The following is an 87,804-nucleotide window of genomic DNA, read 5'->3' on the forward strand; positions in this document are numbered from 1 at the left end:
TTCTGCGTGGTCCGCTTGCCCTTCTCCTGAGGGTAGGACGGCGGGGTGGGGGTGCTGTAGCTCGACCCGTAGAGCTCTCCGCCGCCTGCTCCTCCACCACCACCACCGCCACCTCCCGCGGCAATGACGCTTTGTGGCGGGAGCAGGATGAGCGGCACTGTCAGGAGTGCCACATGCGTTGCGAGCCTCATCGGTGACCGGATCATGCAAACCTCCCAATTCGAACAGGCCAGTCGTTGACCTGAATCAACAACTCCGCGTGACGGGTGGCATTCCCCATTCTCCAAGAAAAATATTGCGGGAAAGAATCTGGCAATCGCGCTGCCCTTCTGGCGCGAGCGGCGTCGCGTGTCGCACACGCGGTGTTACGGTCCTGGAGTGGGCAGTCAGAAACTAACATCCGTGTTAGTTGCCGGGCGTGATGCTTTGTGTCTGCCGGCTGAGGCCGTGGATTACGCCGTCGGCGACGGCGCATGATATTCGGCCGCCGCGGTCTCGTCGCTCGAACCGGCGCCCAGCCAGGTGAGCAGCAGGGTGAGCACAACTGTCAGGCCGAGGTTGACGATCACTGCGTAAAGCGCCGCATAGCCCGGGAAGGTGAAGGTGCCGACCGCAAGCGCATAGGTCGGGGCAAGTTTTGCAGCGATGAACATCGCGGTGCCGGTGGTGATTCCGGCGGCCCAACCGATCAGCAATGCCCAATCATTGAACCAGCGAGTATACACGCCCAGCAGAACCGAGGGCAGCGTCTGGATGATCCAGATGCCACCGAGGAGCTGCAGGTAAATCGCAAACTTGGACGGCAGGAAGAGGATAAAGACCAGCGCGCCGAACTTGACAATTAGCGATACCCACTTTGCCATCTGCGCTTCTTGCCTGTCGGTCGGCTGTCGATTGATGAACTCGCGATGAATGTTGCGCGTGTAGAGGTTGGCCGCGGCAATCGACATGATCGCCGCCGGGACGAGAGCTCCGATCCCGACGGCCGCGAATGCGATCCCCACGAACCATGAGGGGAAGCTATGGAGGAACAGTGCCGGCACTGCAAAGTTGTTGCCGAACTGCTTGAAGCCGGCCGCATATTCGGGAAGTTCGCTGACGCCTGCGGCGATGGCAAAGAAGCCGATGAGGGCGAGCAGACCGAGCATGAACGAATAGCCCGGCAGCAGTGCGGCGTTGCGACGGATGGCGCGGCCGCTGCTTGCAGCGAAGATCCCGGTGATGGAGTGCGGATAGAGGAAGAGCGCAAGCGCCGATCCCAGCGCCAGTGTCGCGTAAGCCCCATATGCGCCGGTCGTGTTGGCGCCGGGAGCAGCCAGCAGCAGTTTCGAGGCCGGTACGGCCGCAAAGATCTTCTCAAAGCCGCCCAGCTGTATCGGCACGACGACGACCGCGGCGAATGCGGTCACATAGATGAGGATATCCTTGACAACGGCGATCGAGGCGGGGGCTCGCAGCCCGCTCGAGTAAGTGAAGGCCGCGAGGATGATAAAGGCGATGACGAGCGGCAGGTCCCCGGCGTAACCCTCTCCCGAAATGCCCAGGCCTCCGATCACGACCTGCAACCCGACAAGTTGCAGCGCGATGTAAGGCATCGTCGCCACGATGCCAGTCACCGCGACTGCCAGCGCGAGCCAGCGGTTGCCGAAGCGCCCGCGCACGAAGTCGGCGGCGGTGATGTAATTGTGCCTGTGACAGACGTACCACAGCCGCGGAAAGGCCAGGAAGAGAATGGGGTAGGCGACGATCGTGTAGGGGACCGCGAAAAACGCAATTGCGCCGGCCCCGAAGGCGAGTGCCGGAACGGCAACGAACGTGTAAGCCGTGTAGAGGTCGCCGCCGATCAGAAACCAGGTGACGATGGTGCCGAAACGACGTCCTCCGAGCCCCCATTCATGCAAGAGGTCGAGGTCTCCCTGGCGCCAGCGGGCCGCGGCAAAGCCCAACCAAGTGATGAAGGCAAACAGCACCACGAAAATGATGAAGGCGGTCCAGTTCACGTTCTGCACGTCACCCTCCCGGTTAGCCCTCCTCGTTACCTCGTCGCTTTCTCCTCATCTCGGCAGTCCGGCCCGGCGTTGTATCGGTGCGCGGCACGATGAGATTACGTTGAATCGTCTTAGCTCCTTGTTTGGCCATGATCTCGCGCAAACGCGTTCCGCGTTTGTCGCGAGGCAAAAAACCGCTTCATGTTTTTCCGCATCATGCTCTAGTCCTCGGTTGCAAAGTAGACAATCGCAGTCAGGAAGGCTCCGATGATGATCCAAAGAAGTTGGTACCAGTAGAAGAAGGGCATGCCGATCCAGGATGGCTCGATCCTGTTGTAGAATGGCGGCCAGAGCACTGCGATGAACTGAATGAGAAGGAGCAGATACCACCAGCTCCATTCTGTTCGTCTGGTATGTTGATTCACGATTCCTCCTCGGAGGAAGCCGGGCTCCTCTTGATGTTGCTCTCGCCAGCGCGATCGCTGCGTGGTTCGAAAACTCGCTGGCGGCTCGGCGATCAATCACCGATGCCGTGCCTGATCCCGCGAGCGACGAGGCTCGTCTTAGGATGACGGCGAGCCGATCAACTCTCTTGCAGCATCCACGAGCTGAAAAGCGATCCACAGCAACGCGCCGCGGCCGTCCAGTATATGACTTTCGCGGAACTTTGGTTCCTAATCCATGTCATTCCGTTAGTCAGAACCCGGCTATGGGTTTGTTCGCACGCGCAGCATCGTCCCGGCATATCGTGGACGGTGCGTCGCCGCTCTCTTATGGGGGGCCGGTTGACGGCACACATGGATGAGAATGGAAACGAGGCCATGAGCAAGACTGACCTCTCCGACATCTATCGAGACTACATTGCCTGCCTCAACCGACAGGACTGGTCGGTGTTGGGACGGTTCGTGGATGATGACGTGTGCCACAACGGCCGGCGGCTCGGCCTGTCGGGCTATCGCGGGATGCTGGAGCAGGATTTTCGCGACATCCCGGACCTTCGATTCAACATCGCACTGCTGGTGTCGGATGCGTCCCATGTTGCGTGCCGGCTGGCGTTCGACTGTTCGCCGAAGGCGAGATTTCTCGGACTCGACGTCGACGGCAGGCGCGTCTCGTTTAGCGAGAACGTTTTCTATGAATTCCGTGACGGCAAGATCGTGGAGGTCTGGTCGGTGATCGACAAGACGGCGATTGAGGCTCAGTTATGAATGGGAGTGTGCGCGTGCTGAACCTGTCGGGACGCCCTCAAGGCGCCACGGGTACCAGTCCGTAGCGCAGCATGGTTTCCTTCATCTTCGCCGGATCGGGTGCGCCGCTGCTCAGCAGCGCTGCCATCTCCTTGAAGTATTGCGGGCCGAGTGCGCCGGGGCTCAAGATGCAGAGACAGCTCGCGGGACCGTTCGAGCGGTTGGTGAAGCCGTGCACGATGCCGCGCCTGATGAACACCGTGTCGCCGGCGCCGAGGTCGATGTCCTTGCCGTCGACCCGCCAGGTCGAGACGCCCGACAGCCCGTAGATCGTCTCGTCCCAGCTCTCGTGATAATGCGGGATCGGCATCCGCGCGTTCGGCTGCAGCGTCATCTCGAACAGGTCGACGCTACCGCCGGTGGTCTCCTTGCTCTGCAGGAAATTCAATTGCAAGTCGCCGAGATTGATCAGTTCGGGCATGATGGTCTCGTACATGGCTGTGTGCAGGAATGCGACGGCGCGACGTGACGCCGGCGAGTAACTCTACTTGGACTCCAGGTGCCACGCACCGTCCCAATCGGCTGCTGGCGGATTCCGCCGGAGACTCATGACCCGCGCCTTCAGCGCGGCCGATGGTCCATCGTTCGGCGCAGCTGCGAGCGCAGCGGCGAAGGCCAGTTCGGCATCGTCCCAGCGGCGCTCGCGATAGGCGGCGAGACCGTCCGCGTAATGCTGCCGCAGTTCGGTCTGCGCCGGCGACAGCTCGTCCTTCTTGCCGATGATCTCGAACACGGCGACCGGCTGGGTCTGGCCGACGACGACGAGACGATCGATCTCGCGCAGCTCGATGGTGGTGGCGCAGGCCGCGGCGGTCGCCTCCGAGATCAGGGTGCGGCTGCCGTAGAACTTGTTGGCGCCTTCCAGCCGCGAGGCGAGGTTCACGGTGTCGCCGAGCACGGTGTAGCTCATCATGAATTCGGAGCCGATGCTGCCGACCAGCGCTTCGCCCGTAGCGATCCCGATCCTGATGTCGCAGTCGGCGGGGATCGCGCGCACGCCGAGCAGCTCGGGCAGATCCTTGCGCAGCTGGTTGACCTGGCCGACCATGTCGATGGCCGCAAGTGCGGCGAGGTGGGTCTGCTCGGCTTCCTCGACGAAGGGGGCGCCCCAATAGGCCATGATGGCGTCGCCGATATATTTGTCGATGATGCCGCGATGCGCGTGGACCGGCGCCGACATCGTCGACAGATAGAGGTTCATGATCTTGACGAGGCCGCGCGGCGTCACGCCTTCGCTCAGGCTGGTGAAGCCCTTCATGTCGCAGAACATCACCGTCATGATGCGGCGCTGGCCTTCGGTGGCGGCGACCGCCGGCTGCTCGAGCAGGCCCTCGGCGATCCGCGGATTGATGTAGCGGCCGAAGGTTTCGCGGATGCGCTGGTTGTGGCGCAGCGTCTCGATCATACGGTTGAAGGCCGCCGATAACTGGCCGATCTCGTCCTGGGTCGTGATGGCGATGGCGCCGTCGAGGCGGCCGGCCTCGACCTCGCGGGTGCCCTCGAGCAGGCGCATCACGGGGCGGGTGATGCCGCTGCCGACCAGCATCGCGAACACGAAGCCGAGGATCGCGGCAATCGCAGTCACGACGCCGGAGATGATGATCGCGCGTTGCTGGGCACTCATCACCTTCGCAGCGGCCGAGGCGACCTGCGCCAGCATGTCGGCGCGGATGCCTTCGATCTTGTTGCTGAAGTCGTCGCGCAACACATCGGCGCGGAGCGTGGTTGCTTTCGCGGCCGCGAATTCCTGGGCATCGAGTTGCTCGAGCAGCGTCTTGTTCTCGGCATTCAGGCGCATCAGGAGATCGTTGACGGCATTGTCGATGCGGTCATCGAGGCGCCCGAGCGCTGCATTGTCTGATGGCGTCGACGGATCGGCGATGATCGCATCGATCAGCACGCGGGCGGCATCGGCCTCGCGCTTGATCGTCGGCTCGATCTCGTCGAAGGTCTTGCGCGCCGCCGCATAGCCGCCGTCTTCGCCCGGCGCCTGCATCTTGGCCATCATCATCCGGCGCATCGCCAGGGACCGCTCCAGCGAGCGGATGTTGACGCGGGCGAGGTGGCCGTAGGCCGGGATATAGCGGTTGGTGAGTTCGTCCAGGAGATGGCCGACCTGGCCCGCCATCACCATGGACAGCAGTGAGGTGATCACCGCGAGGACGATCAGTCCCGCGGCAATGCCGACGATCTTCTGCCTGATCGAATTTCGAAACATGCCGAGCCCCGCCGCAACTGCAATGGGCGGGTCACCCCCGCCGTGGCGGCGCACCAGCTAATAGAGTTCCACGGCCCGCGGTGCAAGCGACCGGTTCCTGCCATCCCGTCGCCAAGCAGGCGTCAGGGACTAGCGCAGGCCCTCGTAGACCATCAGGCCGCGCGCGATCGCGAGCTTGCGCAGGGTGCGCGGCACGAACCGCTCCTGCGGATGCAGGTAACGCCACGAGGTCAGGACCAATTCGTGCAGCCGGGTGACGTCGTCCTCGAACGGGGCGAGCAGGCCGGTCAGGCTCGCCGGCATATGGACGCGGGCGGTGAAGGGCAGCAGCAGCAATTCGAGATGCGCCTTGGAGCCGGTTTCGGTCGTCGCGGTGATGCCGGCGATGGCCGGCAGGGTCTCTTCGACCACGCAGGTGATGATGTCCTCGATCTCGCCGCGGCTCTCGCCGGTGAACAGGGCGGAAAAGCTGCGGTTCTTGAGGTCGCAGCCGAGCAGGGCGGAGGTCCGGGTGCCGGCGACGCGGAAGGGGAAGCGGGTCTCGCCGTCGTAGGACAGCACGAAGATGTCGGAGAGCAGCTCGCGCACTGCGGACGGCTCGAACTCACTCCGGTCGGGTGCACGCGCGGTGCCGCGCTTCGCATTCCAATAGGCGAAGAATTCGCGGCTGGAGCTGTGTTTCATCTAAAGAACCTTGCCCGGCGCCTGGCTCGGCGGGACACTTCTGTCCCGGTTTTGCTCAGGCGCCTTCCCTTCTCTGTTGTGCAGGGAAGGCTGTGCAGCGTCCATGCCGCGGCCGCGCTTTGGGCGGCTTATCGGCAGCTTTGTGTTGTTAACGTAAATTTAACTATGTCCTTGGCGTCCCAGGAACTCCAACGTAGGGTCCGCGCGTTCACATTCGCCGGCTGCCCCAAGCGCCGGCGTGGTTGGTACACAGGTGGCGTCAAACAGTTTGGTCATCGTGCGGGGAGGGGTGGGGATGTTCTCCCTGATCCCTCCAGGGGCACGAGAAGACCAGCCGATCAGGGAGGGTGTTCTCAGCGCCCTCCCTTTTCTTTTGTCTCGATTCCGGCACCGTGCGGCAACCCTGTGTCCGATTTCGGGATTGTGCACTTGCACAGGGGCGTGAAAGCCGCCTATCTCTGATTCACAGCCGCTTTCGAGGTCGCCGACCCCCTTGGACTCCCATCCCGAATCCCCGCTCGAGGCGCCGCCGCGCGAGCCGATCCTGACCTTGCCGGCGGCGCTCACTGCCTACATCCTCCTGATCGCGGTGATCCATCTGCGCGTGTTGCTGCCGCCGGAGATGGAGAACTGGACCATCGATGTCTTCGGCTTCATCCCGAAGCGCTACGATTCGACGCTGCTCGACATCACCTTCCCGGGCGGGGAGGGCGCCAAGGTCTGGACCTTCGTCACCTATTCGCTGCTGCACGCCAACCTCACCCATATCGGCTTCAACGTGCTGTGGCTGTTGCCGTTCGGCAGCGCGCTGGCGCGGCGTTTCGGCGCCGTGCGCTTCTTCGTCTTCATGGCGGTGACGGCGGCCGCCGGTGCGCTCGCGCATCTGCTGACCCATGAGCATGCGATCGCGCCGATGATCGGCGCATCGGCCTCGGTGTCGGGGACGATGGCGGCGGCGATCCGCTTCGCCTTCGCGAAGGGCAGCTTCCTGTCGTTCAGTCGCGGCGATGCCGAGGCGGCCGCCAAGGTGCCCGCGCTGTCGCTGTGGCGGGCGCTGCGCAACGGACGGGTGCTTGCATTCCTGGCGATCTGGTTCGGCGTCAATATCCTGTTCGGCGCCACCTCGCTGTCGCTCGGCGGTGAGGAGGCGAGCGTCGCCTGGCAGGCGCATATCGGCGGCTTCCTCGCCGGGCTGTTGCTGTTCTCGCTGTTCGATCCGATCCCGCGGGCGCGAGACGATGCTGCAGATGCGTCGCCGGTGGACCAGTCCGGCCGCGTCTGATCGCCGCTTGCGGCTCGGTTCGAATTCCTCCATCATCTTTGCGACACAGAACAAAGCGGGCCGACCAATCGAGCCCAGCTACTGACCGCGCCCCGGAACCGAAATCGGCGCGGAACTGTTGATTGAAGACTCTGGCGAACAGGCGCGGCCCGCTCAAGCGGGGCGCGAACGGATTCAGGGAGACGACAATGACGGTACGTTCCATTCTCGATGCAAAGGGCCATCAAGTCATGAGCGTCGCGCCCGGCGCGAAGCTCTCGGCTGCGGTCAAGCTGCTCGGCGAGCGCAAGATCGGCGCCGTGCTGGTGATGGAGCAGGGCCGGATGGACGGTATCCTGTCGGAGCGCGACATCGTGCGCGTGCTCTCGGAGCGCGGCGCGGGCGTGCTGGACGAGCCGGTGAGCGCGGTCATGACCAAGAAGGTCGTGAGCTGCCGCCAGTCCGATACGGTCAGCGGCATCATGGAGATGATGACGACAGGCAAATTCCGCCATCTGCCTGTCGTCGAGGACGGCAAGGTGGTCGGGCTGATCTCGATCGGCGACATCGTCAAGAGCCGCGTGGAGGAATATGAGCGCGAGCAGGAGGCGCTGCGCGACTACATCAAGACCGCCTGAGGTTATTTCCCGGTCGTGCCCGGGCCGGTCGACGGCGGCACCAGGATATCGATCGCTTCCTCGATCGCGCTGATGGCGCGTTCGGCCGCGCGGATGCCGTGGGCGATCAGGTCGTCGGCGCGGTGAAAGTCGAACCAGCCGATCTGGCCGACCCGCGGTGAGATCAGCATGTCAGGCGGATCGCCGGCGAGGCGCGCACGGGTGATGCGGTCCTGCATGATGTTGAAGGCGTCGACCATGACGCTCGAGATCCCGGGCCGGCTGGCGCTGCCGAAAAACTCCCGCTTCACGGTCCGTTCGGCGGAGAAGAAGCGGCCAAATCGGCGCTTCGGCGGTTCCGGTTCGATCTCTGCGTCGGCGGTCACCGCGACCGTCACCTCGGGTGCGGGTGCCGTGGCGCCGTGATTATAGATCGTGGTCGAGTGCGCGAACACGTCGCTGGAGAGGTTCGCCGCAATGACGATCTCGGCGCCGAGGGCGCGGGCGGCCGAAACCGGCACCGGATTGACCAGCGCGCCGTCGACCAGCCAGCGGTCGCCGATCAGCACCGGTGCGAAGATGCCGGGCAGGGCGTAGGAAGCGCGCATGGCGTCCACTACGCGGCCTTGGGTTATCCAGATCTCGTGCCCGGTGCGAACTTCGGTCGCGACGCTGGCGAACTTGACCGCGAGGTCCTCGATGTTGGACTGCCCCAGCGCCGCCTCGATCTCGGCGGCGAGCTTGGTGCCGCCGATCAGGCCGGAGCCGTTGAGGCGGATGTCGAGGTAGCCGAGCACGCTGCGCGGCTGCAGGCTGCGGGCCCATTGTTCCAGCGTGTCGATATGGCCGGCCGCATAGGCGCCGCCGACCACCGAGCCGATCGAGGTGCCGACCACGACGTTGGGGACGATGCCATGGGCGAGCAGGGTCTTGATGATGCCGATATGGGCAAAGCCACGCGCTGCGCCGCCGCCGAGCGCAAGCCCGATCACGGGCCGGCGAACCGTTCCCAGTCCCACCTTGTCGGGGCCGTCGGAGCTCTTGTGGCCGCGGCCCATCCAGCTATCCAACACGACAAATCTCCTGCCAGCGCGAGACTAGGCTGCGCGACACAACTGCGCCAGCGTCGTCCGTCTTCATGGTTATTCCCTACAAGGCACGATTCATGCCCGGGTGGACCGCGGTAGGCAGGGAATGTGACTGGACCGCGACGATAGGGCTAACATCAGCTTGATCGAGCGGTTCCAAATGGGGGGACAGCCCCGCCAGGACTGTGACGAAGCTTCGACGAAGGCTTGAATTTGCCGCGTTTTCGTTGAAAAGCATTGACATGACTACGAGGGGCAACGGCATCGGCGAATGCGGGCGGGGCATGCGGCTCCTTCCGCTATTGACGCTTGCGGCATTTTTGCTCGCCCTGATCCCCGGTTCCGCCTCGGCGCAGTTCTTCAGCGACCGGCCGCCGCCGATCCCGCCGGCCTCGGTGCCGGACGTGCCGTCCGGCCCGGCGCTCAATCTGGCGCCACCGTCCGGATCCGGTTCGGGGCCCGTTCTGCCCGGCCCGTTGACCCAGCCGACCATCGTCCAGCCGTCGATTGCGACCGTGCCTCCGGTCACGCCACCGGCCGGCTCGCCGACCGCAGGGCAGGCGGTGCTGTCGCTGACGGCGCGGTACGGCAAGGACCTGCCGGTCATCAACGCCGGGCTGGTGTGGCGGGTGTTCGCCGACAAGCCCGACGATAACGGCACCTACAAGCTGATCCGCGAGGAGCGCGGGGCGACGCCCAACGTGGTGCTGCCGCCGGGCAACTATGTCGTCCATGTCGCGCTCGGCCTCGTCAGCGCGGTGCGCGCCGTCAGCCTGAAGTCGGAGACTGACCGCGAGTCGTTCGTGCTGCCGGCCGGAGGCCTGCGGATCGAAGGCCGGGTCGGCTCGAGCAAGATCCCGGCCAACCAGATTTCGTTCGCGATCTACAAGGGCAGCCAGTTCGACGGCTCGGACCGCGGACCGCTGGTGCCTAACGTGTCCGCCGGCGACGTCGCGCTGCTGCCGGAGGGGACCTACTACATCGTCTCCAACTATGGCGACGCCAACTCGGTGGTGCGCTCCGACATCCGCGTCGGGGCAGGCAAGCTGACCGACGTCACCGTCACCCATCGCGCGGCCGTCATCACCCTCAAGCTGGTCAGCGAGAAGGGCGGCGAGGCGCTCGCCAACACCGCGTGGTCGGTGATCACGCCGGGCGGCGACGTGATCAAGGAATCGATCGGCGCGTTCCCGCGCGTCGTGCTCTCCGAAGGCGAGTATCGTGCGATCGCCAAGAACGAGGGCAAGGTGTTCGAGCGTCCGTTCAACGTCGTCAACGGCGTCGACGGCGAAGTCGAGGTCGTGGCGCGCTGACGCCCGACCGAACTGCATTTCATGCAACTGTCATAGTCTCTAACGCAAACTAACCATCGCGCGAATTTGAGCTGTCATAATCGCTGGCGGCGACGCGCGGCGCTGCCATTTTTACATGACGTTAAGCCGCGGCATGACTTGGATGCCACGGGGATTTTGGTTTGAGCATGATCGTTCCGGAAAACCGCTTCGCACTTTTTCCGGATCATGCTCGTCGTTCGCGTCAACGGGGCGTGCCATGGTCATGGCCAACAAGAAATCTGCAAAGACACCGGCCAAGTTCAATTCCGAGATGTTCGCCGACGTTCCGGTTCTGCAGCGCAAGTGGCAGGCGGCGGTCCGTCCCGGCGAAAGGCTGCCGCACTATGAAGACGTGATGCTCGGCAGCCTCGGTCGGCTTGCGGATCATATCGTGCTGTTGCGCGACGTCGATGGCGTGCTGTGCGCTTCGCATACCGGCCGCTATGTGCAGACCTGGCTGAACGACGAGCGCTGGGACATTCCGCTCAGCGCACTGCCGCCGGACTGCGCGACTGCGTTGACCGAGGCCGCCGCGAACGCGCGCGAGAACTGCCGTCCTTATCTGGCGTCGGCGCATTGCGTGCGCGATGGTCTGGTGCGGACTTTCGACGTGCTGGCGCTGCCGACGCGGTCGCGCTGGGGCGGCATCCTGGTCGGCGTCTACGTCAACGAGCGCAACGACCAGTACAATCTGCTCGATACGATTTTCTCGGCCACCGACGAGGGCGTGCTGTCACTCGCCGCGATCCGCGATGCGCGGGGCGAGGCGGCCGATTTCCAGATCGTTCATCTCAACCAGGGCGCAGCCAAGCTCCTGATGCAGCCCGCAACCGAATTGCTGTGGCGCCGGCTCAGCGCCGGCGGCAATCCGCTCGCGGCGCCGCCGGTGATGAACCGCCTGCGCGCGTTTGTCGGAAGCGGTCCCGGCGGCCAGTTCGAGATCGACAGCGGCGATCGCTGCCTGCGGCTCGGCGTCACGGCGTTCGGCGACATGCTGTCGCTGACCGTCTCCGACGTCACCGCGCTGAAGCAGCGCGAGGTGTCGTTCCGCCTGCTGTTCGAGAACAACCCGATGCCGATGTGGGTGTTCGACGCCGTCACGATGGAATTCCTCAGCGTCAACGACGCGGCCGTTCAGCACTATGGGTACAGCCGCGATCGATTCCTGGGCATGACGCTGCGCGAGATCTGGCCGGAGGACGAGTGGGGCGTGCACAGCGCCGCCCTGCGCGAGATCGGCGACGTCTATCAATCGAGCCGCGACTGGCGCCACATCAGGGCCGACGGCACCGAAATCCATGTGCTGACATTCGGGCGCAAGGTGACGTTCGAGGGCCGCGACGGCTACCTGGTCGCGGTGGTCGACATCACCGAACGCCGCGCCGCCGAGGCGCGGATCGCGCACATGGCGCACCATGACGGTCTCACCAACCTGCCGAACCGGGACTTTTACCAGGAGCGCCTGGGCGAGGCGCTGGAGCGCAGCCGAAGCGGCAACAAGCGCGTCGCGGTGATGTGTATCGATCTCGACCTGTTCAAGAACGTGAACGACTCCTTCGGGCATCCGATGGGCGACCGCCTGCTCAAGCTGGTGGCGGAGCGGCTGCGCGAGGTGGTGCGCGACGACAATGTGGCGGCCCGCCTCGGCGGTGACGAGTTCGCGATCGTGCTTGCCGCCGATGTCTCGCCGAACGAGGCGAGCGCGTTCGCCGAGCGGCTGATCGATGCCCTGAGCGCGCCGTATACGATCGACGGGCTCGAAGTCGTGGTCGGCGCCAGCGTCGGCATCGCGTTGTCGCCGGGCGACGGCACCACGTCGGAAGAATTGATGCGCAATGCCGACATGGCGTTGTATCGCGCCAAGTCCGAGGGCGGCGGCGTGCATCATTTCTTCGAACCGGAGATGGATCAGCAGGCGCAGAAGCGCCGCGACATGGAGCGCGATCTGCGTGCGGCCTTCACGAACGGCGAGTTCGAGCTGCACTACCAGCCGCTGGTCGATATCGCGGCCGACCGCATCTCAGGCTTCGAGTCGCTACTGCGCTGGCGGCATCCGCAGAAGGGCATGGTGTCGCCCGCGGAGTTCATCCCGGTTGCGGAAGACATCGGCCTGATCGTCGCGCTCGGCGAATGGGTGCTGCGTGAAGCCTGCGCCGAGGCGATGAAGTGGCCGGCCGACGTGAAGGTTGCAGTCAATCTGTCACCGGTCCAGTTCCGCAGCCGCAATCTGGTCCAGGCCGTGATCTCGGCGCTGGCGCATTCCGGCCTGCCGGCGCGGCGGCTGGAGCTCGAGATCACCGAGTCGGTGTTCCTGGCGGAGACCGAAGCCAACCTTGCGATCCTGCATCAGCTGCGCGAGCTCGGCGTCAGCATCTCGATGGACGATTTCGGCACTGGCTATTCCAGCCTGAGCTACCTGCGCAGCTTCCCGTTCGACAAGATCAAGATCGACCGTTCGTTCGTGAAGGATCTGGCGCGGCGCGCCGATTGCCTTGCGATCGTGCGCGCGATCTCCGGCCTCGGCCGCAGCCTCAAGATCACCACGACCGCGGAAGGGGTCGAGACGACCGACCAGCTCGACTGGCTGCGCGCCGAAGGCTGCAACGAGGTGCAGGGGTTCCTGTTCAGCGCCGCCAAGCCGGGAAGTGAGATCGCGGCCCTGCTGAGCAGCTTTGCGGAGCGCGCGTCGAAGGCGGCGTAGCTGTGCGCGGTTTAGAACCGCGTCACGATATCCGTCAGCGCCGGGCGCGGGCGGTCCTCGCTCGGCCTGGTCGGCGTGCCGATGTGGATCAGGCCGGCGAGCTTCTCGTCCGGCTTCAGGCCGAGACCGTCGAGCACGTCGCGGTCGAAGACGAACCAGCCGGTCAGCCAGCAGGCGCCATAGCCGAGCGCGGTCGCTGCGGTGACGATGTTCATCGCGCTGGCGCCGGCCGACAATTCCTGCTCCCACGGCGGCACCTTCGGGTGCGGCTTGGTGAAGGAGACCACGCCGATCACCAGCGGTGCGTCGGTCAGGCGCTTCTTCTCGACCTCGATATCGGCGGCCGGCGCGCCGGGGTTCTTGCGGGCGAAGACCTTTGCGATCACGTCGCCGGCGCGCACCCTTGCATCACCCTCGAACACGATGAAGCGCCAGGGCGTCAGCTTGCCGTGGTCGGGCACCCGCGCGCCGATCGTCAGGATGGTCTCGAGCTCGGCCGCGGACGGGCCCGGGCCGGTCATCTCGCGCGGTTTCATCGAGCGGCGTGTCTTCAGGAGTTCAATGGCATCGGGCACGGAAATGTCCTTCAAGTGGAGTCGTGCCCCCAAGATGGGGGCACGACCAAGCCGACGAAAGCCAGTTTAGACCGATTGTGAAGATCAGGCGACGGATCGCGCCTGCTTCACGTCCGGCGGCGTCGCCTCATCGACCAGCGCGGCGATCGCCTCATCGGTCGGCATCACGGTCTGGCGCTCGCTGCCGAGGCGGCGGACCGAGACCGAATGCGTCTCGGCTTCCTTCTTGCCGACGACGAGCAGGGCCGGGATCTTGGCCAGCGAGTGCTCGCGGACCTTGTAGTTGATCTTCTCGTTACGCAGATCGATCTCGACGCGCAGGCCAGCGCGGCGCGCCGCGGCCGCCACCACCTTGGCGTATTCGTCGCCTTCGGAGGTGATGGTCGTGACCACGAGTTGCGTCGGCGCCAGCCAGAGCGGGAAGTTGCCGGCATAGTGCTCGATCAGGATGCCGATGAAGCGCTCCATCGAACCGCAGATCGCGCGATGCACCATGACGGGCGCCTTCTTGGAGCCGTCGTGATCGATGTAGAACGCGCCGAACCGTTCCGGCAGGTTGAAGTCGACCTGGGTCGTGCCGCACTGCCAGTCGCGGCCGATGGCGTCGCGCAGCACGTATTCGAACTTCGGCCCGTAGAACGCGCCTTCGCCCGGATTGATCTCGGTGCGGATCCGGTTGCTGCCCTTGGCCTTGATCTCGGACAGCACGGTCGCCATCACGCGCTCGGCGTGATCCCACATCTCGTCGGTGCCGACCCGCTTCTCCGGCCGCGTCGAGAGCTTCACCGTGAGCTCGCCGTCAAAGCCGAAATCGGCATAGGTCGACAGGATCAGGTCGTTGATCTTGAGACATTCCTCGGCGAGCTGCTGTTCGGTGCAGAACACGTGAGCGTCGTCCTGGGTGAAGCCGCGTACCCGCATCAGGCCGTGCATCGCGCCCGACGGCTCGTAGCGATGCACGACGCCGAACTCGGCGAGCCGCAGGGGCAGGTCGCGGTAGCTCTTCAGCCCGTGCTTGAAGATCTGCACATGGCCCGGGCAGTTCATCGGCTTCAGCGCGAACCAGCGCTTGTCCTCGGCCTCGTCGCCGGCGGATTGCGCCGCGAACATGTTCTCGCGGTACCAGTCCCAGTGACCCGAGGTCTCCCACAGCACCTTGTCGAGGATCTGCGGAGCATTGACCTCGTTGTAGTCGCCGAGCAGCCGGCGCCGCATATAGGCGATCAGCTGCTGGAAGATGGTCCAGCCCTTGGGGTGCCAGAACACCACGCCGGGGCCTTCCTCCTGGAAGTGGAACAGGTCGAGCTCGCGGCCGAGCTTGCGGTGGTCGCGCTTCTCGGCCTCCTCGATCTGCTTGAGGTAGGCGTCGAGGTCTTCCTGCTTCGCGAATGCCGTGCCGTAGATGCGGGTCAGCATCGGATTGTTGGAATCGCCGCGCCAATAGGCGCCGGCCACCTTCATCAGCTTGAAGGCGTTGCCGACCTTGCCGGTCGAGGTCATGTGCGGGCCGCGGCAGAGATCGAACCAGTCGCCCTGGAAATAGATCTTGATCGGCTCGTTGCCGGGAATGGCGTCGACCAGCTCGACCTTGAAGGCCTCGCCCTTGTCGCGGAACACCTGCTTGGTCTTTTCGCGATCCCAAACCTCTTTCGTGAAGGGCTTGTCGCGCGCGATGATCTCGCGCATCCGCTTCTCGATCGCGGCAAAATCTTCCGGGGTGAACGGCTCGTTGCGGAAGAAGTCGTAGTAGAAGCCGTTCTCGATCACCGGGCCGATCGTGACCTGGGTGCCCGGCCACAGCGATTGCACGGCTTCGGCGAGCACGTGCGCGGCATCGTGCCGGATCAGTTCCAGCGCGCGCGGGTCTTCGCGGCCGATCAATTCGATTTTGGCGTCGGCTTCAATGGGATCGTTGAGGTCGGCGAGCGTGCCGTCGAGCGCCATCGCGACGGTGCGCTTGGCGAGCGAGGGCGAAATGCCGCGGGCGATGTCGAGGCCGGTGGTCCCTTTCGGGAAATCGCGCCTCGCTCCATCAGGGAAGGTGAGGGCGATCTTGTTCACGGGTTCTGCGGGTTTGAGGTTCGAGAGGCTGTACTGGAATCCGGATTCGGATTTGGGCGGCGTGTCGGCCATGATGTCTCCTGTAGCTCACTCCTGCGAACGAGCGCAGGTAAGCGGAAAGCAGCGGTATAGCAGGGGATTTGACGCCTGCAATCCGGCAATATCAAGAAATTGGGCCTCCGGCCGCACCGAATCGAGGGACGCTCGCCTGCGCCTGACGGCGGTGATCGTTGCGACGCTGCCGATCATCGTCTAACGTCAAATGCCCATTTCCCCGACATCGCGCGCCCCGCAAGGTTCATGTTTTCCCGTCTCCTGCTTTTCGTGGCGTTGCTTCTGATCCCGGGCGTGTTGCGGGCGGAAGAAGCACCGGTCGAGAAGGCCGGATTCGCGAAAAAGCTGACCATCTATCTCGCCAAGGGACCGGCGAATGCCTGCGGCGCCGGTTGCGATCGCTGGATCGCGATCGAAGGCGAGATCGATCGGGATGCGGCGGCGCGGGTTCGCAGCTTCCTGCTTGCCGTCAAGGACCCGCAGCTTCCGATCTATCTTCATTCGCCGGGCGGCAACGTCGAGCAGTCCTATGCGATCGCGCGGTTTCTGCGCGCACGCAAGGCGACCGCGCGGGTCGGCCGTACCAGCGTGCCGGCCTGTTCCACGGGCACGCAGATCGATGCCGCCTGCCTGAAGATCAAGGCTGCGAAAGGGGAGGTCGAGGCTGAACTCGCCACGCGCAACGCGATGTGCGTCTCGGCGTGCGCCTATCTGTTCCTGGGCGCGACCGACCGTGAAGTGGCGCCGGACTCGGTGCTCGCGGTGCATAACTCCAGGCTGATGTTCGTGGTCCACGGCCATCCGCCGCCGCAGGTCGTCGCAGACTTCAGGCGGCGCGAGATGGTGAGTGCCGATCGCGACCGCAACGTGTTCCTCGCGGCGATGGGAATCAGCCGCGAGCTCAGCGATCTGATCCGGACCGTGAAGTTCGAGAACCTGCACGTGCTGACGCGTCCGGAGCTCTATCGATTCGGAATCGACACGCGGCCGTTGCCGGACACGCTGTGGGCGGTGGAGAAGGAAACGCGGCCCTATGTCCGCAAGATCGTGCAGCAGAAAAAGGGCGATGGCAGCTCGTTCCGCATGATGGAGTGGCGGCTGTTCTGCGAGAACAAGGATCGTGGTCGCCTGATGTTCGTGCGCGATTTCGACGAGGGGGCCGCCGGCAAGAGCACGGTGGTGATGATGGCCGGCGTCACCAAGGCGATCGCATTCGGCAGGTTGCCGGCGCGGTTCGGCAAATACGAGGTCTGGAGCGATCCGGTGACCGCGGACATCGTCAAGGCGATGACCGCGGTCCCGCATCTGCAGATCGGCGAAAGCGCGCTGTCGCCCGACGGCAAGCCGGATCCCACCAGGCCCGGCGTCGCGACGTTCGATATCGACACGACCGGGCTGGAGCAGGGATGGACGCAGCTTCTGGCGTCGTGTCCCGCTGCGACCGCTGGTCCCAAGCCGGCAAGCCCGTGGCCGGCGGCTGCGTCACCGAGCGTCAACGCGGCGCCGGCGGCATCGCCGTCGCCTTGAGCGCAAGTGGCGCAAATCGATCACGTGCCATGCATTTAGATGCAGTTGCATTGAAATCGGGGCCTGCTATCAACGCGGCGTGAAACGCTTCGCTCCCACCGCATTGATGCTCGGCAACATCGTCACCGGCTGCTCGGTGCTGGCGCCGGCCGGCATGCTGGCGGAGCTGTCGAGCGGGCTCGGCGTCACGATCCACACCGCGGGCCTCCTGATCACCTTCGGCGCGATCGTGCTGTGCGCGGGCTCGCCGGTGACGGCGTGGCTGACCAGCCGGTTCGAACGGCGAGCCTTGCTGACGGTGACGCTGCTGGTGCTGACGCTGACCAATGCGGCATCCGCCTTCGCGCCGGACTACGACAGTCTCTTGATCATTCGCCTCGTGATGCTCGCGGTCGGCGTGCTCTACACGCCGCAGGCGGCCGGTACTGCGGCGCTGATCGTGCCGGTGGAAAAGCGCGGCAGCACGATCGCCTATATCTTCCTCGGCTGGTCGCTCGCCGCTGCGATCGGGCTGCCGCTGATCACCTTCATCGCAAGCCGTTACGGTTTTCGCGCGACCTATGGTGCGATCGCGCTGACCGGGCTCGTGAGCTGCCTGCTGCTGTGGTGGCGGTTGCCCGGCGGATTGCACGGCGCGCCGGTCGATCTTAGGACCTGGGCCGATCTCGGCCGCAATCCGACCGTCGTCCTGCTGCTGTCGGTCACGACGTTGCAGATGTCCGGCCAGTTCGTGGTGTTCACCTTCATGGGACCGCTGCTCGCCAAGTTGACCGGCGCGAATGCCGACGCCATCGGCATCGTGTTTGCGCTCTACGGCATCTTCGGGTTCGTCGGTATCGCCATCGCAACCCGCATCGTGGATTCCTGGGGTGCCTGGAAAACCTCGGTCCTGTTCACCGTGATGCTGCTCGCCGGCGTCGCTGGCTGGGCGCTGAGCGCCGGCGCCTATGCCTTGATGGCGGCTTCGGTGGCGGTGTGGGGTCTCGGCTTTGCGTCGACCAATTCGATGCAGCAGGTGCGGCTGGTCGGCGCGGCGCCTGCACTTGCATCGGCGTCGGTCTCGCTCAACACCTCGGTGCTGTATATCGGCCAGGCCATCGGCTCGGCGATCGGCGGATTGCTGTTCGCGCGGGAATGGCTGCTCAGCGCGGGCTACGTGGCCACCGCCTTCGTTGCGGCGGCGCTCGTAGTGGTGGTCATCACGCGGCCCCGCACGGCGCGTGCTGTCATAGCCGAGTGAGCTTGCGCGTCACCACTTCACGCTCTGGCTCGGTACGATGAATGCCGTCGTGCTCGGCTTGGTCGAGTTGTGCGTGAAGTAGCCGTAGGCGGCAACGATCACGACGAGCAAGGCAAGTACGGCCAGCAAATCGATCTGCCGGGGATCGTGATCGTTGTGGCTGATTTTCCAGCGCATTGTTGTTTCCTCCCCAAGGAGCAGCAAGAAGGAGCAGCAAGGGGGCACTGAAACAATGCGCCAACTATCGCCACAGTTCCGCCCGGCAGCAATGCGCGCCGGGCTTGGGAGCGCTGCAGAAATTGATCAGTTGTCGTTGACGCCACGCCAGCGGCCGTAGCGCCAGGGCACATACCAGTGTGCGCCCGGCGGCTTGACCGGCGGCACGTTGTCGATCCCGGAGGTGCCCCAGGGCTGGCAGCGCAGCAGCCGCGCCAGCGTCATCCACCCGCCGGCCCACAACCCGAAGCGCTCGATCGCTTCATCGCCGTAGACCGAGCAGGTCGGCAGATGCCGGCAGTTGTAGCCGACCAGCGGCGACAGCGTGTGCCGGTAGATCCAGATCAAGGCGCGGCCGAAGTTCCGCGGCAAGCGGCGTGCGGTGGTGGCACACTCCATGCATCGTGAATGGTGTGGTGTTGAATGATCGGTCGACGGCATACGCAAGTATGTACGTAGTCTTGCGGGGGTTCCAAGCCAAGGAACTGTTCTGTTGCAGATATTTACGCCACAGTTCACTATTATCGCACGGCGCTGGTCGCGGTGCAGCAAGGGTCCTATGGACGGTCCAGGTCAGCAAGGCTACCGTTCCCATAACGCGCCGATGACAGAATCGTGGCGCGTTGCCATGGGGCCATTGCCACCGCTCGCATCACCCAGGGCTTTGGGGAAGGAACCAAATTGAGGCTCGTCAGGTCGCTCTCGTTACGCAGTTGGGTGCTCACCGGCGCCGTTGCCGTTTGCTTTGCGATTTCCGGAACCGTCACAACGACGGGGAGTTCCGCGCAGGCCAGCTCAACCCTCGAAGAGCGCAAGCTGCCGATGAAGTTCAGCTGGATCGGCTGTCAGCCGAATTGCCGCGGCTGGGTGTCGGCGGTCGGCATCATCACGGCCGATAGCCCCAAGGAGTTCGACGAGTTCGCGCGCAGCCGCCAGCTCAACGGCGCCACCATTGTGCTCGATTCCAGTGGCGGCTCGGTCAACGACGCGATCGCGCTCGGCCGCCGCTTCCGCGGTCTCGGCGCGCTGACCACGGTCGGCACCAGCGTCGTCGGCCACGCCGCGCAGGGCGACCGCGCGAGCGTGCTGCCGGACGCCTATTGCGAGTCGATGTGCGTGTTCCTGCTGCTGTCGGGCAAGACGCGCTACGTTCCACCGGCCGCTCACGTCCGGGTGCATCAGATCTGGATGGGCGACCGCGCCGACGATGCCAAGGCCGCCAGCTACACCGCGCAGGACCTGATGATCGTCGAGCGCGACATCGGCCGCCTTGCCAAGTACACCTTCGATATGGGCGGCGCCGGCGAGCTGCTGTCGCTCGCACTCAGCGTGCCGCCGTGGGAAGACCTGCACGAATTGTCGGCGGCTGAATTGCGGCTGACCAATCTCGTCACCACGGATGCCGTCGCCGACGTGCTGCCGCGGCAGGACAATTCAATTCCCATGGCCGAGGCGAAGCCGAAGAACAACGATCGCTTCGTGAGCACCGCCATGGAGGGTGAGGTGCAGCCGCAGGCCGCGAAGGCGACCAAGACCGCCGAGGCAGTCGTTCCGGTCGGTGCCGCTGCCGCGCCGCCGCCGGTCCAGCCGGCTCAGTAGGAGAGGCTTGCGCCGGCAGTTAAGGCTTACGCCGGCTGCTTTGCCTTGGCCTCGATCTGGCCGATCGCATCGACCACCGCATCGAACGTCAAGAGCGTCGAGGCATGGCGGGCCTTGTAGTCGCGCACCGGCTCGAGCAGTGCGATGTCGGCCCACTTGCCGCCTTGCGGGGGCTGGCCATTTTCCTTCAGCATCTTGCGGACCGTCTCGCGCAAGTCGCGCAACTCGTCCGCGGTCGACCCCACCACATGGCTCGCCATGATCGAGGAGGAGGCCTGGCCGAGCGCGCAAGCCTTCACGTCATGGGCGAAGTCGGTCACCACCGGGCCGTCCATCTTGAGATCGACCTTGACGGTCGAACCGCACAATTTGGAGTGCGCGGTGGCGCTGGCGTCCGGGTCGGACAGCCGTCCGAGGCGTGGAATATTGCCGGCCAACTCAATGATCCGCTTGTTGTAAATGTCGTTCAGCATGGGGACAGATGCCTGGTTCCGGCCGTGCCGGGCGCTCTTGGCGGCTGGGATTCACCGTCCTATATATGGACCGCAGCGCCGGAAACATAGCCCGGCCATGCGGCCACCGCGGACCACATCCGCCGTTGTGGTGCTACAAAAGGGGACTCAGGCGCCCGGCGGTTCGATGATCCGCCCCGTCTGCCCGGTGACACATCCGGCCCGAGGACAGTGCCAGGGCCGGTCGAACGGAGAAGACATGGACGCCTTGATCAAACCGATTCGCCCGAACAAGCCGGCTGACGCGAAGCCAGGCGAGCTCGATCCCGCAGAATTCCTGTCGGCGGCCGTCCGTGCCGACCAGCCGCGCCCGTCGCGCGCCGAAGCCGAGGACGCGGTGAAGACGCTGCTCGCCTATATCGGCGAGAACACCGGCCGCGAGGGCCTGCTCGATACGCCGCGCCGCGTCGTCGAAGCCTATGACGAGCTCTATCAGGGCTACCATCAGTGCCCGGCCGAAGTGCTGAACCGCACCTTCGGCGAGACCGCCGGCTACGACGATTTCGTTCTGGTCCGCGACATCGAGTTCACCTCGCAGTGCGAGCATCACATGATGCCGTTCTACGGCAAGGCGCATATCGCCTACACGCCGGTGGAGCGCGTCGTGGGCCTCTCCAAGCTGGCGCGGCTGACCGACATCTTCGCTCGCCGCCTGCAGACCCAGGAGCATCTCACCGCACAGGTCGCAGCAGCGATCGACGAGGTGCTGAAGCCCCGCGGCGTTGCCGTGCTGATCGAGGCGGAGCATACCTGCATGTCGGTGCGCGGCGTCGCCAAGCATGGTGCGTCGACCTTCACCAGCCGCTTCACCGGCATGTTCCGCGACAATCCAGCGGAGCAGCAGCGTTTCCTGTCCCTGGTGCGAGGACCGAACCGGTAACCTCGCATTTTCCCGAGCGAGGTTTTCCGTGTCCGCATCGACCCACGATCACGACCGCGAGGAGGGGCTCGACTTCCAGCCCAAATTCGACGCGACCGGTCTTGTGACCTGCGTCGCGACCGATGCTGTGACCGGCGACGTGCTGATGGTCGCGCACATGAACGACGAAGCCCTGCGCAAGACGATCGCGACCGGTGAGGGCTGGTACTTCAGCCGATCGCGCAATGCGCTGTGGCGCAAGGGCGAGAGCTCGGGCCAGACCCAGCGCGTGGTCGAGATCCGGATGGATTGCGATCAGGACGCGGTGTGGATCAAGGTCGAGCAGATCGGCGCCGCCTGCCACACGGGACGGCGCTCCTGCTTCTATCGCGCGGTGAAGGGCGAGGGCGGTGACATCCGCCTGTCCTTCGTCGATGCCGAGCGGATGTTCGATCCGACGCAGGTCTATCGCAAATAAACTTTTGATCTAAATCAAAGACGACGCGTCGAATTCTTGCGCTTCGTTGTCTCCAGTTTCGCGATGTGGCTATAGTCTCACCGTCGCGCTGGGGGCCAAAACGGTGATGGATCGTTTTTTACCGCTGACCGCGTTGCTGGCGCTTATTGCGCTACCGATCGATGCCGCCCAATCGCAGACAGCCGAGCGTGCGCCCGATACCATGGCCGCGCGCGTCCTCGCCTGCGCGCCCTGTCACGGCGCCGAAGGCGAGGGCACCAGCGATGTGTATTTTCCGCGTCTTGCCGGCAAGCCGGCCGGCTATCTCTACAACCAGCTGATCGCGTTCAGGGACGGACGGCGGAAATATCCGCCGATGAACTATCTGCTGGAGTTTCAGACTGACGATTACCTGAAGAAGATCGCCGAGTATTTCGCTTCGCTCCGGCCGGCATTTCCACAGCCGGTGCCGCCGGTCGACAGCAAGGAGGTCCTGGCGCGCGGCGAGGAGATCGTGAAGAACGGCGATCCCCAGCACGGCATTCCGCCGTGTTCGGCCTGTCATGGTCCTGCGTTGGGCGGCATGGAGCCCGGCATTCCCGGCCTGCTGGGCCTGCGCGCCGCCTATATCAGCGGCCAGCTCGGCGGCTGGCGCTATGGCACGCGGACCGCGCTCGCCCCCGATTGCATGCAGATTGTTGCGAGCCTGCTGACCGAGGACGACGTGAAGGCGGTGGCCGCCTACCTGTCGTCGCGTCCGGCGCCTGCCGATCCGTCCTTCGCGCCGCGAGGCAGCCTGCCAATGCCGCTCGAATGCGGCAGCGAACCGCACTGAAGGGATCGTGCCGATGTCGCGAACCTCAACAGGACTGCTTGTCGGACTGGCGCTGGCACTGTCGCCCGCCACGGCATCGGCGCAGCAGAAGGCGGCCGATCCGGCCGTCATCGCCAAGGGCGAATATCTCGCGCGCGCCGGCGATTGCATCGCCTGTCACACCGCGCGCGAAGGCAAGACCTTCGCCGGCGGCCTTCCGATGAAGACGCCGTTCGGCACGCTCTACACGTCGAACATCACGCCCGACCCGCAGACAGGCATCGGGACTTGGACGTCGGATCAGTTCTACCAGATGATGCACAATGGCCGCTTCCCCGATGGCGGCCTGGTCTATCCGGCGATGCCGTTCGCCTCCTACACCCAGGTGACGCGCGAGGACAGCGACGCGATCTACGCCTATTTGCGCACGGTCGCGCCGGTCAAGCAACTCAACAAGCCGCATGACCTGACCTTCCCGTTCAACAACCGCTCGCTGATCCTCGGCTGGCGCACGCTGTTCTTCAGGGAAGGCGAGTTCAAGCCGGACCCAACGAAGTCGGCAGAGTGGAATAGAGGTAACTATCTGGTCGAGGGGCTCGGGCATTGCGGGATGTGTCACACCCCGATCAATGCGCTTGGCGGCAGCAAGCAGTCGCAGGCCTTCGAGGGCGGCCTGATCCCGATGCAGAACTGGTACGCGCCGTCGCTGACCTCCAACAAGGAGACGGGGCTCGGCGACTGGACGATCGAGGAGATCGTCGACTATCTGCGCAAGGGCGTGTCCGCCAAGGGCGCCGTGTACGGGCCGATGGCCGAGGTCGTCTACAACAGCCTGCAATATCTCAATGACGACGATGTGCGCGCGATGGCGGTCTACCTGAAGGGCCTTGCGCAGGGCGGCCCCCCGGAAAAGGCGTCGACTTCGCTGCCGTCGGCCGAGAGCAGCCTGCTGCTGTCCTTTGGCAAGTCGATCTATGACCGCGACTGCGCGAGCTGCCATGGCGCGACCGGGCAGGGCATGCCGCCGGACTATCCGCCGCTTGCCGGCAACCAGTCGATCCAGATGGTTTCCGCAGTGAACCCGATCCGGATGGTGCTCAATGGCGGCTACCCGCCGGGCACATCGGGCAATCCGATGCCCCACGGCATGCCGCCGTTTGCGCAGAAGCTGTCGGACGACGAGGTCGCGGCTGTCGTGACCTACATTCGAACGGCCTGGGGCAATCGCGGCGAGCCGGTGTCGGCGCGGCAGGCAAACGAACTGCGTGCAGCAACGCTGAACTAAGCATGATCCGGAAAAGTGCGAAGCGGTTTTCCGAAATGATCATGCTCAAACAAGGGGCCTAGGCGTGATGACGATTCAATCTGATCCCATCGCGCTTTAGGGGAACGCGGTCATGATCAACTCATCGTCGCCGCAACCGTCGGCATCGGGCTCGGAAGACGAGCGTGTCGAGACCATCGTGCGCGCCGGCCCGGGCGGCGCGATTGCGGTCGCGGGCGTTGCGACGGCTATCGTGGTCGGATTGTGGTTTGCATTCTATCTGCTGGTCTTCCTGCCGCGGAGCGCTCCCTGATGGCGACAGAGACGGACCATAGCCTCGGCGAAGCCGTTGCCGCGCGGATCGAGCGGCGCTGGGCGACGCTGTCGATCGTCATCGTCGGCGTGCTGGTCGGCATGGCGGCCTATATCGGCATCCATCGGGCGACGATGCCGCAGGGCCGGGTCGAAACTGCCGATCCCAAGACGCTGCATCTGTCCGGCGAATTCATCGAGAGCAATCTCGGCAGCGAACTGGCGCCCGACGGCTCGGTCACGGTGCGCGCGATCGGTCAGCAATATTCCTTCACACCGCAATGCATCGTGGTGCCCGCGGAGACTCCGATCACCTTCCGCGCCACCAGCGCCGATGTCGTCCACGGTTTCCTGATCGAGGGCACCAACATCAACACGATGCTGGTGCCGGGCTACGTCACGGACCTACCGGTGCGCTTCAAGGCGCCGGGCGATCACGTGATGCCGTGCCAGGAATTCTGCGGCATCGGCCACCAGGGCATGTGGGGTAAGGTCAAGGTGGTCGACAAGTCCACATTCCGCGACATGGCGGCGGCGAAGCGGAGGTTGACCTGTGTTGACTAACAAGCGGCTGATAGCTGCGCATTTCTGGCTCGCCTTCATCGTGTTCGGCGCGGCGCTGGTGCTCGGTGCCTGGCAGATGTTCGTGCGCAGCCCGCTCAACGCCTGGCATTTCAATCCGGAGTTCTACTATCGCTCGGTCACCGCGCATGGCTCGGCGATGGGGTACGTGTTCCCGACGCTGATCGCGATGGGGTTCGGCTATGCGATCACCGAAGCGTCGCTCGAGAAGGCGCTGGTCGGCCGGCGCTGGGCCTGGGCCGGCTTCTTCCTGGTCGCCGTCGGCGCCGTTGTCGCAATGATCCCAGTGTCGCTGGGGCTTGCCTCGGTGCTCTACACCTTCTATCCGCCGATGGTCGGCAATCCCTTCTACTACGTCGGCGTCGTCATGGTCGTGGTCGGATCATGGATCTGGGTCGCGCTGATGGTGATCAATTTCGTGATCTGGAAGCGCGACAATCCGGGCAAGCCGGTGCCGCTTGCCATGTACGCCAATGTCGCGGGCTGCTTGCTCTGGGGCTGGACGGCGGTCGGCGCGGCGCTCGAGATCCTGTTCCTGATCCTGCCTGTGGCGCTCGGGCTCAAATCCACAATTGATGCGGGGCTGGCGCGCGTGTTCTTCTCTTGGACCCTGCATGCCATTGTCTATTTCTGGCTGATCCCGACCTACATCGCCTATTACACGATCTTCCCGCGCGCGATCGGCGGCCGGCTCTATAGCGATGCGATGGCGCGGATCTCGTTCATCCTGTTCGTCGTGGTGGCGATGCCGATCGGCGTGCACCATCTGTTTGCCGACCCGCAGGTCGGCGCCGGCTTCAAGTTCATGCACTCGGTGTTCACCGGCCTCGTCGCGCTGCCGACGCTGCTCACCGTGTTCACGATCTGCGCGTCGGCGGAGATTGCGAGCCGCCTGCGCGGTGGCCGCGGCGCATTCGGCTGGATCGGCGCACTGCCGTGGTCCAATCCGATCATGCTGGCGACCGCGCTGTCGCTGGTGATGCTCGGCTTCGGCGGCGCCGGCGGCCTGATCAACATGAGCTATCAACTCGACGCCACCGTGCACAACACGCAGTGGATCACCGGCCATTTCCACCTGATCTTCGGTGGCGCCATCGTCATCATGTATTTTGCGATTGCCTACGACCTGTGGCCGCACCTGACCGGACGGGCGCTGGACAGCTTTGGCCTGATGCGCACCCAGCTCTGGCTGTGGTTCATCGGCATGATCGTGACCACCTTCCCATGGCACTATGTCGGCATCCTCGGCATGCCGCGCCGCATGGCGTATTACGACTATGCCAACCCCGCGATCTCGCCACAGGCCCTGTCGGTGACGATGTCGGCGATCGGCGGGTTCATCCTGCTGCTGTCGGGCCTGCTGTTCCTGCTGGTGCTGATCCGCGGCCAATTCGGCGCGCGAGGCGAGGCGGCTGCCTACCGCTTCGCAGTGCCGCTGCACATGCCGGCACGGATTCCGGTCGCGCTCAACTCGTTCGGCCTGTGGCTCGCATTGATGGTCGGCCTTACCGTCGTGAACTATGGTTTCCCGATCGCGCAGTTGATGGCGCTGAACGAGACCAGCGTGCCTGCGGTCTATGTCGGAGCCGGCCGATGAGCGATCAGCCGCTGTTCTCGGTGCGCAATCCGTGGTTCGGCATCAGCGTCGGCGTCACGGCCGCCATTGCCGTGCTGTCGGCGGTCGCCGGCCTGATCTGGTTGCCGCTGGCGCAACCCAACCTCAAGCTTGCCGGCGTCTGGGACGCGATCTGCAGCGCCGCCGGCGTTCCCCGTGCCGCCATGCAGGAAGCAAGCATCAAGCCGGATTTCAAGACCTCCAATGTCGTGATGACGTCGGAGATGCTGACCAAGGTCAATCAGGTCTCGATCGGGCGCGGCGCGACGCTGGCGCAGCGCTGCGCGATCTGCCACGGACCGCAGGGCGTCAGCGACGCCCATTCGCCGAACCTCGCCGGGCAGTTTGCCGCGGTAACGTACAAGGAGCTGAACGACTTCAAGACCGGCGCGCGGGTCAGCGTTGTGATGAGCCCGTTCGCGGCGGCCATGAGCGATCAGGACATGAAGGACGTTGCGGCCTATTACGCCTATTTGCCGCGGGTGCCCTCGAACAACCTGGATACCGGGCGCGCCGCGCCGGCGGTCGTGGTGACGGGCGCGCCGATGCGCAACATTCCGCCCTGCGGCTCCTGCCACGGCGATATCGACAACAAGGCGGGAAGTCCCTGGCTCGGCGGCCAGTCGGCGGTCTACATCAAGGCGCAGCTCGAGGCCTTCGCGTCCGGGGCCCGCCGTAACGACATCAGCCAGCAGATGCGCAACATCGCCCGCCAGATGACCGCCGGGGAGATCGACCAGGTCGCGCACTACTACGAGGCCCAGCCTTGAGTGATATTAACGTGCCGTTAACCATAATTACGGCAGGTTGACAGGACATGGGTGCCGATTGCCGGCGCCCCGCAAGGCACCCGATCAATGGCGGTCGACCTCTTCAATGCGACGGCTTCGGCAGGTGTCGATCCTTCGCGCCTGAAGGTTGCCGGCTCGATCAAGCAGGCGGCGGCTACCACCGGTACGAGCTTCGAATATTTGCTCACCACCGCGAAGATGGAATCCAATTTCAATCCGCGGGCCGGCGCCACGACCTCGTCGGCGCACGGACTTTATCAATTCATCGACCAGACTTGGCTCGGCACCGTCAAGGAGGCCGGCAGCCAGCTCGGCTACGGACAATATGCCGACGCCATCACCAAGAATACCGACGGCAGCTATTCGGTCAGCGATCCCTCTGCAAAGACCGCGGTCATGAAGCTGCGCGACGATCCCGATGCGGCGTCCTCGATGGCGGCGGCGCTGACGCAATCCAACAGCTTCAAACTCACCGGCATGCTCGGCCGTCGCCCGACCGATGCCGAACTCTATATGGCGCATTTCATGGGCGTCGGCGGCGCCGGCAAGCTCATCTCGAGCGCCGAGGATAGCCCGAGCGCCAACGCGGCCGCGATGTTTCCGAAGGCGGCGGCGGCGAACCAGTCGATCTTCTACGACAAGTCGGGCAGCGCGCGCAGCGTCAGCCAGGTCTATTCGGTGTTGACCACGCGCTATGCCGCGGCGGCAAACTCGAAGGACACGCGCACCGCCTTCGCTGCGGCGGGCGGCGACACCATGAGCCCTTACGCGATCGCAAGCGCCGCGCCGACGCAAGCGGTGTCGATGGACACTGCGTCCTATCTCTCGACCTTCCCGAATTCCGGTGCGGCCTCATCAACCGGTGCGACCTCGACCGTCGCATCGGCGCAGCCGGCGCCGGCCTTCCGCTCGCTCTACCAGGGCGGCGAACGTTCGGAGCCGATTTCACCTGCGGTGCAGGAGCTGTGGGGCAATTCCTCCGCGCTGACCACGTCGGCGACGCCGAAGGTCCGTGCGCCCGGGCGGCTTGATCTGTTCAGCGATCCGAACGGCACCTACAGCAACGGCTAGTGCCACCTTGCTGCGCGCGCGAAGCCGCGCACCAGTGCCGTCTTAACGAAACGTCAATAATCCCAAACGTTTATGGTGAACCCTTTGTTAAGCGTCATGGTTTATTTTTCCTTGTAGTTGGCGTCGTAAGTCGATGCCGTTTCGTTGCGTAAGCCGGAAGGACCATGATCGTTCGGCAGTTCATTAGTTGGATTAGGACCGCTCCGGCAGGCGAGCGGGCAGAGGCGACGCGGGCGTTGGCCCGGGCCTGGCTCATTTCAGATCTCGCCGAGGACGACCGCGTCGCGGCCGAAGGCGCGCTGCTGATGCTGCTCGACGATCCGTCGCCGCTGGTGCGACAGGCGATGGCCGAGGTGTTCGCACACAGCACGGAGGCGCCGGCTGCGATCGTGCAGGCGCTGTCGGCCGATCAGCCGGCAATCGCGCTGCCGGTGCTGGAGCATTCACCGCTCCTGATCGATGCCGATCTCGTCGACATCGTCGCGACCGGCTCTGACGAGATGCAGTGCGCGATCGCGCGCCGCGTCAACCTTCCGGCCTCTGTCGCTGCGGCGATCGCCGAGGTCGGCTCGGCCGCGGCCGCGCTCGAGCTGATCGAGAATCCCTATGCCGGGCTTGCGCCATTCTCCTGGGACCGCATCGTCGAGCGCCACGGCCATCTCGCGGCCATCCGGGAATCGATGCTGGCGCTGGATGACCTGCCGTCCGCGACGCGGCTGGCGCTGGTCGCCAAGCTCTCCGACACGCTGGCGCAGTTCGTCGTGGCGCGAAACTGGCTCGGCGCCGACCGCGCCGACCGCATCGCCGGCGAGGCGAAGGAGCGCTCCACGGTGAACATCGCCGCACGCGCTTTCGGCGACGACATGCAGAACCTGATCACCCACCTGCGCGCCACCGGGCAACTGACCGCCGGGCTGATCCTGCGCGCGCTGCTGTCGGGCAATCTCGACCTGTTCGGCGCTGCGCTCGCCGAACTATCCGGACTGCCCTATGGCCGCGTCTCCGCGCTGTTGAACGACCGCGGCGGCAACGGGCTGCAAGCGCTGCTGCGCCGCGCGGGCTTGCCGGAATCCACCTACGCCGCGTTCCGCGTCGCGCTTGAGGCGAGCCACGAGGTCGGCTATGTCGACAGCGGCGACGGTGCGGCGCGGTTGCATCGGCGCATGGTCGAACGCGTGCTGACCCATTGCGAGACCGACCATTCGGCGGCCGAGCCGCTCTTGATCCTGCTGCGCCGCTTTGCGACGGAATCGGCCCGCGAGGATGCGCGCATGTTCTGCAAGGAGCTCGCCGCCGAAGACGCGATCGCGGTGCTGCCCTACGACGACGATCTCATCGCGGCCTGAGGGCCGCGCTTCCTGCGATTGACGATGATGGAAGCCGCGGCCATGCGCCGCGGCGCGCCGCTATTCGCCGGGCACGATGCTCGGCGCGAGGATGGCCTCGAGATGCTCGGGGCGGTCGCGATTGGCGTGGGTCAGGAATTCATCGGCGATGCCGCGGAGCTGCTTGCTCAGCACGCCGGCCACGACAGCGGTGTCGAGCTTGGTGCGGTTGCGCACGATCGCCTGCACGGCGTTGATGTGGTGGGCAATCAGTTGGGCAGGCACGGCGGCGAGATCCGGCGCGTGCTCGATGATGCGGCACAGGCTCTCGGCCGCAGCGGCCGCCGACGGATAGCCGAATGTTGCGGCATCGCCCTTGATGTCGTGCGCGGCGCGGAACAGCTCCTCGCGGGTCTTGTCGTTGAAGCCCTCGCGCAGCGCGGTGGCGTGCGCGGTGGAGAGGCGGTCGGCCTCGATCGTCATCCATTCCTTGAACTCGCCCGACAGCCCGGCGAGCGCCTTTTCGGCACGGCCGACGGGATCGTCGAGGTCGCTCTCGGGGACGCGCAGCAGCATCTTGCGCAGCGGGTTCGGCTGCGTGATCACGTGATGCGTGCCGAAGCTCTTGACCTCGATCGTCCCGGGTTTGTCTTTCGCCATGGCGATATCCTAAATAGACGAGCGCGCCTTCTCGAGCAGCGACGGCTGTTGCAGCACCTCGACCTCGCCGCTGCCGCGGCGCTCGGGGCCGATGTAGGTGTTGGTGGTGTTGCGGCGGCGGTCGGGACCGAAATAGGTCTTGGTCTTGATGAACGGACGCGGGTTGGCGACCACGTTCATGATCCGCTGGTAGAGCCCCTTGGCCGAGATCGGTTTGGCCAGGAATTCGGTGACGCCGGCATCGCGCGCCACCGTGACGCGGCGTTTCTCGGAATGCCCGGTCAGCATGATGATCGGCGCGTAGGGATTGCCCTTGGATTCCGGCTGCCGGATCATCTGCGCGAGCTCGAGCCCGTCGAAGATCGGCATCGACCAGTCGGTGATGACGATATCGGGCACGTAGTGCGTATACATCTCGAGCGCGGTGGCGCCGTCCTCGGCCTCATAGACTTCGCGCGCGCCGAACGAATGCAGCAGCGTGCGCAGGATGCGGCGCATGTGCGGATTGTCGTCGCAAATCAAAAATCGCAGCTTGTTGAAATCGATGCGATACATGGTCCGGTCCCAAACGGGCATACCGGGCCAAACGCGGTATTACCCGACGTTAACCATATCCCGCCCGGGGTTAATGATTGGTTGCCGGACAGGGGCGGGCGCGGCCGTCAGTAGCCGAACTGCTCGCGCAGGATGCGTTCCTCCAGCGAGTGGCCGGGATCGAACAGCATCCGCATCGCAATCGTCTTGTCGGACAGCACCTCGACGCGGCGAACGTCGCGGACCTCGTCATGGTCGGCGACCGCGGCAACCGGGCGCTTCTCGCCTTCGATCACCTCGATCACCACGAAGGCGGAGTTCGGCAGCAGCGCGCCGCGCCAGCGCCGCGGCCGGAACGCGCTGATCGGGGTCAGCGCCAGCAGCGCCGCGTTGATCGGCAGGATCGGGCCCTGGGCCGAGAGATTGTAGGCGGTCGACCCGGCCGGCGTCGCCACCAGGATGCCGTCGGCCATCAGCTCGGGCATCCGCTCATGCTCGTCGATCAGGATGCGCAGCTTGGCGACCTGATAAGTCTGCCGGAACAGCGCGACCTCGTTGATGGCGTGATGCAGATGCACGGCGCCGTGGATGTCGGTCGCGCGCATCAGCAGCGGATTGATCAGCGACTCCCGCGACGCCGCAAGCCGCGTGCGCAGATCGTGCGTCGAATATTCATTCATCAGGAAGCCGACGGTGCCGCGATGCATGCCGTAGATCGGCTTGCCGCTGCGCATGTTGGCGTGCAGCGTCTGCAGCATCAATCCGTCACCGCCGAGCGCAACCACGACGTCGGCGTCGGCGGCCGAATGGTTGCCGTACATCGCGGTCAGCTGCTCGAGCGCCGTCTGCGCTTCCGCACTCGCGCTGGCGACGAAGGCGATCTTGTCATACCGCTTGGGGCTAGCCATCGCTCACGAACTCTTTTGGCCCGGATTACGCCGCGCTCGTCTATACATCCCGGGCGGCCTTGTCGAGATGGTCCGGGAACGGACCGCATGCCACACCGGTGCCGCCAGGCTATCGTAGTTTGTGGCCCAGAGCCCGGTTCTGACGACCCGGGCTCTAGATTTTGATTTTGACGCGTTTTCTTCACGCGAACCGGTATCCACTTCGCTCGAAAACGCTTTGATATGCGTAAACGTCGGCCCAGGGAGTGAACGGCATGGCTAACAGTTTTGCGACACGGCTCGCGGCAGCGCTGCTGGTGGCCTGCCTTGCAACCGCGGCGCGGGCCGAGGACGAGGCCCCGCAGCCATCGCCGTCGCCGAGCGTGCAGGCCCCAGGCGGTCAGAATCCAAGCGGTCAGACCCCGAGCGGCCAAAAGGGCCGGGGAGGCCGCGGCGAGGCGGGCTCTGGCGCCAATGCTGCGGCCAACGCATTGACCGCCGAGCAGCACCGCCTGCCGCCGGACTCCACCACAAAGCAGTCGGTCGCGCTGCCGGGCCGCACGCTGAACTTCAGCGCGACTGCGGGCTCGATCCGCGTGTTCGACGACAAGGGCGAGCCGCTCGCCGACATCGCCTACACCTCCTACCAGCTCGACGGTGCCGAGAAGGCGAACCGTCCGGTGACGTTCCTGTTCAACGGCGGGCCGGGCTCCGCATCGGCCTGGCTGCAATTCGGCAATGTCGGGCCGTGGCGGCTGCCGTTCGACGGCGACGGCGCGGTGTCGTCGGCTTCGCCCGAGCTGCAGGCGAATGCCGACACCTGGCTCGATTTCACCGATCTGGTCTTCATCGATCCCGTGGGCACCGGCTACAGCCGCTTCGTCACCACCTCGGAGGATGCGCGCAAGCGCTTCTTCACCGTCGACGGCGACGCCAATTCGGTCGCGCTGGTGATCCGCCGCTGGCTGGAAAAATACGACCGGCTGACCTCGCCGAAATATGTCACCGGCGAAAGCTATGGCGGCATCCGCGGGCCTAAGGTGGTGCGCAATCTGCAAATGCAGCAGGGCGTCGGCGTGCGCGGCCTGATCCTGATCTCGCCGGTGCTCGATTTCCGCGACTATGCCGGCTCCAGCATCCTGCAATATGTCGCGAGCCTGCCGACCATGGCGGCGGTCGCGCGGCAAGCCAAAGGACCGGTGACCCGCGAGGATCTGGCCGACGTCGAGAGCTACGCGCGCGGCGATTTCCTGCTCGATCTCGTCAAGGGGCAGGCCGACACCGAGGCGACCACGCGGCTCGCCGACAAGGTAGCTAACCTGACCGGCATCGATCAGGCGGTGAGCCGCAGGCTCGCCGGCCGTTTCGACATCGGCGAATTCCGCCGCGAGTTCGATCGCAAGAACGGCAAGGTGACCGGCCGCTACGATGCGTCGGTCGAAGGCTTCGATCCCTATCCGGACTCCAGCTATTTCCGCTTCAACGATCCCTCAGGCGATCCCCTGATGGCGCCCTTGACCAGCGCCGCCGTCGATCTCACCACGCGCCGGCTGAACTGGCGGCCGGACGGCTCCTATCATCTGCTCAGCGAGACCGTGAACAAGGGCTGGGAGTTCGGTCACGGCATCAATCCGGCTGAATCGGTGACGCAACTGCGCCAGATGCTGGCGCTCGATCCGAAGATGAGGCTCCTGGTCGGCCACGGCCTGTTCGATCTCGCAACGCCGTATTTCGCCTCCAGGATCATTCTCGACCAGCTGCCGGCCTTCGCCGGTCCAAGCCGCACCAAGCTTGCGGTCTATCCGGGCGGCCACATGTTCTACTCCCGCGACGGCTCGCGTCAGGCCTTCCGCATGGAGGTCGAGGCGCTGGTGAAGTGAGGGGAGCGGATAGCGAATTGGACTGCTTCGGTCACTGCAATAACGGTGTCGTCCCTGCGAAAGCAGGGACCCATACTCCCCGGCTTGTGTTGTGATCGGGATTCGTCGTTCCACCATCGCGCATCAATCAGCATTGGTGGTTATGGGTCCCGGCCTTCGCCGGGACGACGATGGGGATAGCTCGAGTCAAGATGTCAAACAGGCGGTGTCATCACCCGCGCATGCGGGTGATCCAGCATTCCAGAGACAGCAGTGCTGGAGCCGAGAGGCCGCGGCGTACTGGATCGCCCGGTCGAGCCGGGCGATGACAGATGTGAATGAGGACGCGGCCTCGCGTTTCTCGCGACACATCTGTCCGAGTTGAGTTGCCCGCCGGGTCTCACCCATACGTCTCCACGATGAAGTCGATCAGGGCGCGAAGCTTGGGCGTCATCTTGCGGTTCCTCGGCCACAGGATCTGACGCGCGCGGGCCTGCGTCGTGTAGTTCGGCAGCAGGACCTGAAGCCGGCCCGCGGCGATATCGTCGGCGAGCAGTTCGTCGCGCATCAGCACGATGCCGGCGCCGGCGAGGGCCGCATAGCGGATGCCGAAGGCGTTGTTGATGGTCAGGCGGCTCTCGACATCGACGTGCACTTCGCCCTCCGGCCCGAAGAAGCTCCATCGCTGTGCGTCCGACCAGCCGGGATAGCGCAGGCATTCATGGGTGGCGAGATCCCGTGGGTGGGTCGGCGTGCCGCGTTCGGCGAGATAACTCGGCGCGGCGCAAACCACGCCGGTGTAGGGCGACAGCGAGCGCGACATCATGCTGGAGTCGGTGAGCGTGCCGACCCGGATCGCGGCATCGAGCCCTTCCTCCAGCAGATCGGCCATCCTGTCGCTGAGGACGAGGTCGACCGAGACCTCAGGATATCTCTTCATGAAGCGGACCAGTGCGGGCGCCAGGCTGTACGATCCGAAGGCGACCGAGGTCGCAACGCGGAGCTTGCCGCGTGGTGCGCTCAGGGCTTCCTCGACCAGCGCATCGCCGGCCTCGGCCTCCACCAGCAGGTGCTTGCAGTGATCGAGATAGCTGCGGCCGAGCTCGGTGAGGCCCTGCCGCCGCGTGGAGCGGTTGATCAGTTGCGAGCCGAGCCGGTCCTCGAGAAAACGGATATGCTTGCCGATCATGGTCGGCGACATCCGCAGCTCCTTGGCCGCCGCGGTGAATGAGCCGAGATCGGCGACGCGGGCGAACACGGACATGCTGGTCAGTCGGTCCATGATTATAAACCAATGGTTATTTCACTGCGGATCGAACCGCCGCTTCTAGGGCGTGGCATTTCTATTTATTACCATGAGTGAGCAATTGGCGCGAGAATGCACGCGATTGCTTTGGAATTTGGCGGATCGCGCCCGGAGGGGCCGATCCGCGCGAGGGCTCGAACCAGGACAGGAGTGTCAGGATGCCTTTCCAGATCACGATCAATGGGACCAGTCATTCGGTCGATGCCGACGGCGATACGCCGCTGCTGTGGGTGCTGCGCGACGTACTCGGCATGACCGGCACCAAATTCGGCTGCGGCATGGCGCTGTGCGGTGCCTGCACGGTGCATCTCGATGACACCGCGGTGCGCTCCTGCATCACGACGATCGACAGCATCGGCGATTCCAAAATCACGACCATCGAGGCGGTCGGCAAGACGGCGGCAGGCAAGAAGATCCAGGACGCCTGGCTCGCGCATGAGGTGCCGCAATGCGGTTACTGCCAGTCCGGGCAGATCATGTCCGCTTCCGCGCTGCTCGCGAGCAAGTCGAAGCCGACCGACGCCGATATCGACGAGGCGATGTCGGGCAACATCTGCCGCTGCGGCACCTATGTCCGCATCCGCGACGCCATCAAGCAAGCCGCGCAGTCGGGAGGTTGAGCCATGACGCTGATCGACAATTTGTCCGAGCGCGCCGCCGATCTGTCGCGGCGTAACTTCCTCCGCGCCGGCGCGGTCGCCGGCGGCGGCCTGCTGCTCAGCGTGAGCCTGCCGTTCTCGGGCCGCGAAAGCGAGGCCGCGGCTTCCGCTGATTTTGCGCCGAATGCCTTCATCCGGATCGGTGCCGACGGCAAGGTGGTGCTGACCATGTCCTATGTCGAGATGGGGCAGGGCACCTACACCTCGATCCCGATGCTGATCGCCGAGGAACTCGAGATCGGCCTGACGCAGGTGCAGCTCGAGCACGCGCCGCCGAGCGACAAGCTCTACGCCAACCCGCTGCTTGGCGTGCAGGCCACCGGCAATTCGAATGCGATGCGCGGCGCCTGGCAGCCGATGCGGAAGGCCGGCGCCACTGCGAAAGCGATGCTGGTTGCAGCCGCGGCGAAGCGCTGGAACGTCGAGCCCGCGTCGTGCCGCGCCGAGAACGGCGAGGTGCATCACGCGGCCTCGGGACGCAAGCTGGGTTACGGCGAGCTCGCGACCGACGCGGCACAGATGCCGGTGCCCGAGAATGTGACGCTAAAGAGCCCGGCCGAGTTCAAGCTGATCGGCACGCCGGCCAAGCGGCTCGATACGCCGTCGAAGGTCAACGGCACCGCGGTCTATGGCATCGACGCGCGGCCGCCCGGAGTGAAGGTCGCGACGCTGGCGCAGTCGCCGGTGTTCGGGGGGCGGGTGAAGCGCGTGGATGATGCGGCGGCAAAGGCCGTCAAGGGCGTCCGCCAGATCGTGACGCTCGATGACGCGGTCGCCGTGGTGGCCGATCACATGGGGGCGGCGAAGAAAGGCCTCGCGGCGCTCACGATCGAGTGGGACGAGGGGCCGCACGCCAAGCTCGCCACGGCGGATATCGCGCGCGAGCTCGAAGCCGCCACCACGAAGCCCGGCGCGGTCGCACAGAATATCGGCGACGCCGACAAGGCGATGGCAGGTGCCGCGACCAAAGTCGAGGCGACCTATCAGCTGCCGTTCCTCGCCCATGCCACGATGGAGCCCATGAACTGCACCGTGCACGTGCGTCCCGACGGCTGCGAGATCTGGGTCGGCAACCAGGCGCTTTCGCGTGTGCAGGCGGTGGCCGCGAAGATGCTGGATCTGCCGCCAGAGAAAGTGGTGGTGCACAATCATCTGCTCGGCGGCGGCTTCGGCCGCAGGCTCGAGGTCGACGGTGTCATTCGCGCCGTGCAGATCGCAAAGCAGGTCGATGCGCCGGTCAAGGTTGTGTGGACCCGCGAGGAGGACATCCAGCACGACATGTACCGGCCGTATTGGTGCGACCGGATTGCGGTGGGCCTCGATGCATCGGGCAAGCCGGTGGCCTGGAACAATCGGTTCGCGGGTTCTTCCGTCATTGCGCGCTGGGCGCCGCCGGCATTCCGCAACGGTCTCGACGGCGATACCACCGAAGGTGCGATCGATCTCGTCTACGACATTCCGAACTTCCACGTCGAATATGTCCGGGTCGAACCACCAGGCATTCCGACGGCGTTCTGGCGCAGCGTCGGGCCCTCGCACAACGTGTTCGTCGCCGAAAGCATGATCGACGAGATGGCGGCGGCCGCCAAACAGGACCCGGTCGAGTATCGCAAGGCGTTGCTCGGCAAGTCGCCGCGCGCCAGGGCGGCGCTCGAGCTTGCGGCCAGCAAGGCCGGCTGGGGCGGCAAGCTGCCTGCGGGGCGCGGGCGCGGCGTGTCGCTGCAGTTCGTGTTCGGCAGCTACCTCGCGCAGATTGCCGAGGTCGAGGTTGCCAAGGACGGTTCGGTCCGCGTCCATCGCGTGGTCTGCGCGATGGACTGCGGCACCGTGGTCAATCCCGACACGGTGCAGGCGCAACTGCAGAGCGGCATCAATTTCGGCGTCACCGCCGCGCTCTATGGCGAGATCACGCTGAAGGACGGTCGCGTCGAGCAGACCAATTTCGATACCTACCAGATGCTGCGCATCGATCAGGCCCCGGCCATCGAGGTCCATATCGTACCGAGCACCGAACCGCCCGGCGGAATGGGCGAGACCGGGACATCGGGAATCGTGCCCGCGATCAGCAATGCGATCTTCGCGGCGACCGGTAAGCGGCTGCGCAAGATGCCGGTCGATCCGGCGGTGTTGAAGCAGGCGTGAGGCGGCAGCGGCGCCACTGGCGCGATCGTGAAGTCGCACGGATTTGCAGGTTCCGCTGATCCGTGCGACAAGCGGGCATGCATGTGAGGCGGCTCGTCAATCTCTGGATTCTGCTGTTCGTCGCGGCCGGGCTGTTGCTCGCGCCCGTGGCGCCGGCGTTTGCCCGGATGATGCCGGATGCATCGGCCGCCACGATGCAGGCGATGTCTGACCATCAGGCTATGTCGGACCACGCGATGTCCGGCATGGCGATGTCCGATCAGGCAATGTCCGACGAAGCCATGTCGGGGCAGGCGATGGCGGACAACATGCCGTGCTGTCCGGACCAGACCAAGAGCAAGGGGTGTGACGATTGTCCGTTCCTTGCGCTGTGCATGCTCAGCGTCTCGCTGCCGGCGCCCGGCGGCGCGATGTCGCTGATCGCGCGCGAGCCGTCGCAAAACGCCTTTGCGGCGGGCGACGACCGGCTGCTCGACGGGCTCGGCGCCAAGCCTCCGGATCATCCGCCTCGAACCAACGTCTGACAGGCGCTGAAAGCGCCTGATCGCTGACGCGTGCGCCCGATTGCGCGCGTGTCGCTGCATGCCGCTCACGCGGTTCATCAGACGTATCGAGGAATCATACCCATGAAGTCTTTCCACCTCGCGCGCGCCGCTGTGGCCGCGTTGATCGGCGTTGCCCTGACCCATGTGCCCGCCCACGCTGAGATCAAGAACTACGAGTTCCAGCTGGTGCAGCCGACCGTCAAGGCCGGGGCCGATCGTATCATCACGGTGCGGCTGGTCGACAAGAGCACCGGAAAATCCGTCTCCGACGCGATCATCTTCTCGACCCGGCTCGACATGGCGCCGGACGGCATGCAGGAGATGGCCACCAAGGTGACGCCGATGCCGGGTACCGAGCCGGGCACCTACCGGTTCAAGGCGACCTTCGGCATGGCCGGCCGCTGGCAATTGTCGCTCGGCGCCAAGGTGCAGGGCGAGACCGGCTCGGTCGAGAACAAGCTCGTCGTCACGGCCGAGCAATGAGCCGCCGAGCAATGCGGCCCTTGAGATGGGCCGGCGCTGCTGCTGCGATCGCCGCAGCGGCAGGCGTCGCATGGACCGCCCGCGGCCTGCCGCCGCGGCCGGTGACCGCTGCCATGGTCTCCGCCGCGCAGGCGGCGGAGACGACTGCGCCGATCTATTACCGCGATCCGGACGGCAAGCCGCTCTACTCGGCGACGCCGAAGCAGACGCCCGACGGGCGCGACTATCTGCCGGTGTTCCCGGAGGGCGATGCGCAATCCGGCGAGCCCGAACAGCCGGCGAACGCGAAGTCCGCGGCCGCGAAGAGCGAGCGCAAGGTCAAATATTATCGCAACCCGATGGGGCTTGCCGACACTTCGCCGGTGCCGAAGAAGGACTCGATGGGGATGGATTACATTCCCGTCTATGACGGCGACGACAGCGACGACGGTTCGATCACGCTGTCACCCGGCAAGATCCAGCGCAGCGGCGTGAAGTCCGAGGCCGCGCAGATGCGCCGCATCCGCACCCTGGTCCGCGCGCCCGGCACGATCCAGCTCGACGAACGCCGCGTCTCCGTCATCGCGATGCGCGCCGAGAGCTATGTGCAGAAGGTCGCCGACGTCACGACCGGCAGCCGGGTGACAAAAGGGCAGCCGCTGATGGAGGTCTATAGCCCGGCGATATCGTCCGCCGCGGCCGAATATGTCGCGACCATCACATCGAAGGCGACCGCGGGCATCGAGCCCTACGGGCGAGGCTCCAAGCAGCGGCTGACCAATCTCGACGTCCCCGAGGCCGTCATCGTCGACATGGAGAAGAGCCGCACCGTTCCGATCGCCATTCCGTGGTCGTCGCCGCGCGACGGCATCGTGCTGCAACGGGCCGCGATCGAGGGCATGCGCGCGCAGCCGGGCGACGTGCTGTTCCGGATCGCCGATGTCTCGGTCGTGTGGGCGCTGGTTGACGTTGCCGAACGCGACCTCGGCAATATCGTGGTCGGGCAAACGGTCACGGTGCGGGCGCGCAGCTATCCCGGCCGTACGTTCGCAGGCCAGATCAGCGTGATCTATCCGCAGGTCAACAAGGAGACGCGTACCGCGCGGGTGCGGATCGACCTGGCGAATGCCGACCTTGCGCTGCTGCCCGACATGTATGTCGACGCCGAGATCGACACCGGCAGCGCGGCGCCGGTGCTGTCAGTGGCCGACAACTCCATCCTCGACACCGGCAGCCGGCAGACGGTGCTGCTCGACCGGGGCAACGGGCGGTTCGAGCCGCGCGAAGTCAAGCTCGGACGGCACGGCGACGGCTATGTCGAAATCCGCGGCGGGATCGCGGAGGGCGATGCGGTGGTGACATCGGCGACCTTCCTGATCGATGCCGAGAGCAACCTGAAGGCCGCGATCAAGGGCTTTGCCGAGGCCGGCGAGAAGCAGGCGGCGGGCGGAAGCGAGATGATGGATGGAGGCAAGCCATGATCGCCCGCGTCATCGCCTGGTCGGCGCGCAATCTGCTGCTGGTGCTGTTCGGTACCGGCTTCGCGGCGGCCGCGGGTCTCTACGCGCTGCTGCATTTGCCGCTCGACGCGATCCCCGATCTCTCGGACACCCAAGTCATCGTCTACACCGAATATCCAGGGCAAGCGCCGCAGGTGATCGAGGATCAGGTCACCTATCCCTTGACCACGGCAATGCTGACGGTGCCGAAATCGAAAGTCGTGCGCGGCTTCTCGTTCTTCGGCGTGTCCTTCGTCTATGTCATCTTCGAGGACGGCACCGACATCTACTGGGCGCGCTCGCGTGTGCTCGAATTCCTCAACAGCGCGGCGTCGCGGCTGCCGGCCGGCGTGTCGCCGACCATCGGTCCCGATGCGACCGGGGTCGGCTGGGTCTACCAATATGCCGTGATGTCGAAGCAGCTCAACCTCGCCGACACGCGCACCATTCAGGACTGGAATCTGAAATTCGCGCTGGCCAAGGCCGAAGGCGTCGCCGAGGTGGCAAGCGTCGGCGGCTTCGTCAAGCAATACAACGTGATCCTCGATCCGCAGCGGATGCGCGACCGCGGCATCACCATGCAGCGGATGCGCGACGCGATCCGCGCCAGCAATGCCGACGTCGGTGGCCGCACCGTCGAGCTCTCCGAATTCGAATATGTCATCCGCGGCAAGGGCTATCTGAGGGATATCAACGACCTCGGCAATGTCGTGCTGAAGACCGACAACGGCACGCCGGTGCTGCTGCGCGACGTCGCCCGCGTCGAGCTCGGCCCCGACGAGCGGCGCGGCATCGCCGAGCTGAACGGCGAGGGCGAGGTGGCCAGCGGCATCGTGCTGCAACGCTTCGGCATGAATGCGCTCGACGTGATCGAGAACGTCAAGAAGCGGTTCAGGGAGATCGCGACCAGCCTGCCGAAATCGGTCGAGATCGTGCCGGTCTACGACCGCTCCAATCTGATCTATGCGGCGATCGAGACGCTGAAGCGCACGCTGTTCGAGGAGAGCGTGGTGGTCGCGCTGGTCTGTGTCGTGTTCCTGCTGCATGTCCGCAGCGCGTTGGTCGCGATCCTGATGCTGCCGGTCGGCGTGCTGATGGCGTTCGGCGCGATGAAGTTCTTCGGGATCGGCTCCAACATCATGAGCCTCGGCGGCATCGCGATCGCGATCGGCGCCATGATCGATGCGGCGATCGTGATGATCGAGAACGCGCACAAGCATTTGGAGCGCGCCAAGCCCGACCAGTCGCGTATCTCGATCCTGATAGAGGCCGCGGCTGAGGTGGGGCCGGCGTTGTTCTTCAGCCTGCTCATCATCACCGTGTCGTTCCTGCCGATCTTCACGCTGGAATCGCAGGAGGGGCGGCTGTTCTCGCCGCTCGCCTTCACCAAGACGTTTGCGATGGCGGCGGCGGCGCTGCTGTCGGTGACGCTGGTGCCGGCGCTGATGGCGATCTTCGTGCGCGGCAGGATCATTCCAGAGCACAAGAACCCGATCAACCGTTTCCTGATCTGGATCTACCGACCGGTCATCAACGGCGTGCTACGGGCCAAGACGCTGGTGATCCTGCTGGCGCTCGGTGTGCTCGCCGTGACGGTCTGGCCGGCGCGGCAGCTCGGCACCGAGTTCATGCCCGATCTCAACGAGGGCACGCTGCTCTATATGCCGACCACGCTGCCGGGCATCTCGGTGACCAAGGCAACCGAACTGATGCAGACCCAGAACCGCATCATCAAGAGCTTTCCGGAGGTCGCCTCGGTCTATGGCAAGGCCGGCCGCGCCGCCACGGCGACCGATCCGGCGCCGTCGGAGATGTTCGAGACCGTCGTCAACCTCAAGCCGAAGCAGGAATGGCGCAAGGGCGTCACCCTCGACGGCCTGATTGCCGAGATGGACAAGGCGCTGCAAATCCCCGGCGTCTCCAACGCCTGGACGATGCCGATCAAGGCGCGCATCGACATGCTCTCGACCGGTATCCGCACGCCGGTTGGCGTCAAGGTGATCGGTCCGGATCTCGCCGTGATCGACAAGCTCGCGCGGCAGGTCGAGCAGGTGCTCAAGACCGTGCCGGGGACCTCGTCGGCCTATGCCGAGCGCAGCCTCGGCGGCTACTATCTCGAGATCACGCCGAACCGCGAGGCACTGGCGCGTTATGGCATCGCGGTGCAGGACGTGCAGGACACGATCGCCACCGCGCTCGGCGGCCAGAGCGTGACCACGACGGTGGAAGGGCGGCAGCGCTTCACCGTCAACATGCGCTATCCGCGCGATCTGCGCGACAATCCCAGCGCGATCGCCAGCGACATCCTGGTGGCGATGCCGGCCGGCGGCGCGGTGCCGCTCGGCGAGGTTGCCAATGTCGTGCCGGCGCGCGGGCCGAGCTCGATCCGGACCGAAAACGGGCAGCTTGCGACCTACATCTATGTCGACATCCGCGAGCGCGATCTCGGCGGCTACGTCGCGGATGCGCAGCGCGCGGTGCAGGCGAGCGTGGCGTTTCCGCCCGGCACTTATCTGGTGTGGAGCGGCCAATACGAATATCTCGAGCGCGCCGCCGCGCGGCTCAGGATCGTGGTGCCGGTGACGCTCTCGATCATCTTCGTGTTGCTCTACCTCAACTTCCGCTCGGTGGCGGAGACCATGATCGTGATGCTGTCGCTGCCCTTCGCGCTGGTCGGCGGGCTGTGGCTGATGTGGGCGCTCGGCTTCAACCTGTCGGTTGCGGTCGCAGTCGGCTTCATCGCGCTGGCCGGCGTCGCCGCCGAGACCGGCGTCGTGATGCTGATCTATCTCAACCACGCGCTGGAAGCGGCGCAAGCGCGCAGTGCCGCCGAACGGCGGCCGGTCGGCCGCGACGATTTGCATCGCGCGATCATCGAGGGCGCGGTCGAGCGCGTCCGGCCGAAGATGATGACGGTAGTCGCGATCATGGCCGGGCTGCTGCCGATCATGTGGAGCACCGGCACCGGCTCCGAGATCATGCAGCGCATCGCAGTGCCGATGATCGGCGGCATGATCTCCTCGACGTTGCTGACGCTGATCGTGATCCCCGCGATCTTTGCCATCGTGAAGGGCATCGAGATCAGGGCGAAGGCGCCGGAACGAGAGATCGCTGCAACCGCCGCCCGCCAGCAGCCTCAGTTGTGACCGGGACTACGCATTTTTTGAAATGGAGAATCCAATGAACAACGTCACCAGAACCTGCATCGCGCTCGTTGCGCTGTCGGTCGCGGCTGGGCCGTCGCGCGCGCACGACAAGCACGGTCACCAATCCTATTCGGCCGGCGAGCCCGGCGATCCCAGCAAGCCGTCGCGCACCGTCGAGGTCGAGATGAAGGAGATGGAGTTCACGCCGTTCCGCATCGAGGTCAAGCGCGGCGAACAGATCCGCTTCGTGATCAGGAATGCCGGCACCGAGGATCATGAATTCCTGCTCGCCACCACCGATGAGAATCTCAGGCATGCCGAAGTCATGAAGAAGCATCCGCACATGGAGCATGACGATCCGAACGGCGTCCGTCTCGCGCCGAAGAAGAGTGCCGAGATCGTCTGGAAGTTCACCAAGGCCGGAACGTTCGAATATTCCTGCCTGATCCCCGACCACCGCGACTATGGGATGACCGGCCGCGTCATCGTGAAATGAAATCAACAATGAATGAAAGGACAACGACGATGAATGGGATCACCAGGACGGCAGGTGCGGTCACGCTCGCCTTGGCGCTGACATTTGGCGCGGCGTTCGCGCAGGCCGCTGATATCAATGGCGAGGTCAAGAAGATCGACGAGGGCGCGGGCAAGATCACGCTCAAGCATGGTCCGGCCAAGAGCCTCGGCATGGAGGAGCCGATGACGATGGTCTACCGGGTCAAGGATCCCGCGCTGCTCAAGCAGGTGAAGGTCGGCGACAAGGTCAGGTTCGAAGCCCACGAGGGCGACGGCGGCTACACCGTCACGGCGATCCAGAAGGCGAAGTGAGACGATCGCCGGCATCGCGGCGCACGCGATGCCGGCCGGTCGCACCGCATGGTCAGGTCATCATTGGCCGCCGCATGCGGCATCGCCGCAGCATTTTCCGTCCGCCTGGACCGGAGGGCAGGGCACCGAGCCGTAGGAGCAGAACACGCAGCAGTCGCCAGCCTTCGGCTTGAGGCGGGTGCCGCAGCCCGCGCAGTCGTAGAAGAACTGGCAGGCGTCGGTTGGCATGGTCTCGGCCTTGGCGAAGCCGCAAGCCGGGCAGGTCAGGGTGGAGACGAGTTGCATGTTGCCTTCGTAAGCTCTGCGCTTGGCGACCACAAGGACTCGAAAGGCCGCCGGCGGAAGCGGCTGCCTTCGATGATGTTAACTCTACCGCATCGGCGATCGGCGGCATTGGAACGCGATCGGCCCTGGCGCGTTGCTGTGCATCATTCGTGTGCAGAAGGCTCCCTCCATGACAGTCAACGCGGCAATACTGATGGTGGCATTGGCGCTGTCGGGAACCGTGTTGGCGCAGAGCTCCGGCCCGTCTGCCGGGGCGGCGGGGGCCGGGCAAGCCGCCAATGTGACCACCACCGGCCAGGCGCTGAACACCAGCAAGAAGACCGGCGACAGCGGCCCGCCGATCGAGAGGGCTGCGCGCCCGGCGAAGCCGGGGGAAGCTGCGGCCGGCAACACGGTCGGCGCCAGCCGTCCGCAGAAGCCCGACCGGCGCCTCGAGCACTACCCGTAATAGGCCAAGGCTCGTTGGCTCCACTCATTCTACGGCGCAGCAAAAAGCCGGCGCAGTCGTTACGACCACGCCGGCCCATGTTGGACGGCAGGCCCGCTCAGTAAACCAGGCCGGTGCCCGGGGGCTTCTCCAGCGCCGCGGCGAGTGAGCGGTATTCGTCGCTGTTGGTGCCGGCGAGCTGCGCGATGCGGTTGAGATGGTACTGCGCCTGATCGCGGTTGCCCTGTTCGACCTGCCAGAGGCCGTAATACTGCCAGGTGCGCACATGGGCCGGATCAGCCTTCAGCGCGCGCTCGTACCAGATCTGCGAGACCTTGTAGTCGCCGAGCTTGCGATAGGAGTAGCCGATCAAATTGGCGACGTCGGCGCGGTCGTCCTGGCCGAGCGCCTTCAGCTGCTCGATCGCGGCGGTATAGTCGTGCTTGTCGTAGATCGTGGCATAGGCGGCGTGGTAGCCGGCCAGGAACTTCTGATCGTCGATCGCGGAACTCTTATCCTTCTTCGCCTTCTTGCCCTTGCTGCCGCTGTCGGACGCCGGCGGCGAAGGATTGTCGCCGCCTGCGGCGTAGGCCGAGATGACCGGCCCGGCGGCGAGCGTCATCGAGAGCACTGCGAGGCCTAGAAACTTCGTCGTCTTGCTCATTCCTGGTTGCTCCTGATCGTTCCTGATCGTGCTCGGTAATCCTACACCCAAGCCTGCTGACTTGAACACCCAAGGGTGCAGAACATTCCCGGCCGATCCCACGATTGCGTGAGACCTGCGACCGGCAAGGGCGAGCAACAAGGGCGGGCAACATGACCAAGATGTCATTCACATGAATGAATTCCGTCCATGTCCTTCAGAACGGGTTCAGTGCGCGGCCCCTAAGGTCACGTGCATTGATCGGTGAGGCCGACCATCCGGCCGGAGACCTCTCGATCCCGAAGAGGAGGACCACCATGTTGAAGACGATTTCCGCCGCGTTGCTCGCCGTGTCCGTGATCGCAGCGCCCGCGTTCGCCGCCGAAACCGGCAAGACCGCAACCCCCGCGCCGGCGACCACCACCGCCCCGGCGACGACTGCCCCGGCGACCAAGGCCGCCCCGGTCATCAAGAGCGAGCAGGTCCCGTCGAAGGTGCGCAACGCCAACGCGAAGATGCACCACAAGCACTATCGCCATCACAGCCACCACAAGCACATGGGCATGCTGAAGGTGAAGTCGCCGAAGCACGCGACCAAGCACGTTCACGCCAAGGTCGCGACCAAGCACGTCGTGCCGGCCAAGCGCGGCTGATCGCGCACGGCTGAACTGATCTCGAGTCTGATCCTGGGGGCGTAGTTCGCTCCACATTGCCCCGCTACGCCCTCCGCGACAAAGGCAAAGCCTTTGCGCGGGGATGCAGAACCGGCCCGTCCGTCCATTGCTTCCCCAATGGCGGCGGGCCGGAGTGCGTCCGAGCGCCGCCGGAATAACCGAGTTGCGAATTCCCTTCCGCCGCGCGGCAGTCTATGACACGCGGCCGGGGACCCATGAGACAGCGTCGTTTGCGGACTTCATCACAACTGGCGGCGATCCTGCTGCTCTCGATGCCGCTCGCCGGCTGTCTCACCAGCGATGACGGCGGCGGTTCGACCACGTTCACCGACGATCGCGGCGTCGCCAACCAGCCGTTTCCGGACCGCTACCGCGAGCAGATCGTCGCCTTCATGCGGACCTATCTGAACAATCCGGTCGGGGTCCGCGAAGCCGGGATCGCCGAGCCGGTGCAGCGCACGGTCGGCGGCCGGCTGCGCTACGTGGTCTGCCTGCGCTACAGCGCCAAGGATACCGAAGGCAATTACCGCCCGGCGCGGGAGCGCGGCGTCATGTTCGTCGACGGCCGGCTCGACCGTATCCTCGACAACGCCGCCGAGCCCTGCGCCGGCGCGTCCTACGCGGCCTTTCCGGATCTGGAAAAAATGTCGCGCTAGGCATGATCCGGAAAAGTGTGAAGCGGTTTTCCGAAAGGATCATGCCCACTTCTAAGGCGTGACGGCTTGTCGCAGCCCTGATCGAAACGTTAGCGAACTCCGATCACTTTTCGGGGAGCGCTGAACTTCACCTTAGCCGTTTGCGACTTACATACAGCCGAAATACGGCTGCTTAACCGGTGAAAGAACCTTCTGTGCCAGGGAACAAACGGGCGTTGTTGCGACCCCGTTACAGCTCAGAAACATCACGGGTCCGGCATTGCCCCAAAGCAACCTAATTGGCGTCACGTTGTTTGGCTTAACAGCGCAGCGTTAGTAACGGGGATCAGAAATGAAGAAGTTTTTGCTCGGCACAGTCGCGCTGGCCGCCCTTGCGGGCCCGGCATTTGCGGCTGACATGCCGGCTCGCACCTATACCAAGGCCCCGCCGCCCTATACCGCACCGGCGCTCGTCTACAACTGGACCGGTTTCTATATCGGCGGCCATGTCGGCGGCGCGTTCACCGACGGCACCAACCTGATGGGCAGCGATGCGCGCTTCATGGGTGGCGTGCAGGGCGGCTTCGACTATCAGTTCGCGCCCAACTGGGTGATGGGCGTCGAGGCGCAGTACTCCTGGCTGCCCAGCTCCTCGAACAACAATGGCGTGCTGCTCCCGGGCGGGACGCTGGTGACCGGGAACACCGACCAGCTCGGTTCAGTGACCGGCCGCCTTGGCTACACCTGGGGTCCGGCGCTGCTCTACGCCAAGGGCGGTTATGCCTGGCGCGACAACAACAACATCACGGCGACGGTCGGCGGCGTGCCGGCGGCCTTCACCACCGATGGCGGCCACAAGGACGGCTACACGGTCGGTGCCGGCCTCGAATACATGTTCGCCCCGAACTGGTCGGCGAAGGCCGAATACCAGTACTACAATTTCGGCAAGACCAACTTCACCAGCGGCCCGGCCGACCTCGTCGGCACCAGCTTCCGGAACGACGAGCATACCGTCAAGGTCGGGGTCAACTACCGCTTCGGCTGGGGCGGTCCGGTGGGCTCCCGCTACTGATCGCGGTTTCGTTGCAGCGAGATCAAAGGCCGGCCTTCGGGTCGGCCTTTTTTGTTGCCCCACGCCTGCTCATTCAGCCGGTGTTCACGCCTGATCGTGCAATGCAAAAAATAATTCCTGCATTGCACGGAACTTTCATCGTGATCCGTTATTATGCGATCGCCGGGCTGGTGGACAAACAAACATGCGTAGCTTTGCGTTAGGGCTGATCCTCTCTGCGGTCTCCGTGCCGTGCTTTGCCCAGACCATCCTCAAATCCGAACCCTTGGCCCTCGCGCCTTATGAGGTCGTGTTCGTGCAGGACTCGTCCTGTTCGGCCGGCAAGGTGCTCAAGGTGACGGGCGCGATCCGGGGCCTGCATCGGCGGAAGATCTGCGTGTCGCTCGCCGCCGAACAGGCCTCGCTGGCAACCGCGACGCCGTAGGGGGGCAACGCGACGATCGCACCAGCACCCGGTTCGCCCATGCGCACCGGGCGATCCGCCATCCCTTAGTTCAGCCGCGGCTCCTGCCGCGCTTCCCGATCGGCATCGGCCTTGTTCTTGACCGGGTCCTCGTTCGGCTCGAGCTGGCAGGGCCGGATCTCGTAGTCATTGTCCAGCACCGGGCGCGGCGAAGACGTCTCCTGCTCGGTGACGGCATCCACCACGAGGCCCGACTTCCGGGCCAGCTTCCAGACGTCAGCCTCGGTCGGATACGCCTTGCTCAGCTTGGCGTCCTGATAGAACAGCGCGTACGGCATGTGTCGTTCCCCCAATCAGCGACAACGCCAGTGACCGTCCCGGGTTTCGGGGAAGATCACCTCGTTCCAATCACGGAACCGTGAGCTCGGACATGCGGCAAGCATCTGAAAATATGAGTCATTTCGGCCCTTTCGCCGGAGGGTCCTTGAGTCCTTAACGGGTCGTAAACCCCGGAAAAAAGAATCCCCGGGACTCTCCGGGTAGAATCGCCGGATGCTCCGGCCCATGAGAGCGATCCACCAGCCCCCCTACGAACGCGTGCACCTCGCGCTTGCGGTTGCGCTGCTCGCGGCCTGCGCCGCGAACGTGGCGCTGGTCTGGTCCTGGCTCTAGCTTCCTGTTCACGCGAACCGATTGCCGGCGCGCCCAGCGAAAACGCCGTGGCCCCGCCACGCCTGTAGCGATTGACGGTTCGGCCGTTCCTTCCATCATTGCCGGCAGAACGAGTGCCCGCTGCGGTCTGCGCGGGCGGGCCGCCAAGCGGGGTGGAGCAGATATGATCGAGATGCTGAAGGAACGGGTCAACGGCGACGCCGGCCTGGTGCGGCGCGGCCGCTATCTCACCACGACATTCCTGCTCGAGATCGGCAAGACCGCCTGGCTGATCGCGATCCATGAGGGCCGGATCGTCGCGGTGACCAAGGGGCCGTTCGTGATGCCGTCGTCGTCCTTTGCGCTGCGCACCTCGGATGAGGAGTGGGCCAAATTCTGCGAGCTGAGGCCGCCGCCCGGCTCGAACGACCTGATGGCGCTGATCAAACGCCGCGTGCTGAAGGCCGAGGGCGACCTGCAGATATTCATGGCGAACCTGCGCTACTTCAAGGAAGCGCTCGGCAAGCTGCGCCGCGAGGGAGTGGCCGCATGAGCGCCAAGTTCGAACCGATCACCGGCCGCTACATGCAGCTCGAGCTGTCCGGCCGGGCGCACCGTGTCTATGTCGAGGAGGCGGGCGCGGGCACGCCGCTGCTCTGCCTGCACACCGCGGGCGCCGACGGGCGGCAATATCGCGGCCTGATGAACGATGTCCGCGTCACCCGCAACCATCGCGTCATCGCCTTCGACATGCCCTGGCACGGCAAGTCGTCGCCGCCGCAAGGCTGGCACGACGAGGAGTACCAGCTCACCTCGACGCAATACACGGCGATGATCCTGGCCGTGATCGACGCGCTCGATCTCGACAAGCCGATCGTGATCGGCTGCTCGATCGGCGGCCGGATCGCGCTGCACCTTGCGCTCGAGCATCCCGAACGCTTCCGCGCCATCATCGGCCTGCAGGCCGGCGCGCATGTCGATCCCTATTACGACCTGAATTTCCTGCACCGGCCGGATGTGCATGGCGGCGAAGTCGCGGCCGCCATCGTCTCCGGCCTCGTTGGGCCCGACGCGCCCGACAAGGAGAAGTGGGAGACGCTGTGGCACTACATGCAAAGCGGCCCCGGCGTGTTCAAGGGCGACCTCTATTTCTACAAGATCGACGGCGACATCCGCGCCCGCGTCGCCGAGATCGACACCAAGCGCTGCCCGCTGTTCCTCCTGTCCGGCGAGTACGATTATTCCTGCACGCCGGCTGAGACGCTGGCGGTGGCGAATAGCATTGCCGGCAGCGAGGCCACTATCATGAAGGGCCTCGGCCATTTCCCGATGAGCGAGAATCCAGGCGAGTTCTTGCAGCATCTGCTGCCGGTGCTGGAGAAGATCGGCGGGCGCTAAAGCGCGCACGACGTCCAAATCAGGCGCCGCCTATTCAAGGTTTCGGCTGCATGCCCTGCAGAAAGCGAAGCGGGTTGAGCGGGCCAATCGGGATCAGTTCGAAGCTCATCATATGGGCTTTGCCAAGAGGCAGCTTTTCGAGCATCTCGTGGGCGACGGCCGGATCGGTGACGTTGATGATGAAGGCGACGCCCGGCTTTCCCTGGAGCGAGTACCACTGCTCGATCTTGCCATCGAGGTAGAGCTCGACGGTTTCGCGAACTTCCTCCGGCAGGACGGCACGCACCTGCGATTGCTCAAAACCGGGATTGATGGTCCCGATCGCGAGAATTTTTGTCGTCGGCGTCGTTTTCATGGCGACTCCTTGCGCGTTTGCGGAATTGAAGCCGACAAGGCAGCCAACAACTGCCAATGCGGCGGCAGAAGCGAATTTCATGTTTGTTTCCCCTCTGTGTGTCGCTCAGGCGATCGGGTGAACCCATTGGCAGAGCGTCGCCCGCAAGCCAGCCGGATCAGGCTTGAAGCGCTGCGGCGTGATGTTGACAGGCTCGCCGGGACAGGCCTGTGCGAGGCCGGAATCCAGCGCGTCCGGCATCGGAAAGCAACGATAATGGTGGCCCTCGACCGCGCGGCGGGATATGACAACTGCGCATCCACGCGTATGGCGTGAACCGGTTGCGCTGGAGGATTTGATGCTTCCGAAAGCTGAAGCGGCATATTTCGCGATTGCCGATATCTCCGGCTACACCAACTTCCTCGCCGCGGTCGAACTCGACCATGCACAGGATATCATCGCCGATTTCATGGACGCGGTGGTCAAGGGGATGCGCCCGCCGTTTCGCCTCGCCAAGTTCGAGGGCGACGCTGCGTTCGTCTACACCACCGCCGAGACAATCGACGGCTCGCTGCTGCAGGATGCGATCGAGGGCGCCTATTTCAAGTTTCGCCGGCGCTTGCGCGACGTTCGTCAGGCCTCGACTTGCGAGTGCAAGGCCTGCGTCGCGATGGGCGATCTCGATTTCAAATTCGTCATCCATCACGGCGAGATGGTGAAGCAGAAGATGGGCGGCAGGGAAGAGCTCGCCGGCCGCGATGTCATCCTGGTCCATCGGCTGCTCAAGAACAGCGTCGGCGAGAAGCTCGGCGGCCGTGCCTACGCGCTCTACAGCGACGCGGCGATCCGCGCCATGGGCGTCGACCCGGTGGCGCAAGGTCTCGTCCCGCATCAGGAAACCATCGACATCATCGGCGACGTGACGCTGTGGGTCCGCGATCTCGAAGCGGCGTGGCAGCAGGACGACGCGCAGGTCCGGATGGAGGTGACGCGCGACGACGCCTACGCGATCCTGGAGTTCGACATCGCCGCGCCCCCGCAGACGGTGTGGGAGTTCATCACCGTACCCGGGCAATGGCAGAAATGGTGGGACGCCGACGACATCGTCGAGGAATCAGGCAAGGGGCGCCGCGGGGTCGGCACCAAAAATCATTGCGCGCACGGCAGCCATACCAATGTCGAGGAAACGCTCGACTGGCGGCCGGTCGATTACTTCACGGTCGGCATCACGCTGCCGGTGCCCGGCGCGCCGCGCATCGTGATGACCCGAGCCGTTCTGGAACGCCCGGACGGCACGTCCCGTTTCGAGCTACGGATCGCCAAGCCGAAGCCGAAGGACAAGGCGTTCCTCGACGGCGCCGCCGCCAAATTCGGCGAACGCATGACCCAGGCGATGGCCAGCTTGCGATCGATGGCGGAAGGCAAGCAGCCTGCCGGTGATGCCATGGAGGAACCGGCGTTGAGGCGACCAAGCGGTCGCTTCCTGACCGAGCCGGTGAAATCCGGCGGGCGAGGCTGAAGTCCGGCAGTCGGTTCGGAAGTTAAAGCGCGCCGGTTACTTGCCGGAGCGTGGCAGTTCGCTGTTGTCGCGGATCGCGGCGCGGACCTTGGCCATGGTCGTGGTGCAGTATTCCTCGCGCTCCTTCAGGAAGCGCTGCTGCTGCGCGCGGAAATTGGCAACCCGTTCCCGCACCTCGGACCCGAAGTCGCCGCGGATGTCGAGTTTCGGGAAATGCGGTGGCTGCTCCGGCGGTGGGACCTCGACGACCGTCACCGCCAGGGGCGACGGAGCGGGGGGCAGGCCTTCGAGCACGGTCGGCACCGGAAGCGGGGGCGGCATGACGACCCTTGGAGCCTCCCTTGGGGCCTCGGCCGCAGGCTTGGGCTCCAGCGCAACCTTGTTCTCCAAGGCGGCCTTTGTCTCCAGAGCGACCTTCTCCAAGGCTGCCTCGGTCGCGACCGCCGGCGCGGCCGGCTGCGGGGCGGGCGTCGCGGCGGGCCGCTGGGCAGGCGCCGGCACTTCGGCGTCGGGCAGCTTGCCCTTCACCGACTGTACGAAGGCCATTGTCTGCGCGATCAGGAGATCGCGTTCTTTCATCCACTTCATGGCGCACCTTGAGCGCGCGGATTCCAGCAAAGCAACCGCGCGGAATCAAGCGTCGGCCATCATGATGGTTGACGAAGACGCCTGTTTCACAGGTGCGGTGACATAATTGTGACATTCCCGGGGCGGGAGGACGGTCAGCGCTGGCGGGGATTGGTATTCGGGACGAACGGGGTACCGACGATCCGGACCGACGTCTGACGATCAGCCGGCGCTTGATTCGCGGCGGGCCGGGGCGCGGTGTTGGCCGGCGCGGGTGCCGGATCGAGCAGGGCGACGATGCCGGCAGCGGCCACGCTGAGCAGCGTGAAGCTGCCCAGAAGCAGTAAATTGCGATTGGTTTCGCGTAGCCTCATGCGGGGAAAATCGCCTGAGGGCGCATAATGTTCCGAATAAATCCTCAAGGCGTTTTCGCGCGGTTTGGCCGCGGCTTGACAAAGTGCCTCAAGGGCCGACCTGAATGCTCGGGACACCCCGATCAGAGAATGAGCCAGCCGAGCGGCAGCAGGATCGCGGCGGTGATGGCGCCTGCAAGCGCGAGGCGGCCGATCTTGTGAAGCGTCGATATCTGCGACAGGTCGCGATGCGGTTGCCGATCCAGCCACTGGCCAAACCGCCGGATAGGCAGGCCCAAGATCGATCCAAGCAGAAAGAGGATGCCGTCGAGAGCTTCCAACCGTGTCCCTTGCGTGTGAATTTCCTGACCGCGATACGTGAGCGGGGTCGGCCAGCCTTAGTGGGCGGTCACCGCTTCGACGGGCGCCGGTTCGGCGCTCCGGGCCTCGATCAGGTCGGCGTAGCGGCCATACTCCTCGGCCATTTCGAGCAGCTTTTCGCGCACCGTGGCGTCTGTGACCTGGCGGGCCAGCCGCCGCGCCTGATCGGACTGGAAGCGGTAATGTGCTGTGTCGGACATGGTGGGCTCCTCACACATGTGTAAGGGCCATCCGGCAAAGGTTCATCAAGGCGTCATTGAAGGGTCTGGGGGCGTCCGGTCAGCGCGGTCGCCGCCGCGTTCCCCGCTTTGTCCTCGCGGACCTCGACCTCGAACCAGCCCATCTCCTTCAGCTCGCGCGCCTTCTTCTCGGCCGCATCTTCGCTGTCGCGCTTCAGCACGATTTGGCTGGTGCCATCCCGGGCAAGGATCAAATAGGTCATTGGCTGAGTCCCATCCGGCATTCTGCATACCCCGTTTTGGGCTGCAAGGACAGAAGCAAGACGAGGCATGGGTGAAGCTACGGGGATGATCCCACGATTCCTGCCAAGGCGCAGCGCGGCGGGTGCTGTTGTTCGTGCAACCACTGACCCGGTCGCTGTCGCCGTTCGGCAGACAGGTGAGACGAATGAATGCAGGTGCGCGGCCGCGCGATCGATGATGTGAAGCGCCGGCTGTGGACCGGAATAGTACGGCTCTCTCCGTGCTTGTGGGGAATCAAGCGAAGCGCTTTGATTGAGCAGCAAGTACGTGTTCGGATTGCTCCTGGGGACGACGCTCGGCGTGAGCCGCAAAAAATCTGGATGGAGGACTCGATGCCCAGGCATTTCGGTTTGAAGGCAACATCCGCAGCAGGACGGTCTGCATTCACGGGATCATCGCGAGATCTGCAGCAGCGGACGGCGTCGGCAGCAGCATCGAAGAACCAAGCCGCGGCCAGCGCACCAGCGTCAAAGCTCTCGTCCCCGTCCGCGGAGCTGCCGTACTCTCCCGCGAGCTGGCGGGGCTGCCGCGGCCGGCGGTCCATCTCGCTGGACTGAAGATCCGCGCGACGTGGCATCGCCGCCCAGTCTTCAGGGCTGGGACGGGTCGTACTTTTTCTCGCGCTTCAGGTCCATGCGTTCGATGCGTTCATCGATCAGTCGATTCAGCCTCTCGTCCTGCAGCGAATCCTTCCTGAACAGCCCGCCATGCAGGCGATAGGCGAGGAGCAGCAGGACAACAGCCGCGCCCACGAGATAGTACGACCAGTCCATTGTCAGAACCGCGCCTGGCAGCCTCTATTGTCGCAATGCACCAAGGGTACGGCGAGTTCGGTCGTCCTGTCCAACGCTATCCTTAGGCCGGGCCTGCCGAACATGTTTCGAAACATCAGTGGGATGTTACAGCCGTAACATCGCGAGCGCCGGCAACGGGGCCCAGGCGGCGTTACCGGCGTGGAAGCGCAGGTCGGCTCAGTTGGAGCCCGCGAGGATGATCAGATTGTTGTAGACGGGCGTTGCGATGAAGGCGACCACATAGGCCATCTGGCGTTCGCTCTTGCCACGCCACAGCATCCACATCACGAGATAGGTCAGGCCCAGCTTGGCAATCAGCCACCATTCACCCATCCACTCCTGAGTGAACCGCATGATCGGGTTCAGTTCACCCATTCCGCGCTGCAATATCTCGTTGGTGGTGATGAGATCCGAGTAGCCCATCAGCAGGGCCGAGACCAATAGCATTGCCTTCAGCAAAGATGTTCTCGCCCGCAACTGCTTTTCCGTCATCCGGTACCTGCCCGAAATCCGCGTGTGGCTCGTGGTTCCATAATTTTGCGGAATGTTTTCAGCGAGCGCAAGCCTCCGCGACCTGGTTGTCCAACGCCAATGATTTCCAGGCTGCGCTGCAAACCGGCGTTCGGCGGGCGTGCGATGGGCCAGCATGGAGGGCTGGTGCCGGCTGAGGGGATTGAACCCCCGACCTTCAGTTTACAAAACTGCTGCTCTACCGCTGAGCTAAGCCGGCGACATGGAGTGATTTGCGCGCTCGCATAGCAGACTTGGCGGGCCAGAGCCAGAACTTGGGGCCACTTTCACCCCCATCGGCTGGCAGCAAAAAGGCGGCCCGAAGGCCGCCTGTTGCGCCGTCAGCGTTGCGCCTGAGCTATTGGCAGGGGTGCTGGCGGCCGTCGCTGCCGCGGAACCAGGTGCCGGGGGTGCAGACAAGGCCGTTCTGCCGCACATATTCCGCGCTGCCCATCGGGGCACGGCCATAATAGTCGGGGCCGCCGAACGGGGCCGTGGCGATCGCAGCCGCCGTGCCGACCGCGCCACCGACCACGCCGGCCGCGACGCCGGCGGGGCCGGGGTCATACCGGTTGTAGCTGCCTTGCCAGTCGCGGTCCCGCCGATGGTGGCGATAGGTGGTGCGCGTGGTGCCCGGTGCCATGGTCTGGCATCGAGCGTTCGGATCGGCATTCGAGCAGCGCGCGGCGGTACCGATGGTCTGTTGCGCCATCGCGGGGCCGGCCAGTACCGAAGCGAGCAGGGCTGCTGCGCCCAGGAAGGCGCCGCGCATCTTGAGCTGTGTCATGCAGGGTCTCCTCTCGTCGTTGTGACGAGCTAATCTCGCCGCGCCGTGCCTGTTCCGACGCGGCCTTGGCCTGCGTTCAAACCAGTGTGAAGTTCCGCAACTCTCGCGCATGATGCGTTCCGGATCATTGGGCTTTGACGAGAATTGCATGTACAGCGGTGTTCGATCTGATGTCGGCACCGGCACGGGGGATTGATGTTCGGAATCTTGAGTCTCGGCTTTCTGCTCGGCATGCAGCATGCGCTGGAGCCGGATCACATCGCGGCGGTATCGAGCATCGCGGCGCGCCGCACCCATGTCGGTGATATCGTCAAGCATGGCCTGACCTGGGGGCTCGGTCACACGCTGACGCTGTTCATCTTTGCCGGCGTGGCGATCCTGCTCGGCCGGGCGATCCCCGAAACGGTTTCGCAGCCGATCGAGACTGCGGTCGGCGTCATGCTGGTCGGTCTCGGCACGCATGTGTGGTGGCGGTTGTGGCGCGACCGCGTGCATTTCCACAGCCATTCGCATGGCGACACCACGCACTTCCACGCCCATAGCCACGCGGGCGAGACCGGGCCGCATGTCAGCGCCGCGCACAGCCACGCGCACGGCTTCCGCTGGCGCACGCTGCTGGTCGGCCTGATGCACGGCATGGCCGGCTCGGCGGCGCTGTTGGTGCTGACGGTGTCGCAGGCAGCGAGCCCTGCGATCGGGCTTGGCTATGTCGCGCTGTTCGGCGTCGGCTCGATGATCGGCATGGGCGTCTTGTCGAGCGTGATCGCGGTGCCGCTTGCGGCCTCGGCGCGCTGGCTGACCTGGGCCAATCGCGGCCTGCAAATGGCGGTCGGCGCGGTCACGATTGCGATCGGCATCCACTCGATCATCGAGAACGCCTTCACCTGACACAGGCTCGCCCTGGCGCGGCCGTTAACGATTTCTGATCCCGCTCGGCCGCATTGACCGGATGCCGATGCTTACGCGTTAGGCTTACCGGCAGTTTGGCCCGCGTCCTTAACCCTTCCGCGAAGCCGTTGGATTAGGCTGCACCTGGAACAATTCGGGACGCTGGGTGAACATGCGCGCAAGTCTTGCGCTGGCGATATTGGCTGCGATGAGCTCGACGGCGCTGGCCGGCGGCGGCTTCGACATTGTCGTGCCCAACCGGCCCGGCGTGCCCATCATCATCAACGGCGTCGATGCGTCCTACGCGGTGGTCGAAAGCGCGATGGGGCTTGCCCGCAACGACTCGCTGGTGCCGACCGTCTATGGCGGCCGCCCGATCGATCCGGTGCCGAATGTCGGTCACTATTATCCGAGCCTCGGCCACATGCCGGGTTACGGCCGCCTCGAGATCGAGCCGCCGGCCAACCGCAAGCTGCCGAAGCCCGCCGAGAGCTATCACGAATCATGGTCGGCGCACTCCGCGCCGCTGCCGGCGCAATCCAACGTGCCGGTCGATCCGCCTCCGGTGATCTACGCGCCGCAGTTCAACGGACCGCGGCCGCTGCCGGGTCCGCCGATGCGGCCACCGCGACCGAGAGGCCCCTAAGTCAGGAGCCCTCGAGCAGAGGGCCTTTCATAGCCACCAAGAGCTACGCGACGAATAGAGAGACCTACAGGAGAGAGTAATGCGTCAAATGATCAAAGGACTGATTGCGGCCGTGGCCGTCATGGTGACCGCGCCCGCAATGGCGTGCGGCTTCAACCCTTGCGGCTATTCCGCGCCCGTCGTGAATTACGGCTGCGGCGGCTGTGGTGGCTACGGATATGGCTATGCCGGTTACGGCGCGGTCGAACGCCTGCCCGACCCGGATGCCGCCTATCCCGACACCGCGCAGCAGTACTACTACGTCAACCAGGGGCCGGCCTACACCGGCCCGGGCAATTGGGCGCCGCGTCCGTACTACCGCGAAGGCTATGGCCGTCCGTATTACGGTCATCGTCACTATGGCTACCGTCACTACGGTTACCGTCACTACTACCGGCCCTATCGTCCGCACTACGGCTATCGCTACGGCTACGCGCCGCATCGCTACGGCCATCCGGTGCTGCGTCGCTACTACTGATCCGGCGATTTGTCGAAGCCAGCAACGCCCGTTCGCATGACGCGAGCGGGCGTTCTTCGTTTGACAATTGAAGTCGGGCCGCTGCTGGAGGGGGCGCCGCATCCCCCGCAAGTGACCGCCGCGGGTGCGCGCCGCCAAAATATCGAAAACAACCCCATGCAAAGGAGCTGGCGGCAGCCGGCGCTCGACCGGGCGACTTGACACGTCGGGCAAATCAGAGGTACATTTCGACTATTCCGAAATCATGCGGGCGCCGCTTCGCTAGCGCCCTCTGGCCCGCAAGTGCTCCCATCAAGTGCTGCGGCCCCATCCAGATATCAAGCTAACCCATCAGCCCGAGCCGGCTGGCGCCGATATAGAGCGCGAGCGCGGCGGCGTTCGACACGTTCAGGCTCTTGATCTCGCCGGGCATGTCGAGGCGGGCGACGACGCGGCAGGTCTCGCGGGTCAACTGCCGCAAGCCCTTGCCCTCGGCGCCGAGCACCAGCGCGAGCGGCTGCTGCAGCTGAACCTTGCCGAGATCCTCCGCGCCCTCGCTGTCGAGGCCTACGGTCTGGAAGCCGTGCTCGTTCAGTTCGTTCAGCGCGCGCGCCAGGTTCTGCACGGTGACAACAGGCACCAGCTCGAGCGCGCCGGAGGCGGACTTCGCCAGCACGCCGGTCGCCTCCGGGCTGTGCCGGGCGGTGGTGACGATCGCCTTCACCGCGAACGCCGCGGCCGAGCGCAGGATGGCGCCGACATTGTGCGGGTCGGTGATCTGGTCGAGCACCAGCACGATGCCCTCCTGCGCCAGCGTGTCGATGCCGGGCGAGGGCAGGGGATCGGCCTCCGCCAGCAGGCCCTGATGCACGGCATCAGGGGTGAGGCGCCGATCGAGGTCGCCGGGCCGGACGATCTCCGGAGTGACGCGGGTCGCGATGTTTTCCTCGGCGAGCCGCCGCGCCGCGTTCTCGGTCAGGTAAAGCTTGCGGATCCGCCGGTCCGGGTTGGCGAGCGCCGCCGCCACCGTGTGCCAGCCGTACAGAATCACCGGCCCGTCGGAACCGGATTCGCGGTCCCGCCGGCCCTGCGGGCGGGCGAATTTCGGCCCTTTTTGGAAGGGTTTACCGCCCTTGCCTCGGAAATTGGGTCTGCGGTCGCGATCGCTCATGTGAGGCTTGTGTCACGGCTCCCGAATATTGGCAATTTAACCTCCAAATAGGCGGCCCGCTTGGTTGACTTTGGGGACCGCCTTCCCCCATAAACGCGCCCGACCGCGCACCCGCTTCGGGTCGGCCGGTTATCAGCGTCATTTCGATGACCCGGTCCGCCGCCACTCGCGCGGCCGGTCTGATGCTGTTGGACGGGGGAGTGTCCCGAGTGGCAAAGGGAGCTGACTGTAAATCAGCCGCCTCATGGCTTCGCAGGTTCGAGTCCTGCCTCCCCCACCAGCCTTCGCTCGCTTCGCGAGCTACGGCTAGGCAAGCCAGCAAAACTCCATCGTAGCGAAGTGAGCGAAGGCGGGCTCTATCAGCTAAATCTGGCTCCACCTAAAGTTTAAGTGGACGCCGCAATCGCGCTAATTGTGTCTGCGTTACCAGAGATGGTAAGCACTCGCCCTTACGCGGGAAAACCCGCGAAGCAAGGGCGCGGGAATGCGGCAGGAGCTACGGGCGTTGACCGGGCTGCGAGGGGCGGCCGCTATGGCCGTTGCTCTCGCTCATTTCAACAATGCCTTTCCCGCCAATGCCGGCGCCGCATTCATGTGGCACAACGCCGTCGACCTGTTCTTTTGCCTCAGCGGATTCACGCTGTCCTATGTCTACAGCCGCGAGACGTTCCGCTTTCCAGACTATCTGACGGCGCGCATTGCCCGCGTCTATCCGCTCTATGTGGTCTGTCTGATCTCCGCCGGCGCGCTCTATGTGTGGCCATACCTGGTCGATCCGGTCACCTATCCCGCCGGCCGCGCTGCCCTGGACTTCGCGTTGCAGCTCACCATGCTGAATGCGTGGCCAGTGATCGGTACCGGCATGCACTGGGACGCGCCGGCCTGGTCGCTCTCGGCCGAGTGGTTTTGCTATGTCGTGCTGTTTCCGCTGCTGCTGTTCCGGAACGCACCGTCCACGGTTGCGACCAGGTTTCTCGGCATCGTGGTTTGCTCCGCCGTCGGCTTTTGGCTGTTCGCTCGCTACTATTTTGAGGGCAGCATCGGTCTGAGCGTCCCGGAAAGCCAGTTGAGCTATTGGGTTCCGGTGGTGCGGGCAACCTGCGGATTCGTCTCGGGCTGGCTCGTCTTCGCGAGTTACCAGCGCCGTGACGGGCTTCATGCCGCGTGCACGCGATTTTCCGGCGTGATCTGGTGCGGCGTCGGGCTCATTGTGCTGCTGGCCTATCGCGGCCTGATCAACCCGCAGATGCCGGTGTTCCTTTGGCCGTTCGTGGTGCTCGCTGGAACCGGCGAGGATTCGCTCAGCTCACGGCTGCTTGGATCGAAGCCGATGCACTTCCTCGGCGTGATTTCCTACTCGATCTATATGACGCATTTCATCATCCTGATCAGTTTCATGACGAGGTTCGGCCCGCTCGACATCTGGTCCCCGGCGATTTTCGGCCTGCTGGCCGGAACGACTGTCGCCGTGTCGATCGGTACGCATTTCGTGCTTGAGGTGCCGGCGCGCGATGCGATCCGCGGCCTGCGGCGCTTGCGTCGGGCTCCGGCCAGCACGTGAGAGAGCTCGATCATGCGAGGCCGCGCGGTGATATCGCGCGATCGTCAGGCCGCATGAGGCTGCCGCGTCTGGCCAAGACGCTCAGGACTGGCAACAATCCATGGGTTGGGTGCCATCCGATGCTCACGCCCGCAGCGCGCGGCGGAGCAATCCGGCGAAGTCCTGCGCCACCTGGGAGGGCGCTTCGTGCGTGGGGGAGAGGATGGCGATCTGGTACTGGATCCTCGGTTTGAACGGACGAACGACAAGGCCTTCGGTGAACGGCTTGCTCACCACCGGATCGACAATACCGACGCCACGGCCTTCGGCGACGAGTTGGCACGCGGTCGAGAAGAACTCCGTCTCTGCGACCACGTTCCAGCGTGCGCCATATTCGGAGAAGGCCGACGCCAGCTGCTGGTAGATCGGATCGCCGCGGAACAGCGTCACGAACGGGACGCCGTCGAGGTCGTCGGGGGTGATCTGCTTCAGCTTCGCAAGCGGGTGCGCGCTCGGCAGCATGCACATGCAGTCATACGAGAACACCTCCATGTGCGAGGTCGGATAATCCAGCGGCAGTTCGGCGATTGCGAGATCGAATTGCTGGGTCGAGATCAGCTCCCGCACGGTCGCGGAATTCCGCGTGATGATCTTGATCTGCAGCTCCGGCTTGTTTTTGGCGAATTGCGACAGCAGCCGCGGCAGCAGGTTGATCGAGATGCTCGGATAGGCGGCGATCGCAAGGTGACCGCGCCGCCCGGACCTGATCTCGGCGGCAACGCGCGACGCGTTCTCGGCAGCTTCGAGCGCGCGCGCCGCCTCGACATAGAACAGCTTGGCTTCCGGGGTCGGTTGCAGGCGGCCGCCGCGCCGCACGAACAGGTTAAGGCCGGTCTCGTGCTCGAGGCCCGCAATCATCGTGCTGATCCCGGGCTGCGACATGCCGAGCAGTTCGGCCGCTCTCGTCATGGTGCCGTGGAGCATCAGGGCACGGAAGCATTCGAGCTGTCTGAGACGCATGGGACGACTATACGAATACGTTATAATGGACACAATTAATATTATTAGAATTACATGACCGGCGGTGCTCCAATGGCGCGTCAGAGCCTTGAGGAGACATCACGTGACCGCTGCAACCGCCAATCTCACCCGTGCCCGCCTGATCCCAGCCCGCAACGGCGTGGCGGCGCGCCTGCAAGCGGGAGAGACCGTCACCGTGGTCAACACCCACGGCAAGCAGGTGGTCGATACCTGGGCCTTCAATGCCAACGACACCGGCGAGTTCATGTCGATGGAGCACAGCCGTGCATCGATGCTGCGGCTCATTCCCCGCGTCGGCGATACGCTGACGACCAACCGGCGCCGCGCGATCCTCACCTTCGTTGCCGACACGACGCCGGGAATCCATGACACACTGATCGCGGCCTGCGATATTCACCGCTATCGTCAGCTCGGCGCCGCCGGCCATCACGACAATTGCACGCAGAATCTGGCGCACGCACTCGAGGCGGTCGGCCTGTCGGCTGCGGTGACGCCGGCTCCGCTGAATCTGTTCATGAACGTGCCCGTCACCGACAATGGAGAGTTGGATTTCAAGTCGCCGGTCAGCGAGGCCGGGCAGTATGTGACGCTGCGCGCCGAGATGGACCTGGTCATCGTATTCTCCGCCTGTCCGCAGGACATGGTGCCGGTGAACGACATGCGGCCGACCGACGCGCATTTTCTCATCGCCTGATGCGGCCGCGCGGAGAACCGATCATGCGCAAATTGCCGCCGCTCAATGCCGTCCGCGCCTTCGAAGCCGCGGCGCGCCACGAAAGCTTCACCGCCGCCGCCAACGAACTTTGCGTCACGGTGACGGCGATCAGCCACCAGGTCCGGCAACTCGAAGCGATCCTCGGACACAAGCTGTTCGAGCGCTCCGGGCGCGCGGTCGTGTTGACCGCGGAGGGGCATGCGCTGTTTCCCATGCTGCGCGACGGTTTCGACCGCATGGCGAGCGCCTTCGCCGCGATCCGGCCGCCGGCCGACGGCGATGCGATCACCGTATCGACCACGCGCGCGTTCGCCGAACGCTGGCTGATGCCGCGGCTCGCGCGGTTCAATGCGGCATTTCCTCACCTCGTGGTCCACATCGATGCGACCGAAGAGGTGCGGGCGCCGGGCACCGAGGGCGTCGATCTGGCGATTCGCTACGGACGCGTCGACCGCGCCGGCGAGCCATCGGTGCTGTTCAGCGATCGCTACATTGCGGTTGCGGCAAGCGCGATCTGTCCGCCCGGTGCCCGTCCAGGCATCGACGACATCCGTTCGCGCTCGTTGCTGGCGTTCCGCTGGAAGAACGCCGCGCTGGATTCGCCGGCGTGGTCGGCCTGGCTTGCGGGGGCCGATCATGATCCCGGCCGGGACTTCCGCATCTCCTGGTACAGCGAGGAGCCGCTGGCGCTGCACGCCGCCGAGCGCGGGCTCGGACCGCTGTTGTGCAGCGACGCGCTGGTGGACGAGCAATTGCGCGAGGGCACGCTGCGCCGGCTCGACGGACCCGCGCTTGCGGGCTTCGCCTATCGCCTGGTGGATGCGCCAGGTGCTGCCCGGCGCAAATCAGTGACGGCATTCATCGATTGGCTGCGCGGGGAGGCCGCGGCATTTCGCGCGGCTCCCGGACAGGTCATGACACGGGCTGCGTGAAGTAGGGCAGGGTCTCGACGCGGACCTGGTAGGTTCCTGCCCTGACCAGGCCGTCGAGATGCGCGGCGATTTCCTCGAGCGATGCGAACCAGACCTTGCGCTCGGCGACGATCCGCTCGAGCCAGCGCTCCACCACGCGCCAGCGGGCAAGCCGGCCGGTCAGGAACGGGTGCCAGATCCCCATCCAGAATCCACCGGCCTCATAGGCGGCCTCGAACTCCTCGAAGGATGCGGCAAGGCCCTCGCTCGGCGATTTGACCGGCATCATATAGCCGATCTCCGCGTAATGGGCGAAAGGCGGCCAATCGTCCGATCCCCAATGCGGCGGCATCTCGTAAAGCGATCCGCGCGCGGTGCGCATCTGGTACGGGATGTCGTCGGCCATCAGCGACGAATCGTAGACAAAGCCATGCTCGATCAGGAGATCGATCGTGGTCTGGTTGGCGTTGTAGACCGGCGCGCGGTAGCCGCGCGGCTTGCGTCCGGTCATCGCGACATGAATGGCGAGGGCGCGTTCGAAGGCTTCGCGCTGCTGCGCCGAGGAAATCTCCGTCGGATCCTCATGGATGTAGCCGTGATGGCCGATCTCGTGGCCACCCCTGAGGATCGCCTCGACCGCATCCGGATAGCGCTGCATGGTCCAGGCCGGCATGAAGAACGACTGCTTGAGGCCAAGGCGGCGATAGGTTTCCAGGATGCGTGGCACGCCGACGGTCGGCCCGTATCGCCCCATCGTGATCGGATAGAGCCGGTCGAACGAATCCTTCGGCCGCGCGACGTGAATCAGGCTGTCGGCGTCGACGTCGAACGTGATCGCACAGGCGCAGCGCGCGCCATTCGGCCAGGGGATGGGATTCTTTATCATCGGATCATCCTCGCGCAGCCGGCAGGCTTGGGCGCATCATTCCGCTGCAACATTAACAGGCCCGTCGATTCCAAGACACTGCCGGACCAGCACCGGGATCGCGGCAAAGGCGTCGGCGAGCGATCGCCGGTAGCGTTCATCGTTGAATTCTTGATAATCGACCGCGATCAGATGGCTCTCCTGCACCCCGAGATAGTGGGCGCAGGTGAAGATATGGGTTTCCAGATGGTTCATGGTCTCCCGCACCCCGCCGGGGCCGAAGCCGAATTCGCCGCGCGAGCTCAGCACCACCAGCGTCTTGCCGCGCATGATCGGATCGAGCGGAAAGTCGCCGCGTGCGAGATCGAAGCTGAAGGTCTTGTCGATCCGGATCACCTTGTCGAACCATGACTTCAGCGCCGCCGGCATGCCGTAATTGTGCATCGGCGCCCCGATCACGATCACATTGGCGCGGTCGAGCTCGTCGATCAGCTCATCGGAGAGGCGAAGCTCGTCGTGCTGCTCCGCCGTGCGGTCGCCGGGCGTGGTGAAGGCCGCGGCCACCCACGCCTCTGTGATGAGGGGCGGAGGATTGCGGCCGACGTCGCGCGAAATGATCGTGGCGCCGGGCTCGTGCGTGAGCCAGTGCTCGACAAGCGATCTGGAGAGCTTCCGGCTGACCGAACGGTCGCCGCGCGGGCTGGCATCGATATGCAGAAGTGTCGTCATCCCTGACCTCGGCTGATGGGGGGCAATGCGTCGGCTCCACAATGACCGAGTGCCGCGGGCGGCGTGATTGACGAATCCGGCAGGCGAGTTGAGAAAATCTCAACAGTGAAGCAGCGCGCCATTGTGGCGCGGTGTGCCGGCTTTGTCGCAGCCCGATTTGTCCATATCCGGTATGCAAGCTTCACTCTCGATATGGTCTCAACCCGGCTTGAGGATTTCTCATTATCGTTTCATCGCCGCCTGCTGCTCAGATGCCCCATCCCGGCCCAAAGCCAATGCGCCGGACAAACGGGGGAAACATGTTGCTCAAGCAGACACAGCTTCCGGCGCAGGATGAAGCCGGCTTCGATGCCCACGGAATTGAGCCGGTGCCGGCGGCGCACCGCACGTCGTCGGCGTTCGATCAATTCTGGATCTGGACCGGCGCGAACATCGCGCCGATCAACTGGGTGCTCGGCGCGCTCGGCATCCAGCTCGGCCTCAGCCTGCTGCAAACGCTTGCCGTCATCGTCGTCGGCAATCTGTTCGGCGCGGCGCTGTTTGCCGCCTTCTGCCTGATGGGACACCGCACCGGCGTGCCGCAGATGGTGCTCGGCCGCCTGGCGTTCGGCCGGCGCGGCGCCTATCTGCCGGCACTGGCGCAGGTGTTGATGCCGATGGGGTGGGTTGCGATCAACACCTGGATCGTGCTCGACCTCTGCATGGCCGCGCTCGAGCGGATGGGAATCGGTGGCGGCGTCGAGCTCAAATACGCGATCGCGGTGCTGGTGATGCTGTTTCAGGTCGGCATCGCAGCCTGGGGCTTCAACGCCATCAAGGTGTTCGAGCGCTACACCATGCCGGTCATTTTGCTGATCATGGCCGTCATGACCACGCTCGCGTTCCTGCGCGTCGATATCAAATGGCAGTCCGCTGGTGTGACCGGCATGCCGGCCTTCGCCGCGGCGACGCAACTGATGACCGCGATCGGCATCGGCTGGGGCATTTCGTGGCTCACCTATGCCTCCGACTATACGCGCTTCACAAAACCCTCGCTCGGCGCCGCCAAAGTGTTCCGTGCGACATTCCTCGGCATGTTCCTGCCGACGGTCTGGCTCGCGCTCCTCGGCGCTGCGATCGCGTCCGCCGGCGCCGGCTCCGATCCGTCGAAGCTGATCATTGCCGCGTTCGGCACCATGGCGCTGCCGGTGCTGCTGGTGCTGCTCCATGGCCCGATCGCGACCAACATCGTCGTGATCTATTCAGCGGCGCTGTCCTCGCTCGCGCTCGATCTGCGGCGGCCGCGCTGGGTGATCTCGGTGGTCTCCGGCCTGATCGCCTCCGCGATCCTCTACGCTTTCCTGCAATCGGGCGATTTCGCGCATGCGTTCGACAATTTCATGGTCGCCCTGATCGTCTGGATCAGCCCATGGGCCGGGGTCACGCTCGCCGATTTCTACCTCGTGCGACGCGGCCGCATCGATGTCGCGTCGCTTTACGAGGAGCCGGGGCGAGGTCGCGATTTCAACTGGGCGGGGCTGATCGCCTTTGCTGCCGGCTTCGTGGCGGCGTGGGCGTTCCAGATGGGCACGATCAAGGCAATGCAAGGTCCGCTGGCGCTCGCGACCGGTGGGGTCGATCTGTCGTGGCTCACGGGGATCGGCGTGGCAGCGGTGAGCTATCTGGCGCTGCATCGGCTCTTTGGACGTCCGCTGGCGCGGAGCGGCGGGTTGCCGGCCGCGGACGAAGCATCGATCGAGCCCGCGCCGACATCGACCTGACGGGGGCACGCCTTGCGCCTGTTCACTCGATCCGCGCGAACAACTCCACCAGCGTCTCGCGCAGCCAGCGCTGCGCGGGCACGGTGTCGTTGCGCTGGTGCCAGAACAGGCTGACGATGCGCGGCGGCGCCGGCAGCGGTACCGGCACGGCGTGGAGATGGGGCGCCTGGCGGGACTGCGCGCTGAGATCGCGCGGCAGCACGGCGATCAGGTCGGACTGGCGGACGATCTCGTAGGCGGCGTTGTAGTGATTGACGATGGCGACGAGGTTGCGCGACAGCCCGCGCGAGGCGAGGAACTGATCGTAGGTCGGCGCCGTCCGGCCCGCGAGGCTCACATCGACATGCTTGGCGTTGAGGAAGCTTCGCACGTTCAGCCGGCTCCGGTTCGCAAGCGGGTGATCCCGCCGCATGAAGCAGGCATAGTCGACCGTCCACAGCGAACGCGAGCGGATCAGTCCCGGATGCTGGGCCTCGTTGACATAGACGCTCAGCACGCAATCGACCCGGTTGTCCTCGAGTTGGTCGGCGATCCCGATGATGGTGTTCGGTGCGGTACGCAGCCGCGCGGTCGGCGCCATCTCGGCAAAGCGGTTCAACAGCCGCGGCATCACCAGAGACGCCACGTAGTCCGACATCGACAGGCTGAACTCGGTCTGCGCGCTGCGTGAATCGAAGACCTTCTCGTCGAGCGCGCCGCGGATGCTTTCCAGCGCGCCGCCGATCGGATCCCACAATGCCACGGCCCGCTGGGTCGGGCGGATTCCGGTGCCGGATCTGACGAACAGGGGATCGCCCAGCGCGTCGCGCAGCCTCGCAAGCGCGTTGCTGACCGCGGGCTGGGTCATCGTCAGCGCGCTGGCGGCGCGGGTGACGCTGCCCTCGGTCATCAGCGCCTCGAAGACTTTCAACAGGTTGAGGTCGAGCGTGCGGAAGGACAGGGGCAATATTCACCGTGGTGATGTACCAGATAACAATTATAAATTATTCCCATAATGCGGATTTGTCTATCATTGCCCGGCTGACCCTGCGGCGTGTGCCGATCGCGGGGCGGAGGGGGGCTATTTCATGTCGATGATTTCGGCGCGCATCGAGCGCCTGCCGTTCGCGCGTTTCCATGTGCACCTGCTGCTGATGGGCGGCCTCGGTTATCTGTTCGACGCGATGGATGCCGCGGTGCTGGCGTTCATCCTGCCGGTGCTGCGCACCGCCTGGGGGCTCACCAATGTCGAGACCGGCGTGCTCGGCAGCAGCACCTTCGTCGGTTATCTCTTTGGCGCGCTGCTGGCGGGGACGCTGGGCGATCTGATCGGCCGCCGTGCGGTGATGATGTCGGCGCTGGCACTCTACAGCGTGGCCTCGCTGGCGAGCGCGGCGGTGGACAGCTGGCCGGCGTTCTTTGCCGCGCGCGTCGTCGCCGGCATGGGCACCGGCGCGGAGAGCGCGATCATCGCGCCGTATCTCGCGGAGTTCGTGGCGCGGCGTTACCGGGGCGCTTTCACCGGTGCGCTCGCGGGCTTCTTCTCGTTCGGCTTCGTCGCCGCCGCCTTGCTCGGCTATTTCATTGTGCCTGCCTACGAGAACGGCTGGCGTATCGTGCTCGTCATCACCGCGGTGCCGGTCGTGATGCTGCTGTGGTGGCGGAGGTCGCTGCCGGAATCGCCGCGCTGGCTGGAAAGCCGCGGCAGGGCCAAAGAGGCCGAAGCGGTGCTCGACAAGATCGAGGCCGTCTTCGCGCGCGAGGGCCGCGCGCTGCCGGCTCCGGTCCCCGAGCCCGCGCTGCCTGCCCTATCGACGGGAACGCTGCTGAGCAATTTTGCGGCGCTGCTGGCCGGCCGCCAGGCCCGCATCACCACCATGACCTGGATCATGTGGCTGTCGATCACGTTCAGCTACTATTCCTTCTTCGTCTGGATTCCCGGCCTCTTGGTGCAGAACGGCATGAGCATCACCAAGAGCTTTGGCTATTCGCTCGCGATGTATTGCGCGCAGGTGCCGGGCTATTTCACCGCCGCCTTCTTCAATGAGCGGATCGGACGGCAGGCGACGATTGCGACCTACATGCTGCTCGGCGGCGTCAGCGCGCTCGGGCTCGCCTTTGCCAAGAGCGATGGCGAGATCATGACGGCCGGCCTGCTGCTGTCGTTCTTCATGAACGGCACCTATGCGGGCGTTTATGCCTACACGGCCGAAGTGTTCCCGACATCGATCCGGACCACCGGAGCCGGGCTCGCATCCGCGATCGGCCGCATCGGCGCGATCGCAGCACCGATCCTGGTCGGCTACCTCTACCCGAACTTCGGCTTTGCCGGCGTATTCGGCGTCACCACGTCGGTCCTCTTGATCGGCGCGCTCACCGTCGTGCTGATGGGCGTGCCGACGCGCGGCCGATCGCTGGAAGAAATTGCAAGCAAGACCGCGTGACCACGGCGGCGTCCTGACAGGAGATCCTTCATGTCCACTATCCTCTTCAAGAATGCCGCGCTGCTCGATCCGCTGCGCTCCGATCTGCTCGAAGGGCACCACGTGCTGGTCGAGGATCGCTTGATCAAGGAAGTCTCCGATCGGCCGATCGACACTTCGGCCGATCGGGTCATCGATCTCAAGGGCAAGACCCTGATGCCAGGCCTGATCGACCTGCATGTGCATGCGGTCGCGGTCGAGCTCGACCTGTCGCAGCAGGCGCGCATGGCCAATGTGCTGGTCACGCTGCGCTCGACCATGCTGTTGCGCGGCATGCTGAAGCGCGGCTTCACCACCGTCCGTGATGCCGGCGGCGCCGGATATGCGCTGAAGCAGGCGATCGACACCGGCCTGACCGATGGTCCGCGGTTGTTCGTCTCCGGCCGCGCGCTGAGCCAGACCGGCGGCCATGGCGACGGGCGGGCCCGCTCGGACTATCTGGCCGATCCGACCTGCTCCTGCTGCGTGCGGGTCGGCGCCATCGCGCGCGTCGTCGACGGCGTCGATGCCGTGCGCAAGGCGGTGCGCGAGGAGCTGCAGATGGGTGCCGACCAGATCAAGATCATGGCCTCCGGCGGCGTCGCGTCGCCGACCGATCCGATCGGCGCGTACGGTTATTCCGAGGACGAGATCCGCGCCATCGTTGCCGAGGCGAAGGCGCGGCACACCTATGTGCTGGCCCATGCCTACACCGCGGAGGCGATCGAGCGCGCGGTGCGCTGCGGCGTGCGCACCATCGAGCACGGCAATCTGATCGATCTGCCGACCGCGCGCCTGATGGCGGAGCAGGGCGCCTATGTGGTGCCGACGCTGGTCACCTACGAGGCGCTGGCCAATGAGGGCGCGAAGTACGGCTTGCCGGCGGCGAGCGTCGCCAAGATCGCCGACGTGCGCGACGCCGGCCTGCGTTCGCTCGCGATCTATCGCGAGGCCGGGGTGAAGATGGGCTACGGCTCCGACCTGCTCGGGCCGTCGCAGCGCCTGCAGTGCGACGAGTTCCGGATCCGCGCCGAATTGCTGGGTGCGCAGGCGGTGATCGCCAGTGCGACCATCGTCGGCGCCGAGGTGCTCGGCATGGAAGGCAAGCTCGGCCGCATCGCGCCGGAGGCGTTCGCCGACCTGCTGGTGGTGGAAGGCAATCCGCTGCGCGATGTGTCGTGCCTGCTCGGTCAGGGCGAGCACATCCCGCTCGTCATGAAGGCCGGCACGGCCGAGGTGGACCGGCTGGGCGGGTAGGCGCCTGAGCACGCTCGCGGGCAGAGCGCTCGTTCTCACGGCGTCACGCCGAAGCCGGTGGCGCCGATTTACCCGATCACATTGCTCTTGGCAGCGTTGACGCGGCCGGGCGGAAGCACGACATATCGCGTGCCGACCCCACCCGCCGCTCCGGAGCCAGCCATGAACGCGCCCAACATCGAGTCCGTCACGCCGCAGTCCGGTGGCGACGTCGTGAGCTGGTTGACCAACGAGACCCGCGACCAGCGCTTCATCGACAACATCTTCGCCGAGCTCTGCCTCCGGCTGCAGGGCGCGGGCATCCCGCTCAAGCGGGCGACGATGAATCTGCTGATCCAGCATCCGCAATGGCTGGGTGCCCGGATCATGTGGGCGGATGGGAAGCAAGAGGCGGAGATCACGCGGGTGGACTACGATGTCCAGCAGCGATCGGAATATATCGGCAGTCCGGTCTATGAAATCCATCAGGGCGCCAGCGAGGTGCGCGAGAAGCTCGAACGTGACCCGTCACAGGGCCGCAAGCACGCGCTCTTTGACGATATGCGCGCGCAAGGCCTGACCGACTATGTGGCCTGGCCGCTGCTGCATACGCTCGGCAAGCGGCATGTCGTGACCTTCGCGACCGACCGTGCCGGCGGCTTCGATGACGCTGATATCGCCCGGCTGCGGAACGTGTTGCCGGTGCTGGCGCTGGTCAGCGAGATCCGGATGAAGAACCGCCTGGCGCGGACGCTGCTCGAGACCTATGTCGGCACCCATGCCGGCGAGATGATCCTGGCCGGTGCGACGCGGCGCGGCAGCGGCACGACGGTCCACGCCGCGATCATGATCTGCGACCTCAGGGATTTCACCCGGATCTCGGACTCCTGGCCGCGCGACGACGTCATCGATCTCCTGAACGACTATTTCGACGCGATGTCGGAGCCGATTGTGCGGCATGGCGGCGAAATCCTGAAATTCATCGGCGACGGGCTGCTCGCCATTTTCCCGCTCAGCGAGCCCAAGGCCTGCGCCAACCTGCTGCACGCGGTGTCTGAGGCGCGGCTGGCGATGGCGGCGCTCAGCGAAAAGAACAGCATGATGGGGAGGGCGCCGATGAACTACGGCATCGGCGTTCATGTCGGCGACGTCATGTACGGCAATATCGGGTCGCGCAGCCGGCTCGACTTCACCGTGATCGGTCCTGCGGTGAACATGGCCTCGCGCCTCGAGGCGCTGACCAAGCAGTTGAAAAGGAACGTGCTGCTGTCGCGCGCATTTGCCGATCTGGTCGCGCATGATTTCGCGCTCGAGCATGTCGGCGAGCATGCGGTGCGCGGCTTCAGCGAGCCGATCGAGCTGTTTGCCTATAACGGCTGAAACCTGATCGGCCGGACATCTCAGGCCGGCGTCGTCTTCTGCGGCGACGAGGCCCGGTCGATGAATCCCTTGGCGAGGGCGTGATAGACGCCTTCCTTGCAGATCAGGCGCGAGCTCGCATGCGCGATCAGGGCCGCGGCCATCAGCGGCACCACCATCGCGTGATTGTCGGTCATCTCGGTGACGATCACGAAGGCCGTAATGGGCGCCTGAACCACGCCCGCGAAGTATGAAACCATGCCGAGCAGCATGATGGCCGGCAGCGGCGCGCCGTGAAACAGCGGGGCGATGTTGGAGCCGAGCCCGGCGCCGACCGCGAGTGAGGGCGCGAAGATGCCGCCCGGCATGCCGCTGATCGAGGCGAACGTGGTGGCGAGGAATTTCCAAACGCTGAAGCTCGCGGGCAATTGTGACCCGGCTTCGAGCGCGGACTTCACCTGCTGATATCCCGTGCCGTAGATCGCGCCGTCGGACGCAATGCCGCAGATCGCTGCGACCAATCCGCAGATCGCGGCAAAGCCGACCGGATAGCGCTTGATCGCGCGCCCGGCCGGATTGGCAAATCCGCGCGCCATGACGATCAGGATGCGGCTGAACAGGCCGCCCGCCAGACCGCCGGCCACGCCGCAGAGCGGGATCGCGAGCCAGTCGGCGCCGTTGCGCAAGCCCGTCGCGCTGGTGCCGAAATACGTATAGTTGCCCATCAGCGCGAGCGACGTCAGGCCCGCGGCGATCACCGCGCCGATGATCAGGCTGGAGGTTCGTGTCTCGAAGGCGCGGCTCATCTCCTCGATGCCGAACACGATTCCCGCGAGCGGCGTGTTGAAGGCTGCCGCGACGCCCGCGGCCGCGCCGGCGAGGATCAGGCCGGGCTGGCGGCGGGGCGAGAAGCGGCCGAGCGCAAACATGATCGACGCGCCGATCTGCACCGTCGGTCCCTCGCGCCCGACCGATGCGCCACACAGCAGGCCGAACAGGGTCAGCAGGATCTTGCCGGCCGCAACGCGCAGCGAAACCAGGCTCTCGCGCGCGGTCTGGTCGGTCAGATGGCGTGCCGCGATGGCCTGCGGGATGCCGCTGCCCTGCGCATTCTGAAAGAAGCGATTGGTCAGGAAGACCGACAGCGCGAAGCCGGCGGGCGTGAGCAGCAGCGAGGCATAACGGAAATGCGACACCAGCGCGGAAAAGGCGATCTGCGCCAGATCGGCGAGCTGCGCCAGCGCGACAGCCGCCGCACCGACCGCAATGCCGCCCAGCAAGAAGATCGCCCGGCGTTGCCAACGCGCGGAGACGATTCTGAATAGCCGCCGCTGGCGGTTGGAGGGGAAGGTCATGCTGGCGGATTCTGACTCATGTCGTGGTCCGATACGAAACGGATCACGTCATTCCTAGCACGCGTCGATGGAGTGCGAAGCTCAAGAAATCAGCAAGATATGCCGGCGCAATCGCCAGATCGCGGCGCCGAAATCAGCGCCCGCCGTCTATCTCCGGCGCCGCTACTTTCTCGGAAACAGCCGGTCGCGGATGTAGCGCGAGGTCGCCGTCAGGCGGATGCCGCGGGGCTTCTGCCAGGCGGCGCGGTCGATCTCCTTCTTGTCGCCGATCGCCAGCCGTCCCTTGGCGTTCTTGGCGATGAAGATCGCGTCGCTCATCCTGCGGCCGGAACGCTTGTTCTTGGCCGTCACTTCCTTCCAGAGGCTGAGCCGGCCGAGCTTGAGCTTCGGCAGCTCTTCCTTGATCTCGCGCTTGATGCAATCCTTCCCGGTCTCGCGCGCGCGCCTGCGGCCGCCGGGGAACATCCACAGCCCGTCAGATCGGCGTCGAACCAGAAGAACCTTGCCGCGCTTCGCGGCAACCAGTTTGGAGGACTTGGTCATGTACTGCGCAATGATCGAAACAGAATCTGGTCCTATTCTAACTTGTCTACTTAGGTAGACAAGTTTTAATGGTGCATTGTTCCACAGCCATATGTCGGCTGTTTGTCTGCGGCAGTAGCGTGCATTCGGAGCTTTGACGACGCGCATATCAGGTGAGGAGAAGGCGGCAAAATGACAGAGACCGTCAGCTGTGACGGTCTGTCGCGCCTTCGCTGCGTCTCGGTGCTTTGCGTGCGTTCGCGTGATCCTCGGCCATGCGCGTTCGTCGGTGGCGGATCTCGCTGCATCGAACATCGTCACGTTGATTCGTGACCATGATGATGTCAGCGGTTCCGGCAGAAGGAACTGGCCCGATCGCGTTTCGATGACACCGTCCGCGACGACGGCTTCGCTGCTTGTCATCACTTGACTCAATGTTCTTGTTTTGTTCTAATTGCCCTCCACAGTGAATTGGAGGCCGCCATGGACAACCGTATCAGCGAAATTCGCAGGCAGATCAGGGCGCTGCGTGTCAGCATGCTCGAGGCCGAGGCCATCATGCGTCAGCAGATCAGCCGGGACGAGGACTGCGCCTTCGTCGCCGGGGACCTCCTGAAGATGCGGCTGGTGATGAGCCGTCTGGTCGAAGAGCGGGCCGTGCTGGGCGACCGCGACCCGATCATCGTGCATGCGAGCGTTGCTCCGCGCCGCCGGGCCGCGACACCCGTCTTTCTTCGCGCGGCGAAGAAAGAACTCGTCGCCGGCGAAGCGCGTGCGTGATGACGCCGTCAGGATGCAGCGGCTGCGCGCCGAGTTGCGCGCGCTCGATTCATCCGTGAACCGGCTCAGGCGTGCCGGGCGCGACAGTGCGTCTGCGCAGCTTTTGCTGTCGCGCAAGCGCGCCGAGCTGGAAGATGTGATTTGCCGGAGGAAAGATGAGAGAGCCGCTTCGGTATTTCCACGACAGCGATGATCATGCGCCCTGGATCAAGGCGCTGGCCGAGGTTCGGCACATGGCAACGCGGGAAGGCTGGTGCTATCACCACGTGCAGGCGATCATCGTCGCGATCGACCAGTATGCGGAGGCCGCACTCGGCAACCGCGAGTTCTTCCTCAACCGCCCGCAGACCGTCGGCCCATTGAGGCGAGGCGAGGTGCCCTAGCGCGTTTTCGACCGGGCGATCGCGATCGACACGCAGCCTTTCTCGCGTTCTGTTTCAAGAGAGGGGAACGAAGAGCAAAGCTCGGACAGGTCATGCCGCGAGAATACGAAGGTGTGTCCCATTCTCATCTGTCATCGCCCGGCTTGACCGGGCGATCCAGTACGCCGCGGCCTCTCGGCTCAAGCACAGCTGCCTCTGGAATACTGGATCACCCGCTTTCGCGGGTGATGACATCGCGTTGTGCGGCATCTTGAATCGAGAGCCATCTTCATCGTCGTCCTGGCCTAGTGCGCAATTGCGCACTAGGCCAGGACGACGGCTGTGAATATGGACTCATCCGGGTTATCGGCCGGGATGGTCAATCCGCCACAGCCGACATATCGTGACGTTCTGCGGCCGAATCTGAGGCGGATCGTTCATCGCCGGGTCATCTACGTCAGGCCATCGTCAGCGCCGCGCCCCCCGGGGGCGGCGGCACTTTTTTGCGGAGGAGGTTTCGGATGATCAGGGGCTGGCAGATTGCGACGTCGGCGCTCGCCATCGTCGTGATGGTTGCAACGCTGGGCACAGCGGCGAACGCGGCGCAGTGCGGCAACGGGCCCGGCGGGTTCGAAGCCTGGAAGGAGCAGTTTGCCGGCGAGGCGCGGGCCAAGGGTGTCGGCGCCCCCGCGATCGACGCGCTGATGCAGGCGCATTATGCCAGCGCGACGATTGCCGCGGATCGCGGCCAGCGCAGCTTCGGCCTGTCGCTCGAGCAGTTCATGGCCAAGCGGGGATCGGCGACCATCGTGGCGCGCGGCCGTTCGCTGAAGCAGTCGCAAGCGGCGATGTTCGCCTCGATCCAGCAGCGCTACGGCGTGCCGCCGGGACCGTTGATCGCGATCTGGGGCATGGAAAGCGGCTTCGGCAGCCAGCGCGGCAACCAGAACATGCTGTCGTCGATCGCAACGCTTGCCTATGACTGCCGGCGTCCGGAGTTCTTCACCGAGCAGCTCTATGCGGCGCTCAAGCTGATCGATCGCGGCAGCCTGTCCGGCAGCACGCGCGGCTCGATGCATGGTGAGATCGGCCAGACCCAGTTCATGCCGAAGAACGTCCTCGCTTATGGTGTCGGCAATCTCGACGTTGCCGCCAATGCGCTGGCCTCGACGGCGAATTTCCTGCGTGCCAACGGCTGGCGCGCCGGCGCCGGCTATCAGCCCGGGGAACCCAACTTCGCCGCGATCGAGGCATGGAACGCGGCAGGGGTCTATCAGAAGGCGATCGCCATCATGGGACGGCAGATCGACGGCCAATGAGCGCAGGGTCATGAGAAGGCAGGGTTCCTTCACCGCCTGTTAACGCAACGGTGCCCAGATCGTTTGCGGTGAAACGGAGCAGGTGGAGACAAGCTCCATGCTCAAGAACGGCACCTATGCGGCGTGGTTTCGCACGTCGCTCGCTGACGGCACCGGCACCGTGCACGTCGCCGATGGCAGGCTGTGGGGCAGCGATGCCATCATGCGCTACGACGGCGCCTATGAGGTCGACGGCGAGCGCTTCTCGGTCGTCCTCACCGCTACGCGGCACTCCGAAGGTCATCAGACAGTGTTCGGCACCGACGATCTCGTGGTGCGGCTCGAAGGAATAGCGAGCGGCACGATCGCGACCGCCACCGGCAGGGCCGACGCCGTGCCCGATCTCGCCTTCGAGGTGACGCTGATTCCGAGCCAGGACGTGACGCCCGAGCCGCCGCCGGATCTGCCGATGCCGAAGTTCGATCCGAGCAAGCTGCCGAAGCTGCCGAAGCGCTCGAGCCGCTGAACAAGTTGCTAGGCGTCGCTCGGGCCTGCGGTCTCCGGAAATGGTGCACCGGGGATAAAGAGCTTCAGCGCGCGAATCTCGTAGACGGCTGACGGGTTGACGCTGCGCAGGTCGCGCGCCGCGGCGATCGCCTCGGCTTCATCGGCGCAATTGATCACGTAGAAGCCGAGCAGCTGCTCCTTGGTTTCCGCGAACGGGCCGTCGATCACGACGCCGTGGCCCGGCCCGCGCAGGGTGCTGGCCTTGCGGGTCTCGCCGAGCCGTGCAGCCGGGCCGAGCCGGCCCTTCAGCCGTTGATGGACCTCGCGCAGACCGCTCATCACGGCTGCGTCCTCATCGGCATTCCACGACTTGACCTCGGCTTCGACGTGATAGGCCAGGATGGCATAAAGCATCTAGTGGACTCCTCATTTCTGCTGCGGCAGGCGCTGAACCGCGATGATGTTCGAGCATGATCTTCCCGGAAAGACCGCTTCGCAGTTTTCCGGATCATGCTCTAGGACGTCTGGCACCCGCCCATGCCGACATTTCATGTGTAGCGGATCAGACCGATTTTTTGCCGCGACAAGGTATCCCGCAGGTCGCCTGGCGGCGGCGAATCGCGCCGCTCGAACAGCAAAAAAGGCGCGGCGGAGTTGCTTCCGCCGCGCCCCCGGTTTTGATGTCTCGCTGGTCCAGGGCTGAGAGCGCCCCGATGCCAGGCTGATTGCTCAGCGCCTAGCGGGCGATCCCAGCGAGGTGACAGCGCTTGAGACAAGACACTAGATCACCTCCTTTCTTTGTTGATGGGACCAGCAATATAGGTGGCGAATCTGCCGCTGTTAAGGCCGCCATCCGGCCCGTCCGCGCCAGGAACCGGGCGGAATACGCGGGCATATTGCCGTGGACCTGTGCACAAGGACGCCCGCCGAGGCGGTTGAGGCGGCCGTCGGGCCGTGTTAGGGGATCGTCCGATGCGGGTGTAGCTCAATGGTAGAGCAGCAGCCTTCCAAGCTGAATACGAGGGTTCGATTCCCTTCACCCGCTCCAGTATTTTCAATCACTTGCGGCACGGTCTCACCATTCGGGCAAAGGTGCTGCTGCTCCCTCGGACATAATCCGCGCTTTGGTTCGCGCCGCGCGATGCCGGCCAGACCACGCCGAGCGCCTGGCGGGGCGCGCTGCAACGGCGCGCGGCATCCGTATTGAACTGGGCCGAAGATAGGGGCGACAAACTACCGGCAGACTGGAGGACCACGACATGCCCGATTGGATTCTCGCGCCGATCTGTGTGGCCGCACTGGGCGGCTTTATCTGGTTCGCGTTTCGACAGGGGTTCAGGGTCAAGCCCGACGAGAGCAACCGAGACCATCCGACTTTGCCGCTTGGGCCGGACGGGTCGTGGCGCTGAGGGCGGTGTGAGATCGTCATGAGGCCGACGGCGCCAAGGATGATATCAATGGCGTCGCTTGCGGTCGGCGATCCTACACCCTTTGGAGTATGCCAATCGTCACGTGAACTTTCTGGCCCGATATGTAGACCTAATGGCTACCGGGATTTTGCATTTCCTTCCTGGGGCTAGAGCCGACGCCGTCCGCATGCATTTTAAGCGGGCGGTGTTGTGCTGATGTTGAACCACCGCCCCGTCGCAGCATCCCGCTCCCGCGCGGAGGCGGCCCTTGAAGCGAATACCCACGAGCGAAGCGATCATCACCGTCGTCTTGTTGGTGATCTTCGCGCTCGTGATCTGGTATGGCGCAATGCCCTGAGCCGCCGCCCCGTCAGGGGAGCGAAACGACTCGCAGATTGTTGGTGCTTCCCGCCTGCCCGAAGGGAATGCCGGCGACGACGACCAGGAGGTCGCGGCTTGATGCAAACTGCTCTGCGCGCGCGAGCGCCGTCGCGCGCTCGACCATCTCCTCATAGCTCCCGACATCGTCGGAAAGGACACTGTGGGCCCCCCAGAGCAGGCACAGGCGGCGGGACACTTCGCGGCTTGGGGTGATGGCGAGGATCGGGAGGCTCGGCCGCTTGCGCGCGACGCGTGCGGCGGTGGTGCCGCTCGACGTGTAGGCCACGATGGCCGCGGCGTGAACCACCGAGGCGAGGTCGGCAGCGGCCGTTGCGACGGCGTGCGGCGGCGTCTGCTCCTCGCCGGGCTGGGTCGCCTCGACGATGGAGCGGTACATCTTGTGCTGCTCCGTGCTGCGGATGATGCGATCCATCATCTCGACGGCCTCGCGCGGGTAGCGGCCCGTCGCGGATTCCGCCGACAGCATCACGGCGTCTGCGCCATCGTAGATCGCGGTCGCAACGTCGGAGACTTCCGCGCGCGTCGGCGTGGGCGCGGCGACCATGGAGTCCAGCATTTGCGTGGCGACGATCACCGGCTTCACCGCGAGACGGCAAGCCCGCACCAGCTCCTTCTGACGCCCCGGCACGTCCTCATCCGGAATTTCGACGCCGAGATCTCCGCGCGCAACCATGATGGCGTCGCACAGCTGGATGATGTCGTCGATCCGCTCGAGCGCCGCCGGCTTCTCGATCTTGGCCATCAGGCCGGCGCGGTCGCCAACGAGGGCTCTCGCCTCGATGATATCGGAGGGTTTTTGCACGAACGACAAGGCGACCCAATCCACGCCCAGCTTCAGCCCGAACTCCAGATCGAGGCGGTCCTTGGTGGTGAGCGGCGAAAGATCGAGCACCGTCCCCGGCAGATTGACGCCCTTGTGATTCGAGATCGTGCCACCGACGATCACCTTGGCTTCGATGAAATCGTCACCGAGCCCGGCGACGCGAACGCGGACCCGGCCGTCGTCGATCAGAAGGTCGTGGCCAGGGGCGACCGCGGCAAAGATTTCCCGGTGCGGGAGCGGAATCGAGGTTCGGTCGCCATCCGATCCGGACAGCACGAACCGGATGGTCTCTCCGGCCGCCACGGCAATCTTTCCATCGCGCAGGGTGCCGACGCGAATCTTCGGACCCTGGAGGTCCATCAGAATGCCGATCGGCCGGCCGACTTCCTGTTCCAGCCTTCGGATCGCGGCGTGGACGGTTGCGTGGTCGCTCTGGGTTCCGTGGCTGAAGTTCAGACGGAACGTATCGACGCCCGCCAGCAGCAGCGCCTTGAGCATCTCGGGGGAACTGCTCGCGGGGCCGACGGTTGCGACGATCTTGGCCCGTCGATGACGACGCATGGGTTACCTCATTGCTGGCTTGCCGGACGCAATTAGCACGGCTCTGACATCGTTGACATTGGTAAGCGTTGGCCCGGTGCGCACGAGGTCTCCAAGGCGGTCGAAAAACGTGTAGCTGTCATGGGCTGCCAAGGAGGCCCGGGCGTCGAGACCACTCGCGGCGGCGCGCCGCAGCGTATCCGGACCGATCAAAGCGCCGGCGGCATCTTCCGTTCCATCAATTCCATCGCTGTCGCCCGCAATCGCCCAGATATCCGCGGCGCCGGACAGGGCGACGGCAAGCCCGAGCAGGAATTCGGTGTTGCGGCCGCCGCGGCCCGCCGGGCCGCGCCCGATCGTCACTGTCGTCTCGCCGCCGGACAGCAGCACGGCAGGAGCAGGGCCGGGCTGCGCGTGCTGCGCGACCGAGCGGGCGATGCCCGCCATCACGGTTCCGAGTTCGCGGGCCTCGCCTTCGATCGCGTCGCCAAGGATGATCGGACTGAGACCTTCGTCCCGGGCCGCGCGCCCTGCAGCGTCCAGCGCAAGGGACGGCGCGGCGAGGATGCGGACATCGGCGTCGATCTCGCCGGGTTTCGGCGTCTCGTCGGCTTGCGCGAGGACATGCCGCGCTGCTTCCGGCAGCTCGATTGCAAAGCGGCGGATGATCTCCTGCGCGTCAGCCTTTGTGCTGGGGTCCGGGAGCGTGGGACCGGAGGCGATCGCCGCCGGGTCGTCGCCGGGAATGTCGGAAATCACCAGCGTGATGACGTGGGCGGGACGGGCGGCGAGCGCCAGTCGTCCGCCCTTGATCGCGGACAGATGCTTGCGGACGACGTTCATCTCGGCGATCGTCGCGCCGCTCGCAAGCAGTGCACGGTTGACCGCCTGCTTGTCGGCGAGCGTCATCGGGGATGCGGGAAGGGTCATCAGGGCCGAGCCGCCGCCGGACATCAGGGCGATGACGAGATCGTCTGCTGAAAGTCCCTCGACGGCGCGCAGCATGCGAAGCGCGGCGGCCTTGCTCGAGTCATCCGGAACGGGGTGAGATGCCTCGAGCACATCGATGCGGCCCGCGGGAACCGACTGGCCGTGGCGCGTCACCACGACACCCGAAAGGTCGACGTCAGGCCATGCCGCGTCGAGGCCGGCGGCCATCGCGGCCGAAGCCTTGCCGGCGCCGATGACAATGCATCTGCCCTTCGGCTTTGCCGGCAGGGCGCGTGCGATGGTCATCCTTGGATCGGCGCTGGCGACGGCCGCATCGAAGATCTTCCGGAGCGCAGTCCGAGCGCGCAAGTCCGTCCATATGTCGCTCAATCGCTACGCTCCGGCCGATAGGTCCTGCATTATGGCGTCTTCTTGAGACTGTCGTAAGACGCCGGTGTCTCCAGTCGATGATTTTCGCCGAGGGCTGGCTTTGCGCGCGCGATTGTGGCGCCAGCCGTCCCCTCACTGCCCAGAATGAACGCGCGCCGCATCGGCTTGATCACCAGCAAGGCGGTGAGGGCCGCGGTGGCATTGAGCGCCACCGCGACGATGAACACGGCCTGCCAGCCGAACTGCGAGGAGATGATGCTGGCGAGCGGGACGAGCAGCGCCGCGGTGCCCTTCGCGGTGTAGAGCATGCCGTTGTTGGTGGTTGCGTATTTGGCGCCGAAGGTGTCGCCCGACGTTGCCGGGAACAGGCTGTAGATTTCGCCGAACACGCCGAAATAGATCGCCGTGGCGAGCACGAAGACCACCGGAATGTGGCCGTAGACGGACAACGTCAGCAGCATCAGCGCCGCTGTCGCGAACGCGATGAACATCGTGTGCTCGCGGCCGATCGTGTCGGAGACCCAGCCAAAGAACGGGCGGCCGAAACCGTCGAAGACACGATCGAGCGAGATGGCAAAGGTCAGTGCCGCCATCTGGAAGCCCGCAAGCGTAACCGGCGTATCCGCGATCTTGAAGTCGTGGGCGATCGGCCCGATCTGCGCGGCGGTCATCAGCCCGCCGGAAGCCACCATGACGAACACCAGGTACATCACCCAGAAGATCGGGGTGCGCAGCACCTGGGGCGGCGTGTAGTCGATCGCGCTCTGCGGCAGGTTGAGCCGCTTCTTCCTGGGTGCCTCGACGCCATGCGGCGGGCGGACGAACCAGGCCAGCAGGAGAACCGTGAGGCCCTGTCCGATTCCGAACGTCAGGAAGGTGCTCTGGTAGCCGCTCGCGGCAATCATGTTGGCAATCGGCACGACGGTGAGGGCAGCGCCCGCGCCAAAGCCTGCGGCGGTCGCGCCGGCGGCGAGGCCGCGCCGATCCGGAAACCATTTCAGCGCGTTGCCGACGCACGTGCCGTAGACCGCGCCGGCGCCGATGCCGGCGACAATTGCCGCGGCATAGAGCATGACGAGAGACGCGGCGAATGAGTTCAGCACCCAGGCCAGTCCGATCATCAGCCCGCCGAACATGATGACGATGCGGGGGCCGTATTTGTCCACGAACCAGGCCTCCACCGGCACCAGCCACGTCTCCGTCATCACGAAGATCGTGAAGGCGAGCTGGATCGCTGGACGGCCCCAGTGATATTGCGCGTCGATCGGATCGACGAACAGCGTCCACCCGTATTGCAGGTTGGCGATCATCGCCATGCAGACGATACCGATCGCGAGCTGAAGCCAGCGGAAGCCGCCGGGCGACGATACCAGTTTCGTGCTGGAGGTCATGTGCGCTCCCAAGGCAGGTGTTGGTTGTTTAGTCCGGGCGTCAGGCGGTCGTCGTGCCGCCGCCTACTGACGAAATTCGTTGGTCAATTCGCCAATGCCTTCGATCGCGACGGTGACCGTATTGACCGGCTCCTTCATCACCCCGACGCCGATCGATGTTCCGCAGCAGATCAGGTCGCCCGGCAACAGCGTCATATCGTGTGAGATCTTGCTGACCAGCGCCTGCGCGCTGAAGATCATGTCCGCGATCGGGTAGTTCTGGCGCTCGACACCGTTGAGGATGGTGCGCACCACGAGGCGCGCGGGGTCGAGGCCCGAGGCGATGACGGGACCGAACGGGCCATATCCGTCGAAGCCCTTGGCCCGCGCCCATTGCGGGAAGGTCGGGTCGCGATTGAGGATGTCCGCTGCGGTGACGTCGTTGGTGCAGGTGTAACCGAAGATGAAGGCGTCGGCCTGTTCGGGAGCAACTGCCGTGCAGCTTTTGCCGATGACGATGCCGAGCTCGCCTTCGTAGGTCGTCTTGCCGTCGTAGCCCACTGGACGCGTGATCACGGCGCCGGGCGCGGTCACGCTGGTCGGCGCTTTCAGCAAATACAACGGCTCGGGCGGCTCGGGTGATTGCAGCTTCGCCGCAAGCGCGTGAAAATTGTTCCAGAGCGCGATGATCTTGCTCGGTTCGGTCGGCGCAAGCAGCTCGACATCATCAAGCGCCAGCGTTCGTCCGGTCGGCCGCGCGTTGGCGAACATGTCCCCGGCGTGCACCGCGATGCCGGACGGGGTGAGTTGCCCGAAGCCGATATCGGCACGGTGGCGGAAACGAACCCAGCGTGTCACGTTTGCCATCGGGATCACGCCACCGCCAGGGTTTCTGCTACGGCCACGCCGGCCGCCCCGTCATAGAGGCCCGCCAGCCTGGTGCGCTGCGCGACCAGCGCCAGCACCGCGTCGAGGGCGGGCGTCGCGATCCCGGTCATCCGGCCCATCTCCTGCACCACGGTGATCAGCGGATCGATCTCGACCGGACGTCCACGCTCGAGATCCTGCAGCATCGAGGTCTTGTGCGCGCCGACCTTGCGTGCGCCCTCGATGCGGCGTTCGACATCGACCCGGAACTTGACGCCGAGGCTTTCCGCGATCGCCTGCGCTTCCAGCATGATCGCTCTGGACAGCGCGCGGGTGCCGGGATTGCTGCAGATCACGTCGAGGGTCGCGTGCGTGAGGGCGCTGATCGGGTTGAAACAGACATTGCCCCACAGCTTGAGCCAGATCTCGTCGCGGATGCGGTCGAGCACCGGCGCCTTCATGCCCGCCGCCGTGAACAGGGCGGAAAGCTGCTCGACGTCGGGCGTGACCTCGCCCGAGGGCTCGCCGAGCGGAAAGTTGTTGCCGTAGACGTGGCGGATCACGCCAGGTGCCTCGATCTCGGTCGCCGGGTACACCACGCAGCCGATGGCGCGCGCAGCGCCAAGTTCGCTCCACTGCCGTCCGCCGGGATCGATGCTCTCGAGCGTCGATCCTTCGTGCCGGCCGCCATGCTTGTAGAAATACCAATAGGGAATGCCGTTGACGGCGGTGACGATGCGGGTCCGCTCACCCAGCAGGGGCCGCATCGGTTCGATGACGCCGGTGATCGAATGCGCCTTCAGGCAGATGATGACGAAATTCTGCTCGCCGAGTTCGGCGGGGTTATCGGTACAGCGAGGATGCACCACGCGCTCCTCGTCGCCGATCAGCAGCTTCAGGCCGTTCTGCCGCATCGCGGCGAGGTGTGCACCCCGCGCGACCAGGCTGACATCGGCGCCTGCGCGCATCAATTCGACACCGAGATAGCCGCCGATGGCACCGGCGCCGTAGATGCAGATCTTCATGAAATCCTCGCGAGCAGGGTGGGGACACATTACGAGCCGCAACGGCTCGAGCCGGGTTGCGTGGCAATGATCTTCGGAACGTCCGTCAGGCCGCGCAGGCGGCTTCCTCCAAGGCAAAGCCGATGTCCCGCATGCTCACGACGCCGACGAGCCGGCCGTTGTCGATGACGGGGAGGTGGCGGATGTCGTGACGGGCCATCAGACGCTCGACATCGGCGAGCGCGTCTTGCGAATTGCAGGACACCAGCGGCCGCGGCGAAATGAACTGCGCGACTTTTGCGGCAAGGCCACCCGTACCGCGCTCGGCGATCACGGCGACGACGTCGCGCTCGCTGAACATTCCGATCACCGAGGCGTCGACGCTGCGCGATCCGTTCCTGACCACAAGCGCGCCGACATTGCTGGCGTACATCAGGTTCGCCGCGATGCTGACGGTTTCGCTCGAGCCGATCGTCACCGCGGGCGCACGGTTGGTGCGAAGGATGTCCCCGACATACATGGCATGGTCCTCCCGATTGGGTTGTTAAGAACCGATCGTGGTATACATTATCCCAGAAGTCAAACAAAAGAATCGAGGCGTTCTTCAAGAAAAATGGCAAAAATACTGACCTATTCGCGAAAATTGTCGCCTTGACTTCCAAGCCATATGGCATGCCATATGCCAATGCTGACGCTCGTTCCGGCGGGCGATTTCGTTCTGAACCACAACCGGTTAGGGTCAGGTCGTGATGAAAAGAGAGCCGATCCGCCGCAAGCCGTCCGATCCCGATGTTCGCGCGCAGCCGGATCCGGATGCACGAGATGGCGGCGTTCAATCGGTCGATCGCGCGCTGCAAATCATGGAAGCACTTGCCGAGGACGACGAAGGCTACCGGCTGACCGATCTTGCGATCCGCATCGGCTTGCCGCCGTCGACGGCGCATCGGCTGCTGACGACGCTGGAGAATCGCAGGTTCGTGCAGTTCGACCGCGAGGAGTCGAAATGGCACATCGGCGCGCAGAGCTTTGTGGTCGGCTCGACCTTCATGCGCCGGCGCAATTTTTCCGCGCGGGCTTTGCCTTATCTGCGCAAGCTGCGCGACCAGACCAGGGAAACCGCCAATCTTGCGGTGGTCGATGACGACTCGATCATCGTCGTATCCCGGATCGAAAGCCGGGAGATCATGCGCTCGCTGACCAAGGTCGGCGGACGCGTGGCGTTGATCGCTTCGGGCGTGGGGAAGGCGGTGCTGGCCGCATATTCCGACGCCGACATCAATGCGATCATCCGTCGTCGCGGCATGCCGCGGCTGACGGAGAAGTCGATCATTCGGCCGGGCGAGTTGTTCAGGGAATTGGAGACCGTGCGCCGCCAGGGCTATGCGGTGGACGATGAGGAGGCGCGGCTCGGCCTGCGCTGCGTGGCCGCGGTCGTCTTCAACGATTGCAGCGAGCCGTTCGCCGCGGTCTCGGTATCGGGCATGGCGGATCGGCTGACGGATGATCGCTTGCCGGAGATCGGTGCCATCGTGCATCAGATCGCAGCCGAGCTTTCGGCAGAGCTGCGCGGCAGCAGCCGCACGCAACCGTAGCAGGCGCAAAGCCTGCTGCTGCTCTCGTCATTGCCTGTTTCCACGCTTTCGCAGGCGCTAATCGGTTGGAGACAAGCAAGAAATCGCGAGTGCTGCCACAGCGTGGAAAATCCCATCGATTGCGTTGAGATCGACGGTCGCGGGCCTGATGATCCTGTTCAGGCCAACTCATAGCGAAGCGGGATCATCACATGAAGATGCGAGCGGTGGATGCGGCAGTCCGCATACTTGAACGCGAGGGGATCACTTGCGCTTTCGGCGTTCCCGGCGCTGCGATCAACCCGCTTTACTCCGCACTGAAGCGGAACGGCTCGATCCGGCATGTTCTGGCGCGGCACGTCGAAGGCGCCTCGCATATGGCGGAGGGCTATACTAGGGCGAACGCGGGCAACATCGGCGTTTGCATCGGCACGTCGGGTCCCGCCGGAACCGACATGATCACCGGCCTCTATTCGGCGATCGCGGATTCGATTCCGATCCTCTGCGTCACCGGACAGGCGCCGCGGGCGCGGCTCTACAAGGAGGATTTCCAGGCCGTCGACATCGAGTCGATTGCCAAGCCGGTGACGAAATGGGCCGTCACCGTGCGCGAGCCGGCGCTGGTGCCGCGCGTGTTCAGCCAGGCTTTCCATGTCATGCGCTCGGGGCGCCCGGGACCGGTGCTGATCGATCTTCCGCTCGATGTTCAACTGGCCGAGATCGAGTTCGACGACGAGACCTATTCGCCGCTGCCGGTCTACAAGCCGACCGCGACGCGCAAGCAGATCGAGAAGGCGCTCGAGATGCTCAACGCCGCTGAGCGGCCACTGATCGTGGCCGGCGGCGGCGTGATCAACGCCGATGCATCCGAGCTCCTGGTCGCGTTCGCCGAAGCGGTCAACGTTCCCGTCGTCCCGACGCTGATGGCGTGGGGCGCTATACCCGACGATCACGCGCTGATGGCCGGCATGGTCGGCCTGCAGACCAGCCATCGCTACGCCAACGCCACGATGCTCGAATCCGATTTCGTGCTCGGCATCGGCAACCGTTGGGCCAACCGCCATACCGGTTCGATCGAGACCTACACCAAGGGGCGCAAATTCGTCCACGTCGACATCGAGCCGACGCAGATCGGACGGGTTTTCAATCCGGACCTCGGCATCGTGTCGGACGCCAAGGCCGCACTGGAGATGTTCGTGAGCGTCGCCCGGGAGTGGCGGAAGTCCGGCAGACTGCGCGACCGGCAGGCATGGCCCGCCGCCTGCCGCGACCGCAAACGCTCGATGCTGCGCAAGAGCCACTTCGACAACATCCCGATCAAGCCGCAGCGCGTCTATGAGGAGATGAACAAGGCGTTCGGCCGCGACACCTGCTACGTGACGGTGATCGGACTGTCGCAGATCGCGGGTGCCCAGTTCCTCA

94 protein-coding genes, 3 tRNA genes and 1 pseudogene are annotated in these 87,804 nt (G+C 64.9%); 54 read left to right on the forward strand and 44 right to left on the reverse strand.

Features of this window, described 5'->3' with window-relative positions; all coding sequences use genetic code 11:
* From QMZ05_RS13020 to QMZ05_RS13030, 3 genes and pseudogenes are all read right to left on the reverse strand, one after another.
* Positions 1-206, reverse strand: a pseudogene (locus QMZ05_RS13020) (hypothetical protein); the annotation flags it as partial.
* A gap of 246 nt (positions 207-452) precedes the next feature.
* On the reverse strand, positions 453-2,009 hold the full coding sequence (gene mctP / locus QMZ05_RS13025) for a monocarboxylate uptake permease MctP (RefSeq protein ID WP_353701109.1): 1,557 nt from the start codon (positions 2,007-2,009) through the stop codon (positions 453-455).
* A gap of 200 nt (positions 2,010-2,209) precedes the next feature.
* A complete protein-coding gene (locus QMZ05_RS13030; RefSeq protein ID WP_353701110.1) occupies positions 2,210-2,413 on the reverse strand; it encodes a DUF3311 domain-containing protein in 204 nt (67 codons plus the stop codon).
* A 396-nt stretch (positions 2,414-2,809) separates the two neighbouring features.
* Between QMZ05_RS13030 and QMZ05_RS13035 the strand changes: the two genes are divergently transcribed.
* Positions 2,810-3,196 carry an ester cyclase gene (locus QMZ05_RS13035; RefSeq protein WP_353701189.1) on the forward strand — a complete coding sequence of 129 codons (387 nt, stop codon included), beginning with the start codon at positions 2,810-2,812 and terminating at the stop codon, positions 3,194-3,196.
* A gap of 37 nt (positions 3,197-3,233) precedes the next feature.
* Here the strand turns inward: QMZ05_RS13035 and QMZ05_RS13040 are convergent, their stop codons facing one another.
* The 3 genes from QMZ05_RS13040 to QMZ05_RS13050 form a co-directional block, all read right to left on the reverse strand.
* A complete protein-coding gene (locus tag QMZ05_RS13040) occupies positions 3,234-3,656 on the reverse strand; it encodes a cupin domain-containing protein (protein WP_353701111.1) in 423 nt (140 codons plus the stop codon).
* Between the two features lie 63 nt (positions 3,657-3,719).
* Positions 3,720-5,453 carry an adenylate/guanylate cyclase domain-containing protein gene (locus QMZ05_RS13045; protein ID WP_353701112.1) on the reverse strand — a complete coding sequence of 578 codons (1,734 nt, stop codon included), beginning with the start codon at positions 5,451-5,453 and terminating at the stop codon, positions 3,720-3,722.
* 129 nt (positions 5,454-5,582) lie between these two features.
* Positions 5,583-6,137, reverse strand: a complete 555-nt coding sequence (locus tag QMZ05_RS13050) for a PAS domain-containing protein (protein ID WP_353701113.1) — start codon at positions 6,135-6,137, stop codon at positions 5,583-5,585.
* A gap of 493 nt (positions 6,138-6,630) precedes the next feature.
* Here QMZ05_RS13050 and QMZ05_RS13055 point away from each other — a divergent pair, with 493 nt between their 5' ends.
* Positions 6,631-7,419 carry a rhomboid family intramembrane serine protease gene (locus QMZ05_RS13055; RefSeq protein WP_353701114.1) on the forward strand — a complete coding sequence of 263 codons (789 nt, stop codon included), beginning with the start codon at positions 6,631-6,633 and terminating at the stop codon, positions 7,417-7,419.
* A 188-nt stretch (positions 7,420-7,607) separates the two neighbouring features.
* Entirely contained in the window at positions 7,608-8,036 is a 429-nt protein-coding gene (locus QMZ05_RS13060) for a CBS domain-containing protein (RefSeq protein WP_353701115.1), read from the forward strand.
* A gap of 2 nt (positions 8,037-8,038) precedes the next feature.
* Here the strand turns inward: QMZ05_RS13060 and QMZ05_RS13065 are convergent, their stop codons facing one another.
* The gene (locus QMZ05_RS13065) at positions 8,039-9,073 is read right to left on the reverse strand and encodes a patatin-like phospholipase family protein (RefSeq protein ID WP_353701190.1); all 1,035 of its coding nucleotides are present in this window, start codon (positions 9,071-9,073) and stop codon (positions 8,039-8,041) included.
* A 272-nt stretch (positions 9,074-9,345) separates the two neighbouring features.
* Here QMZ05_RS13065 and QMZ05_RS13070 point away from each other — a divergent pair, with 272 nt between their 5' ends.
* Entirely contained in the window at positions 9,346-10,416 is a 1,071-nt protein-coding gene (locus QMZ05_RS13070; protein WP_353701116.1) for a hypothetical protein, read from the forward strand.
* Between the two features lie 238 nt (positions 10,417-10,654).
* A complete protein-coding gene (locus QMZ05_RS13075; RefSeq protein WP_353701117.1) occupies positions 10,655-13,138 on the forward strand; it encodes an EAL domain-containing protein in 2,484 nt (827 codons plus the stop codon).
* Between the two features lie 11 nt (positions 13,139-13,149).
* Here the strand turns inward: QMZ05_RS13075 and QMZ05_RS13080 are convergent, their stop codons facing one another.
* A complete protein-coding gene (locus QMZ05_RS13080) occupies positions 13,150-13,713 on the reverse strand; it encodes a nitroreductase (RefSeq protein WP_353701118.1) in 564 nt (187 codons plus the stop codon).
* An 84-nt stretch (positions 13,714-13,797) separates the two neighbouring features.
* Entirely contained in the window at positions 13,798-15,846 is a 2,049-nt protein-coding gene (gene thrS / locus QMZ05_RS13085; RefSeq protein ID WP_353701119.1) for a threonine--tRNA ligase, read from the reverse strand.
* A 228-nt stretch (positions 15,847-16,074) separates the two neighbouring features.
* Between thrS and QMZ05_RS13090 the strand changes: the two genes are divergently transcribed.
* Together QMZ05_RS13090 and QMZ05_RS13095 are read left to right on the forward strand one after the other, a co-directional pair.
* On the forward strand, positions 16,075-17,355 hold the full coding sequence (locus QMZ05_RS13090) for an ATP-dependent Clp protease proteolytic subunit (RefSeq protein WP_353701120.1): 1,281 nt from the start codon (positions 16,075-16,077) through the stop codon (positions 17,353-17,355).
* 106 nt (positions 17,356-17,461) lie between these two features.
* Complete coding sequence (locus QMZ05_RS13095) at positions 17,462-18,595, forward strand: MFS transporter (RefSeq protein WP_353701191.1); 1,134 nt, start codon at positions 17,462-17,464, stop codon at positions 18,593-18,595.
* Between the two features lie 9 nt (positions 18,596-18,604).
* On the opposite strand, the gene QMZ05_RS13100 is transcribed toward QMZ05_RS13095, so the two are convergent.
* Positions 18,605-18,772, reverse strand: a complete 168-nt coding sequence (locus QMZ05_RS13100; RefSeq protein ID WP_353701121.1) for a hypothetical protein — start codon at positions 18,770-18,772, stop codon at positions 18,605-18,607.
* Between the two features lie 126 nt (positions 18,773-18,898).
* Positions 18,899-19,210 carry a membrane protein insertion efficiency factor YidD gene (gene yidD / locus QMZ05_RS13105; protein WP_279709721.1) on the reverse strand — a complete coding sequence of 104 codons (312 nt, stop codon included), beginning with the start codon at positions 19,208-19,210 and terminating at the stop codon, positions 18,899-18,901.
* A gap of 282 nt (positions 19,211-19,492) precedes the next feature.
* On the opposite strand from yidD, the gene QMZ05_RS13110 reads away from it, so the two are divergent.
* On the forward strand, positions 19,493-20,410 hold the full coding sequence (locus tag QMZ05_RS13110) for a hypothetical protein (protein WP_353701122.1): 918 nt from the start codon (positions 19,493-19,495) through the stop codon (positions 20,408-20,410).
* A gap of 26 nt (positions 20,411-20,436) precedes the next feature.
* Here the strand turns inward: QMZ05_RS13110 and QMZ05_RS13115 are convergent, their stop codons facing one another.
* Positions 20,437-20,883: an iron-sulfur cluster assembly scaffold protein gene (locus QMZ05_RS13115; RefSeq protein ID WP_353701123.1), complete on the reverse strand. Its 447-nt coding sequence runs from the start codon at positions 20,881-20,883 to the stop codon at positions 20,437-20,439.
* A 238-nt stretch (positions 20,884-21,121) separates the two neighbouring features.
* On the opposite strand from QMZ05_RS13115, the gene folE reads away from it, so the two are divergent.
* The 10 genes from folE to QMZ05_RS13165 all read left to right on the forward strand — a co-directional run bounded on the left by folE (position 21,122) and on the right by QMZ05_RS13165 (position 30,033).
* Entirely contained in the window at positions 21,122-21,802 is a 681-nt protein-coding gene (folE, locus tag QMZ05_RS13120; RefSeq protein WP_353701124.1) for a GTP cyclohydrolase I FolE, read from the forward strand.
* Positions 21,803-21,830: 28 nt separating this feature from the next.
* On the forward strand, positions 21,831-22,259 hold the full coding sequence (gene hisI / locus QMZ05_RS13125) for a phosphoribosyl-AMP cyclohydrolase (RefSeq protein WP_353701125.1): 429 nt from the start codon (positions 21,831-21,833) through the stop codon (positions 22,257-22,259).
* A 106-nt stretch (positions 22,260-22,365) separates the two neighbouring features.
* A complete protein-coding gene (locus QMZ05_RS13130; RefSeq protein ID WP_353701126.1) occupies positions 22,366-23,073 on the forward strand; it encodes a cytochrome c4 in 708 nt (235 codons plus the stop codon).
* 13 nt (positions 23,074-23,086) lie between these two features.
* Positions 23,087-24,337 carry a cytochrome c gene (locus tag QMZ05_RS13135; RefSeq protein WP_353701127.1) on the forward strand — a complete coding sequence of 417 codons (1,251 nt, stop codon included), beginning with the start codon at positions 23,087-23,089 and terminating at the stop codon, positions 24,335-24,337.
* Between the two features lie 112 nt (positions 24,338-24,449).
* Entirely contained in the window at positions 24,450-24,629 is a 180-nt protein-coding gene (locus QMZ05_RS13140; RefSeq protein ID WP_353701128.1) for a hypothetical protein, read from the forward strand.
* Positions 24,629-25,192, forward strand: coding sequence for a cytochrome C oxidase subunit II (locus QMZ05_RS13145; protein ID WP_353701129.1), 564 nt, complete (start codon positions 24,629-24,631; stop codon positions 25,190-25,192). Before QMZ05_RS13140 ends, QMZ05_RS13145 begins: the two co-directional genes overlap by 1 nt.
* Positions 25,182-26,807, forward strand: a complete 1,626-nt coding sequence (locus tag QMZ05_RS13150) for a cbb3-type cytochrome c oxidase subunit I (protein ID WP_353701130.1) — start codon at positions 25,182-25,184, stop codon at positions 26,805-26,807. Before QMZ05_RS13145 ends, QMZ05_RS13150 begins: the two co-directional genes overlap by 11 nt.
* Positions 26,804-27,595, forward strand: coding sequence for a c-type cytochrome (locus tag QMZ05_RS13155; protein ID WP_353701131.1), 792 nt, complete (start codon positions 26,804-26,806; stop codon positions 27,593-27,595). The genes QMZ05_RS13150 and QMZ05_RS13155 overlap by 4 nt, the downstream gene beginning before the upstream one ends.
* Before the next feature lie 87 nt (positions 27,596-27,682).
* The gene (locus QMZ05_RS13160) at positions 27,683-28,687 is read left to right on the forward strand and encodes a transglycosylase SLT domain-containing protein (RefSeq protein WP_353701132.1); all 1,005 of its coding nucleotides are present in this window, start codon (positions 27,683-27,685) and stop codon (positions 28,685-28,687) included.
* A gap of 164 nt (positions 28,688-28,851) precedes the next feature.
* A complete protein-coding gene (locus tag QMZ05_RS13165; protein ID WP_353701133.1) occupies positions 28,852-30,033 on the forward strand; it encodes a DUF2336 domain-containing protein in 1,182 nt (393 codons plus the stop codon).
* Positions 30,034-30,093: 60 nt separating this feature from the next.
* Here QMZ05_RS13165 and QMZ05_RS13170 read toward each other — a convergent pair whose 3' ends face one another.
* The 3 genes from QMZ05_RS13170 to QMZ05_RS13180 all read right to left on the reverse strand — a co-directional run bounded on the left by QMZ05_RS13170 (position 30,094) and on the right by QMZ05_RS13180 (position 32,114).
* Positions 30,094-30,672 carry an Hpt domain-containing protein gene (locus tag QMZ05_RS13170; protein WP_353701134.1) on the reverse strand — a complete coding sequence of 193 codons (579 nt, stop codon included), beginning with the start codon at positions 30,670-30,672 and terminating at the stop codon, positions 30,094-30,096.
* Positions 30,673-30,681: 9 nt separating this feature from the next.
* A complete protein-coding gene (locus QMZ05_RS13175; protein ID WP_279709728.1) occupies positions 30,682-31,227 on the reverse strand; it encodes a response regulator in 546 nt (181 codons plus the stop codon).
* A 107-nt stretch (positions 31,228-31,334) separates the two neighbouring features.
* Positions 31,335-32,114, reverse strand: coding sequence for an NAD kinase (locus QMZ05_RS13180; RefSeq protein ID WP_050425637.1), 780 nt, complete (start codon positions 32,112-32,114; stop codon positions 31,335-31,337).
* Positions 32,115-32,368: 254 nt separating this feature from the next.
* Here QMZ05_RS13180 and QMZ05_RS13185 point away from each other — a divergent pair, with 254 nt between their 5' ends.
* The gene (locus tag QMZ05_RS13185) at positions 32,369-33,973 is read left to right on the forward strand and encodes a peptidase S10 (protein ID WP_353701135.1); all 1,605 of its coding nucleotides are present in this window, start codon (positions 32,369-32,371) and stop codon (positions 33,971-33,973) included.
* Positions 33,974-34,352: 379 nt separating this feature from the next.
* Here QMZ05_RS13185 and QMZ05_RS13190 read toward each other — a convergent pair whose 3' ends face one another.
* Entirely contained in the window at positions 34,353-35,234 is an 882-nt protein-coding gene (locus QMZ05_RS13190) for a LysR substrate-binding domain-containing protein (RefSeq protein ID WP_353701136.1), read from the reverse strand.
* Between the two features lie 182 nt (positions 35,235-35,416).
* On the opposite strand from QMZ05_RS13190, the gene QMZ05_RS13195 reads away from it, so the two are divergent.
* The 8 genes from QMZ05_RS13195 to QMZ05_RS13230 all read left to right on the forward strand — a co-directional run bounded on the left by QMZ05_RS13195 (position 35,417) and on the right by QMZ05_RS13230 (position 44,539).
* Positions 35,417-35,878 carry a (2Fe-2S)-binding protein gene (locus QMZ05_RS13195; protein ID WP_353701137.1) on the forward strand — a complete coding sequence of 154 codons (462 nt, stop codon included), beginning with the start codon at positions 35,417-35,419 and terminating at the stop codon, positions 35,876-35,878.
* 3 nt (positions 35,879-35,881) lie between these two features.
* Positions 35,882-38,059, forward strand: coding sequence for a xanthine dehydrogenase family protein molybdopterin-binding subunit (locus QMZ05_RS13200; RefSeq protein WP_353701138.1), 2,178 nt, complete (start codon positions 35,882-35,884; stop codon positions 38,057-38,059).
* A gap of 77 nt (positions 38,060-38,136) precedes the next feature.
* A complete protein-coding gene (locus QMZ05_RS13205; RefSeq protein ID WP_353701139.1) occupies positions 38,137-38,583 on the forward strand; it encodes a hypothetical protein in 447 nt (148 codons plus the stop codon).
* A 102-nt stretch (positions 38,584-38,685) separates the two neighbouring features.
* Positions 38,686-39,087, forward strand: coding sequence for a FixH family protein (locus tag QMZ05_RS13210; RefSeq protein WP_353701140.1), 402 nt, complete (start codon positions 38,686-38,688; stop codon positions 39,085-39,087).
* 11 nt (positions 39,088-39,098) lie between these two features.
* A complete protein-coding gene (locus QMZ05_RS13215) occupies positions 39,099-40,547 on the forward strand; it encodes an efflux RND transporter periplasmic adaptor subunit (protein WP_353701141.1) in 1,449 nt (482 codons plus the stop codon).
* Entirely contained in the window at positions 40,544-43,711 is a 3,168-nt protein-coding gene (locus tag QMZ05_RS13220; protein ID WP_353701142.1) for a CusA/CzcA family heavy metal efflux RND transporter, read from the forward strand. The genes QMZ05_RS13215 and QMZ05_RS13220 overlap by 4 nt, the downstream gene beginning before the upstream one ends.
* A gap of 34 nt (positions 43,712-43,745) precedes the next feature.
* Complete coding sequence (locus tag QMZ05_RS13225) at positions 43,746-44,207, forward strand: cupredoxin family protein (protein ID WP_353701143.1); 462 nt, start codon at positions 43,746-43,748, stop codon at positions 44,205-44,207.
* Between the two features lie 29 nt (positions 44,208-44,236).
* Positions 44,237-44,539, forward strand: coding sequence for a copper-binding protein (locus QMZ05_RS13230; RefSeq protein ID WP_353701144.1), 303 nt, complete (start codon positions 44,237-44,239; stop codon positions 44,537-44,539).
* 60 nt (positions 44,540-44,599) lie between these two features.
* Here the strand turns inward: QMZ05_RS13230 and QMZ05_RS13235 are convergent, their stop codons facing one another.
* Positions 44,600-44,824 (reverse strand): GDCCVxC domain-containing (seleno)protein, encoded by a 225-nt coding sequence (locus tag QMZ05_RS13235; RefSeq protein WP_146992840.1) that lies wholly within the window; start codon positions 44,822-44,824, stop codon positions 44,600-44,602.
* Between the two features lie 169 nt (positions 44,825-44,993).
* Here QMZ05_RS13235 and QMZ05_RS13240 point away from each other — a divergent pair, with 169 nt between their 5' ends.
* Positions 44,994-45,272, forward strand: a complete 279-nt coding sequence (locus QMZ05_RS13240) for a hypothetical protein (protein ID WP_353701145.1) — start codon at positions 44,994-44,996, stop codon at positions 45,270-45,272.
* Between the two features lie 97 nt (positions 45,273-45,369).
* On the opposite strand, the gene QMZ05_RS13245 is transcribed toward QMZ05_RS13240, so the two are convergent.
* Entirely contained in the window at positions 45,370-45,915 is a 546-nt protein-coding gene (locus QMZ05_RS13245; RefSeq protein WP_050625625.1) for a tetratricopeptide repeat protein, read from the reverse strand.
* A gap of 296 nt (positions 45,916-46,211) precedes the next feature.
* Between QMZ05_RS13245 and QMZ05_RS13250 the strand changes: the two genes are divergently transcribed.
* The 4 genes from QMZ05_RS13250 to QMZ05_RS13265 all read left to right on the forward strand — a co-directional run bounded on the left by QMZ05_RS13250 (position 46,212) and on the right by QMZ05_RS13265 (position 48,699).
* Entirely contained in the window at positions 46,212-46,547 is a 336-nt protein-coding gene (locus QMZ05_RS13250; RefSeq protein WP_279709744.1) for a hypothetical protein, read from the forward strand.
* Between the two features lie 251 nt (positions 46,548-46,798).
* On the forward strand, positions 46,799-47,224 hold the full coding sequence (locus tag QMZ05_RS13255; RefSeq protein WP_353701146.1) for a hypothetical protein: 426 nt from the start codon (positions 46,799-46,801) through the stop codon (positions 47,222-47,224).
* A 331-nt stretch (positions 47,225-47,555) separates the two neighbouring features.
* Positions 47,556-48,275, forward strand: a complete 720-nt coding sequence (locus tag QMZ05_RS13260) for an outer membrane protein (protein ID WP_353701147.1) — start codon at positions 47,556-47,558, stop codon at positions 48,273-48,275.
* Between the two features lie 184 nt (positions 48,276-48,459).
* Positions 48,460-48,699 (forward strand): DUF6719 family protein, encoded by a 240-nt coding sequence (locus QMZ05_RS13265; protein ID WP_074127235.1) that lies wholly within the window; start codon positions 48,460-48,462, stop codon positions 48,697-48,699.
* A gap of 65 nt (positions 48,700-48,764) precedes the next feature.
* Here QMZ05_RS13265 and QMZ05_RS13270 read toward each other — a convergent pair whose 3' ends face one another.
* Positions 48,765-49,016, reverse strand: a complete 252-nt coding sequence (locus tag QMZ05_RS13270; protein WP_353701148.1) for a hypothetical protein — start codon at positions 49,014-49,016, stop codon at positions 48,765-48,767.
* Positions 49,017-49,513: 497 nt separating this feature from the next.
* Here QMZ05_RS13270 and QMZ05_RS13275 point away from each other — a divergent pair, with 497 nt between their 5' ends.
* Positions 49,514-49,882: a hypothetical protein gene (locus tag QMZ05_RS13275; protein ID WP_353701149.1), complete on the forward strand. Its 369-nt coding sequence runs from the start codon at positions 49,514-49,516 to the stop codon at positions 49,880-49,882.
* Positions 49,879-50,727: an alpha/beta hydrolase gene (locus tag QMZ05_RS13280; RefSeq protein WP_353701150.1), complete on the forward strand. Its 849-nt coding sequence runs from the start codon at positions 49,879-49,881 to the stop codon at positions 50,725-50,727. Before QMZ05_RS13275 ends, QMZ05_RS13280 begins: the two co-directional genes overlap by 4 nt.
* A gap of 34 nt (positions 50,728-50,761) precedes the next feature.
* Here QMZ05_RS13280 and QMZ05_RS13285 read toward each other — a convergent pair whose 3' ends face one another.
* Positions 50,762-51,163 (reverse strand): hypothetical protein, encoded by a 402-nt coding sequence (locus QMZ05_RS13285; RefSeq protein ID WP_353701151.1) that lies wholly within the window; start codon positions 51,161-51,163, stop codon positions 50,762-50,764.
* 24 nt (positions 51,164-51,187) lie between these two features.
* Positions 51,188-51,322: a hypothetical protein gene (locus QMZ05_RS13290; protein ID WP_353701152.1), complete on the reverse strand. Its 135-nt coding sequence runs from the start codon at positions 51,320-51,322 to the stop codon at positions 51,188-51,190.
* A gap of 97 nt (positions 51,323-51,419) precedes the next feature.
* Between QMZ05_RS13290 and QMZ05_RS13295 the strand changes: the two genes are divergently transcribed.
* Positions 51,420-52,580: a DUF2652 domain-containing protein gene (locus QMZ05_RS13295; protein ID WP_353701153.1), complete on the forward strand. Its 1,161-nt coding sequence runs from the start codon at positions 51,420-51,422 to the stop codon at positions 52,578-52,580.
* A gap of 36 nt (positions 52,581-52,616) precedes the next feature.
* On the opposite strand, the gene QMZ05_RS13300 is transcribed toward QMZ05_RS13295, so the two are convergent.
* The 9 genes from QMZ05_RS13300 to QMZ05_RS13340 all read right to left on the reverse strand — a co-directional run bounded on the left by QMZ05_RS13300 (position 52,617) and on the right by QMZ05_RS13340 (position 56,454).
* Positions 52,617-53,168: a hypothetical protein gene (locus QMZ05_RS13300; protein ID WP_353701154.1), complete on the reverse strand. Its 552-nt coding sequence runs from the start codon at positions 53,166-53,168 to the stop codon at positions 52,617-52,619.
* A 134-nt stretch (positions 53,169-53,302) separates the two neighbouring features.
* Positions 53,303-53,569, reverse strand: coding sequence for a hypothetical protein (locus tag QMZ05_RS13305; RefSeq protein WP_353701155.1), 267 nt, complete (start codon positions 53,567-53,569; stop codon positions 53,303-53,305).
* 74 nt (positions 53,570-53,643) lie between these two features.
* Positions 53,644-53,841, reverse strand: a complete 198-nt coding sequence (locus QMZ05_RS13310; RefSeq protein ID WP_353701156.1) for a hypothetical protein — start codon at positions 53,839-53,841, stop codon at positions 53,644-53,646.
* 57 nt (positions 53,842-53,898) lie between these two features.
* On the reverse strand, positions 53,899-54,081 hold the full coding sequence (locus tag QMZ05_RS13315) for a hypothetical protein (protein WP_095735243.1): 183 nt from the start codon (positions 54,079-54,081) through the stop codon (positions 53,899-53,901).
* A 53-nt stretch (positions 54,082-54,134) separates the two neighbouring features.
* Positions 54,135-54,323, reverse strand: coding sequence for a hypothetical protein (locus QMZ05_RS13320; protein WP_353701157.1), 189 nt, complete (start codon positions 54,321-54,323; stop codon positions 54,135-54,137).
* Positions 54,324-54,953: 630 nt separating this feature from the next.
* Entirely contained in the window at positions 54,954-55,136 is a 183-nt protein-coding gene (locus QMZ05_RS13325; protein ID WP_353701158.1) for a hypothetical protein, read from the reverse strand.
* Positions 55,137-55,334: 198 nt separating this feature from the next.
* A complete protein-coding gene (locus tag QMZ05_RS13330) occupies positions 55,335-55,616 on the reverse strand; it encodes a DUF5658 family protein (protein ID WP_279709759.1) in 282 nt (93 codons plus the stop codon).
* A gap of 196 nt (positions 55,617-55,812) precedes the next feature.
* Positions 55,813-55,887, reverse strand: a tRNA-Thr gene (locus QMZ05_RS13335).
* A 138-nt stretch (positions 55,888-56,025) separates the two neighbouring features.
* Positions 56,026-56,454 (reverse strand): hypothetical protein, encoded by a 429-nt coding sequence (locus tag QMZ05_RS13340; RefSeq protein WP_353701159.1) that lies wholly within the window; start codon positions 56,452-56,454, stop codon positions 56,026-56,028.
* Positions 56,455-56,649: 195 nt separating this feature from the next.
* Here QMZ05_RS13340 and QMZ05_RS13345 point away from each other — a divergent pair, with 195 nt between their 5' ends.
* The 3 genes from QMZ05_RS13345 to QMZ05_RS13355 all read left to right on the forward strand — a co-directional run bounded on the left by QMZ05_RS13345 (position 56,650) and on the right by QMZ05_RS13355 (position 58,505).
* A complete protein-coding gene (locus tag QMZ05_RS13345) occupies positions 56,650-57,342 on the forward strand; it encodes an urease accessory protein (RefSeq protein WP_353701160.1) in 693 nt (230 codons plus the stop codon).
* Between the two features lie 172 nt (positions 57,343-57,514).
* Positions 57,515-57,988 (forward strand): hypothetical protein, encoded by a 474-nt coding sequence (locus QMZ05_RS13350; RefSeq protein WP_353701161.1) that lies wholly within the window; start codon positions 57,515-57,517, stop codon positions 57,986-57,988.
* Between the two features lie 79 nt (positions 57,989-58,067).
* On the forward strand, positions 58,068-58,505 hold the full coding sequence (locus tag QMZ05_RS13355; RefSeq protein WP_353701162.1) for a hypothetical protein: 438 nt from the start codon (positions 58,068-58,070) through the stop codon (positions 58,503-58,505).
* A 322-nt stretch (positions 58,506-58,827) separates the two neighbouring features.
* Here QMZ05_RS13355 and rlmB read toward each other — a convergent pair whose 3' ends face one another.
* Positions 58,828-59,655, reverse strand: a complete 828-nt coding sequence (gene rlmB / locus QMZ05_RS13360) for a 23S rRNA (guanosine(2251)-2'-O)-methyltransferase RlmB (RefSeq protein ID WP_353701163.1) — start codon at positions 59,653-59,655, stop codon at positions 58,828-58,830.
* A gap of 194 nt (positions 59,656-59,849) precedes the next feature.
* Between rlmB and QMZ05_RS13365 the strand changes: the two genes are divergently transcribed.
* Positions 59,850-59,935: transfer RNA gene (locus QMZ05_RS13365), tRNA-Tyr, on the forward strand.
* A 204-nt stretch (positions 59,936-60,139) separates the two neighbouring features.
* Positions 60,140-61,216, forward strand: a complete 1,077-nt coding sequence (locus tag QMZ05_RS13370) for an acyltransferase (RefSeq protein WP_353701164.1) — start codon at positions 60,140-60,142, stop codon at positions 61,214-61,216.
* Between the two features lie 123 nt (positions 61,217-61,339).
* On the opposite strand, the gene QMZ05_RS13375 is transcribed toward QMZ05_RS13370, so the two are convergent.
* Positions 61,340-62,215 (reverse strand): LysR family transcriptional regulator, encoded by an 876-nt coding sequence (locus QMZ05_RS13375; protein WP_353701165.1) that lies wholly within the window; start codon positions 62,213-62,215, stop codon positions 61,340-61,342.
* A 103-nt stretch (positions 62,216-62,318) separates the two neighbouring features.
* Between QMZ05_RS13375 and QMZ05_RS13380 the strand changes: the two genes are divergently transcribed.
* On the forward strand, positions 62,319-62,930 hold the full coding sequence (locus QMZ05_RS13380) for an urea carboxylase-associated family protein (protein WP_353701166.1): 612 nt from the start codon (positions 62,319-62,321) through the stop codon (positions 62,928-62,930).
* A gap of 23 nt (positions 62,931-62,953) precedes the next feature.
* A complete protein-coding gene (locus tag QMZ05_RS13385) occupies positions 62,954-63,883 on the forward strand; it encodes a LysR substrate-binding domain-containing protein (protein ID WP_353701167.1) in 930 nt (309 codons plus the stop codon).
* On the opposite strand, the gene QMZ05_RS13390 is transcribed toward QMZ05_RS13385, so the two are convergent.
* Entirely contained in the window at positions 63,864-64,748 is an 885-nt protein-coding gene (locus QMZ05_RS13390; RefSeq protein ID WP_353701168.1) for a polysaccharide deacetylase, read from the reverse strand. The two genes, QMZ05_RS13385 and QMZ05_RS13390, sit on opposite strands and share 20 nt — an antisense overlap.
* Positions 64,749-64,784: 36 nt before the next feature.
* Positions 64,785-65,456, reverse strand: a complete 672-nt coding sequence (locus QMZ05_RS13395) for an NAD(P)H-dependent oxidoreductase (protein ID WP_353701169.1) — start codon at positions 65,454-65,456, stop codon at positions 64,785-64,787.
* A 299-nt stretch (positions 65,457-65,755) separates the two neighbouring features.
* Between QMZ05_RS13395 and QMZ05_RS13400 the strand changes: the two genes are divergently transcribed.
* Entirely contained in the window at positions 65,756-67,216 is a 1,461-nt protein-coding gene (locus tag QMZ05_RS13400) for a cytosine permease (protein WP_353701170.1), read from the forward strand.
* A 22-nt stretch (positions 67,217-67,238) separates the two neighbouring features.
* Here QMZ05_RS13400 and QMZ05_RS13405 read toward each other — a convergent pair whose 3' ends face one another.
* Positions 67,239-68,162, reverse strand: coding sequence for a LysR substrate-binding domain-containing protein (locus tag QMZ05_RS13405; protein WP_353701171.1), 924 nt, complete (start codon positions 68,160-68,162; stop codon positions 67,239-67,241).
* Between the two features lie 121 nt (positions 68,163-68,283).
* On the opposite strand from QMZ05_RS13405, the gene QMZ05_RS13410 reads away from it, so the two are divergent.
* The 3 genes from QMZ05_RS13410 (at position 68,284) to QMZ05_RS13420 (ending at position 72,273) form a co-directional block, all read left to right on the forward strand.
* Positions 68,284-69,639: an MFS transporter gene (locus tag QMZ05_RS13410; protein WP_353701172.1), complete on the forward strand. Its 1,356-nt coding sequence runs from the start codon at positions 68,284-68,286 to the stop codon at positions 69,637-69,639.
* 30 nt (positions 69,640-69,669) lie between these two features.
* A complete protein-coding gene (locus tag QMZ05_RS13415) occupies positions 69,670-70,914 on the forward strand; it encodes an amidohydrolase family protein (protein WP_353701173.1) in 1,245 nt (414 codons plus the stop codon).
* Positions 70,915-71,076: 162 nt separating this feature from the next.
* The gene (locus QMZ05_RS13420) at positions 71,077-72,273 is read left to right on the forward strand and encodes an adenylate/guanylate cyclase domain-containing protein (RefSeq protein WP_353701174.1); all 1,197 of its coding nucleotides are present in this window, start codon (positions 71,077-71,079) and stop codon (positions 72,271-72,273) included.
* 20 nt (positions 72,274-72,293) lie between these two features.
* Here QMZ05_RS13420 and QMZ05_RS13425 read toward each other — a convergent pair whose 3' ends face one another.
* Both QMZ05_RS13425 and QMZ05_RS13430 read right to left on the reverse strand, forming a co-directional pair.
* Positions 72,294-73,607: a chloride channel protein gene (locus tag QMZ05_RS13425; protein WP_353701175.1), complete on the reverse strand. Its 1,314-nt coding sequence runs from the start codon at positions 73,605-73,607 to the stop codon at positions 72,294-72,296.
* A gap of 162 nt (positions 73,608-73,769) precedes the next feature.
* Positions 73,770-74,150, reverse strand: a complete 381-nt coding sequence (locus QMZ05_RS13430) for an NUDIX hydrolase (protein WP_050420927.1) — start codon at positions 74,148-74,150, stop codon at positions 73,770-73,772.
* A gap of 241 nt (positions 74,151-74,391) precedes the next feature.
* On the opposite strand from QMZ05_RS13430, the gene QMZ05_RS13435 reads away from it, so the two are divergent.
* The 5 genes from QMZ05_RS13435 to QMZ05_RS13455 all read left to right on the forward strand — a co-directional run bounded on the left by QMZ05_RS13435 (position 74,392) and on the right by QMZ05_RS13455 (position 77,095).
* Complete coding sequence (locus QMZ05_RS13435; protein WP_353701176.1) at positions 74,392-74,559, forward strand: hypothetical protein; 168 nt, start codon at positions 74,392-74,394, stop codon at positions 74,557-74,559.
* A gap of 53 nt (positions 74,560-74,612) precedes the next feature.
* Entirely contained in the window at positions 74,613-74,909 is a 297-nt protein-coding gene (locus QMZ05_RS13440; RefSeq protein ID WP_353701177.1) for a hypothetical protein, read from the forward strand.
* Positions 74,910-75,064: 155 nt separating this feature from the next.
* Positions 75,065-75,292, forward strand: coding sequence for a hypothetical protein (locus QMZ05_RS13445; protein ID WP_353701178.1), 228 nt, complete (start codon positions 75,065-75,067; stop codon positions 75,290-75,292).
* Between the two features lie 500 nt (positions 75,293-75,792).
* Positions 75,793-76,590, forward strand: coding sequence for a lytic murein transglycosylase (locus QMZ05_RS13450; protein ID WP_353701179.1), 798 nt, complete (start codon positions 75,793-75,795; stop codon positions 76,588-76,590).
* Positions 76,591-76,687: 97 nt separating this feature from the next.
* Positions 76,688-77,095: a hypothetical protein gene (locus QMZ05_RS13455; protein ID WP_353701180.1), complete on the forward strand. Its 408-nt coding sequence runs from the start codon at positions 76,688-76,690 to the stop codon at positions 77,093-77,095.
* 8 nt (positions 77,096-77,103) lie between these two features.
* Here the strand turns inward: QMZ05_RS13455 and QMZ05_RS13460 are convergent, their stop codons facing one another.
* Positions 77,104-77,490 carry a YciI family protein gene (locus tag QMZ05_RS13460; RefSeq protein ID WP_353701181.1) on the reverse strand — a complete coding sequence of 129 codons (387 nt, stop codon included), beginning with the start codon at positions 77,488-77,490 and terminating at the stop codon, positions 77,104-77,106.
* A 560-nt stretch (positions 77,491-78,050) separates the two neighbouring features.
* On the opposite strand from QMZ05_RS13460, the gene QMZ05_RS13465 reads away from it, so the two are divergent.
* Positions 78,051-78,124, forward strand: a tRNA-Gly gene (locus tag QMZ05_RS13465).
* A 731-nt stretch (positions 78,125-78,855) separates the two neighbouring features.
* On the opposite strand, the gene pyk is transcribed toward QMZ05_RS13465, so the two are convergent.
* The 6 genes from pyk to QMZ05_RS13495 all read right to left on the reverse strand — a co-directional run bounded on the left by pyk (position 78,856) and on the right by QMZ05_RS13495 (position 85,331).
* Positions 78,856-80,271, reverse strand: coding sequence for a pyruvate kinase (gene pyk / locus QMZ05_RS13470; RefSeq protein ID WP_353701182.1), 1,416 nt, complete (start codon positions 80,269-80,271; stop codon positions 78,856-78,858).
* Positions 80,272-80,274: 3 nt separating this feature from the next.
* On the reverse strand, positions 80,275-81,570 hold the full coding sequence (locus QMZ05_RS13475; RefSeq protein ID WP_353701183.1) for a glycerate kinase: 1,296 nt from the start codon (positions 81,568-81,570) through the stop codon (positions 80,275-80,277).
* Positions 81,571-81,599: 29 nt separating this feature from the next.
* Entirely contained in the window at positions 81,600-82,961 is a 1,362-nt protein-coding gene (oxlT, locus tag QMZ05_RS13480; protein ID WP_353701184.1) for an oxalate/formate MFS antiporter, read from the reverse strand.
* Positions 82,962-83,024: 63 nt separating this feature from the next.
* Positions 83,025-83,807 carry a fumarylacetoacetate hydrolase family protein gene (locus QMZ05_RS13485; RefSeq protein ID WP_353701185.1) on the reverse strand — a complete coding sequence of 261 codons (783 nt, stop codon included), beginning with the start codon at positions 83,805-83,807 and terminating at the stop codon, positions 83,025-83,027.
* A 5-nt stretch (positions 83,808-83,812) separates the two neighbouring features.
* Positions 83,813-84,832: a 2-dehydropantoate 2-reductase gene (locus tag QMZ05_RS13490; RefSeq protein ID WP_353701186.1), complete on the reverse strand. Its 1,020-nt coding sequence runs from the start codon at positions 84,830-84,832 to the stop codon at positions 83,813-83,815.
* Positions 84,833-84,917: 85 nt separating this feature from the next.
* Positions 84,918-85,331: a CBS domain-containing protein gene (locus QMZ05_RS13495; RefSeq protein ID WP_353701187.1), complete on the reverse strand. Its 414-nt coding sequence runs from the start codon at positions 85,329-85,331 to the stop codon at positions 84,918-84,920.
* A 229-nt stretch (positions 85,332-85,560) separates the two neighbouring features.
* Between QMZ05_RS13495 and QMZ05_RS13500 the strand changes: the two genes are divergently transcribed.
* Together QMZ05_RS13500 and gcl are read left to right on the forward strand one after the other, a co-directional pair.
* Complete coding sequence (locus QMZ05_RS13500) at positions 85,561-86,403, forward strand: IclR family transcriptional regulator C-terminal domain-containing protein (protein WP_074130811.1); 843 nt, start codon at positions 85,561-85,563, stop codon at positions 86,401-86,403.
* A gap of 191 nt (positions 86,404-86,594) precedes the next feature.
* Positions 86,595-87,804: glyoxylate carboligase (gene gcl, locus QMZ05_RS13505; RefSeq protein WP_353701188.1), on the forward strand; the 1,210-nt coding region annotated here is incomplete at its 3' end.

This window comes from Bradyrhizobium sp. INPA03-11B (genome assembly GCF_040446015.1).
GTDB classification, from domain to species: domain Bacteria; phylum Pseudomonadota; class Alphaproteobacteria; order Rhizobiales; family Xanthobacteraceae; genus Bradyrhizobium; species Bradyrhizobium macuxiense_A.

Excerpts from the sequence above, each read along its gene's own strand:
- QMZ05_RS13035 (WP_353701189.1), top strand. The coding sequence starts at position 2,810 with ATGAGCAAGACTGACCTCTCCGACATCTATCGAGACTACATTGCCTGC.
- QMZ05_RS13040 (WP_353701111.1), bottom strand. The coding sequence starts at position 3,656 with ATGCCCGAACTGATCAATCTCGGCGACTTGCAATTGAATTTCCTGCAG.
- QMZ05_RS13045 (WP_353701112.1), bottom strand. The coding sequence starts at position 5,453 with ATGTTTCGAAATTCGATCAGGCAGAAGATCGTCGGCATTGCCGCGGGA.
- QMZ05_RS13050 (WP_353701113.1), bottom strand. The coding sequence starts at position 6,137 with ATGAAACACAGCTCCAGCCGCGAATTCTTCGCCTATTGGAATGCGAAG.
- QMZ05_RS13060 (WP_353701115.1), top strand. The coding sequence starts at position 7,608 with ATGACGGTACGTTCCATTCTCGATGCAAAGGGCCATCAAGTCATGAGC.
- QMZ05_RS13065 (WP_353701190.1), bottom strand. The coding sequence starts at position 9,073 with ATGGGCCGCGGCCACAAGAGCTCCGACGGCCCCGACAAGGTGGGACTG.
- QMZ05_RS13070 (WP_353701116.1), top strand. The coding sequence starts at position 9,346 with ATGACTACGAGGGGCAACGGCATCGGCGAATGCGGGCGGGGCATGCGG.
- QMZ05_RS13075 (WP_353701117.1), top strand. The coding sequence starts at position 10,655 with ATGGTCATGGCCAACAAGAAATCTGCAAAGACACCGGCCAAGTTCAAT.
- thrS (WP_353701119.1), bottom strand. The coding sequence starts at position 15,846 with ATGGCCGACACGCCGCCCAAATCCGAATCCGGATTCCAGTACAGCCTC.
- QMZ05_RS13090 (WP_353701120.1), top strand. The coding sequence starts at position 16,075 with ATGTTTTCCCGTCTCCTGCTTTTCGTGGCGTTGCTTCTGATCCCGGGC.
- QMZ05_RS13095 (WP_353701191.1), top strand. The coding sequence starts at position 17,462 with ATGCTCGGCAACATCGTCACCGGCTGCTCGGTGCTGGCGCCGGCCGGC.
- QMZ05_RS13100 (WP_353701121.1), bottom strand. The coding sequence starts at position 18,772 with ATGCGCTGGAAAATCAGCCACAACGATCACGATCCCCGGCAGATCGAT.
- yidD (WP_279709721.1), bottom strand. The coding sequence starts at position 19,210 with ATGGAGTGTGCCACCACCGCACGCCGCTTGCCGCGGAACTTCGGCCGC.
- QMZ05_RS13115 (WP_353701123.1), bottom strand. The coding sequence starts at position 20,883 with ATGCTGAACGACATTTACAACAAGCGGATCATTGAGTTGGCCGGCAAT.
- folE (WP_353701124.1), top strand. The coding sequence starts at position 21,122 with ATGGACGCCTTGATCAAACCGATTCGCCCGAACAAGCCGGCTGACGCG.
- QMZ05_RS13130 (WP_353701126.1), top strand. The coding sequence starts at position 22,366 with ATGGATCGTTTTTTACCGCTGACCGCGTTGCTGGCGCTTATTGCGCTA.
- QMZ05_RS13135 (WP_353701127.1), top strand. The coding sequence starts at position 23,087 with ATGTCGCGAACCTCAACAGGACTGCTTGTCGGACTGGCGCTGGCACTG.
- QMZ05_RS13140 (WP_353701128.1), top strand. The coding sequence starts at position 24,450 with ATGATCAACTCATCGTCGCCGCAACCGTCGGCATCGGGCTCGGAAGAC.
- QMZ05_RS13145 (WP_353701129.1), top strand. The coding sequence starts at position 24,629 with ATGGCGACAGAGACGGACCATAGCCTCGGCGAAGCCGTTGCCGCGCGG.
- QMZ05_RS13155 (WP_353701131.1), top strand. The coding sequence starts at position 26,804 with ATGAGCGATCAGCCGCTGTTCTCGGTGCGCAATCCGTGGTTCGGCATC.
- QMZ05_RS13160 (WP_353701132.1), top strand. The coding sequence starts at position 27,683 with ATGGCGGTCGACCTCTTCAATGCGACGGCTTCGGCAGGTGTCGATCCT.
- QMZ05_RS13165 (WP_353701133.1), top strand. The coding sequence starts at position 28,852 with ATGATCGTTCGGCAGTTCATTAGTTGGATTAGGACCGCTCCGGCAGGC.
- QMZ05_RS13170 (WP_353701134.1), bottom strand. The coding sequence starts at position 30,672 with ATGGCGAAAGACAAACCCGGGACGATCGAGGTCAAGAGCTTCGGCACG.
- QMZ05_RS13175 (WP_279709728.1), bottom strand. The coding sequence starts at position 31,227 with ATGTATCGCATCGATTTCAACAAGCTGCGATTTTTGATTTGCGACGAC.
- QMZ05_RS13180 (WP_050425637.1), bottom strand. The coding sequence starts at position 32,114 with ATGGCTAGCCCCAAGCGGTATGACAAGATCGCCTTCGTCGCCAGCGCG.
- QMZ05_RS13185 (WP_353701135.1), top strand. The coding sequence starts at position 32,369 with ATGGCTAACAGTTTTGCGACACGGCTCGCGGCAGCGCTGCTGGTGGCC.
- QMZ05_RS13190 (WP_353701136.1), bottom strand. The coding sequence starts at position 35,234 with ATGGACCGACTGACCAGCATGTCCGTGTTCGCCCGCGTCGCCGATCTC.
- QMZ05_RS13195 (WP_353701137.1), top strand. The coding sequence starts at position 35,417 with ATGCCTTTCCAGATCACGATCAATGGGACCAGTCATTCGGTCGATGCC.
- QMZ05_RS13200 (WP_353701138.1), top strand. The coding sequence starts at position 35,882 with ATGACGCTGATCGACAATTTGTCCGAGCGCGCCGCCGATCTGTCGCGG.
- QMZ05_RS13205 (WP_353701139.1), top strand. The coding sequence starts at position 38,137 with ATGCATGTGAGGCGGCTCGTCAATCTCTGGATTCTGCTGTTCGTCGCG.
- QMZ05_RS13210 (WP_353701140.1), top strand. The coding sequence starts at position 38,686 with ATGAAGTCTTTCCACCTCGCGCGCGCCGCTGTGGCCGCGTTGATCGGC.
- QMZ05_RS13215 (WP_353701141.1), top strand. The coding sequence starts at position 39,099 with ATGCGGCCCTTGAGATGGGCCGGCGCTGCTGCTGCGATCGCCGCAGCG.
- QMZ05_RS13220 (WP_353701142.1), top strand. The coding sequence starts at position 40,544 with ATGATCGCCCGCGTCATCGCCTGGTCGGCGCGCAATCTGCTGCTGGTG.
- QMZ05_RS13225 (WP_353701143.1), top strand. The coding sequence starts at position 43,746 with ATGAACAACGTCACCAGAACCTGCATCGCGCTCGTTGCGCTGTCGGTC.
- QMZ05_RS13230 (WP_353701144.1), top strand. The coding sequence starts at position 44,237 with ATGAATGGGATCACCAGGACGGCAGGTGCGGTCACGCTCGCCTTGGCG.
- QMZ05_RS13235 (WP_146992840.1), bottom strand. The coding sequence starts at position 44,824 with ATGCAACTCGTCTCCACCCTGACCTGCCCGGCTTGCGGCTTCGCCAAG.
- QMZ05_RS13240 (WP_353701145.1), top strand. The coding sequence starts at position 44,994 with ATGACAGTCAACGCGGCAATACTGATGGTGGCATTGGCGCTGTCGGGA.
- QMZ05_RS13245 (WP_050625625.1), bottom strand. The coding sequence starts at position 45,915 with ATGAGCAAGACGACGAAGTTTCTAGGCCTCGCAGTGCTCTCGATGACG.
- QMZ05_RS13250 (WP_279709744.1), top strand. The coding sequence starts at position 46,212 with ATGTTGAAGACGATTTCCGCCGCGTTGCTCGCCGTGTCCGTGATCGCA.
- QMZ05_RS13260 (WP_353701147.1), top strand. The coding sequence starts at position 47,556 with ATGAAGAAGTTTTTGCTCGGCACAGTCGCGCTGGCCGCCCTTGCGGGC.
- QMZ05_RS13265 (WP_074127235.1), top strand. The coding sequence starts at position 48,460 with ATGCGTAGCTTTGCGTTAGGGCTGATCCTCTCTGCGGTCTCCGTGCCG.
- QMZ05_RS13270 (WP_353701148.1), bottom strand. The coding sequence starts at position 49,016 with ATGCCGTACGCGCTGTTCTATCAGGACGCCAAGCTGAGCAAGGCGTAT.
- QMZ05_RS13275 (WP_353701149.1), top strand. The coding sequence starts at position 49,514 with ATGATCGAGATGCTGAAGGAACGGGTCAACGGCGACGCCGGCCTGGTG.
- QMZ05_RS13280 (WP_353701150.1), top strand. The coding sequence starts at position 49,879 with ATGAGCGCCAAGTTCGAACCGATCACCGGCCGCTACATGCAGCTCGAG.
- QMZ05_RS13285 (WP_353701151.1), bottom strand. The coding sequence starts at position 51,163 with ATGAAATTCGCTTCTGCCGCCGCATTGGCAGTTGTTGGCTGCCTTGTC.
- QMZ05_RS13290 (WP_353701152.1), bottom strand. The coding sequence starts at position 51,322 with ATGCCGGACGCGCTGGATTCCGGCCTCGCACAGGCCTGTCCCGGCGAG.
- QMZ05_RS13295 (WP_353701153.1), top strand. The coding sequence starts at position 51,420 with ATGCTTCCGAAAGCTGAAGCGGCATATTTCGCGATTGCCGATATCTCC.
- QMZ05_RS13300 (WP_353701154.1), bottom strand. The coding sequence starts at position 53,168 with ATGAAGTGGATGAAAGAACGCGATCTCCTGATCGCGCAGACAATGGCC.
- QMZ05_RS13315 (WP_095735243.1), bottom strand. The coding sequence starts at position 54,081 with ATGTCCGACACAGCACATTACCGCTTCCAGTCCGATCAGGCGCGGCGG.
- QMZ05_RS13320 (WP_353701157.1), bottom strand. The coding sequence starts at position 54,323 with ATGACCTATTTGATCCTTGCCCGGGATGGCACCAGCCAAATCGTGCTG.
- QMZ05_RS13325 (WP_353701158.1), bottom strand. The coding sequence starts at position 55,136 with ATGGACTGGTCGTACTATCTCGTGGGCGCGGCTGTTGTCCTGCTGCTC.
- QMZ05_RS13340 (WP_353701159.1), bottom strand. The coding sequence starts at position 56,454 with ATGACACAGCTCAAGATGCGCGGCGCCTTCCTGGGCGCAGCAGCCCTG.
- QMZ05_RS13345 (WP_353701160.1), top strand. The coding sequence starts at position 56,650 with ATGTTCGGAATCTTGAGTCTCGGCTTTCTGCTCGGCATGCAGCATGCG.
- QMZ05_RS13350 (WP_353701161.1), top strand. The coding sequence starts at position 57,515 with ATGCGCGCAAGTCTTGCGCTGGCGATATTGGCTGCGATGAGCTCGACG.
- QMZ05_RS13355 (WP_353701162.1), top strand. The coding sequence starts at position 58,068 with ATGCGTCAAATGATCAAAGGACTGATTGCGGCCGTGGCCGTCATGGTG.
- rlmB (WP_353701163.1), bottom strand. The coding sequence starts at position 59,655 with ATGAGCGATCGCGACCGCAGACCCAATTTCCGAGGCAAGGGCGGTAAA.
- QMZ05_RS13370 (WP_353701164.1), top strand. The coding sequence starts at position 60,140 with ATGCGGCAGGAGCTACGGGCGTTGACCGGGCTGCGAGGGGCGGCCGCT.
- QMZ05_RS13375 (WP_353701165.1), bottom strand. The coding sequence starts at position 62,215 with ATGCGTCTCAGACAGCTCGAATGCTTCCGTGCCCTGATGCTCCACGGC.
- QMZ05_RS13385 (WP_353701167.1), top strand. The coding sequence starts at position 62,954 with ATGCGCAAATTGCCGCCGCTCAATGCCGTCCGCGCCTTCGAAGCCGCG.
- QMZ05_RS13390 (WP_353701168.1), bottom strand. The coding sequence starts at position 64,748 with ATGATAAAGAATCCCATCCCCTGGCCGAATGGCGCGCGCTGCGCCTGT.
- QMZ05_RS13395 (WP_353701169.1), bottom strand. The coding sequence starts at position 65,456 with ATGACGACACTTCTGCATATCGATGCCAGCCCGCGCGGCGACCGTTCG.
- QMZ05_RS13400 (WP_353701170.1), top strand. The coding sequence starts at position 65,756 with ATGTTGCTCAAGCAGACACAGCTTCCGGCGCAGGATGAAGCCGGCTTC.
- QMZ05_RS13410 (WP_353701172.1), top strand. The coding sequence starts at position 68,284 with ATGTCGATGATTTCGGCGCGCATCGAGCGCCTGCCGTTCGCGCGTTTC.
- QMZ05_RS13415 (WP_353701173.1), top strand. The coding sequence starts at position 69,670 with ATGTCCACTATCCTCTTCAAGAATGCCGCGCTGCTCGATCCGCTGCGC.
- QMZ05_RS13420 (WP_353701174.1), top strand. The coding sequence starts at position 71,077 with ATGAACGCGCCCAACATCGAGTCCGTCACGCCGCAGTCCGGTGGCGAC.
- QMZ05_RS13425 (WP_353701175.1), bottom strand. The coding sequence starts at position 73,607 with ATGACCTTCCCCTCCAACCGCCAGCGGCGGCTATTCAGAATCGTCTCC.
- QMZ05_RS13430 (WP_050420927.1), bottom strand. The coding sequence starts at position 74,150 with ATGACCAAGTCCTCCAAACTGGTTGCCGCGAAGCGCGGCAAGGTTCTT.
- QMZ05_RS13440 (WP_353701177.1), top strand. The coding sequence starts at position 74,613 with ATGGACAACCGTATCAGCGAAATTCGCAGGCAGATCAGGGCGCTGCGT.
- QMZ05_RS13445 (WP_353701178.1), top strand. The coding sequence starts at position 75,065 with ATGAGAGAGCCGCTTCGGTATTTCCACGACAGCGATGATCATGCGCCC.
- QMZ05_RS13450 (WP_353701179.1), top strand. The coding sequence starts at position 75,793 with ATGATCAGGGGCTGGCAGATTGCGACGTCGGCGCTCGCCATCGTCGTG.
- QMZ05_RS13455 (WP_353701180.1), top strand. The coding sequence starts at position 76,688 with ATGCTCAAGAACGGCACCTATGCGGCGTGGTTTCGCACGTCGCTCGCT.
- QMZ05_RS13460 (WP_353701181.1), bottom strand. The coding sequence starts at position 77,490 with ATGCTTTATGCCATCCTGGCCTATCACGTCGAAGCCGAGGTCAAGTCG.
- pyk (WP_353701182.1), bottom strand. The coding sequence starts at position 80,271 with ATGCGTCGTCATCGACGGGCCAAGATCGTCGCAACCGTCGGCCCCGCG.
- oxlT (WP_353701184.1), bottom strand. The coding sequence starts at position 82,961 with ATGACCTCCAGCACGAAACTGGTATCGTCGCCCGGCGGCTTCCGCTGG.
- QMZ05_RS13485 (WP_353701185.1), bottom strand. The coding sequence starts at position 83,807 with ATGGCAAACGTGACACGCTGGGTTCGTTTCCGCCACCGTGCCGATATC.
- QMZ05_RS13490 (WP_353701186.1), bottom strand. The coding sequence starts at position 84,832 with ATGAAGATCTGCATCTACGGCGCCGGTGCCATCGGCGGCTATCTCGGT.
- QMZ05_RS13495 (WP_353701187.1), bottom strand. The coding sequence starts at position 85,331 with ATGTATGTCGGGGACATCCTTCGCACCAACCGTGCGCCCGCGGTGACG.
- QMZ05_RS13500 (WP_074130811.1), top strand. The coding sequence starts at position 85,561 with ATGAAAAGAGAGCCGATCCGCCGCAAGCCGTCCGATCCCGATGTTCGC.